This window comes from Roseateles asaccharophilus (genome assembly GCF_004362405.1).
GTDB classification, from domain to species: domain Bacteria; phylum Pseudomonadota; class Gammaproteobacteria; order Burkholderiales; family Burkholderiaceae_C; genus Kinneretia; species Kinneretia asaccharophila.
The window spans coordinates 111,129-220,816 of the sequence record NZ_SNXE01000003.1; the positions used below are offsets into that span (position 1 = coordinate 111,129).

Genomic DNA, 109,688 nt, shown 5'->3' on the forward strand with positions numbered 1-109,688 from the left:
CTCTCCCGCTTCGAATTCAAGAACCTCAGCCGGCGCGCCATGCTGCCCGTTCAGCGCCTGCTAGCCGCCTGGTGGCGACGCCAGTCGCCGGCGCGTCAGGACCGCTTCGCCACCCTGGGTCCGCTGATCTCGGTGCTGCTCTTCCTGGCGGCCATCATCCTGGCCTTCTGGTACCTGCGGAACGAGGAAATCGAGCGCGAAACCGAGGCGGTGAAACGCGATACCGAGATCGCCCAGCAGCAGATCCGCCTGCGCCTGATCGAGAACCAGGAGCAACTGGTGCGCATCGCGCGCGAGATCGTGACCCGGCAGATCGATGCCCACGAGTTCAGCGCCCAGGCCAGCACCTTCGCGCGCGAGCGCCCCGAGATCACCCATGTGACCTGGCTCTCGGCTCGCCGCGAGCGCCGCGCCAGCGTCAGCGCCGCCGGCTTCCAGTCCGAAACCCTGATGAGCGGCGACGGGCGCGACCCCTCCATGCCCGTGGCCGACCAGAGCAACGCGGCGGAGCTGGCCTTCCAGGCCGCGCGCGAACGGCGCCAACCGGTCTACTCCACCCCGTTCTCCGACTACAACAACCTGACCGTCTTCCAGGTCCAGGTGCCCCTGCTGGACCGCACGGGCTTTGGCGGCGTGCTGATCGCCGAATACTCGGTCGAAGCCCTGCTGCGCTACTGGGTGCCCACCGAGGTGGCCTCGCGCCACCCGGTTTCGGTGCTGGACAGCCGCGAACACACGGTGGCCAGCACCGTGACGCCCATGCCGGGCCAGCGGGTGCAGCGGGCCTCCATCCTGCATGACGTGCCCCTGACACCGGCACTCAACGGCCTGATTCTGCGCGGCCAGGGTTACCGGGTCTCCATCGGCCTGATCTCCAACACCCTGTTCTGGATGGTGGTGGCGCTCTCGGTGCTGACGGTCTGGATGCTGCTGGGCACCTGGAAGCACATGCGCCGCCGCCTGCAGGTGCAGAACGCCCTGGCCAGCGAGACCAATTTCCGCCGCGCCATGGAGAACTCCATGCTCACTGGCATGCGCGCCATGGACATGGAGTCGCGCATCTCCTATGTGAACCCGGCCTTCTGCGCCATGACGGGCTTCTCCGAGGCCGAGCTCATCGGCCGCAAGCCCCCCTTCCCCTACTGGCCACCGGACCGCTACGAGGAAAACCTGCGCCTGCAGCAGCAGGAGGTGCAGGGCCGCAGCCCGGCCGGCGGCGCCGAGGTGCGCGTGATGCGCAAGGACGGCACCATCTTCGACGCCCGCATGTATGTGAGCCCCCTGATCGACCACAAGGGCAAGCAGAACGGCTGGATGGCCTCCATGACCAATATCACCGAGGCCAAGCGCGTGCGCGACCAGCTCAGCGCCTCGCACGAGCGCTTCACCACGGTGCTGGAGGGGCTGGATGCCGCGGTGTCCGTGCTCTCGGTGCAGCAGGGCGAGCTGCTGTTTGCCAATCGCAGCTACCGCCTGTGGTTCGGCGCCGACCCCAAGGGCCATGCCCTGCTAGCCGGCAACCAGCTGGCCAGCGAGGCCGGCAGCGAGGCCGAGGAGGACACGGACGACTATGCCGGCCTGGCCTCCCAGCAGCTCACCGAGGTGGGCTCGGACCCGCGCGAGGTCTATATTGAGACCCTGGAAATGTGGTTCGATGTGCGGGCCCGCTATCTGCAGTGGACCGACGGTCGCCTGGCCCAGATGCTGATTGCCACCGACATCACCGCGCGCCGCCATGCCGAGATGGTGGCCGCCCAGCAGGCCGAAAAAGCCCAGGTCACCAGCCGCCTGATGACCATGGGCGAAATGGCCTCCAGCGTGGCCCACGAGCTCAACCAGCCGCTCACCGCCATCAGCAACTACTGCAACGGCATGGTCTCGCGGGTGCGTGACGACAATATCCGCAAGGAAGACCTGCTGGCCGCGCTGGAGAAGACCGCCAAGCAGGCCCAGCGCGCCGGCCAGATCATTCACCGCATCCGCAACTTCGTGAAGCGCAGCGAACCGCAGCGCCAGCCCTCCTCGGCCCACAGCATCGTGGAAGACGCGGTGGAGCTGGCCGGTATCGAGCTGCGCCGTCGCCATGTGGCCATCCACAGCTATGTGGCCCAGCGCCTGCCCCAGCTGATGGTGGATCCCATCCTGATCGAGCAGGTGCTGCTCAATCTGCTCAAGAATGCGGCCGAGGCCATCGACAACGCCAATCTGCCTGCCTCGCGCCGCCACATCGAGCTGCGGGTGATCCCCAAGCACACGCCCGAGCTGGGCGGGCATATCGAATTCAGCGTGACCGATATGGGCCCGGGCCTGCCCGAAGAAGTGATCTCGCGCATGTACGAAGCCTTCTTCTCCACCAAGGCCGATGGCCTGGGTATCGGCCTAGGGTTATGCCGGTCCATCGTGGAGTCCCACCAGGGCCGGATCCGTGCGGAGAACCTCTACAATGGCTCGTCCATCGTCGGGTGCCGGTTCGCCTTCACCATCCCCGTGGACATCCCGCGCCCCGAGGCTTCGGGGACTGCCATGAACACTGCTGCGACACCATGAGTCTGATTCCGAAGAAGGGTAACGTCTACGTTGTTGATGACGATGAGGCCGTGCGGGATTCCCTGCAATGGCTGCTGGAAGGCAAGGACTACCGGGTCAAGTGTTTCGACTCCGCCGAGAGCTTTCTCTCGCGCTATGACCCGCGCGAAGTGGCCTGCCTGATCGCCGACATCCGCATGGACGGCATGAGCGGCCTGGAGCTGCAAGACCGCCTGCTGGACCGCAAGAGCCCCCTGCCCGTGGTCTTCATCACCGGCCACGGAGACGTGCCCATGGCGGTACAGACCATGAAGAAGGGCGCGATGGACTTCATCGAGAAGCCCTTCAAGGAAGACGAGCTGCTGGCCCTGGTGGAGCGCATGCTCGACCAGGCACGCGACGCCTTCTCCAGCCACCAGGAAGCCGCCAGCCGCGACGCCCTGCTCTCGCGTCTGACCACCCGCGAGGCCCAGGTGCTGGAGCGCATCGTGGCCGGCCGCCTGAACAAGCAGATCGCCGACGATCTGGGCATCAGCATCAAGACGGTGGAGGCGCACCGCGCCAACATCATGGAAAAGCTCAACGCCAACACCGTGGCCGATCTGCTCAAAATCGCACTGGGCGCACCGGCCAAGGCCTGATCCACGCACACACCCATGAGGCCGCTTTGAGCGGCCTCTTTTGTTTTTCCGAACGGAGTACCGACCCATGAGCGCACAACTGATCGACGGCAACGCCCTTTCCAAGCAACTGCGGGGCGAAGTGGCCCAGCGCGCCGCCGCGCTGACCGCCCAGGGCGTGAAGCCCGGTCTGGCCGTGATCCTGGTGGGCGAGAACCCGGCCAGCCAGGTCTATGTGCGCAACAAGGTCAAGTCCTGCGAGGAGGTGGGCTTCCACTCGGTGCTGGAGAAGTACGAGGCCACGATGAGCGAGGCCGAGCTGCTGGCCCGCGTGGATGCGCTCAACAAGGATCCGAGCATCCACGGCATCCTGGTCCAGCTGCCCCTGCCGGCCCATATCGACGACCACAAGGTCATTGAAGCCATCTCCCCGGCCAAGGACGTGGACGGCTTTGCCGTCGAAAGCGCCGGCGCGCTGATGGTCGGCGAGCAGGGCTTCAAGGCCTGCACCCCCTATGGCTGCATGAAGATGCTGGAGAGCATCGGCATGAAGGACCTCAAGGGCAAGCATGCCGTCGTGATCGGCCGCTCCAATATCGTGGGCAAGCCCATGGCCATGATGCTGCTGCAGGCCAATGCCACCGTCACGATCTGCCACAGCGGCACCAAGGACCTGGGCGCCATGACCCGCCAGGCCGATGTGATCGTCGCGGCGGTGGGCAAGCGCAATGTGCTGACCGCCGACATGGTCAAGCCCGGCGCCGTGGTCATCGATGTGGGCATGAACCGCAATGACGAAGGCAAGCTCTGCGGCGATGTGGACTTCGAGGGCGTGAAGCAGGTGGCGGGCTGGATCACCCCCGTGCCCGGCGGCGTGGGCCCCATGACCATCACCATGCTGCTGGTCAACACCCTGGAGTCGGCGGAGCGCGCCGCCGCGGCCCGCTGATGACAACACCGCCGCGTCGTCCACGGCCGCTGCGCGCGGGTGACCTCGTGGCGCTGTGCGCGCCCTCCTCCGGCGTGGAACCAGAACTCTTCCCGCGTCTGGAGCGCGCCATCGCCGCGCTGCAGGCGCGTGGCCTGCGTGTGCGCGAGGGGCAAACCTTGCGCCGCGAGTACAAGCAGTGCAGTGCCCCGGCGGCCGAGCGCGCCGCCGAACTGCAGGCCCTGCTGCTGGACCCCGAGGTGGCGGCCGTCATGCCACCCTGGGGCGGCGAGCGCGCCATCGAGCTCCTGCCCCTGCTGGACTTCGAAGCCCTGGCCGCGGCCGAGCCCAAGTGGTTCAGCGGCTTCTCCGATCTCAGCACCCTGCAGCTGCCTCTGGCCCTGCGCGCCGGCTGGATGAGCCTGCATGGCCCCAATCTGATGGAGCTGGGGGCGGAAGCACTGGACGAGACCACGGCCGCGATCTGGCCGACCTTGTTCCAGGGCGACCCGCTCCTCCAGTGCGCCTCCAAACTCTGGCAGTCGCAAGGCCCTGACTGGCGCACCGAACCCGGCGCTGGTCGAAACCTGAGCGAGCCCACCCGCTGGCGCCGCCTGGACGGCGGCACTGAAGCACTGCTGCTGCGCGGCCGCCTGATCGGCGGCTGCCTGGACACGATTTCCCGTCTCGCGGGCACCGCTTATGGGGATCTGCGAGGCTGGGCCCAGCAGCCCGGCATCGGCCCGCACCTGCTGTTCCTGGAGAACTGCGAGATGGCGCCCTGTGAGCTGCTGCGCGCCCTTTGGAGCCTGCGCCTGCACGGCTGCTTCGAGGGCGCGGCCGGGGTGCTGATCGGCCGCCATGCGCCCTCCGCGGTCACGGCGCCTGAACGGCTGAGCCATGAGGAGGCGGTGCGCGAAGCGCTGTCCGACCTGAGCCTGCCGGTACTGATCGACGCCGACATCGGCCATGCGCCACCCCAGCTCTCGCTGATCCAAGGAGAATGGGCCGCACTGCACTGGGCCCCCGACCGGCTTGAGTTGCGCCAAGGATCCGCCATCTGAGATCACGACCGTCCTCACCGGATATACCTGGGACGACCCAAGCATCAGCGCCAAAATGAACCCCGCCCGTGACATTGCCTTGATCGACCAGCTGCTGGCCCAACCTGCGGAGACAGCTTGGCTTGAGTTCAAGGGCAGCAACACTGACCCTGAGATGATCGGCACCCAAGCGGTGCTTTATGGCCCTCGCAGCTTTGCGGAGATGACGCAGGACGAGCGGGTGCGAGCATGCTATTTCCACGCTGTGCTGAAATTCCTCAGTGGTGACAAGATGAAAAATGCAAGCCTCTGTGCACGTCTCGGGATTGCAGCCAAGAACGCGGCGCAGGCCTCAGCAGTAATCAGCAAAACGCTGGATGCGGGCCTGATCCGGGTCGCTGACCCGGAGCATCCCCGCGCTGGCTACCTGCCGCACTGGGCCTGACGTTCTTGATCGGGTTTTGATTTTCTTCAGTGCAGGAGTCTGCCTTCAGATTTTTTCCATTACAAATCAAGGACTTGGCTCAAGAAGATCGGCTGGACTTTTCTTGATCGGGTTTTGATCGATCCGCCTCGTCTCTGCTTTAGCGCATCACAAGCCATCTCACCGCCATGAACACCAACCCCCTGCTCTCCACCGCCCCCCTGCCCGCCTTCGCCAGCATCCAGCCCGAGCACATCCAGCCGGCCATCAGCCAGTTGCTGGACGAGGCCAAGGCCGCCCTGGCTCAGGCCACCGACGCGGCCACGCCGGCCGACTACGACACCCTGGCCCGCGTGCTGAGCGTGGCCACCGAGCGCCTCTCCCATGCCTGGGGCGCCGTGGGCCATCTGAACGCCGTGGCCAACACGCCCGCCCTGCGCGAGGCCTACAACGCCATGCTGCCGGCGGTCACCGAGTTCTACACGGCCCTGGGCGCCGACGAGCAGCTCTACGCCAAGTACAAGGCCATCCAGGCCCAGGCGGCCACGCTGAGCCCGGCGCGCCAGCAGGCGCTCAAGCACTGGATCCGCGACTTCGTGCTCTCCGGCGCCGAGCTGCAGGGCGCCGCCCGCGATCGCTTTGCCGCCATCCAGGAAGAGGCCGCCGAGCTGGGCCAGAAGTTCTCCGAGCATGTGATGGACGCCACCGACGGCTTCGCCCACTACGCCAGCGCCGAAGAGCTGGCCGGCGTGCCGGCCGATGTGGTGGCCAATGCCCGCGCCGCGGCTGAGGCCGAAGGCAAGGCCGGCCACAAGCTCACCCTGCACTTCCCCAGCTACTTCCCGGTGATGCAGTACGCCGAGAACCGCGCCCTGCGCGAGACGCTCTACCGTGCCTATGTCACCCGCGCCAGCGAGCTGGGTGCCCAGCCCGAGCTGGACAACAGCGCCCTGATGCAGCAGCTGCTGATGCTGCGCCAGGAAGAAGCCCAGCTGCTGGGCTTCAAGAACTTCGCCGAGGTCTCCCTGGTGCCCAAGATGGCCCAGTCGCCCGAGCAGGTGCTGGACTTCCTGCGCGACCTGGCCGGCCGCGCCCGCCCCTACGCGGAGAAGGACCTGGCCGAGATGCGCGAGTTCGCCGCCGCCAAGCTGGGCCTGGCCGAGATGCAGGCCTGGGACCAGGCTTATGTGGCCGAGAAGCTCAAGGAAGCCCGCTATGCCTTCAGCGACCAGGAGGTGCGCGAGTACCTGACCGTGCCGCGCGTGCTCAGCGGTCTGTTCGACATCATCCAGCGCCTCTTCGATGTGAAGATCATCGAGAGCCAGGCCGAGGTCTGGCACGAGTCGGTCAAGTTCTACCGCCTGGAACGTGCCGGTCAGCTGATCGGCCAGTTCTACCTGGACCTCTACGCCCGCCCGGGCAAGCGCCCCGGCGCCTGGATGGATGAGGTGCGCAGCCGCTGGGCCCGCCCCGAGGGTCAGTTGCAAACGCCGGTGGCCCAGCTGGTGTGCAACTTCGCCTCGCCCGCCGGCGACAAGCCCGCCCTGCTGACGCATGACGATGTCACCACCCTCTTCCACGAGTTCGGCCATGGCCTGCACCATCTGCTGACCCAGGTGGACGAGCTGGGTGTCTCCGGCATCTCCGGCGTGGAATGGGACGCGGTGGAGCTGCCCAGCCAGTTCATGGAGAACTTCTGCTGGGAGTGGGAAGTGCTGCAGCAGCTCTCCAGCCATGTGCAGACCGGCGAGCCCCTGCCGCGCGCGCTCTACGACAAGATGATCGCCGCCAAGAACTTCCAGAGCGGCCTGCAGACCCTGCGCCAGATCGAGTTCGCGCTCTTCGACATGCGCCTGCACGCGGAACCGGGCCAGGAGCAGTCCGTGCAGCAGCTGCTGGACGAGGTGCGCGCCGAGGTCTCGGTCAACCCGCCGCCGGCCTTCAACCGCTTCCAGCACAGCTTCTCCCACATCTTTGCGGGCGGCTACTCGGCCGGCTACTACAGCTACAAATGGGCCGAGGTGCTGAGCGCCGACGCCTGGAGCGCCTTCGAGGAGGAAGGCGTGTTCAACCCCGCCACCGGCCGCCGCTATCTGCAAAGCATCCTGGAAGCCGGCGGCGCCCGCGACGCGCTCGACAACTTCAAGGCCTTCCGTGGCCGCGAGCCCCGCATCGACGCCCTGCTGCGTCACCAGGGCATGGCTTGACGTTTGCTTCACGCGGCGCCGCCTAGACTTCCTGGTCGAGGAGGCCCCGTGAACCATCGAATCCTGGTCGTCGAGGACCACGCGCCGCTGCGCGCCCAGATCGTCACCCTGCTGCAGGGCGCGGGCTGGCGGGTGGAAGAGGCCAGCGACGGGCGGCTCGCCCTGCAGCTGGCGCTGGAACAGCCGCCCGATGTGCTGCTGCTGGACCTGGGCCTGCCGGGGCTGGACGGTGTCGAGCTGTGCCGGCGCCTGCGCGAGCAGGCCGACCGCCACATCCCCGTGCTGATGCTCACCGCACGCGACGCCCTGGACGACAAGCGCCAGGGCTTCGGTGCCGGCGCGGACGACTACCTGCTCAAGCCTTTTGCCGGCGAGGAGCTGCTGTGGCGCTGCCAGGCCCTGTCGCGCCGCGGCGAGCTGGGGCGCAGCCCGGTGCTGGAGCGTGGGCCCTTGCGCATAGACCGGCGCAGTGGCGAGCTGCGTCTGGAGGGCCAGGTCTTGCCGGCTCTGCCGCGCCAGGCCTACCGCCTGCTGCTGGCCCTGGCCGAGGCCTGGCCGCGGACGGTGAGCCGCAGCGAGTTGCAGCAAACACTCTGGGCCGACGAGCCGCCGGAGTCCGACGCCCTGCGCACGCACCTCTACAACCTGCGCCAGAGCCTGGGGCCGGGGCAGAGCCTGATCAAGACCGTGCATGGCGTGGGCCTACGTCTGGAACTGCCCCAATGACAAGGCGCTACCGAGCCCGCCTGCAACGGCGCCTGATGCTGGCCTTCACCGGCTACACCCTGCTGGTGAGCACGGTGTTTGCACTCTTCGCGATGGCCTGCGTCTATGTCGTGGAAGACCATTTCTTCGACACCGCCCTGCAGCAGGAAGCCCGGCGTCAACAGGCCAGCCGCGCGACCGGCGGCGATTGGCTGGCGCCGCAGCAATCCTTCATCCGCCTCTACCGTCCTGGCGAGGCCTGGCCCGAGGACCTGAGCGAGGCCCGCCAGCGCGAGCCGAGGGCGCATGAGCTCGAGGGACGCGAGGGTCGGCACTACCACCTGAAGCCCCTCGCGCCCGAAGGCGCCTGGCTGGTGGCCGAGGTCAGCAGCGAGCTGGTGGTGCGGCCCATGCGCCGGGAATTGCTGCTCTGGCTGGGCCTGTGGAGCGCCGGCCTGACCCTGCTCGCCCTGGCCCTGGGCTGGTGGCTGGCACGCCGCACCAGTGCGCCCTTGCGACGCCTGGCCCTGACTGTGGCGCAGAGCGAGCCCCGACGGCTGCCCACCGATCTGGCCCAGCATTACGGCGATGACGAGGTGGGCCTGCTGGCCGCCCACCTGGCAGGGCTGAACCAACGCACCCAGGACTTCATCGCCCGCGAGCAGGCCTTCACCCGTGACGCCAGCCATGAGCTGCGCACGCCGCTGGCCGTGCTGGGCCTGGCCTGCGAGGAGCTGCAGCGCCAGGTCTTGCCAGGGCAGCGGGCGACGCTGGACAGCATGGCCGCCGCGATCTGGCAGCTGCAGCAGACCGTGGACCTGCTGATGGCCCTGGCCCGCGAGGAAGAAGCACCCGCCCTGGCCGTGCCCGAGCTGCCGCTTCTGCCCCAGGTGGAGCAGCTGGTGCTGGCGATGGCGCCGCTGCTGGACCGCCCGGGCATCGAGCTGGAGATCGAGGTGGCGGCGACGCTCACCCGCCCCTGGCCGCCGGCCCTGACCCGGCTGCTGCTCAGCAATCTGCTCAGCAATGCCATCAGCCATGGCCGCGGCGGGCGCATCCGCCTGACGGCCGACGCCCAGCAGCTGCGCCTGGGCAATGCCAGCGCGCCGCCGCCCGCGGCCCTGCTGGAGGCCGATGCGGCCGGTCGCCAGACGGGAATCAGGGGCGAAGCCAGCAGCGGTCTGGGCCTGGGCCTGTCCATCGTGCGGCGCCTGGCCGAGCGCCATGGCCTACAGCTGCGGCTGAGCCACGCGGGCGGCTGGACCTGGGTTGCCCCGCAGGCCAGCAGCAGCAGTCTCCCCAGTCGCGACGCCTTCACATTGTCTTGACGCGCTGCGGCCTAGGCTGCGCGCACCGCTGTCCCTCTCGGACTTCGGACACACCAAGATGACACGAAAGAAAGCACTCCGCATCATGGCAAGTCTGCTCGGCATCGCCGCCCTGGCCGGCGCACTCTGGTGGGGCCTGTTCGGCCTCAAGCCCTACGACATCACGCAAGAGGATCTGCAAGCGCGCTATGCCTACAGCCCGCCCGCCAGCGGCTTGCAGATGCAGTTGCAGGCCGCGCCCGAGGCCGAGCACGCCCAATTCCTGCGATTCACCAGCTTCGACGGCAGCGAGGTGCAAGGGCGCATCCTCTACCCCAGTGACCCCACGCAGGCCACCCGGCCCTTCCCGCTGCTGATCGGGCTGCACGCCCTGGGGCGTGGCCATCTGCGTTGGTGGAAGGAAGAGAACAAGGGCCACCCGACCGTGGAGCAGACCCACCGCATCACCGCGATGGCGCTGCAGCAGGGCTACGCGGTGCTGGTGCTGGACGCGCGCCGCCATGGGCACCGCAAGGACCCGCAGCACAGCGTGCTTGAACTGATGAACGATCTGCACCTGTGGGGCAAGCGCGAGCCCTACGAGCGCATGATCGTTGACACGGTGCGCGACTACCGCCTGCTGCTGGACTGGGTGCAGACCCAGCCCCAGCTGGACGCCGGCCGCATCCGCGTGGCCGGCTACAGCATGGGTGGCCAGATGGCCCTGCTGCTGGGCGGCCTGGACAGCCGCGTGGGCGCGGTGCTGGCCATCGTGCCGCCGCATCTGGACAACAAGGTCGCCGCGGTCGCCCCCCGCAACACGGCCTCTGGCCTGGCGGGCAAAAAGGTTTGGCTGCTCAGCGCCGATGACGACGAGTACGCCAGCAAGGCTCAGAACCAGGCCTTGTTCGAGGCCATCCCGGCGCAGGACAAGCACCATCTGCGCTTTCCGGGCGGCCACCTGCTGCCGGCGAACTACGTCGAGGGTCTGAGCGGCTGGTTCTGAGCGCCGGGGCCGGCGGGATCAGGGGCTCTTGCGCTCCTGTTCCTTCCAGAGCTGCACACCGCGCTCCACAAAGCTGAGCATCAGCCGGTTCTGACGCAGCTTGAACATGGCCCGCGTGATGGCGCCGCGCAGTTCCGCAGTGTTACAGACGGAACGATGCGACACCGTCACGAAGAGCTGCTCCTGCGCGACCGGGGTGGGTATGAGTCGCAGACCGCGAATCCCCAGGCGGGCAATAAAGGCCTCGGCCGGGCTGTCCTCGTAGATCAGATAGTCCGCCCGCCCGCGCTCCAGCATCTGCAGGGCCTGATCCAGGCTGCTCACCTTGCTGAGGCTCAGGGACTCGCTAGCAAAGCGGTCAAAGGCCTGACCGAAGCTGTTGTTGATCACGGTCAGCCCCCTGCGCGGGATCAGGTCCTCCCAGCGCTGGTAGGGAAATGTCGCGCCCTCGCGCTGGATCACCACCGAGCGCGTTTCGCGAAAGGGCAGATGCGCGTAGTCCATGTACTCGGTACGCGGCAGGGTGAAGAAGGCGCCGGCGATCATGTCGATGCGGCCGGCACGCGCCTCCTCCTGAACGCGGGCCCAGTTGCCCACATAGCGCAGCTCGATGTTCACGCCCAACTCATTGCCAAGCCAGTCCATCAGCTCGGCATTGGCCCCGACCAGACGGGCCTCGTTATCGGGGTCACGCCAGAGATAGGGCGGGTACTGGGGATTCCCGGAGGCCACCAGGGTCCGGCAGGCCGACTGTGCCTGCACGGTACCCGACAGGCCCAGGCTGAAGAGGATCAGCAGAACAATCGGGGGCAAGCGGTGAATCAGGGGGCGCTCCATCGCGAGACTCCAGCTGCCATGGCGTAATGGCAACGGTAGCGCGCGCACCCCTTGCTGACAAGAGCATCGAGCGCCGCACTTCCTGAAGTGCGGGGCTGACGAGCGACATCCCCCAGTTAGGCAAAAGCCGCCCGGGGGCGGCTTGGATGCTTCCTGGCCAGGGAGCGTTGCTGGCGCCAGCCTTGTCGCTCGCCCCTGCCGACGCGCCCTCAGGCGCGGCGCTGGCGGCGGGCCACGGCCCCCAAGGCCGCAAGCCCCAGGCCCATCAGGGCCCAGCTGCTGGGTTCCGGCACCGGAGCGAGCTGGAACACGGTGGTGCCGAAGGTTGTGGCACTGCTGCCCTCGCTGGCCACGGCCAGGTAGTGGAAGCCGTCCATCTCGAAGGCGGTCAGCCCTTCGGGGCGGTTGAAGCCTTCGGGGTTGACCAGCAGCTTCACAAAGCTGGCATTGGCCGGGTCGCTGATGTCGAACACACCGATGGCGCCGGTTTTGGTGCGCTCCAGTCCGACGAAGGCGTAGAGCTTGCCGCCGATCTCCATCACCTTGACGTCCTCAGGCTCAACGCCCTTGTCGCGGCTACGGCCATCGTCATACAGGCCGGCGGCATGCGCGGCCTTGTCCAGGGCCGCGCCGCTGTCCCAGATCTCATTGCCGGCGGCATCACGAATGGAGATGGAGCGCGCGCCCGCCGCATAGAGCGCGTCGGTATCAACAGCCGAGACCCGCAAACGGCTCTCGATCCCCGAGCCCCCAGCAGCCTTTCGATCACCATCGTCCTCGCGGAAGTCACCCTCGTTGGCCGTCACGTAATAGGTTTTGCCATTGCGGTCAAAGCTGGCGATGCCATCAGGCATATAGAGGCCGCGGACGGCGACGTTCTGAAAGCTTACTGAGCCGTCGTTATCGCGCACATCAATCTCATTGCCCGGCTTGCTGAAGTCCTTGGCCCCCAGCCCCACCACGCTCACCGTCTTGTGGGTGCTCAGGTCGATGGTGGCCACGGCGTTGTGCTCCTGCAGGGTCACGAAGGCCTTGCTGCCATCACGGCTCACCGCGATGTACTCCGGCTCAAAGTCCATGCCCGGCTGGCGTACCACCGACTGCCCTGCCCACACGCGGTTGCTGGCGGTGGTCGCCACGCTGTCGAAGTGCACGGTGGCCGCCACCGAGCGCGTCCCCATATCGATGATGCTGACACTGCCCTTGGGATCCGTACCGGCGTACTTGCCGCTGTCGGCCACCGCGTTGGGCGTGCCCTCATTGGCAACCAAGAGCTTGCTGCCGTTCGGTGTGAAGGTCAGCATATCGGGCAGCGCACCGACCGCGATGCTGTTGGTGCCCGTCAGCAAGTCACGGGTGGAGGTGTCGTAGAGCTTGACCACGCCCGCATTGCGGCGATCGCCCGGAGCCTCGATCGCGAAGGCCGCCACGCCATTGTGAATGGCCACGCTGTTGATGGACCCGAAGCCGCGGGTGTCGATGAATTGCAGCGCATTGCCGGTCTTGGCATCCAGCACATGCACGCCCGACACACCCGCCACCCACAAGGTCTTGGTCAGACTGTCAAAGCTCACGACTTCCGAAGTGAAACCGGTCAGACCGGTGTGCTTGCTGGACCACGCGAGGCTGGCGCCATCGAGGGCACCCGCCGCGTGAACATTCAAGGCCAGGACTGTGGTGGCAGCAGCCACCAGGGCAGACATCGTGGAACGCTTCATCAGGAATTCCTTGCGGCGGTTGGGAGCATGAGGACAAGCCCGCGAGGCTAGTGACGACGCATGACAGTCAGGTGACATCGTGACGGAGTTCACACCCCTGAGCCAGGGGGGGGCCCTACCCGGCCCTCAGCGGCTTCCCCGCATGGCGCTCAGCCCTTTGCCGCGCGCACTCGGCCGGCGCTCAATCGTGCCGCTCGGTTCCTGAGCCAACGCCCGGCTCTTGGGGCGCCAATCGCGCGGCCGGCCACTGAGCCCACAACAGCAAGGCTGCCATCAGCCACATCGGAGCGGCGGCCACCGAGGCCGTGGCCAACAGGCCAAAGCCCAGAGGCATGACGATGGTCGCACCATTGGTAAAGAGCATGCGCAGGCCCAGGGCCTGACCGTGACGGTCGGCGGGCGTGATCTGGTGCAGGGTGGACAGCACCATGGGCTGCACCGAGCCCAGGGCCAGCCCCAGGAGGGCGGAGCCCGCCATCAGGCCCGGCGTGCCGGGCAACCAGGCATACAAGGCCAGCACGGCGCAAGCGATGGCCATGGCGCCGCGCAGGGCCCGGATCTCGTCCACCTGCTCGGCCCACTTGGTGAGGGCCAAACGCACCAGGGTGGCGGCGGTGGCGAATGCGCCAAGAATCAGGCCGATGCTGGTGGCGCTGAGCTCGCGGCCGTGGCCGACGATGGGCACCACAAAGCTGTGAGCATCCCAGGCCGCGGCCAAGACCACATTGAGAATCATCAGTCGCCGGAAACTGGCCAGGCGCAAGAGGCCCCAAGCACCCTGCCGCGTGGCGCTCGAGGGGCTGGCCGGGAGGCTGGGGGCAAGACGCGGTACCTGCAGGGCCGCCCACCAGGCCAGCGATGGCAGCAGCACGGCCAGCGCGAAGGCCGCACGGAAGCTGATGTGGTCGATCAGAAGGCCCGCCACCACCGGCGCCAGGGCATTCGACAGGGCGGGGCCCAAGGCCAGCCAGCTGAAGATGCGGCGCATATCGCCGCTGCCCTGGGCCATCAGCCCCCCCTCGCGCTGTATGCCCACGGCGGCAATGCTCAAGGCGCCACCGGTCAACAGCGCCGCCAGACACAGGGCCAGCACGTGCTGGGAGAGCGCGGCCGTCAGCGCTCCCACGCAGGCCATCAGCACGGCGATGCCGACCGGGCGGTGCAGGCCGTGCCGGTCGGCCATGCGGCCGGCCCACAGGGCCGTCAACATGGGCACCACCGCATACAGACTCAGCAGCACCCCCAGCGTCCACTCGGGGTAGCCCTGCTTCAAGACGAAGAGGCTGGAGGTGACGCGGCTGGTGGCCATGCAGGCATGCACGAACACCAGGGCGGCCACGAGAAAGGGGAAAGCCCGTCGCTGGGCCGCGGCCTGCGCCTCGCCCAGAGGCTCAGTATGGACGCCCGGTGAACCGCCCGCCGTGCTCAAGCATCGCCCTCGGCATCGGCGCTGCCCAGCAGGGCCTGCACCCGGGTCTCGGGCAGGGCTTCCACCCCCTTGAGCTTGCGCGTCATCTGCCGGGTGCGGGTCTCGGCCATCTCGATGCTGCTGCTGGCCTCATCGAGCTTCTTCTTGGTCTTGGCCAGCACCTCGCCAAACTTGCCAAACTCGGTCTTGACCGCACCCAGCACCTCCCAGACCTCGGCCGAGCGCTTTTCCAGCGCCAGGGTGCGAAAGCCCATTTGCAAGCTGGTCAGGGTGGCCAGCAGGGTGGTGGGCCCCACCAGCATAACCTTGTGCTCGCGCTGCAGCGACTCCACCAGGCCCGGCCGGCGCAGTGCCTCGGCATACAGGCCTTCGGTGGGCACGAAGAGCATGCCGAAGTCGGTGGTGTGCGGCGGCGCGATGTACTTGTCGCGTATGGTCTTGGCCTCCAGGCGCAGGCGGGTCTCGATGGCCTTGGCCGAGACTTCCACGGCGGCGGCATCGGCGCGATCCTGGGCTTCGAGCAGGCGCTCGTAATCCTCGCGCGGAAACTTGGCATCGATGGGCAGCCACAGCGGTGCACCGTCATCGCGCTGTCCCGGCAGGCGGATGGCGTATTCCACCCGCTCGCTGCTGCCCGGGACGGTGGCCACATTGCTGGCGTACTGCTCCGGCGTGAACACCTGCTCCAGCAGGCCCGCCAGCTGCACCTCGCCAAAGATGCCGCGGGTCTTCACATTGGTGAGCACCCGGTTCAGGGCGCCCACATCGCGGGCCAGTGTCTGCATCTCGCCCAGTCCCTTGTGCACCTGCTCCAGGCGCTCGGCCACTTGCTTGAAGCTCTCGCCCAGGCGCTGCTCCAGCGTGGCCTGCAGCTTCTCGTCCACGGTGGCGCGCATCTGCTCCAGCTTCTTCTCGTTGTCCTGCTGGATGGCGCCCAGCCGCTGATCCACGGCGGCCTGCACCAGGGAGAGGCGCTGATCCACCGCCGCCTGCACCTGGGTCAGGCGCTGCTCCTGGCGCTGGCCCAGCAGCTGCAGCTGCTCCGCCAGGGTGCTGGAGAGGCGGGCACCGGCCGCGTCCTGCGACTCACGCGCCGCCAGGGCCTGGGCGCCCAGGGCCTGCTGCAGCTGGGCCAGCTGCACGCGGAAGCTGTCGATCTGCTCATTCTGGGTGCGGGCCACATCGCCGCCCTGGGCCAGCAGGCTCTGCTGGAACTGGGTCAGGGTGGCCAGCAGCTCCTGGCGGGTGCCGCCGCTGCTGCGGGCCAGCTCGTCGCGCAGATCACGGTCCAAGCGGTCCAGGCGTTCGCCGTTCTGGCTGAGCCAGGGACCCAATTCGGCGCTGGCATCCGCACTGCGCAGGCGCGTCCAGATCAGGATCAGCAGGAGCAGGACCAGGGCCAGCAGGCCCAGCAACAAGGCTTCGACAAGACTCATGCGGCCATTGTCTCAGGCCGGCTCAGCCCCCCGATTCAGCAACTCAGGGTTGAGTGCGGTGGGCGGACGGCCACCGCTGAGCGCGGCGATCAGGTTGTCCACGGCCAGATGGCTCATGGCCAGTCGTGTGGGGATGGAGGCACTGGCGATATGCGGGGTGAGCACCACATTGGGCACGGTCAACAGGCCGGGGTGGACCTGGGGTTCGCCCTCGAACACGTCCAGGCCCGCGGCCGCGATGCGACGCGTGGCCAGGGCCTGGGCCAGGGCCGCGTCGTCCACCACACCGCCGCGGGCGATATTGGTCAGGGTGGCACTGGGCTTCATCAGGCCCAGTTCACGCGCGCCGATCGCATGGTGCGAGGCGGGGCTGTAGGGCACGACGATCACCAGATGGTCAGCCTGCTGCAGCAGGGCGTCCTTCTCCACCCACTGGGCCGCCAGCGGCGCTTCCAGCGCGGGGGCCAGGCGGCTGCGGTTGTGATAGATCACCCGCATGCCAAAGCCCAGATGGCCGCGCCGGGCAATGGCCTGCCCGATGCGGCCCATGCCCAGAATGCCCAGGGTGCTGCCATGCACATCGCTGCCGGCGAACATGTCGTAGCTCCATTTGTGCCACTCGCCGCGGCGCAGAAAGTGCTCGCTCTCGCTGATGCGGCGGGCCGTGGCCATCATCAGGGCAAAGCCGAAATCGGCCGTGGTCTCGGTCAGCACATCGGGCGCATTGCTGACCAGCACGCCGCGTGCGGTGCAGGCCGGCAGGTCGACGTTGTTGTAACCCACCGCCATGCTGCAGACCGCGCGCAGATCGGGGCAGGCGTCCAGCAGGGTGGCGTCGATCTGCTCGGAGCCGGTGATGTAGACGCCCTGCACGCCCTGCAGCCGACGTATCAGTTCGTCCTGAGGCCAGACGGCATCGTCATCATTGACCCGGACCTCAAAGTGCTCGCGCAGGCGTGCGATCGCATCATCGAAGGTCCGACGGGCCACCAGCACCACGGCTTTGCGGTCTGCCATGCGCTCAGCCTTTCAGGGGGGCGTCCAGAAAGCGGGTGAAGCCCGCCACCGGCTCGCGCTCGGTGACCAGGCTGTTCTCCACCGCGGCCGGGTCGGCATAGCCCAGGGCCATGCCGCAGACCAGCTGCTGCTCGGGCTTGAGGGCCAGTTCATCCGCGATCAGACGGTGGAACTGGGTGAAGGCCGCCTGCGGGCAGGTGTGCAGGCCGCGCGCGCGGGCCGCGATCATGATGTTTTGCAGGAACATGCCGTAGTCCAGCCAGCTGCCCTGCTGCATCACGCGGTCGATAGTGAAGATCAGGCCCACCGGCGCGTCGAAGAAGAGGTAGTTGCGGCCGTGCTGCTCGTGCATGCGCAGCTTGTCGCCCTTGGCGATGCCCAGCAGGCCGTAGAGGTCCCAGCCCACCTTGCGGCGGCGGTCGATATAGGGCGAGACCCATTCGCGCGGGTAGTAGGCGTACTCCTCGCCATGGGTGGCCAGTTCCTCGGGGTCGTCATAGGCGGCGGTGATGCGTTGGGAGAGACGGGCCTTGGCCGCGCCGGTCAGCACATGCACCTGCCAGGGCTGGGTGTTGGTGCCCGAGGGCGCCCGCGAGGCCACGCGCAGGATGTCCTCGATCAGGGCCCGCTCCACCGGCTGCGCCAGGTAGGCGCGCATGGAGTGCCGGGTCGTGATGGCCGCATCGATGGCGGCGGTGGCGGCGCTGTCGGGCGACTCGAAGGCGGAGAACGAGCTCATGGCAGTTGCAGTCCTTTCAGGGCATTCAGGGTGGCGGGGGGTAGCGCGCTCACCGGCCGGCGGCTCTCACGCTCCACATAGACATGGACGAAATGGCCGCAGGCGGCGGACAGGGGCTCGCCCGCGGCAAAGAGCCCGATCTCGTAGCGCACGCTGGAGCGGCCCAGATGCGCCACGCGCAAGCCGGCCTCGATGCGCTGCGGGAAGGCCAGTGAGGCGAAGAAGTTGCAGTGCGTCTCCACCACCAGGCCGATGACCGGCCCCCCGTGGATGTCCAGCGCGCCCTGCTCGATCAGGTACTGGTTCACCGCGGTGTCGAAGAGGCTGTAGTAGATGACGTTGTTGAGGTGGCCGTAGATATCGTTGTCCATCCAGCGGGTGGACAGGGACATGAAATGCCGGTAGGCCTCGCGGCCCTGGGCCTGGGGTCGGTGCTCCTCACTCATGCCCGCATTCTTTCATCGCCCCGCCTGCCAGAGCGCCCAGCTGTGCGCGGCGGCGCTCAGGGTATTCACCTGCACCGTCAGCATGGCGTCCAGGTCCTCGCCGTAGCCGCCGGCCATGCTCAGCGCCACCGGGATGCCCCGCTCCCGCAGGGCCTGCAGCACCCGGCGGTCGCGCTCCAGCATGCCGGCGGTGCTGAGCTTGAGCCGGCCCAGACGGTCGCCCTCATGGGGATCGGCCCCGGCCAGGTAGAAGGCCAGGCCCGGCGCCGGGCAGCGCGCCCAGACCTGGGCCAGGGCCTGGTCCAGGGCCTGCAGATAGGCCGCGTCACCACAGCCATCGGGCAGGTCCACATCCAGATCGCTGGCCTCCTTGCGGAAGGGAAAGTTGCGGGCCCCGTGCATAGAGAAGGTGAAGACGCTGGGATCCTCGCGAAAGATGGCGGCCGTGCCATTGCCCTGGTGCACATCCAGATCGATGACCAACACCTGCAGTTCCGGCCTGCCCTCGCGCCGGGCCATGGCCTGCATGTGGCGCGCCGCCACGGCCACATCATTGAACACGCAGTAACCCGAGCCCTTGTCGGCATAGGCATGGTGGGTGCCACCGGCCAGATTGGCACCCACCCCCTCGGCCAGGGCGGCGCGCGCCGCTTCCAGCGTCGCCCCCACCGAGCAGCGCGAACGCAGAGCCATGGAGGGCGACCAGGGAAATCCGATCTCGCGCTGCTGGGCCGCGCTCAGGCTGCCGTTGAAGACGGCCTGCACGTAGTGCGGGCTGTGGACACGCAGCAGGGACTGAGCCTCGGCCAGCGGCGCGGGCGCAATCCGGAACGGCGGGCCCAGGGCCTCCAGCCGCTGGCGCAGCAGGCCGTACTTGGCCTCGGGAAAGCGGTGGCCGGGCGGAAGCTCCAGGCGGTAGGCGTCGGCATGAAAGGCTTGCATGGCCCTGCACCATAACCGCTGTGCGGAGCGCCTGCCGGTCCAGGCGCGTCACCAGGGTGTCACGCGCTCACGGCAGTCTTGGCAGCCATCCGGGCGCTGATCAACAGTATTTTTGTTGCATTGCACAAAAAAGTGCTTGCAATCGATGGCAGCGTCCTTATACTGAATCATGTTGCGGTGCAGCAATTGCAATTGAACGGCACCGAAGAGTTCTCAACAGTCTCTGCCTATCAACCTCACAGGAGCTATTCCATGTTGACCGCTGAACAAGTTTTCGCCGCCCACAAAGCCAATATCGAGACCCTTTTCGGTCTGACCAACAAGGCTTTCGAAGGTGTGGAGAAGCTGGTCGAGCTGAATCTGCAAGTCGCCAAGACCGCCCTGGGCGAGGCTGCCGAGACCGCCAATGCCGCCATGTCCGTCAAGGACGCCCAGGAGCTGCTGAATCTGCAAGCCTCCCTGCTGCAGCCCAGCGCCGAGAAGGCCGCCTCCTACAGCCGCCACCTCTACGACATCGCTTCCAGCACCCAGGCCGAAGTGGCCAAGGTGGCCGAGGCCCAGATCGCCGACGCCCAGCAGAAGTTCGCCGCCGTGGTCGACAGCATGGCCAAGAACGCGCCCGCCGGCACCGAGAACGCCGTGGCCCTGGTGAAGTCGGCCGTGGCCGCCGCCAACAACACCTTCGAGTCGGTGCAAAAGGCTGCCAAGCAGGCCAGCGAGATCGCCGAGGCCAATTTCCAGGCCGCCACCAGCACCGCCGTCAAGGCCAGCCAGACCGCCAGCCGCTCCAGCAAGCGCGCTGCCGCCTGAGCACCTACCGTTTGTCTCCTCGGTACCCAAAGAAGCCCTGAGCTTCCCAAGTACCCTTGAAGCCCGGCCTCGGCCGGGCTCTTTTTTTGCCCGAACGCCGGGACCGAGCGCTCGTCAGCGCCCCCCCACGCCCAGGCGCTCCAGCTGGTCGCCCAGCAGCTCCAGGCGCAGCAGGGGGTTGTCCAGGGCCAGAAGGCGCTGCTTCTCCAGCGGGGACAGGGGCAGCAGCTCCGCCCAGCGGTTGGCCAGCCAGGCACAGTCATCCCAGCGGTAGGGCGGCTGAACGGGCATGTCGTCGGCCGCCGCCCCCGTCTCCAGGGTGTGCAGCAGGCGCTGCATCAGGGGCGCAAGGGGCTGCAGATCCTCCGGCACGGGCAGCGCCAGCTCCTCGTCCAGCAACTCCAGCTCACCCATCCACAGGCCATGCGGCAGGCAGTGCTGCTCGAGCAGGCGGAACCGACGCCCACCTCGGCAGCGAATCTGCAGCAGCCCCGGCCGCGGACGCTCCACCCGTTCCAGATGGGCCAGGGTGCCCAGGCTTTCGAAGCGCTCGGTCAGAAAGCCCTCCCCCGGTCCGCGCTGGCGCACCTCCATACCCTCGGTGAGCATCAGCACGCCGAAGGGCTCACCACTCTTCTCGCAGCGCTGGACCAGATCCAGGTAGCGGGGCTCGAAGATGCGCAGGGACAGCAGCCCCCCGGGGAATAGCGGTGACTGGAGCGGAAAGAGGGCCGTTTGCATGATGGCGCCAGCATAGCCCGCGCTGCCGATGGCGGCGCGATCGGGTTTTCAGGCCGGCCGGCGACCGGGGTTGGACGGGCTCAGCGCGTCTTGGCCGCGATGCGCTGACGCAGTGTGGGCAGCAGGGCCAGGGCGGCCTCGCGACCGGCCTGTATGCTGCGCCGCCGCGCGCTGAAGTCGGCGCTGCCTATGCCCGCGAGCTGCGGACGCATCACCACGTCTGCCTCGCGCAGCTCGTAGCTGTTGATGCTGCGACTCATGATGGCAAAGGTCTGCAGCAGCATGCGCATGGCGTCGCCCAGGGGCTTGTCCTCCGGCGGGGAGCTGATGTCGACCGCGATCACCAGCTCCGCCCCCATCTGCCGCGCCTGGCGCACCGGCACCGGCGCCACCAGACCGCCGTCCACGAACTCGCGCCCGCCGATCTTCACCGGCTGGAACACCGCGGGCACGGCACTGGAGGCGCGTACCGCGGTGCCGGTGTCGCCGCTGCGAAAAAGCACGCCCGAGCCATCGGCCAGGTCGGTGGCCAGAATGCCCAGGGGCAAGCTCATCTGCTCGATGGTCTTGTTGCCGGTGCGCTCTCGCACATAGCGGGCCAGTGCCTCGCCGCGGATCAGGCCGCGGCCCGGAAAGGCCCAGTCCGTGATCGCGCCCTCGTCCATGCCCTCGGCCAGGGCCTGCATTTCCTTGCCGTTCTTGCCCGAGGCATACAGGGCCGCCACCAGGGAGCCGGCCGAGGTGCCCGCGACCAGGTCCACACCGATGCCGTGCTCCTCCAGCACCTGGATCACGCCGATATGGGCAAAGCCGCGCGCCGCACCACCGCCGAGGGCCAGGCCGATGCGAGGGGGTTTGGGCGCCGGGCGCGGCCCGGAGGGCGGCGCATCCGGCGGGACCGGCGCGGTCGGCGCCTCGGAAGTGCCGATCAGGGGAACGCTGGAACAGGCGGCAAGCGCCAGAGGGGCCAGCAGCAGGCCCCGACGAGACAGAGAAGACATGGGGCGGATTCTAGAGAGCGCCGCGGCGCCGACTCGCGGCCCGGGCCTGGCTGTATGAGAATGAACGCACACAGCTCAATGGCTGCAGGAGATCCTCATCATGGCCCTGACCCACGCCAAGCATGGACAGCTGATCGATCTGGCACCCCTGGCCGATGGCAGCACCGACAGCCCCAGCACCAGCCTGATCAAGACCGAGCAGCTGCAGCTCATTCACATGGTGCTGCATGCCGGTCAGCGCATGCCCCAGCACAAAGTGGCCGGCGAGTTGGTCCTGCAATGTCTGGCGGGTCGCGTGCGTCTGCAGATGCCCGGCACCGAGCAGCCCCTGGCCGCCGGCCAGCTCACGGTGCTGCGGGCGGGCGAGCCGCATGCGGTGCTGGCCGAGCAGGACAGCTGCGTCTTGCTGACCCTGCTGCTGCCGGCCCACTGAGGCCGCTCATGGGCATGGCGGCCCCTACACTGTGCCGCCATGGAATTTGCCCCCCTGATCAAGGAAATCGGCCGCGGCGCGCGCGGCGCCCGCGACCTGGATGCCGAGCAGGCCCAGGCCCTGTTCGGCGCCATGCTGGACGGTGCGGTGCCCGAGCTGGAGTTGGGCGCCATCCTGCTGTCCCTGCGCATCAAGGGCGAGAGCGCCGAGGAGCTGGCCGGCTTCTGGCGCGCCATGCAGGCGCGCACGGCCCGGCTTGCGGTGCCGGCGGGCGGGCCGCGCTGCGTGCTGCTGCCCACCTTCAACGGCGCGCGCAAGCAGGCCAATCTGATGCCCCTGGTCGCTCTGCTGCTGGCCCGCGCAGGCGTGCCGGTGCTGATCTTCGGGCGGCATGACTTCGACAGCCGCCAGAGCCCTTTCGAGCTGCTTCAGGCCCTGGGCCTGCCGACCGCGAGCTCGCTGGAACAGGCCGAGGCCCAGCTCGCCGGCCGCCGCCTGGCCGTGCTGCCCCTGGCCCGGCTCAACCCCGGCCTGGACGCCCTGATGGCCCTGCGCCCGCGCCTGGGCCTGCGCAACAGCGGCCACAGCGTGGCCAAGCTGCTGGACGCGGCCCCCGGCCGCAGCGTGCGCGTGGTGGCGGTGACCCACCCCGAGTACCTGGACAGCATGGGCCAGGCCCTGCTGGCGCAAAGTGCCGAAGGCCACCGCGGCCTGCTGATGCGCGCCAGCGAGGGTGAGGCCTATGCCCATCTGCGCCGCCGCGCCCAGCTCTACGGTTTTGTGGACGGCCAGCGCCAGGATCTGCACCCGGCCGACAGCGCCGACCTGGACTGGCCGCTCTCGCCCGACTGCGAGGCCGAGGCCAACGCCCGGCTGATCGAGGCCATGCTGGACGGCCGCGCGCCGCTGCCGCCGCGCGTGGCCGAGCAGGTGGCGGCCCTGCGCCAACTGGCCGAGGGCTGATCCGCCAGCCTCCCGGCTATGCCAGCGGATTCATATGCTTATCTGCGAATAAGCAATCTACGAATTTGTAGTTCTTATATATATAAAGCTTCCATACAGTCCGGCTCCTAGGCCTGGGAATCCCTGTCCCGGCCCCACCCATCGGGAGCAGCGGATTGCTTGTTGGACTGGATTGCGAACACGAGTGGCTTCGGCGCTCCGCCGCTGGCCGGACGCCCAGCTCACCCGCCGCCTGCCCCATGGGCCGTTGCGCCCCTCTGGCCCCTCTGCTGCGCCCATCCCTGCCGATGGCCGGCTGGCCAGTGATTCACTGATTTCGTAGTTCCGCGCAAGCCATGTACGCCTATACCGACTTCGACCGCCAGTTCGTGCGCGCCCGCGCCGCCCAGTTCCGCGATCAGCTGGAACGCAATCTGGCCGGCACCCTGAGCGATGACGAGTTCCGCCCCCTGCGCCTGCAAAACGGCTGGTATGTGCAGCGCCACGCCCCCATGCTGCGCGTGGCCGTGCCCTATGGCGTGCTGTCCGCGCGCCAGCTGCGCCGTCTGGCCGAGATCGCCCGCCAATGGGACCGCGGCTACGGTCACTTCACCACCCGCCAGAACCTGCAATACAACTGGATCCCGCTGAAGGACGCCGCCGACGTGATGGACGCCCTGGCCGAGGTGGACATGCACGGCATCCAGACCAGCGGCAACTGCATCCGCAACATCACCACCGACGGCCTGGCCGGCGTGGCGCCCGACGAGATCGTGGACCCGCGGCCCTATGCCGAGGTGCTGCGCCAGTGGAGCACCCTGCATCCCGAGTTCGCCTTCCTGCCGCGCAAGTTCAAGATCGCCATCTCGGGTGCCGCCGAGGACCGCGCGGCCATCGCCTGGCATGACATCGGCCTGCAGCTCAGGAAGAACGCCGCGGGCGAGGTGGGCTTCCAGGTGCTGGTGGGCGGCGGCATGGGTCGCACCCCCATCACCGGCCAGGTGATCCACGACTTCCTGCCCTGGAACCAGATCCTGGTCTATCTGGAGGCCATCGTGCGCGTCTACAACCGCTATGGCCGCCGCGACAATATGTACAAGGCCCGCATCAAGATCCTGGTCAAGGCCGAGGGTCAGGCCTTCTTCGACGCGGTCAACACCGAGTTCCAGCACATCCTCGGCGACGACGCCGGCGGCCACGAGCACCTGATCCCCCAGGCCGAGCTGGACCGCGTGGCGGCCAGCTTCACGACCCCGGCCGGCGTGAATGCCCTGCCCGCACAGGACATCTTTGAAGGGGCCCAAGGCGCCTACAAGCGCTGGCTGGAGCGCAATGTGCACGCCCACCGCCTGAGCGGCTACCGCGGCGTGACGCTCTCGCTCAAGCGCGCGGCCCTGCCGCCCGGCGATGCGACCGATGCCCAGATGGAAGCTGCCGCCGCGCTGGCCGAGCGCTTCAGCCACAGCGAGCTGCGCGTGACCCACGACCAGAACCTGCTGCTGCCCTGGGTGCGCGAGAGCGATCTGGGCGCGCTCTACGAGCTGGCCAAGGCCCATGGCTTTGCCACCCCGAACATCGGCCTGCTCTCCGACATGATCGCCTGCCCGGGCGGCGACTTCTGCGCCCTGGCCAATGCCCGCTCCATCCCGGTGGCGGCCGCCATCACCGAGCGCTTCCAGGACCTGGACGAGCTCTACGACATCGGCGACATCGACCTGCACATCAGCGGCTGCATCAACAGCTGCGGCCACCACCACAGCGGCCATATCGGCATCCTGGGCGTGGACAAGGACGGCAGCGAGTGGTACCAGATCACGCTGGGCGGCTCGGACGGTTCCACCCTCTCGGGCGCTGCCGTGCCCGGCAAGGTGATCGGCCCCAGCTTTGCGGCCGACGAGGTGCCCGATGTGATCGAGTCCCTGATCCAGACCTACCGCGGCCAGCGCGCCGCCAACGAGCGCTTCATCGACACGGTGCGCCGCGTGGGCATCGAACCCTTCAAGGCGCCGGCCAACGCCGTCCGCACCACGACAGGCACCCTGAGCGCTGCCGCCCGCTGAAAGAACAAGATCATGAAGTTCATCGACGCTCACCACGACCAATGGCACCGGGTCCTCGGCGAGGACGGCCCCAAGCCCGACCCCGATCCCGCGCCCCATCTGCTGCTGAGCCTGGAGCAATGGCATGCCGTGCGCGGCCACTGGCCCGCCGATCTGCCCACGGCCGTGGAAGTGCCCAATGATTACGACATCGAAGGCCTGGCTCCCGATCTGCCACGCCTGGCGCTGATCGTGCTGCAGTTCCCCAAGTGGGTGGACGGCCGCGCCTACAGCCAGGCCCGCCTGCTGCGCAGCCGCTACCGCTTTGCCGGCGAGATCCGCGCCACCGGCGAGGTGCTGGTGGACATGGTGCTGCTGGCCGCCCGCACCGGCTTCGACGCAGTGCAACTGCGCGCCGACCAGAGCCTGGAAGCGGCCCAGCGTGCGCTGAGCTTCTTCCCCGGTCATTACCAGGGCGACACGCGACAGGCCAAGCCGCACTTTGCGGCACAGGGTTGAAGCCATGAGCGGCGCAAGCTCTTCCCTTCTGCCAGGCGCGGCCGCGGGCGCCTCGGCCATCGCCCTTTATGCCCGGGCCACCGCCGGCTTCGAGGCGCGTGTGGCCGAGACCCTGGAACTGCTGCTGCAGGCCGTGGCCACCCATGGCGTCGGCCTGGTCCAGTCCACCAGCCTGGGCGCCGAGGACATGGTGATCACGGACCTGATCGCCCGCCACGGCCTGCCCGTGCGCATCGCCACCCTGGACACCGGCGCCCTGCATGCCGAGACCCTGGCCCTGATTGATCAGATCCAGACGCGCTACGAGCTGCCCGTCCAGGTCTACACCCCGGTTCACGACGCGGTGATCAATTTCGTGAGCGTGCGCGGCGAGCGCGCCATGTACGAGAGCCTGGCCCTGCGCAAGGCCTGCTGCGCCATCCGCAAGCTGGAGCCGCTGTCGCGCATGCTGAACGGTGCCACGGCCTGGATCACCGGCCTGCGCCGCGAGCAGAGCGCCAACCGCGCCGACGTGCCGTTTGACGAGGACGACGGCCAGGGTCGCCGCAAGCTCAATGTGCTGGCGGCCTGGAGCTGGGCCGATGTCTGGCACTACATCCAGACCTACCAGGTGCCCTACAACGCCCTGCACGACCAGTTCATGCCCAGCATCGGCTGTGCGCCCTGCACCCGGGCCATCGCCGTGGGCGAGGACTTCCGCGCCGGACGCTGGTGGTGGGAGGACGAGAACGCCAAGGAATGCGGCCTGCACAAGTCGCACTCCAACGAAGAGTTGAACACGAAGAAGTCAGGAGCCCCGGCATGAACGCCCCGGTCAATCTCGAGAAACTGCTGCCCCAGGTGGACCACCGCCATCTGGACCATCTGGAAGAAGAGGCCATCTTCATCCTGCGCGAAGTGGCCGGCGCCTTCGAGCGCCCGGGCCTGCTCTTCTCCAGCGGCAAGGACAGCTGCGTGGTACTGCACCTAGCCGAGAAGGCCTTCAAGCAGCGCCAGGCCGACGGCAGCTTCAAGGGCCGCCTGCCCTTCCCGCTGGTGCATGTGGACACCGGCCACAACTTCCCCGAGGTGATCGAGTTCCGCGAGCGCCGCGCCGCCGAGCTGGGCGACCGGCTGATCGTGGCGCATATGGACGAGTCCATCGCCCGTGGCACCGTGCGCCTGGCCCATCCGCTGGAGTCGCGCAACGGCCACCAGACCGTGACCCTGCTGGAAGCCATCGAGGAGCACCGTTTCGATGTGCTGATCGGCGGCGCCCGCCGCGACGAGGAAAAGGCCCGCGCCAAGGAGCGCATCTTCAGCCACCGCGACGGCTTCGGCCAGTGGCAGCCCAAGGAGCAGCGCCCCGAGCTCTGGAATCTGTTCAACACCCGCATCCGTCCGGGCGAGCATTTCCGCGCCTTCCCCATCAGCAACTGGACCGAGCTCGACGTCTGGCTCTACATCGCCCGCGAGAACATCGCCCTGCCCAGCCTCTACTACGCCCACCAGCGCCCCGTGGTGCGCAAGAAGGGCCTGCTGGTGCCGGTGACCGAGGTCACCCCGCCCGAAGCCGGCGATGTGGTGGAAACCGAGACCGTGCGCTTTCGCACCGTGGGCGACATGACCTGCACCTGCCCGGTGGAAAGCACGGCCGCCTCGGCCCAGGACATCGTGGCCGAGACCCTCACCGTCACCATCAGCGAGCGCGGCGCCACCCGCATGGACGACCGCACCTCCGACGCCTCCATGGAGCGTCGCAAGAAGGAAGGCTACTTCTGATCATGAGCGCAGTTCCCGACAACATCGTCCACCAGCAGGACGTCGACACCCAGCACCGCGCCCTGCGCTTCCTCACCGCAGGCAGCGTGGACGATGGCAAGAGCACCTTGATCGGCCGCCTGCTGTATGACAGCCGCGCCATCCTGGCCGACCAGCTGGACACGCTGGAAAAGCGCGCCGCCGGTGCGCCCATCGACCTGTCCCTGCTGACCGACGGCCTGGAGGCCGAGCGCGAGCAGGGCATCACCATCGATGTGGCCTACCGCTACTTCGCCACCAAGACCCGCAAGTTCATCATTGCGGACGCGCCGGGCCATGAGCAGTACACCCGCAATATGGTCACGGCCGCGGCCGGCAGCGATGCCGCCGTGGTGCTGGTGGACATCACCAAGCTGGACCTGAGCCAGGCCGAGGTGGCCCTGCTGCCCCAGACCCGCCGCCACAGCCTGCTGGCTCATCTGCTGCGCGTGCCCAGCATCGTGTTCGCCATCAACAAGATCGACGCCCTGGCCGAGCCCGGCGCCGCCCAGGCAGGCTTCGCCAAGGTGAGCGCCGCCCTTCGCGCCTTCGCCGAGCAGGCCGGCATCGCGGTGACGGCCATCATCCCGGTCTCGGCCCTGCGCGGTGACAACGTCACCCAGCCCCTGGACGCCGACTGGTACGACGGCCCCTCCCTGCTGCAGGTGCTGGAAGGTCTGCCCGCGCTGCAGGAGCAGGTCGAGGGCCAGCTGCTGATCCCGGTGCAATACGTCGCACGCGAGGGTGAGGGCACGGGCCACCAGCCGCGAACCCTCTGGGGCCGCATCGCCCACGGCCAGGTGCGGGCCGGCGACGAGGTGCAGATCCTGCCCAGCGGCGAGAAGGCGCTCGTGGCCGAGGTGCGCCGCGCCGGCGAGACCGTGGCCCATGCCGTGGCCGGCGAGTCGGCCGGCCTGGTGCTGGACCGCCAGCTGGATGTGAGCCGCGGCGACTGGGTGCTCACGCCCGGCAGCGCCACGCCGGTGCAGAGCTTCGAGGCCACGCTGGCCTGGCTGGACACCGAGCCCGCCCAGCTGGGTCGCAAGTACTGGGTGCGCCACGGCAACCGCTGGGTCCAGGCCCGCATCGCCGCCATCGAGCACAAGCTGGACATCCACAGCCTGGCCGAGACCGAGGCCCAGGAGCTGGCCGTCAACGAGATCGGCCATGTGCGCATCGAGCTGCAGGCCGCCCTGCCGGTGGAGCCCTATGCGGCCAACCGCGTGGGCGGCTCGCTGATCGTGGTCGACCCCAGCAGCAATCGCACCTCGGGTGCCTTGCTGGTGCGCTGAAGCCAGGAGGGGCTGGTCCATGGGACGCGTCATCTTCGTCAGCGCCGGCCCCGGCGCGGCCGATCTCATCACCCTGCGCGGCGCGCGCGCGCTGCAGCAGGCCCAGGTGGTGCTGTTCGACGCGCTCACCGACCCCGCCCTGCGCGAACTGGCCCCCCAGGCCCAGTGGCTGGACGTGGGCAAGCGGGGCTTCTGCGACTCCACGGCCCAGACTGCCATCGACGCCCTGCTGGTCAAGATGGCAGGCCAGCACGGCGTGGTGGTGCGGCTCAAGGGCGGTGACGCCAGCGTCTTCGGCCGCCTGGAAGAGGAGCTGCAGGCGCTGGCCGCCGCGGGCATCGAGAGCGAGGTGGTGCCCGGCGTGACCGCCGCCATCGCCGCCGCCGCCCAGACCCAGCGCCCCCTCACACGCCGCGGCGCCGGCCGCAGCGTCAGCCTCACCACGGCCATGACCCGCGAAGGCGATCTGCAGGCCGCCCGCAGTGCCGATACCGAAGTCTTCTACATGGCCGGCCGCCAGCTGGCCGCCCTGTCGCGCAAGCTGCTGGAAGCCGGCTGGGCGCCCGACACGCCCTGCAGCGTGGTCTCCCGCGCCGGCTGGCCCGACGCCCTGAGCAGCGAGCATGCGGTGTCGGGTCTTGCCGCCGCCACCCTGCTGCACCGCGGCCGCCCCACGGTGGTGGTGGTGGGCGCCGGGGCCGCGCCCGTGGCGGGTGAGCCCCGCCCCGCGGCCGGCAGCATGGCCCTGCATCTTGCGCAGGAACAAGCCGGCGATACGGCCCTCAGCGGCTAAAATCCTTCGCTGCCCTCAGGCCCGGCAGGGCCGTCGCCCCATAAGAATCGAGTTGCCCCACCATGACCCACGTCGTTACCGAAGCCTGCATCCGCTGCAAGTACACCGATTGCGTCGACGTCTGCCCCGTTGACTGCTTCCGCGAAGGTCCCAATTTCCTGACCATCGATCCGGATGAGTGCATCGACTGCGCGGTCTGCATCCCCGAGTGCCCGGCCAATGCCATCGTGCCCGAGGAAGATGTGCCGGGTAATCAACAGCACATGATCAAGCTCAATGCCGAGCTGGCCAAGTCCTGGCCCAGCATCACCAAGCGCAAGCCGGCCTTGCCGGATGCCGATGAGTGGAAGGACAAGACCGGCAAGCTCTCCGAGCTGATCCGCTGAAGCCATGACCGACAGCCGTCCCACCGCTCCCATCGAAACCGATGCCCTGATCGTCGGGGCGGGGCCGGTGGGCCTGTTCCAGGTCTTCGAGCTGGGCCTGCTGGAGATCAAGGCCCACATCATCGACTCCCTGGCCTACCCCGGCGGCCAGTGCATCGAGCTCTATCCCGACAAGCCCATCTATGACATCCCGGCCCTGCCGGTGGTGACGGGCAAGGAGCTCACCGACAATCTGCTCAAGCAGATCGAGCCCTTTGGCGCCACCTTCCATCTGGGCCAGGAGGTGCAGGTGGTGGAAAAGCGCGCCGAGGACGGCCGCTTCTTCGTGCAGACCTCCAAGGGCACGCAGTTCCTGGCCAAGACCATCTTCATCGCCGGGGGCGTGGGCAGCTTCCAGCCGCGCACGCTCAAGGTCGAGGGCGTGGAGCCCCACGAGGGCAGCCAGGTGCACTACCGCGTGCGCAGCCCCGAGCAGTTCGCGGGCCAGAACCTGCTGATCATCGGCGGCGGCGACTCCGCCCTGGACTGGGCCCTGAACTTCTGCGCCGGCCATGAGGACGGCAATCCCCACAAGGCCGAGAGTGTGATCCTGCTGCACCGGCGCGACGGCTTCAAGGCTGCGCCGGCCAGCGTGGCCAAGATGCAGGCCCTGTGCGAGGCCCAGGAGATGCAGTTCCTGGTGGGCCAGGTCACCGGCATCGTGGAGCAAGACGGCCGCCTGACCGGTGCCAAGGTCACGGGCGCCGATGGGGTCACCCGCATCGTGCCCTGCGACCAGGTGCTGGCCTTCTTCGGCCTCAGCCCCAAGCTGGGTCCCATTGCCGACTGGGGCCTGGCCCTGGAGCGCAAGCAGATCGTGGTGGACACCGAGAAGTTCGAGACCTCGGTGCCCGGCATCTTCGCCGTGGGCGATGTGAACACCTACCCGGGCAAGAAAAAGCTCATCCTCTCGGGCTTCCACGAGGCTGCGCTGGCCGCCTTTGGCGCCGCGCCCTATGTCTTCCCCGAGAAGCGCGTGCATCTGCAATACACCACCACCAGCCCCAAGCTGCACAAGGTGCTGGGCGTGGAATCGCCGGTCTTCGACTGAGCGGCCTGAGGGCCCAGGGGCACACGCCCAGGCCAAGGCCCAGGCCCGGAGCTCAGCCGATGATCTTCACCGGCACCGCGCCGCGGCGCACCTTGTCGCCCAGCACCGTGGGCCAGTACTGGCCCTCGGCATTGCGCACCACCAGACCCAGCTCGGCATAGCGCTGCTGCAGGCGCTCCGGCACCACCTTGCCGCCAGGAACCTGGGGCATGAACCAGAGAAAGTCGCGTTCTTCCTGCGTCAAGGCGATGGTGGGTGTGTCGGACATGGGGACAGCCTGGAGCTGGCAAGGGATAGGGTCGGGCACCATTATCGCGGCGGGGGCGCCGCTACAATCCGCAGCGCTTCGCCAGGCTTGGCGGAGCTTCGCTAGGGGTGCTGGGGCGACCTGTTCATGCAGGCCGCACTGGCTGAGAAAGTCCCTTTGAACCTGATAGGCGGCGCGCAGGCGTCGCCATGCCGGCCCAGCCGGCACGAGGTAATCCTCGCGCAGGGAAGCACGCCCGCCACGGCATCTGTCCGTGCCGCCGGCCCCGCCGCAGCACTTTCTCGCTGCCGGGCCGCGGGTTCGAGAGCTCCCCTGCCATCGTTTGTTGTTAAGAAGTACGAACCCGATGGCCCCCACACTCCACCCGTCCGCCCCCGCCTCGCGCCGCCTGCGTCAGCATCTGCGCACGCCCCTGCTGCTGTCCACCCTGAGCCTGGCCCTGCTGCCGGCCCTGGCACAGCAAGCCCAACAACAACAGCAATCCCTGCCCGCCGTGAGCCTGCAGGGCCGTTCCGCCGACGCCCCCGTGCTGGTAGGCGGCTTTGGCGAGACGCCCGTGGCCAAGCTGCCCCTGCAGGCCCAGGTGATCAGCGCCGAGCGCCTGCGCGATCTGGGTGTGGACGCGCTCTCCGGCCTGACCCTGCTGGACGCCAGCGTGGGCGATGCCTACAACGCCCAGGGCTATGTCTCCTATCTGAAGGTCCGCGGCTACGACCTGGACAACCGCTTCAACTACCGCCGCGACGGCCTGCCCATCAATGCCGAGACGGCCCTGGCCCTGGGCAACAAGAGCAGCGTGGAGCTGCTCAAGGGCACCAGCGGCATCCAGGCCGGCACCAGCGCCCCGGGCGGTCTGGTGAACCTGGTGGTCAAGCGTCCCAATGGCAATTTCACGAGCCTGGGCCTGGAGCTCAGCGAGCGCGGCACGGTGGAAGCCAGCGTGGACCTGAGCCGGCGCTTTGGCGCCGATCAGGCTTTCGGTCTGCGCCTGAACGCCAGCGGCGCCAGCCTGCGCCCCGAGCTGCGCGATGCCAAGGGTGATCGCCAGCTGCTGGCCCTGGCCGGCGACTGGCGCGCCACGCCCGACACCCTGGTCGAGGCCGAAGTCGAATGGAACCGCCAAAGCCAGCCCAGCCAGCCCGGCTTCAGCCTGCTGGGCAACAGCCTGCCCTCGGCCCAACAGATCGATCCGCGCATCAATCTGAACAATCAGCCCTGGACCCAGCCGGTGGTCTTTGACAACCAGCATGCCTCGCTGCGCCTGACGCAGCGCCTCAATGCCGACTGGAAGGCCCAAGCCCATCTGGGCCTGCAGCGCCTGAAGACCGACGACCGCCTGGCCTACCCCTTCGGCTGCAGCGAGAGCGCCGATGTCTACTGGGCCGACCGCTACTGCCCCAATGGCAATTTCGACGTCTACGACTTCCGCAGCGAGAACGAGCGCCGCAACACCGATGCGCTGGATCTCTCGCTAAGCGGCCGCTTCAGCACCGGCGCCCTGCGCCACGAGCTCAGCACCGGCCTGCTGCTCAGCCGCTTCGAGACGCGCGGCCAGACCCGCCGCAACGACGGCCCGGGCACCGGCAATATCAATGGCCAGCTGATCGCCAGCAATCTGGGCGCCGGCATCGACGAGATGACCCTGCGCGACGAGCGCAGCACCGAGTTCTATCTGCGTGACGCGGTGCTGCTCGACGCCTGGCTGCCGGGCCTCAAGGCCTGGGCCGGCCTGCGCCACACCCGCCTGCAGCGCGAGAGCGTGCAGACCGATGGCAGCCGCGCCACCGACTACACGCAAAGCGTCAGCACCCCCTGGCTGGGCCTGAGCCAGGCCCTGAGCCCGCAGCTCATGGTCTATGCCAGCTGGGGCCAGGGCATCGAGTCCGAGGTCGTGCCCAACCGCAGCCGCTACCAGCGCCCCGGCCAGGCCCTGCCCGCCCTCAAGAGCCGCCAGCTGGAGCTGGGCCTGAAGTCCGGCAGCTCCACGGTGGACTGGGGAATTGCCTTCTTCGACATCAAGCGCCCGCAGTGGCGTGATTTCGGTGACTGCAACAGCACGCCGCTGAGCTGCGAACGCCGTGCCGACGGCATCGCCCGCCACCGCGGTCTTGAAGCCCAGGCCGACCTCAAGTGGCAGGGCGGCGGCCTGCTGGCCAGCGCCATGAAGCTGCAAGCCCGCCAGCGCGGCAGCGAGATCGCCAGCCTCAACGGCCTCAAGCCCGCCAATGTGCCCGAGACCACGCTGAAGCTGCAGGGCCGCCAGCAGATCGCCGGCCTGCCCGGCCTGCAGCTGCAGCTGGGCCTGGTGTACGAGGGCGAGCGCGCCGTGCTGCCCGACAACAGCCTGCGCATTCCCGGCTGGACCCGCCTGGACGCCGGCGCCCGCTATGAGCAGGCCCTGGCCGGCGGCCAGCTGCTGACCTGGCGCCTGGGCGTTGACAACCTGGCCGACCGCCGCGCCTGGAAGGAATCGCCCTACCAGTACGGTCATGTCTACCTCTATCCGCTCGCACCGCGCACTTTCCGCGCCAGTGTTGAGGTGAGCTTGTAAAGACTCAAAAACTATGGCTATAATGCAAGGCTCTGTTCCCCGATAGCTCAGTCGGTAGAGCGCCGGACTGTTAATCCGTAGGTCCCTGGTTCGAGCCCAGGTCGGGGAGCCAAGAACAGAAAGCCTTGTTCGCGAAAGCGATCAAAGCAAAAAAGCCAAGACGGCCCGCTGCCACCGCATGGTGGGCCCGACATAAAAAACAATTCCCCGATAGCTCAGTCGGTAGAGCGCCGGACTGTTAATCCGTAGGTCCCTGGTTCGAGCCCAGGTCGGGGAGCCAAACTGAACCCCCAGCATCGCAAGATGTTGGGGGTTTTTCTTTGCGCGCCCGACTGAGCGCGCGACGCAATCGCTCAGCCCGTCAGGCCTACCGGCACGATGGCGCTCTTCAGCACGCTGCGCAGCACAAAGCTGCTGTGCACCCCGGTCACGCCAGGGATGCGGGTGAGGTGGCCCAGCAGCAGGGCCTGGTAATGGTCCATATCGCGCACCGCCACCTTGAGCTGGTAGTCGGCCTCCTGGCCGGTGATCAGCAGGCACTCCAGCACCTCGGGCAGCAGACCCACGGCGGCCTCGAAGGTCGCGAAGCGCTCGGGCGTGTGCACATCCATGGAGATATGGACCAGGGCGGTGAGCGTGAGCCCCAGGTTGCGGGCATCTACCGTGGCCCGGTAGCCGCTGATCAGGCCCGCCTCTTCCAGGGCTCGCACCCGGCGCAGGCAGGGCGAGGGCGATAGCCCGATGCGCTCGGCCAGCTCCTGGTTGGGCAGGCGCCCCTCGCGCTGCAGAATCTCCAAAATCTGCCGGTCAAATCGATCCAGTTCCACTTCGATTGCCTGATATGAATTTTCGTTGGCAGATTGTTGCGCACACAACGACTTATCCGGCAATTTCGCAATCTTCTGCCACAGGCTTCTCTCTACACTGACAGCAACGCAGATCAAGCGGAATCCCGCCGGGCCACACGCCCGCCATGCCCAGCCGACAGCCCCACAAGGGCCAGCTTCGGAACCGGGTCGCCATCACCCCAAGCGCAGAGACAAGCTGCCTTGGGGTTTTGTCTTTGTGGAGGGCCTGCCGGACTTGGGCCGCGCTTCAGGGGGACGGGGCTTGCATCTGCTGCAGCAACTGCGCCGCCACCGCCACCGCAATCACGGCCGGCTGCTTGCCACCTATGCCGGGCACGCCGATGGGGCAGATGATGCCGGCCAGTTCCTCGGCCGTGAAGCCGCGCGCCTCCAGGCGGTGGCGGAAGGTGGCCCATTTGCTCTTGCTGCCGATCAGGCCGATGAAGGGCAGATCGCCCCGCCCTCGGCGGCGCTGCAGGCAGGCGGCCACGATGTCCAGGTCCTCGGCATGGCTGAAGCTCATAATGAGCACGCGCGCGCCTGGGGCCAGGTCTTGCACCGCGGCCTGCACCGGGTCGGAATACTCGGCCCGCACGTTCTCTGGCAGGGGCTCGGGAAAGATCTCGTCGCGGCTGTCGAACCACTGCAGCTCGACCGGCAGCTCGGCCAGCAGGCGCACGATGGCCCGGCCCACATGGCCGCCGCCGAACAGGGCCACGGGCAGGCGCGGCTCGCCATCCGCCAGGCGCGCCTTCAGGCCCGGGATATCGGCCGGGCCCAGCAGGGCGAAGTCCAGCCCCACCACGCCGCCACAGCACTGGCCCAGGCTAGGGCCCAGGGCAAAGCGCCGGCGCGGCTCGGTCACGGCCCCCACGGCCAGGATGGCGCGGGCCTGGGCCATGGCCTCGAACTCCAGATGCCCGCCGCCTATGGTGCCGATCAGGGCCTGGCGGCCCACGGCCATCCAGGCGCCCACCTCGCGCGGCCCGCTGCCCTGCACCTCGGCCACACGCACCAGCACCGCCGGCTCGGCGGCCAGCAGCAGGGTCAGCTCTTGCCAGGGACGCATGGGAACTTCAGCTGCCGCGGTAGGTGGAGTAGCTCCACGGCGAGGCGAGCAGGGGCACGTGGTAATGGCCGTCGGTGTCGGCAATGCCGAAGTCCAGCGGCACCTCGTCCAGGAAGGCCGGCTCGGGCAGCTGCACGCCGCGGCTCTTGAAGTAGGCGGCCACACCGAAGACCAGGCGGTAGCGGCCGGCCTGCAGGGCCTCGCCCGCCAGCAGCGGGGCATCGGCCCGGCCGTCGCTGTTGAGCGTCAGGCGCTTGAGCTCCTGCGCGCTGCCATCCGCCGCCAGGCGGTAGAGGCGCACGGCCATGCCCGCGGCGGGGCTGCCGTGCATGGTGTCCAGCACGTGGGTAGTCAGCTTGCCGGTCTGTGTGCCCATTTCTTGCTCGTCCTCATCTCATCCGCGATAGTGGCAAAGTGTATACACTTCTGCGCACACCTCCGAACTTCGCCATGAGCGCCGACCAGGACAGCACCACCGCCCGCATTGCCGCCTCCATCACCGCCGCCATCGTGGAGCGGCGCCTGATGCCCGGCACCAAGCTGGCCGAGCAGAAGCTGGCCGATATCTATCACTGCTCGCGCACCCTGGTGCGCCAGGCCCTGAACCAGCTCAGCCGCGACCGCCTCGTCACCCTGCATCCGGCGCGCGGCGCCTTTGTGGCCGAGCCCAGCGTGGAGGAAGCGCGCCAGGTTTTCGAGACCCGCCAGATGCTGGAGAGCGCCATGCTGGCCCAGCTGGTGGAGCGCATCACCCCGGCCCAGATCAAGGCCCTGCGCGCCCATCTCAAGCAGGAACGTGAGGCCGTGGCCCGCACCGATGTGCCGGGCCGCACCCGGCTGCTGGCCGACTTCCATGTGCTGCTGGCGCGGCAGCTGGGCAATGAGGTGCTGGCCGAGATGCTGGCCGACCTGCTCTCGCGCAGCTCCCTGATCGCCCTGATGTACCAGAGCTCGCACTCGGCCGCCGAGTCGCAGGCCGAGCACGAGGCCATCGTGGACGCGCTGGAGGCACGCGACAAGAAGGCGGTGCAGAAGCTGATGGACACGCATCTGGGCCATGTGGAGGCCAATCTGCGGCTGAACCCGCGCGTCAAGGATCTGAAAGAGGCTTTGAGCAGCTTATGAGCACCACCCAGCCCTCCCGCTACCCGCGCGATCTGATCGGCTACGGCGAGCATCCGCCGCATGCGCAGTGGCCGGGCCAGGCCCGCATCGCCCTGCAGTTCGTCCTCAACTACGAGGAAGGCGGTGAGAACTCGGTGCTGCACGGCGATGCCGGCTCCGAGCAGTTCCTCTCCGAGATGTTCAACCCGGCCGCCTACCCGGCCCGGCATCTGAGCATGGAGGGCATTTACGAGTACGGCTCGCGCGTGGGGGTGTGGCGCCTGCTCAAGGAGTTCGAGAAGCGCGCCCTGCCGCTCACGGTCTTCGGCGTCTCCATGGCCCTGGAGCGGCACCCCGAGCTGACCCAGGCCTTCAAGGAACTCAACCATGAGATCGCCTGCCACGGCTGGCGCTGGATCCACTACCAGAACCTGGACGAGGCCACCGAGCGCCATCACATGGAGATGGGCATGGACATCATCCAGCGCCTGACCGGTGAACGTCCCTCGGGCTGGTACACCGGCCGCGACAGCCCCAACACCCGGCGCCTGGTGGCCGACTACGGCGGCTTCGAGTACGACAGCGACTACTACGGCGACGACCTGCCCTTCTGGCTGCAGGTGAAGAAGAGCGACGGCCAGCTGGCCCCCCATCTGGTCGTGCCCTACACCCTGGACTGCAATGACATGCGCTTCGCCCTGCCCCAGGGCTTCAGCCATGGGGACGAGTTCTTCGAATACCTGCGCGACAGCTTCGATGTGCTCTACGCCGAGGGCAGCGAAGCGCCCAAGATGATGAGCATCGGCATGCACTGCCGACTGCTGGGCCGCCCGGGCCGCCTGCGCGCCCTGCAGCGCTTTCTGGACCATGTGGAGAAGCACGATCGCGTCTGGGTCTGCCGCCGCGTGGACATCGCGCGGCATTGGCGCGCCACCCACCCCTTTGACGCCAACACCGCCTTCGTATGGGAATGATCACGCTCGACCAGCTCAACACCGCCCCCCCCGCCGACTTCGTCGCGCTGCTGGACGGCACGTATGAGCATTCACCCTGGATCGCGGAGCGCGCCGCCGCGGCACGGCCTTTTCTGAGCCTGGCCCAGCTCAAGCACGCGCTCGCCAGCGTGGTGCGCGAGGCCACGCCGGACGAGCAGCTGGGCCTGATCCGCGCCCACCCCGAGCTGGCGGGCAAAGCCGCCATCGCGGGTGAGCTCACGGCCGAGTCCACGAACGAGCAAAGCCGCGCCGGCCTCACCGCCTGCACGCCCGAGGAGTTCGCCCGCCTGCAGCAGCTCAATGCCGACTACAAGGCCAAGTTCGGCTGGCCCTTCATCCTGGCGGTGCGCGGCCCGCGCGGCCAGGGCCTGAGCCGGGGCGAAATCATTGCCACCTTCGCGCGCCGCCTGGCCGGTCACCCGGATTTCGAGCGCGCGGAATGCCTGCGCCACATCCACCGCATCGCCGAGATCCGCCTGAACGACAAGTTCGGCATCGAACCCGTGCTGGGCAACCAGATCTGGGACTGGGCCGAGCAGCTGGCCGTGCATTCCGACCCCGGCTTCAAGGAGCAGGGGCAGCTCACCGTCACCTACCTCACCGAGGCCCACCGCGCCGTGGCCGCCCAGCTGGCACGCTGGATGCGCGAGGACTGCGGCTTTGACGAGGTGAGCATCGACGCGGTGGGCAATGTCGTCGGTGTCTATCACGGCACTGACGCGAGCGCGCCGCGCCTCTTGACCGGCAGCCATTACGACACCGTGCGCAACGCCGGCAAGTACGACGGCCGCCTGGGCATCCTCGTGCCCATGCTCTGCGTGCGCGAGCTCAAGCGCGCGGGCCGCCGCCTGCCCTATGGCCTGGAGGTGGTGGGCTTTGCCGAGGAAGAGGGCCAGCGCTACAAGGCCACCTTCCTGGGCTCGGGCGCGCTGATCCGGCGCTTCAAGCCCGAATGGCTGGACCAGCAGGACGCCCAGGGCGTGAGCATGCGCCAGGCCATGCAGGCCGCCGGCCTGCCCGGCACGCTGGAGGCCATCCAGGCCCTGGCGCGCGAGCCGCAGCGCTACCGCGGCTTTGTGGAAGCGCATATCGAGCAGGGCCCGGTGCTCAATGAGCTGGACCTGCCCCTGGGCATCGTCACCTCCATCAATGGCAGCGTGCGCTATGTGGGCGAGGTGCAGGGCATGGCCTCGCATGCCGGCACCACGCCCATGGACCGGCGGCGCGATGCCGCGGCCGCGGTGGCGGAGCTGATCCTCTATGTGGAGCAGCGCGCCGCGGCCGTGCCGGACGTCGTGGGCACCGTGGGCATGCTGGAGGTGCCCGCCGGCTCCATCAATGTGATCCCGGGCCGCTGCAAGTTCAGCCTGGACCTGCGCGCCACCACCAATGCCGCGCGCGACGCGCTGGACGCCGATGTGCAGGCCGAGCTGGCCCGCATCTGCGCGCGCCGCGGCCTGAGCTTCCAGCTCACGCCCACCGAGAACGCCAGCGCCGCGCCCAGCGACCCGGCCTGGCAGCAGCGCTGGGAGCGCGTGGTCCAGGGCCTGGGCCTGCCGGTGTTCCGCATGCCCTCGGGCGCGGGGCATGACGCCATGAAGCTGCACGAGGCCATGCCCCAGGCCATGCTCTTTCTGCGCGGCCTGAACTCGGGCATCAGCCACAACCCGCTGGAATCCATCAGCAACGACGACGCCGAACTCTGCGTGCGCGCCTTCCAGGCCTTGCTGGAACAGGAAGAACTCTGAACAACACCATGGACACACATTACGCCCAGCTGGACGCCTGGATTGCCGCCCATTTCGAGGAGGAAGTGTGCTTCCTCCAGGCCCTGGTGCAGGTTCCCACCGACACCCCGCCCGGCAACAACGCGCCGCACGCCGAACGCACCGCCGAGCTGCTGCAGGCCATGGGCTACCAGGCTGAGAAGCATGTGGTGCCTGAGGCCGAGGTGCGCGACTACGGCCTGCAGTCGATCACCAACCTGATCGTGCGCCGCAAGTTCGCGGAGGCGGGTCCGGTCATCGCCCTGAACGCCCATGGCGATGTGGTGCCGCCCGGCGAGGGTTGGACCCACGGCCCCTACAGCGGCGAGATCGTGGACGGCCAGCTCTATGGCCGCGCCAGCGCGGTCAGCAAGAGCGACTTCGCCACCTACACCTTTGCGCTGCGCGCGCTGGAGTCGCTGGGCCTGCCCCTGAAGGGCGGCGTGGAGCTGCACTTCACCTACGACGAGGAGTTCGGTGGCGAGCTGGGCCCGGGCTGGCTGCTGCAGCAAGGCCTCACCAAGCCGGACTATCTGCTGGCCGCCGGCTTCAGCTACCAGGTGGTCACGGCCCACAACGGCTGCCTGCAGCTGGAAGTCACGCTGCACGGCCTGGCCTCGCATGCCGCCTACCCGCACACCGGCGTGGACGCGCTGCAGGCCGCCAACCAGCTGCTCAGCGCGCTCTATGCCCACAACGCCCTGCTCAAGACCCGCCTGTCCCAGGTGCCCGGCATCAGCCACCCCTATCTGAACGTGGGCCGCATCGAAGGCGGCAGCAATACCAATGTCGTGCCCGGCAAGGTGCTGATCAAGCTGGACCGCCGCATGATTCCCGAGGAGGATCCGGCGGCGGTGGAGGCCGAGGTGCGCGCCCTCATCGAGTCCACCGTGGCCGCCTGCCCCGGCATCCGCCTGGAGATCCGCCGCCTGCTGCTGGCCCACCCCATGACGCCCCTGCCCGGCGCCGCGCCCCTGGTGGCCGCGCTGCAACAGCATGGCGAGGCGGTCTTCGGCGAGCCCATCCCCACCTCGGGCACCCCGCTCTACACCGATGTGCGGCTCTACACCGCGCGCGGCATCCCGGCCGCCATCTATGGCGCCGGCCCGCGCACCGTGCTGGAGAGCAATGCCAAGCGGGCAGACGAGCATGTGGCCCTGGCCGATCTGCAGCGCGCCACCCAGGTGGTGGCCCGCACGCTCTACGAGCTGCTGAAGCCCGCCTGAGCGTCGAGCAGGGCGCCGCCTGTCGGCCCGGCCTGCGGCCTGGCGGGGTGGATCTGCAGACTGTCGCAAGGCCGGGGCGGCAAGACCCGGCCCTGCCTAGACTCCGCAGCCATCCCTCCACCCACGGTCTTCGGACCTCTCACGCCATGAGCATGCTGCAACGCATTTCCCTCCTCAGCCTGGCCCTGGGCAGCACCCTGCTGGTCAGCGCCTGCGTCATCACCCCGCACAGCGTCGGCGACGCCAGCGCCCATATGAACAAGATGAGCGAGCAGGCCCAGGCCACCTGCGGCGCGGGACAGGTCAAGGAAGTCAACGCCAAGAGCTTCAGCTGCAAATAGCCGCACCCCATCCTGGGGCGTGATGCACCAGATTGCCTCTTCCAAAACTGTATACAAACGGCCTTGGTGCCTGTATGCAGTCAATCGCACAAAGCGCCTCCGCGGAGGCGCTTTTTCATTGGCATGGAGCTTGCTGAACTGAGGGTCATGCGTCGCGGAATCACCGGATTCCCGGCTTCACGAACCGCCCCAGAAGGACAGCCCCATGCGCCAGCCCAGCTCCACTCCCCAACCCGCCCGGCCCGGCTCGCGCCGTCACTGGCTGGCCGCCACCATGCTGGGCTTGTGCACCCTGGGCGCCGCCATGCCGGCCCTGGCGCAGAGCGCCGTGCCCCTCAAGTTTCAGCTGGACTGGCGCTTTGAAGGCCCCTCCGCCCTCTTTCTGCTGCCCATCGCCAAGGGCTACTTCAAGAACGTCGGCCTGGACGTAAGCCTGGACGCCGGCAATGGCTCTGGCGGCGCGGTCACGCGCGTGGCCTCGGGCTCCTATGACCTGGGCTTTGCCGATCTGGCGGCCCTGATGGAGTTCCACGCCAACAACCCCGACGCGCCCAACAAGCCCGTGGCGGTGATGATGGTCTACAACAACACGCCGGCCGCGGTGCTCACGCTCAAGAAGAGCGGCATCGCCAGCGTGGCCCAGCTCTCGGGCAAGAAGCTGGGCGCGCCGGTGTTCGACGCCGGTCGGCGCGGCTTCCCCATCTTCGCCAAGGCCAACAAGACCGAGAACGTGAGCTGGGTCAGCATGGACCCGCCGCTGCGCGAAACCATGCTGGTGCGCGGCGATGTGGACGCCATCACCGGCTTCTCCTTCACCTCCCTGCTGAATCTGGAGGCGCGCGGCGTCAAGGCCGAGGATGTGAACGTCTTCCCCTATGCCAGCCACGGCGTCAAGCTCTACGGCAATGCCATCATTGCCTCGCCCAAGCTGATCAAGGAAAAGCCCGAGCTGCTCAAGGCCTTCCTCTCGGCCTTTGCCAAGGGCGCCAAGGAGGCGATGGCCAATCCGGACGCCGCCATTGCCTTCGTCAAGCAGCGCGACGCCATCATCAACGAGGCCCTGGAAAAGCGCCGCCTGCGCATGGCCATCGATGCCGTGATCGCCAGCCCCGACGCGCGCGCCGAAGGCTTCGGCCAGGTCATGGGCCCGCGCCTGTCCCTGATGGCCAGCCAGATCTCCGACGCCTACGCCACCAAGACCCGCGTGCTGCCCGAGGCCGTGTGGAACGGCAGCTTCCTGCCACCGAAATCCGAGCTCGATACCGTCCTGCCGGTGGCCAAGCGATGAAGGCGGGCCGAGCGCCGGGCCGCCCCAAGCCGGCCCGCATCCCCTCGGGGGATCGGCCGATGTACCCATCGGACGAGGGGCTGTCATGAGCTATGTCGACTTCCGGCGGGTCTGGCTCGCCTACAACGAGCAGCTCTGGAAACAGGGCAAGTTCGCCGTTGAGGACATCTCGCTGACGCTGAAGAAGGGCGAGTTCGCGGCCATCGTCGGCCCCTCTGGCTGCGGCAAGTCCACCTTCATGAAGCTGGCCACCGGGCTGAAGAAGCCCAGCCGCGGCGAGATCCATGTGGACGGCCAGCCGGTCGACGGGCCGCTGAAGATCAGCGGCATGGCCTTCCAGGCCGCCAGCCTGCTGCCCTGGCGCACGACGCTGGCCAATGTGATGCTGCCGCTGGAGATCGTGGAACCCCACCGCTCCCAGCTGCGCGCCCGGCGCGCCGAGTACGAGGCGCGCGCCCGCGAGCTGCTGGCCAGCGTGGGCCTGGCCGGCTACGAGGACAAGTTTCCCTGGCAGCTCTCGGGCGGCATGCAACAGCGCGCCAGCATCTGCCGCGCCCTGATCCACGAGCCCCAGCTCCTGCTGCTGGACGAGCCCTTCGGCGCGCTGGATGCCTTCACCCGCGAGGAGCTCTGGTGCGCGCTGCGCGATCTGCAGGCGGCCAAGGGCTTCAATGTGATTCTGGTGACGCATGACCTGCGCGAGAGCGTGTTCCTGGCCGACACCGTCTATGTGATGAGCAAGAGTCCCGGCCGCATCCTGCACCGCCGCGAGATCGAGCTGCCCAGGCCGCGCGATCTGGAGATCACCTACACGCCCGCCTTCACCGAGATCGTGCACGAGCTACGCGGTCATATCGGTGGCATCAGCGGTGCACTCCGCAAAACCGGTGCCGAGGTCGCTCAATGAACCATCGTGCCCAACAGATGTTCCAACGCTTCGCCCCTTGGCTCTTGCTCGCCGCCATCCTGCTGCTGTGGCAGCTGGTCTGCAGCGCGCTGCAGGTCTCGGACTTCATCTTCCCCAGCCCCTGGTCGGTGCTGGAGGCCGGCGCGGAGCACTGGCAGGCTATCCTGGGCCACGCCTGGCGCACCTTCTGGGTGACGCTCGTGGGCTTCGGCATCGCCATTCTCGTGGGCGTGCTGCTGGGCTTTCTGATGGGCAGCTCCCAGCTGGCCTACAAGGCCATGTACCCGCTGATGACCGGCTTCAACGCCCTGCCCAAAGCGGCCTTCGTGCCCATTCTGGTGGTGTGGTTCGGCATCGGCATCGGGCCGGCCATCCTGACGGCCTTCCTGATCAGCTTCTTCCCCATCATGGTGAACATCGCCACCGGCCTGGCCACCCTGGAGCCGGAGCTGGAGGACGTGCTGCGCGTGCTGGGCGCGCGCCGCTGGGATGTGCTGATCAAGGTGGGCCTGCCGCGCTCCCTGCCCTATTTCTTCGCCGCGCTGAAGGTGGCCATCACCCTGGCCTTTGTGGGCAGCACAGTCTCGGAGATGACCGCCTCCAACGAGGGCATCGGCTATCTGCTGATCTCCGCGGGTGCTTCCATGCAGATGGGCCTGGCCTTCGCCGGCCTGCTCACCGTGGGCGCCATGGCCATGCTGATGTACGAGTTCTTCGCCGTGCTGGAGCGCCGCCTCACCGGCTGGGCCCATCGCGGCGGCCAGCACTGAAGTGCCACCCCTTTCCTCACTCCCTTCGAAAGAAAAGCAAACCATGAAAATGACTCAGCTCACCCTCGCGGCCACCCTGTGCGCCCTGGCCTGCAGCGGCGCCCAGGCGCAGGCCCAGGTGAATCTCTACGGCCTGATGGACCTCAGCGTGGGCTCCACCAAGGCCGTGGGCGGTGCCGCCATCAAGGGTGTGGACAGCGGCAAGATGAGCACCAGCTACTTCGGCATGAGCGGCAGCGAAGCCCTGGGCGATGGTCTCTCGGCCTTCTTCACCCTGGACAGCTTTCTGCGCGCCGATGTGGGCAATAACGGCCGCTTCAACGGCGACAACTTCTGGGCCCGCAATGCCTTTGTGGGCCTGAGCCACAAGAATGCCGGCACCCTGCGCCTGGGTCGCAACACCACGCCGCTGTTCGTGCAGACCCTGCTCTTCAATGCCTTCGGCGACTCCTTCGGCTACTCGCCCAGCATCCGCCACTACTTCAGCGCCGGCGCCACGGCCGGCGGCACCACGGTGACGGGCGATACCGGCTGGAGCGACTCGGTCCAGTACCTCAGCCCCAAGTTCGGCGGCTTCAGCGTTGGCGCCATCGTCGCCGCCGGTGAAGGCGCGGGGGGCCGCAACTACGGCCTGAACGCCGGCTATGGCCAGGGCGCCTTTGCCGCCAGCTTCACCTACCAGAACGTCAAGAAGGACGGCTCCACCCCCGTGGCCGACAGCGAGACCTGGCAGGCCGCCGCCTCCTACGATCTGGGTGCCGCCAAGCTCTTCGGCCAGTACGGCGAGGTGGACAACCTCACGACGGGCCGCGACTACAAGATCCTGGGCCTGGGCGCCGCCGTGCCTCTGGGCAATGGCAAGCTGCTGGCCCAGTACAGCCGCCTGAACGCCTCCGTGGGCGCGGACCGCCAGACCTTCAGCTTCGGCTATGACTACATCCTGTCCAAGCGCAGCGATCTCTATGCCGTGGCCATGAGCGACAAGCTGGACGGCCTGAGCAAGGGCAATAGCTACTCGGTGGGCCTGCGCCACCGCTTCTGATTCCGGAGCCAAGCGGGTCTTTGGACTTTGCCGCCATACTGCGAGCCGGGGCGCTCCCTGCGGAGTGCTCCGGTGAGCTTGTTTGCACGATGGAGATCTCTAGACCATGAGTTTGAAGTTCCGTTCCTGGGCCTTGACCCTGCCCCTGCTGCTGTGCGCCCTGGGCGCCCAGGCCCAGTCCCTCAAGGCCGAACAGGCCTGGGTGCGCGCCACCGTGGCCCAGCAAAAGGCCACCGGCGCCTTCATGAACCTCAGCAGCAGCCAGGCCGGCCGTGTGATCGAGGCACGCTCGCCCGTCGCCGGCATCGTGGAAATCCACGAAATGAAGATGGACGGCAACGTCATGAAGATGCGCGCCATGCCCGCCCTGGAGCTGGGCGCCGGCCAGCGCGTGGAGCTCAAGCCGGGCGGCTATCACATCATGCTGATGGAGCTGAAGGCGCCCATCAAGCCGGGCGATGAAGTGCCGCTGAGCCTGGTCTTCGAGGGCAAGGACGGCAAGCGCGAGACCCTGGAGCTCAAGGCCGCCGCACGTGGCATGGCGCCCGAAGGCGCCGGCCATGGCCACGGTCATGGCAAGCACTGAGCACGGCTCTTGCTAGCCCAAGCCCCATGGCTTGGCATGGACATCTGACCCTGGACTACCGTCGCGAGAGCGACGGCCGCTGCACCGCCCTGGACCGTCATGAGGGGCCGCTGCGCGTGCTGCAGCGGCTCTACCCCGAGGGGCCGGGCATCTGCCACCATGTGCTGGTGCATCCGCCCGGCGGCATTGTGGGCGGCGACCAGCTGGAGATCGAGGCCAGTCTGGGGCCGGGCAGCCATGCCCTGATCACCACCCCGGGCGCCACACGCTTTTACCGCAGCGCGGGCGCCCCGGCGCGGCAGCAGCTGCGGGCACGCCTGGCCGAAGGCGCCCGCCTGGACTGGCTGCCCCTGGAAACCATCGTCTACGACGGCGCCCTGGCCGAGAACCGCCTGGTCTTCGAGCTGGCCCCCGGGGCCGAGATGCTGGGCTGGGATGTGCTGGCCCTGGGCCTGCCCGCGGCCGGCCAGGGCTTTGCCCGTGGCCACTACCAGCAGCATCTGGAACTGCCCGGCCGCTGGCTGGAACGCGGGCTGATACGCGCCGACGATCACCGGCTGCTGCACTCCCCCCTGGGCCTGGGCGGCCGGCCCGTGCTGGCGGCGCTCTGGTTTGCCGCGGGGCAAGCCCTGGCCCCGGCGCGACGCGAGGCCTTGCTGGAGATGGCTCGCCACGAGATCGCCAGCGCGGGCTGGGACTGGGCCGGCTGCACCGCCCCCGAGGACGGGGTGCTGGTGCTGCGCCTGCTGGCCGAGCGGGTGGAGCCGGCCCTGGCCCTGCTGTCGCGCGTCTGGTCGGCCTGGCGCCACGAGGCCTGGGGCCTGGCGCCCTGCGCACCCCGGATCTGGAAGACCTGAGCCGGGGCAGCCGCCGGGCTGGGATACTGCGCGCTCCGCCACGAGCGGATTTGCCCGCAAGACAGAGGATTACCGCACCCATGAAGACGATGACGAGGCTGCGCGCCGCCCTGGCGCTGCTGGCCGTCGCCAGCAGCCTACCGGCCCTGGCCAACAGCCCGAGCTACCCCGAGAGCCGCAAGGTCGAGCAGATCGACACCTACCATGGCCAGCGCGTGGCCGACCCCTACCGCTGGCTGGAGGACGACAACAGCGCCGAGACCAAGGCCTGGGTCCAGGCCCAGAACCGCGTGACCGACGCATTTCTGGCCGCCATGCCCCAGCGCGAGCCGGTGCGCAAGCTCTATACCGAGCTCTTCAACTTCGAGAAGATCAGCGTGCCCTTTCAGGAAGGCGGCCGCTACTTCTGGACCCGCAACGACGGGCTGCAGCAGCAGGCCGTGCTCTACACCGCGCGCAAGCTCAGCGACAAGCCCCAGGTGGCCCTGGATCCCAACAGCTTCTCCAAGGACGGCACCGTGGCCCTGAGCGGCGTGGTGCCCTCGCCCGATGGCCGCCTGTTGGCCTATGGCGTGGCCGTCGGCGGCTCGGACTGGCAGCGCTGGCAGGTGCGCGATCTGGCCACCGGCAAGGACCTGGCCGACAAGATCGAGTGGGTGAAGTTCTCCCGCGCCGTCTGGACGCCGGACGGCAAGGGCTTCTTCTACTCGCGCTACGAGGCTCCCAAGGCCGGACAGGCGCTGACCGGCGCCAACTTCTTCCAAAAGCTCTACTACCACCGCCTGGGCACGCCGCAGTCCGAGGATCTGCTGGTGCTGGAGAACAAGGAGGAGAAGACCTGGGGCTTTGGCGCCAAGGTCAGCGACGACCAGCGCCACCTGATCATCAATGTCTGGCGCGGCTCCGGTCGCAAGAACGGCCTGATGCTGCTGCCCCTGGCCCAGGGCGCCTACCAGCCGGGCACGCCGCAAGTCCTGACCCTGGACTTCGACGCCACCTATGAACCCGTGGCCCTGGTGGGCAAGACCCTCTATGTGCGCAGCGACAAGGACGCCCCTCGTGGCCGCCTGCTGGCCACCGAGATCGATGCCCAGGGCCCGCGCCAGTGGCGCGTGGTGGTGGCCGAGACCGGCGACGCCCTGCGCAGCGCCTCGGGTGTGGGCGGGCGCTTCCTGCTGCAATACCTGCGGGACGCCTCCACCGTGGTGCGCATGCACGCCCAGGATGGCAGCCTGATCTCGGAAGTGGCCCTGCCCGGCGTGGGCACGGCCAGCGGTTTTGCCGGCAAGTGGCAGGACCAGGAGACCTTCTTCAGCTATGCCAGCCTGAACGCCCCCACCGAGATCCACCGCTTCGAGCCCGCCAGCGGCAAGAGCGCGCTCTTCAAGCGGGCCGCCACCGCCTTCCCGGCCGACGACTATGTGACCGAGCGCCACTTCGTCACCAGCAAGGACGGCACCCGTGTGCCCATCTTCGTGGCGCACAAAAAGGGTCTCAAGCTGGACGGCAGCCACCCCTCCCTGCTCTACGGCTACGGCGGCTTCAATATGCCGCAGACGCCCAGCTACAGCGTCACGGCCGCCACCTGGATGCGCATGGGCGGCGTCTATGTGCTGGCCGGCCTGCGCGGCGGCGGCGAGTACGGCGCGGCCTGGCATGAGGCCGGCACCAAGCTCAAGAAGCAGAATGTGTTCGACGACTTCATCGCCGCGGCCGAATGGCTGATCGCCAACAAGTACACCCAGCCGAGCAAGCTGGCCATCAATGGCGGCTCCAACGGCGGCCTGCTGGTGGGTGCGGTGCTGAACCAGCGCCCCGAGCTATTCGGTGCGGCCGTGCCCCAGGTGGGCGTGATGGACATGCTGCGCTATCACAAGTTCACCATCGGCTGGGCCTGGGCCAATGACTACGGTACGGTGGATGACGCCGAGCAGTTCAAGACCCTGCTGGCCTACTCGCCCCTGCACAGCATCCGTTCACAGCGCCTGTACCCGCCGGTGCTGGTGACCACGGCCGACCATGATGACCGCGTGGTGCCCGCCCACAGCTTCAAGTACATCGCCGCCCTGCAGGCGGCCGACACCGGCCCGGCCCCCAGCCTGATCCGCATCGAGACCTCGGCCGGCCATGGGGCCGGCAAGCCCAGCTCCAAGCTGATCGAGGAGCGCTCCGACGTGCTGGCCTTCATGGCGAACGCCTTCGGACTGCAGCTGCGCTGAGGCGCCAGCCGACCCGCGTGGCGCTGACGCCGCGCGGGCCTTGCCCTTGAGCCGACAAGGCGGGAAGATGCATTGAATCCGCGGCCTTGATCGGGGCTTTGGGTCGGGCGGGCCGACCCGAAGATGCTGCTCCGGTACAGGTCGCCATGACGGCGGCCCGCGACTCAAGGAGTCCCCATGGCATTCTTCAAGCGCCTGAGCATTGCAGCCAAGCTGTTTGCGGCTTTTGCCGTGATGCTGGTCCTGCTGACCTTGCTGGCCCTGTTTGCCTACTCGCGCCTGCACCAGGTCCAGGCTGAGTCACGTGAGATCAGCGGCAACTGGCTGCCCTCGGTCACGGCCCTGGGCGAGCTCAACGGTCATTTGTCCGACTACCGCGTCGGTGTCTTGCTCAGCGTGGCGGCCTCCTCGGCCGAGGAAACACAGATTGCCAACGACACGCGTTCGTCCGCCGCCAAATCCATCAACAAGGCCCTGGACGAGTATCGCAAGCTGATCTCCGGCCCCGAGGAGCAGAAGCTGATCGACAGCTTTACCGGCGACTGGAGAAGCTACGAGGCCGCCGGCGTCAAGATTGCCGAGCTGATGCGGGACGGCCAGATCGACGATGCGCGCCAGCTGCAAAAGGGCACGGCCCGCGAGGCCGTGCAACGCGCCAGCAAGACCCTGGATGAGCTGGTCACCCTCAACAACAAGGGCGCCGATGCCGCGGCGGTGCGCTCCGAATCGGTGTTCAGCAGTGCCTCCCTGGGCCTGCTGCTGGTCAGCCTGCTGGCCGGCGCCCTGGCCATCACCATGGCCCTGGCCCTGGTGCGGGCCATCACCGGGCCGCTGGCCCAAGCGGTGCAAGCGGCGGACCGCGTGGCGGCCGGTGATTTGAGCCAGTCCATCGAAGCGCAGGGTGAGGACGAGACCGCGCGCCTGCTCATGGCCATGCAACGCATGCAACTGGCCCTTGCCGAGACGGTGTCAGCGGTGCGCAATGGTGCGGAGTCGGTGGCCACGGCCAGCGCCGAGATCGCCCAGGGCAATAGCGATCTGTCCGCCCGCACCGAGCAGCAGGCCTCCTCGCTGGAAGAGACCTCGGCCACCATGGAGGAACTGGGCGCCACCGTGCGCCAGAACGCCGACAACGCCCAGCAGGCCAACCAGCTGGCCCAGAGCGCCAGCGAGGTGGCGCGCAGCGGCGGCGCCGTGGTGGGCGATGTGGTGAGCACCATGCGCGGTATCGAGCAGAGCTCGCGCAAGATCTCCGACATCATCGCCACCATCGACGGCATTGCCTTCCAGACCAATATCCTGGCGCTGAATGCCGCGGTGGAAGCGGCACGGGCCGGCGAGCAAGGCCGTGGCTTTGCCGTGGTGGCCGGCGAGGTTCGTACCCTGGCCCAGCGCAGCGCCGAGGCGGCCAAGGAGATCAAGAGCCTGATCAATGACTCGGTGGAACGTGTGCAGTCCGGCACCCAGCTGGTGGACCGCGCGGGCCAGACCATGGAAGACATCGTGCGTTCGGTGCAGCGTGTGGCCGATATTGTGGGCGAGATCAGCAGCGCCAGCGTGGAGCAGAGCTCGGGCATTGCCCAGGTGGGCGAGGCCGTGGGCCAGCTGGACAAGGCCACGCAGCAGAATGCGGCCCTGGTCGAACAGAGCGCGGCCGCCAGCGAGAGCCTCAAGCATCAGGCGGGCAAACTGCTGGAAGCGGTCGCCAGCTTCAAGCTCCGGCGCTAGACCCCCGCTGCACATTCTCTTCCCGCGTTCGGGATGCCTGCCGCGCGCCTTGCGGTGCGCTGGCAAGCCCTGTCCCCGCGACCCGCGCTCCTCACCACATCGCAGCCCCATGTCGCGCCAAGCGGCGTCCCGGGCGATGTCCCGCGCTCCCGATGCCCCGGCCCTTGGCCGGGGCATCATCTTTTTGAGCTTTAGATCGCCATGCGCTGGCGCACGCCGTCCTGCTGCATCTGCGCGCCGCGGCCCCGGGCCACGAACTCGCCCCGCTCCATCACCAGGTACTGGTCGGCCAGTTCCTCGGCAAAGTCGTAGTACTGCTCCACCAGGATCACGGCCATGGGCTCAGGCTTGCGGCCCGCCTCGGTCTGCAGGCCCTCGCGGGCCAGTTGGCGCAGCACGCGGGCTATGTCCTTGATGATGCTGGGCTGTATGCCCTCGGTGGGCTCGTCCAGGATGATGAGCTTAGGCCCAGCCGCCAGGGCGCGGGCAATCGCCAGCTGCTGCTGCTGGCCGCCCGAGAGGTCGCCGCCGCGCCGCTTGAGCATCTGCTTGAGCACCGGGAAGAGCTCGAAGAGCTGGGGCGGAATGGGCGTGCCCGCGCGCTTGTAGGCCAGGCCCATGCGCAGGTTTTCTTCCACCGTGAGCCGGGCAAAGATCTCTCGCCCCTGGGGCACATAGCCCATGCCCAGGCGCGCTCGCTCGAAGGGACTCAGGCGCGCGATCTCCCGCCCCTCAAGGCTCAGGCTGCCGCTCTTGATGGGCACCACGCCCATCAGGCTCTTGAGCAGGCTGGTCTTGCCCACGCCGTTGCGGCCCAGGATCACCGTGATCTCGCTGGCCTGGGCCTCGAAGCTGAGGCCGCGAAGAATGTGGCTGCCGCCGTAGGCCTGGTGGAGTGAATCGACTTTCAGCATGGATTTCAGCGCCCCAGATAGACCTCGACGACACGCTCATTGGCCTGCACCTCGCTCAGCAGGCCCTCGGCCAGCACCGAGCCCTCGTGCAGCACGGTGACCTTCTTGCGCCCCTGAGTGAGCTGGTCCACGAACTTCATATCGTGCTCCACCACCACCAGGGAGTGCCGCCCCTCCAGCGAGAGAAAGAGCTCGGCGGTGCGCTCGGTTTCCTCATCGGTCATGCCGGCCACGGGCTCATCGAGCAGCAGCAGCTTGGGGTCCTGCATCAGCAGCATGCCGATCTCCAGCCACTGCTTCTGCCCGTGCGAGAGCAGGCCGGCCGGCCGCGCCGCCTGGGGCAGCAGGTGGATGAGCTGCAGCACCTCGCCGATGCGGGCCTGCTGCGCGTCGCTCAGCCGCGCGAACAGGGCGGCCCGCACGCGGCGGTCGCCGGCCAGGGCCAGCTCCAGGTTCTCGAACACCGTGAGCTGCTCGTAGACCGTGGGCTTCTGGAACTTGCGACCTATGCCCACGGCGGCGATCTCGCTCTCGCGCAGGCGCAGCAGGTCGATGTTCTGACCGAAGCTGGCCGTGCCCGCATCGGGCCGGGTCTTGCCCGTGATCACGTCCATCATCGTGGTCTTGCCCGCGCCATTGGGGCCGATGATGCAGCGCAGCTCGCCCACATCCACCGCCAGGCTCAGGCCGTTGAGGGCGCGAAAGCCGTCGAAGGACACGGTGATGTCGTCCAGGTAGAGGGCCACGCCGGTGCCGAAGTCGGGCCGGCCCTCGGTCAGCAAGCGGCCGAAGGAGGCGCTGCGGCCGCCCGAGCCCTGCTGCTGGCGGGCCAGCTCGGCCTCGGCATGCTGGCGGCGGGCCTGGCTGCCCTGCGCCATCAGATCGGGGGTCATGCCTGCTCCTCCTTGCTCGCAGTCCGCTTGAAGCGCTGGCCCAGCTTGCGCGCCAGCCCGGCCAGGCCCTCGGGCAGCCACAGGGTCACGGCAATGAAGAGCACGCCCAGGAAGTAGAGCCAGTACTCCGGGAAGGCCTGGGTGAACCAGCTCTTGGCGCCGTTCACGAAGAAGGCGCCGACGATGGGGCCGATCAGGGTGGCGCGCCCGCCTACAGCGGTCCAGATCGCGATCTCGATGGAGGCCGCGGGCGACATCTCGCCGGGGTTGATGATGCCCACCTGGGGCACATAGAGCGCGCCGGCCACGCCGCACATCAGGGCCGAGAGCGTCCAGATGGCCAGCTTGTAGGCCAGGGGCTCATAGCCGGTGAACATCACCCGACTCTCGGCATCGCGTATGGCCTGCAGCACGCGGCCAAAGCGGCTGCAGACGATGAAGCGGCCCAGCAGAAAGAAGCCGATCAGCACCAGGCCCGTGATCACGAAGAGCAGCATGCGGGTGCCGGGCTGGTTCAGCGGCACGCCCAGGATGCGCTTGAAATCGGTGAAGCCGTTGTTGCCGCCAAAGCCCGTCTCGTTGCGGAAGAAGAGCAGCATGGCCGCGAAGGTCAGGGCCTGGGTGATGATGGAGAAGTACACGCCCTTGATGCGCGAGCGAAAGGCGAAGAAGCCGAACACAAAGGCCAGCAGCCCGGGCACGGCCAGCACCATCAGCATCTGGAAGGCAAAGCTGTCGCTGCCGGCCCAGTGCCAGGGCAAGGCCTTCCAGTCGAGAAAGACCATGAAGTCGGGCAGATCGCTCTGGTAGTTGCCGTCGCGGCCGATCTGGCGCATCAGGTACATGCCCATGGCATAGCCGCCCAGAGCGAAGAAGAGGCCGTGGCCCAGGGACAGGATGCCGGTGTAGCCCCAAATCAGGTCCATGGCCAGCGCGCAGATGGCGTAGCACATGATCTTGCCCAGCAGCCCGACCAGGTAGTCGCTCAGGTGCAGGGCATGGCCGGCGGGCAGCAGCAGGTTCAGGGCCGGCACCAGCAGGGCCACGCCCAGCACGGCCAAGAGCACCAGGGTCCAGCCGCGGGCCGAGAGCAGGCGCGGCGCCGGGGGCAGCAGCAGCGCGGGCGGGGTGGAAGCAGAGGCGTTCATCATCATCAGTTCCACTCAGGCTTCCGCGCTGCGGCCTTTCATCGCGAACAGGCCCTGGGGCCGCTTCTGGATGAAGACCACGATGAAGACCAGGACCATGATCTTGGCCAGCACCGCGCCGGCCCAGTCTTCCAGCAGCTTGTTCAGCACGCCCAGGCCCAGGGCGGCGATCACGGTGCCGGCCAGCTGGCCCACGCCGCCCAGCACCACCACCATGAAGCTGTCCACGATGTAGTTCTGGCCCAGGTCAGGGCCCACATTCCCCACCTGGCTGAGCGCGCAGCCCGCCAGGCCCGCGATGCCCGCGCCCAGGGCGAAGGCATAGGTGTCGGTGCGCGCGGTGTTCACGCCCACGCAGGCGGCCATGCGGCGGTTCTGCGTGACGCCGCGCACAAACAGGCCCAGCCGGGTGCGCGCAATCAGCAGGGCCACGCCGGCCAGCACCGCGAAGGCGAACACGATGATGGCGATGCGGTTGTAGGGCAGGGTCAGATTGCTCATCAGGGCCACGCCGCCCGAGAGCCAGCCCGGGTTCTCCACCGGCACGTTCTGTGCGCCGAAGAGTGAGCGCACCGCCTGCATCAGCACCAGGGAGATGCCCCAGGTGGCCAGCAGGGTTTCCAGCGGGCGGCCGTAGAGCCAGCGGATCACGCTGCGCTCCAGCACCGCGCCCACGCCCGCCGCCACCAGAAAACTCACCGGCACGGCCGCCAGCACATAGGCATCGAACCAGGCGGCGGGCAGATGGGCGCGAAACAGGTTCTGCACCACATAGGTGGCATAGGCGCCCACCATCATCAGCTCGCCATGGGCCATATTGATCACGCCCATCAGGCCATAGCTGATGGCCAGGCCCAGGGCCACCAGCAGCAGGATGGAACCCAGGCTCAGGCCGGTGAACACCAGGCCCAGGCGCTCGCCCCAGGCCAGGCGGCGCTCCACGGCCGTCAGGGCCTGGGCCAGCGCGGACTTCACCTCGGCATCGCCCTCGGCCGCCAGGCGCTCCAGCAGCAGGCTCTTGACCGCCGGCTCGCCGCTGGCGGCCAGCTGGCGCGCGGCCGCCAGGCGCTTGGCGGCATCCGGCGAGGCAATCACCAGGGCGGCGCGCATCAGCTCCAGCCGTGCCTTCAGCCCGGCATCGCGCTCCGTGGCCAGGGCCTGGTCCAGCAGGGGCAGCTGAGCCTCGTCCAGGCTCTGCTTGGCCAGCTCCGCCACGGCCTCGCGGCGTTGCGCGAGTTCCGGCGAGCGCAGCTTGAGCGCGGCCAGCGCCGCCTGCAGCGCGCCGCGCATGCGGTTGTTGTTGACCACGTCCTCAGCGCCTTCCGGCAGGGTGGTGACCTGACCGGTGGCGGCATCCACGGTCTTCTCGCCATCGAACACCAGCACCTGGGTGGGCGTAAGCTTGACGCCGTCCTCCAGCAGCGCCTGCACAAAGGCAGCCAGCCCCGCCTCGCCCTGGGCCGCCGCCTCGCTCAGCGCCGCAATACGCGCATCGGTATCACCCGAAGCGATGGCACGCGCTCGCTCCGGGGTCAGGGCTTGCGCAGCACCAAGCAGCAGCAGCCCCGCCAGCAAAAGCATCAAACGTCGCATAAGGAAGTCACCATCGAGCGCTGGCCCCGAAGGCCAGCGCGAGAGATCAAGCGACCACCGCGGATCCGGCTTTGCCGGTCCGCTGGTGGTGCCCCCTTGAGGGGGCGGCCGAAGGCCGTAGGGGGTGGTCAACCTTTCGTGGGCTCGTCCTTCTTCCCCTTGTTCTCGGGAATGAAGGGGCTCCAGGGCTGGGCCTTGACCGGGCCGGGGGTCTTCCAGACCACATTGAACTGGCCGTCCGCCTTGATCTCGCCGATGAAGACCGGCTTGTGCAGATGGTGGTTCTTGGGGTCCATGGTGCTGGTGAAGCCGCCCGGCGCCTTGAAGGTCTGGCCGGCCATGGCGGCGATCACCTTGTCGGTGTCGGTGCTCTTGGCCTTGGTGACCGCCTGGGCCCACATATGGAAGCCGATGTAGGTGGCCTCCATCGGGTCATTGGTCAGGGGCTTGTCCTTGTGACCGGGGATGTTCTTGGCCTTGGCGTACTCGCTCCACTTCTTCACGAACTCGGCATTGGCCGGGTTCTTGATGCTCATGAAGTAGTTCCAGGCGGCCAGATGGCCCACCAGCGGCTTGGTGTCCACGCCGCGCAGTTCCTCCTCGCCCACCGAGAAGGCCACCACCGGCACATCGGTGGCCTTCAGGCCCTGATTGCCCAGCTCCTTGTAGAAGGGCACGTTGGAGTCGCCGTTGATGGTGGAGACCACGGCCGTCTTCTTGCCCTCGGAAGAGAACTTCTTGATCTTGGCGATGATGCCCTGGTAGTCGCTGTGGCCGAAGGGGGTGTACTCCTCCATGATGTCGGCGTCGGCGACACCCTTGCTCTTCAGGAAGGCGCGCAGGATCTTGTTGGTGGTGCGCGGGTAGACATAGTCGGTGCCCAGCAGCACGAAGCGTTTGGCCGAGCCGCCGTCCTTGCTCATCAGGTATTCCACCGCGGGAATCGCCTGCTGGTTGGGCGCGGCGCCGGTGTAGAACACGTTCTTGCTGAGCTCCTCGCCCTCGTACTGCACCGGGTAGAACAGCAGGGAGTTCAGCTGCTCGAAGACCGGCAGCACCGACTTGCGGCTCACCGAGGTCCAGCAGCCGAAGACCACGGCCACCTTGTCCTGCGAGATCAGCTGCTTGGCCTTTTCGGCGAACAGCGGCCAGTTGGAGGCCGGGTCCACCACCACCGGCTCCAGCTTCTTGCCCAGTAGGCCGCCCTTGGCATTGATCTCGTCAATGGCCATCAGCACCGTGTCCTTGAGCACGGTCTCGGAAATGGCCATGGTGCCGGACAGCGAGTGCAACACGCCCACCTTGATGGTGTCGGCGGCAAAGCTCGGCAGGGCAAGGCCGGCCAGGCCCAGGCTGAGGGCGGACAGCGAGAGGACGCGGCGGGAAATCTTCAGGCTCATGAGGGGCTCCGTGGGTTGATCGGGGGGATGGACGACAACAACAACGGAGCCAAGTCTGGGCAGCGCTGCGCATTCGCGGAATACGCAAGACGGCGTAGGTGGTGCTGCGCGGGCGACGCCAGCGCGGGGATTCAGGGCTGGGCGGCCGCGTTCGCCCGATCGCTGGCGATCATCCCGTCCACCATCTCGATCACCCGGTCGCAGCGCGCGGCCAGGCGCGGGTCGTGGGTCACGACCAGAAAGGCCGTGCCCACCTCGGCGTGCATGCGGCGCAAGAGGGCAAAGACCTCATCGGAGGAGGCGGTGTCCAGATTGCCCGTGGGCTCGTCGGCCAGCACCAGGGCGGGCTCCAGCACCAGGGCACGGGCAATGGCCACGCGCTGCTGCATGCCACCCGAGAGCTGCTTGGAGGGCCGGTCCATGGCGCTGGCCAGACCCACGGCCGCCAGCAGGGCCCGCCCCCGCTCCCGCAGGGCGGGACTCACATGACCGTCCCGCGCCAGGCCCGGCAGGCAGACGTTCTCCAGCGCCGTGAAGGCCGGCAGCAGATGGTGGAACTGGAACACAAAGCCCAGGGTGGCCTGGCGGGCCTGGGTCAGGGCCTTGTCGTCCAGATCCTGCACGGCGCGGCCGTCCAGCAGGTACTGGCCGCTGCTGGGGCGCTCCAGCAGACCCAGCACATTGAGCAAGGTGCTCTTGCCCGAGCCCGAGGGGCCGATCAGGGCGGCAAACTCGCCATGGGCCAGGCTGAGGTCCAGGCCCTTGAGCACCGACACCTCGGTGGGCTGCCCCGGGTTGTAGACCTTGCCCAGGGCTTGCAGCTCGATCAGGGTCTTGCTCATAGCCGTATCGCCTGGGCCGGGTCCATGCGCGCGGCACGCCGGGCCGGCGCCCAGGCCGCCAGCACACCGGCCACCAGGGCCATCACACTCACCTGAACCGCCGTGCTGGCCGGCAGGCTGATGGAGAACAGGGGCTGGCCGTCCGCGCCCCGCACAAAGCTGGTGAAGGCCCAGATCAGGGCCACGGCCAGCAGATTGCCCAGCACCGCCCCCACCCCGCCCACCAGGGCCCCCTGCAGCAGGAAGACCCGCATGATCTGACCCTGGGTCACACCCATGGCGCGCAGGATGCCGATCTCGCGGCGCTTTTGCACCACCGACACCACCAGCACGCTGGCAATACCCAGCACCACCACCACCATCACCACCGCGCGTATCAGGGTGGTGCTGATGCTCTGTGCATTCAGGGCCGAGACCAGCTGGGCATTGGTTTCCTGCCAGCTCTCCACCTTGTAGGGCAGCTGGCGCGCCAGTGCGGCCGCCTGTTCGCGCGCGGTCCAGACATCGGCCACACGCAGATCGATCTGGGTCACACCGCCCGGCAGGTCCAGCAGGCTCTGGGCCGAGCGCAGGGGCAGCACCACCATGCGCCGGTTCAGATCGCGCACACCGTAGTCCAGCAGGCCCACCAGGCGCACCGTGTCGCTGCGGCTGCCGGTGTTGAGCACCATGCGGTCACCCACGCGCAGGCCCAGATCGGCCGCCAGCAGCTGGCCCACCAGGGCCTCACCCGGCAGCAGGCGGAACTGGCCCGCCACCAGGCGCTGGCGCAGGCCCACGATGGCGTCGTAGCGCGCCAGCTCCACCCCCATCAGGGCGGCCGAACGGCTGGCCTCGCCGCGCTGGGCCAGGGCCGGACCCGAGACTAACGGCGAGACCGCCGTGATGCCGGGCTGCTCGCTGAGCCAGCCCTCGTAGGACAGCCAGTTGCCCAGGCTGCGCAGGCGCTGGGCGCGGGCCTGGGTGTCGCTGAGCGACTGCGTGCCCGAGGCCGCCGGCCAGGCCGGCAGCACCTTTTCATCGGGCGGCGTGATCACCACATGGGCCTGGGCCCCCAGGGTCTTCTCCAGGGTGTTGCGCTGCAGCCCACCCACCAGGGCCGAGATATAGGCCACCACGGCCACGCCAGCGGCCACGCCCACCACGATGAGCAGGGTCTGGAAGCGCCCCTCCAGCAAAAAGCGCCAGGCCACTTGGCGCTCGAAGCCCAGGCCCAGATGGGCCGATCTTGAGGACGGTCCGGGCATTCAGCGGGCCCCGCCGCCCACGGCCTGGGCCATGGGGTTGCCGCCGGTCGCCACACGTGCGGGCGCCGCGGCCGCCGGGGCCGGCACGCCGCGCACCCGCGCGCCCAGATCCAGCCGCGGATCCAGCAGCAGCAGCTCGCCGGCCTGCAGGCCCTGCTGCACCTCCACCCGGTCCAGGCTGCGCAGGCCCAGGCGCAGGGTGCGCTCGACCACGCGCCCCGCTTCCAGCACCGCCACCCGGCCTTGGCTCCCCCCGTCCTGGCGCAGTGCGGACAGCGGCACGGCCAGGGCGCGTTCGCGCTCGGCCGTGAGCAGCTCCACCGACAGCGTCATGTCCTCACGCAAAAAGCCCGGCACCTGCCCCTGCGGCCGCAGCCAGACCTGCACCGCGCCGCGCTGGGCATCCACCAGCGGGGCCAGGCGCTCCAGGCTGGCTTCGAAGGGCTGCTGCGGATAGGCGTCGGCCAGCACGCGCGCGCGCTGGCCCGGCTGCAGCTGCGAGAGATAGCGTTCATCCACCGACGCCACCAGCTCCAGCGGTCCCTCCACGCTCTGCACCAGCAAGGCCTTGCCCGGCTGCACGATCTGACCGGGCTCGGCATGGCGGGCCAGCAAGACCCCGTCACCCACGGCCAGCAGCCGGGCCTGGGCCAGCTTGGCCTCGGCTGCCTGGGCCGCGGCTTCCGCCGCGCGCCACTGGGCCAGGGCCGCGGCGGCCTCGGCCCCGCTGCCGGCCTGGCCTTGCAGTGCCGCCTCGGCGGCGCGCAGGGCGGCATCGGCCGTGTCCAGGGCGCGACGTGAATCATCCAGACGCGCCGGGCTCAGAAAGCCGGCAGCCACCAGTTCCTCGTTGCGCTGATAGTCGCGCCGCGCCGCCGCCTGCTGGGCCGCGGCCTGGGCGCGCTGCGCCTCGGCGGCCACCAGGCCCTGCTCGCGCTGGCCGCGCAGGCGCTCCCGCGCCTGCTGGGCCTGGGCCCGCGCCTGCTCGGCCACGGCCCGCCATTCGCTGTCGTCCAGCGCCAGCAAGACCTGCCCCTGCTTCACACGCTCCCCCTCACGCAGGCTCACGCTCTGAACCCGTCCGGTCAGGGTGCTGCCCAGCTCCACGCGCCGGGGTGACTCCACCCGGGCACTGAACTGCAGGCTCTGGCGCAGGGGAGCCGCCGTCAGCTCCAGCACCGAGGCGGCCGGCGGCCGCCACCAGGACCAGAGGGCCCAGCCCAGCGCCATGAGCAGCAGGGCAATCCAGAACGCGCGCTGGCGCATCAGGCGGGTGATGAAGGGCGGCACCTTGTTGTCTTCCATGCAAAGCGGAGCAGGGACCCGGCAGAACCAGGCCGCCGCATGCTAGCAGCGCGGGGCCTATCGTGCTTGCGCGGGCTCAACTCAGGCCGGGCAGGCCACGCCGGCCGCCGGCTGATCGAGCAGCAGGCTCTCCAAGGCCTGCTCCCGCAGGCCGTAAAAGCGCTTGATCTCGGCGATCTGGGCCAGGATCTCGGGGCGTTTCTTCTGCGCGGCGGCCAGCGCCGCACCGCTCTTCTTCACCGCCAGAATCATCTTGTTCTTGCTGGTGTGCTCCAGGGCGATGAACTCGAAGACCTGGGTCTCGTAGCCCTCGGCCTCAAGCAGCAGCGCGCGCAGGGAGTCGGTCACCATCTCGGCCTCCTGGCCCAGGTGGATGCCATGCTGCAGCATGGGCTTCAAGGCCGCGGGCAGCTGCATCTGCGGGCGCAGCTGCTTGTGGCAGCAGGGCGAGCACATGATGATGCCGGCCCCGGCGCGCAGGCCCAGGTGGATGGCGTAGTCGGTGGCGATATCGCAGGCGTGCAGGGCGATCATCACGTCCAGCCGCGCCGGCTGGTAGTGGCGCACATCGCTCTGCACAAAGCGCAGGCCCGTCAGGCCGTGGCGCTGCGCAGCGCCGTTGCACAGGCTCACCATGTCTTCGCGCAGCTCGATGCCGCTGACCTCGGCTTTTCTGCCCAGCACGCTCGTGAGCCAGTCGTACATGGCGAAGGTCAGGTAGCCCTTGCCCGAGCCGAAGTCGCTCACATGCACCTCGGAGCTGGCAGCCAGCGGGCTGCTCTTGAGCGCCGCGCTCATCACCTCGATGAACTTGTTGATCTGCTTCCACTTGCGCGACATGGCGGGCACCAGCTGGCGCTCGCCGCCCTTGGCCTCGTGGGTCAGGCCCAGATCGGCCCAGAAGGGCTTGGCCAGCTCCAGATAGCGCAGTTTTTCCTTGTCATGCCCGGCGTCCGCCGCGGCCGCCGCGGGCGCGGCGTCGGCCCGACGACTCACGCGCAGGCTGGGCCGGCCCTTGCGGCTGAAGGCCAGCTGCAGCTCCTGTTCGGCCGTCTGCAGATGGGCGTTCTGGAAGTCGCGGCCCAGCAGGGCCTCGATCTCGGCCAGACCGGCCTCCAGGGCATGGTTCTTGGTGATGTCCCGGGTCTGGTAGCGCCAGAGAAAGCTCAGGCAGCGCTCGCCGCGCAGCTGCACGGTGCGCACCGTCAGGCGCTCCAAGCCGGCCTCGGCCCCGCTGTACTTGCTCAGCAGCAGCTTGGCGAAGCTGCCCTCGGCCAGGGCGGTCTGCAGCAGGCGCATGAAGCGCTGGCGGTCATCGGCCTGGGCGGCGGGCGGCGGGGTGATCAGCGCGGTGAACATCGGCGTCGGCTAGCGAAAAGCCCGATTTTCCTTCATGAGTGCCGGGCTAGCATCGCGGCATGTCCAAGCACCCTGCCCTGTACCTGCTGATCGCCCCCCTGCTCCTGCTGGCGGCTTGCGCCGCGCCGCGCCAGCCCCAGCCCTTCGAGAACAGCCTGGGCATGCGTTTCGTGCAGATCCCGGCCGGTGAGTTCCTGATGGGCAGCGAGGCCAGCCCCGAGGCGCTGGCCCAGGTGTTTCCCGCCCTGCCGCGCGAGCGCTTCCTCAAGCTGGCCGACGAGGGCCCGGTGCATCGTGTGCGCATCAGCCGCGATTTCTGGCTGGGCCAACACGAGGTGACGGTGGGCCAGTTCCGGCGTTTTCTGGCGCGCTCGGGCTACCGGCCCGAGTCGGTGGCCGACGGCACCGGCGGCTATGGCTGGCGCGCCGACTACGACCCCGCCAGCAGCCCGCGCGGCGATGCCTTCGAGGGCCGCCGCCCCGAATACTCCTGGGCCAACCCCGGCTTTCCCCAGGGCGAGGACCACCCCGTCACCAATATCACCTGGCACGACGCCCAGGCCCTGGCCGCCTGGCTCAGCCAGACCGAGGGCCGGCGCTACCGCCTGCCCACCGAGGCCGAGTGGGAATACGCCTGCCGCGCCGGCACGCGCACGCATTTCTCCAGCGGCGACGACCCGCAAAGCCTGCAGGGCCATGCCAATCTCTTTGACGCTGACAGCGCCCGCCATTGGCCCAAGTGGGCGGCCATGGCCCTGCCCGGCAGCGACGGACATGCCTTCACCGCGCCGGTGGGCAGCTTCGCGCCCAATGCCTGGGGCCTGCACGATATGCACGGCAATGTCTGGGAATGGGTGGCCGACTGGCATGGCGACGACTACTACGCCCAGCTCGCCGCTCAGGGCACGGCCGTGGACCCGCAGGGGCCGGCCGAGGGCACGGTGCGGGTGCGCCGCGGCGGCTCCTGGCACACCTGGGCCTTCTATGCCCGCTCGGCCTACCGCAACTGGAACGATCCCAGCACCCGCTACACCCTGGTGGGCCTGCGCCTGCTGCTGGAAGATGAAGCGGAACAGAAAAAAGAGCGCTGAGGCTCAGGCATAGCTCTGCAGGGCCGGTTCGTCCTGCAGATGCGGCAGGCCGTTGAAGCTGTGCAGGCTCAGGCGCTGGGCATTGAAGACCAGCTCGCTCAAGGCGCTGTTGCGCAGGCGCAGGTTGAGCTCGATGGCGCTCTCGGCCGGCGCCTGCAGCACCTGGGCCAGGGCGCAGGAGATGGGGCCGCCGCTGGAAAGCACCAGCACCTCACCGCCACCCAGGGCCCGTACCTCGTCCAGCACCCCGGCCACCCCGGCCAGGAACTGGGCATGGCTGGGCATGCCCTGCGGTGCGGTCTCGCCCCGCATCCAGGCCTGCAGGCCCTGGCGCAGCAGGCGGAAATGATGCTTCACGCCCTCGGCGTCGCGGGGCGCGGCCAGCGGCTCGGGATGGATGGCGCGGATCAGGGCAGCGCTGTCGTACTCGTCCAGGCCCGGGCGGAGGCTCACCGCCGGCAGCGCCCCACCCCAGCCCTCGGCCAGGGCCGCCAGGGACTGGGCATGGCGCTTGAGCGTGCCGCTGAACACCGCGTCGAAACGCTGGCCGCGTGCGCGCCAGAAAGCGCCCAGGCGCTGGCATTGCTGATGGCCCAGGGGGCTGAGCTGGTCATAGTCGGCCGCGCCGAAACTGGCCTGGCCATGGCGCACGAGATGAAGCATTCCCATGGACGGGAATCATGAGGCCGGCGCCCCCGAAATGCTGTCGCCCCGGCGACCGCGCCAGACTCGGCTAAAATCACCGCCTTCTTTCGTCTTGGCGCGCCCTTTGTCGGTCCCCGCCAGTCATTTTTGTCAACGGAGCCATCATGGGCAACAAGATCAAAACCGAAGCCGACCGCCGCGCCACCCCGCGTCCCGCCGGCCTGACCTTCAGCCACGGCCGCGGCCAGAAGAAGAGCCTGGAGCGCGGCTCGCACACCCGCAGCAAGAAGAACCCGGGCAAGCGTCCGCACTCGGGTTGATCTCGGGTTGATGTCAGGCGGGAGCGCAGCGTCCCGCCATGCCATCCGGTAACAGGCCCAAGCCTCGCGGCAGGGCCTGTTTCTTTTTCAGACCCTCATCACCATGCATTGATCGCTAACCATGATCCGCATCAACGAACTCCGCCTGCCGCTAGCCCACGAGCCCCAGGACCTGCAAGCCGCCGTGCTGGCCCGTCTGGGCCTGGCCGAGCATGAACTCAAGGCCTTCCACATCTTTCGCCGCGGCTACGACGCGCGCAAGAAGAGCGCCATCGTGCTGGCCTACACCGTCGACTGCGAGCTCACGGTGGACGAGGCCGCCCTGCTCAAACGCCTGGCGGACGACAAGAACATCCGGCCCACGCCGGACACCGAATACAAGTTCGTGGGCCATGCCCCGGCGGACTTTTACACCTCGGGCGAAGCGCGCCTGCGCCCGGTGATCGTGGGCTTCGGCCCCTGCGGCCTGATGGCCGCCCTGGTGCTGGCCCAGATGGGCCTGCGCCCCATCGTGCTGGAGCGCGGCAAGAATGTGCGCGAGCGCACCAAGGACACCTGGGGCCTGTGGCGCCAGAGCGAGCTCAACCCCGAGTCGAATGTGCAGTTCGGCGAGGGCGGCGCCGGCACCTTCTCGGACGGCAAGCTCTGGAGCCAGATCTCCGACCCGCGCCACCTCACGCGCAAGCTGCTCAAGGAATTCGTCAAGGCCGGCGCGCCCGAGGAAATCCTCTTCGTCAGCAAGCCGCACATCGGCACCTTCCGCCTGGTGTCCATGATCATCAAGATGCGCGCCGAGATCGAGGCCCTGGGCGGCGAGATCCGCTTCCAGCAGAAGGTCAGCGATCTGCAGATCGAGACCGATGCGGCGGGCCAGCGCCACCTCCGCGGCGTGGTGCTGGAGTCCGGCGAGCAGATCCGCGCCGACCAGGTCATCCTGGCCCTGGGCCACAGCGCGCGCGACACCTTCACCATGCTGCACGAGCGCGGCGTGTACATGGAGGCCAAGCCCTTCTCCATCGGCTACCGCATCGAGCATCCGCAGTCGGTGATCGACGCGGCCCGTTTCGGCCCCAACGCCGGCAACGAGATCCTGGGCGCGGCCGACTACAAGCTGGTGCATCACGCCAGGAACGGCCGCTCGGTCTACAGCTTCTGCATGTGCCCGGGCGGCACCGTGGTGGCCGCCACCAGCGAGCCGCTGCGCGTGGTGACCAATGGCATGAGTCAGTACTCGCGCGCCGAACGCAATGCCAATGCCGGCATCGTGGTGGGCATCTCGCCCCAGGACTACCGCCAGGACGGCAAGACCGATGGCAGCCCGGTGAACCCGCTGGACGGCATGGCCTTCCAGCGCATCTGGGAAAGCCGCGCCTACGAGCTGGGCGGCGGCGACTACAAGGCCCCCGGCTCCCTGGTGGGCGCCTTCATCAAACGCCAGGTCAGCCGCGAGTTCGGCAGCGTGGAGCCCAGCTACAAGCCCGGCGTCACCCTGACCAATCTGCAGCAAAAGGGCTTTGGCAGCCTGCCCGACTACTGCCTGGACGCCATCCGCGAGGCCCTGCCCGCCTTCGAACGCCAGATCAAGGGCTTCAGCATGGCCGACGCCGTGCTCACCGGCGTGGAGACCCGCACCTCCTCGCCCCTGCGCCTGACCCGCGGGCGGGACTACCAGAGCCTGAATGTGCGCGGCCTCTACCCGGCCGGCGAGGGCGCGGGCTATGCCGGCGGCATCATGTCGGCCGGCGTGGACGGCATCGAGGTGGCCGAGGCCCTGGGCCGCGAGCTGCTGGGCCTGGGCGCGCCGGCCTGAGCGACCCGTCACGGGGATGCGCTACCCTGCGGCTCACACGGCCTGGCGCCGCGTGAGCCGCCAAGAGGGAGAAGCACCATGTCAGACCAGCAAGCGGGCCTGGGCCCGGCCATTCCCGTGCTGCGCATCTTCGACGCGGCCAAGGCCCGCGAGTTCTATCTGGACTTCCTGGGCTTTGCACTCATCTGGGAACACCGCTTCAGCGACGATCTTCCGCTCTATGCCGAGATCGCCCTGGGCGACTGCTGCCTGCATCTGAGCGAGCACCATGGCGACGCCTGTCCCGGCTCCCGCCTGCGCATCGCCTGCGAGGATCTGGATGCCTACCAGCGCAGCCTGCTGGACAAGCACTACGGCTATGCCCGCCCCGGCATCGACGAACAGCCCTGGGGCCGCGAGATGACGGTGGCCGATCCCTTTGGCAACCGCCTGACCTTCTTCGATCCCAGCGAAGACGACTGAGCGCGGCGCCTCATCGGCGCCCCATCGACGTCTTAGCGCCCCGACTCCAGCCCCCGCACCCGGCTCATGGCCAGGGCCGCGGCGGCGGTGCGGGTCTCCACGCCCAGCTTCTCGAACACATGCTCCAGGTGCTTTTGCACCGTGCGCGGGCTGGAGCCCAGGATGTCGCCGATATCGGCATTGGTCTTGCCCTTGACTACCCAATAGAGCACCTCGGCCTCGCGAGCGGTGAGCTTGAAGCTGTGGACCAGACCGTCCATCAGGGCCGCATCATCGGCCTCGCGCATCACGATCAGCCACTGGCCCTCGCCCAGGGCATCGGGGTCGACCGCGTGCAGGGTGAAGGACAGGCGCTTGGCGCCGCGGCTGCTGAGCGCGGCCACCGGCGCATCGGGTTTGACCGGCGGCAGCACCGTCAGACCCACGGGCTCGGCCCCGGCGCGACGGCGCAGGGCCTCGCGGTGCAGCCAGACCAGCACCTCGGGCGGCAGGCGGCCGCGCTCGAAGTGGCCGCCGCTGAAGTACTCGGCCATCAGCTGGCGCGCCAGCGCCGTCTGCCAGACGCAGCGCCCGTCCGCTTCATGCACCGCCAGGCTGGCGTGGCCAAAGGCGTCCAGCGCATTGCGGGCCTGGCGCTGGGCGCGCGCGCTGCGCAGATGGGCGGCAATGCGGGCCAGCACCTCGCGCGGGCGTATGGGCTTGGTCACATAGTCCACACCGCCGGCCGCGAAAGCCGCCTCCACATGCTCGGTATCCGTGAGCCCGGTCATGAAGATGATGGGGGCGGCCGCGCTGCGCGGATCGGCCTTGAGCCGGCGCGCCACCTCGAAACCGTCCAGGCCGGGCATCAGCGCGTCCAGCACCACCACATCGGGCGGCATCTGGGCAGCACTCTCCAGCGCGGCCTCGCCGTTGAAGGCCACCAGCACGGTGTAGCCCGCCTCGTCCAGCGCGTCGTGCAGCAGGGCGAGGTTGTCCGGTACATCGTCGACGATGAGCACGCGCTCGGCATGCGAGGCGACGGGGGGGTTGGGCAGCAGCTTTTTGAGGTCTTCGCTCACGGTTCAGTCTCCGGAAGACTCCGGTTGCAAGGCCCGTGCCACCAAGCGGCTCATGGCCTGGAGCTGGAACTCGCGCGCCAGGGCGCGCAGCTCGGTCACGAAGTCGGCCCCGTCTGCGCCCGCGGCGCCGGCCTCGCCGGCCATGCGCTCCAGCTGCTCGCGGATACCCTTCACATGGCCCTGCTGCAGCTGGGCCTGCAGCTGCTCCAGGCTGGCCCGCGGGGGCAGGCTGCGCCCGGCGGTAGGCGCGGCCGGCGCAGGTGCCATGCGCGCGCGCAGCCGCCATTGCAGGCCCAGCTGCCGGCCCAGCCAGTCCAGCAGCTCGTCCACCCGCACCGGCTTGAGGATGAAGTCTTCGGGGCCAATGCCCTGGCCGTTTTCCAGGCCGCGGTCAAAGGCATTCGCCGAGACAATGGCCGCCGGCGCCTGGCTCAGGCCCTGGGCACGGATGGCCGCCAGGGTCTGCCAGCCGTCCAGGCCCGGCATGGCCAGGTCCAGCAGCAGGGCCTCGGCCGGCCAGTCGCGCAGGATCTCCAGCGCCGCGGCGCCGCTGGCGGCCAGGCGCAGCTCGAAGCCCAGAGGCTCCAGCACGCTGGCCAGCAGCTGGCGGTCGGCCTCCTCGTTGTCCACCACCAGCACACGCCGCGCCGGCCCCTCGAAGCCGATGCGCGCCGCGCGGCGCTGCTGCTGGGCCAGCGCCCCCTCGGCCAGGCGCGGCAGGAAGAGCTTGAGGCTGAAGCAGCTGCCCTGCCGCGGCGTGCTGCTGACCTTGAGCTCACCGCCCATCAGCTCGGTCAGCATGCGGGCGATGGTCAGGCCCAGGCCCGTGCCACCGCCCCCAGCGCCATGGCCGCGCTCGAAGGGCTCGAACACGCGCTCCAGCTCCTCGGCCGTCATGCCGGGGCCGGTGTCGATGATCTCGAAGCGGGCCATCTCCCCGGCGTAGCTCAGACGCAGGGTGACCGAGCCCTCGGCCGTGAACTTGATGGCATTGCCCAGGATATTGATCAGGATCTGCTGCACCCGCTTGCCATCGGCCCGCACCCAGTCGGGCAGCCGGGCCGGCGCCCGGTAGTCGAAGGCCAGGCCCTTGGCCTGGGCCTGCAGGGCCAGCAGGCGCACCAGATCGTCCAGGGCCTCGCGGCAGGCCCAGGGCCCGGGCTCCAGCTTGAAGCGCCCGGCCTCGATGCGCGCCAGATCCAGGCTGCCCTCAATCAGGGAGAGCAGGTGCTCGCCGCCGCGACGGATCACCGTGACGGCCTGGCGGCGGTGGGCCGGCATGCGCTCGTCCTCGTCCAGGATCTGGGCATAGCCCAGGATGGCGTTGAGCGGGGTACGCAGCTCGTGGCTGATGCTGGTGATGTAGCGGGTCTTGGCCTCGTTGGCCGCCTCGGCCTGGGCCTTGGCCTGCTGCAGCTGGGCATCGGTGCGGCGGTGTGACTCGATCTCGGCGTGCAGGGCCTGGGTCTGGCGGCGCGACTCCTCCTGCGCCACCTGGCGGCTCTTGTGCGTGAGCACCAGCCACCAGGCTATCACGCCCGAGAGCAGCAGCAGAGCCACCAGGGCCTTGGCGTAGGAGGCGCGCAGATGGGGCGCCAGCGCGGCCTGGGCCTCCTCGCCCAGACGAACCAGCTCATGCTGGTAGAGCAGGCCGAAAAGCAGCAGCAGCACCGGCAGCACCAGGGCCATCAGGCCCAGGTACTGGATCAGGCCGCTGTCCAGCAAGGGCCAGAGCCGGCGCGGCAGCAGGCGCTGCAGCAGGCCGCGCGCCTGCACGGCCAGACGGGCCTGGGGCTTGCACAGGTCCTCGCAGCGCGCATCCAGCGAGCAGCACAGCGAGCAGATGGCGCCGCGGTAGGCGGGGCAATGCGCCATGTCCTCGCCCTCGTACTCGCGCTCGCAGACCACGCAGCGCTGCGGCTTCAGGCGCTGGTAGGCGGGCTCGGGGGGCGGCCGAGGTATTTCGTCGGCCTGGGGGCTCCAGCTCTCACGGGCGATGTAGTAGCGCCCGCCGGTGGCCCAGGCGATCAGGGGCGAGACCAGCAGGGCCGTCACCAGGGCGATCAGGGCCGAGAAGGCCTGGGCCAGGGGGCCGAAGACGCCCAGATGCGCGGCGATGGACAGCACCGAGGCGGCGGCCATGGCGCCCACGCCCACGGGGTTGATGTCGTAGAGATGGGCGCGCTTGAACTCGATGCCCGGCGGCGAGAGGCCCAGGGGCTTGTTAATCACCAGATCGGCCACCACGCTCATGATCCAGGCGATGGCGATATTGGCGTAGAGGCCCAGCACCCGGTCCAGGGCATGAAAGAGCTCCATCTCCATCAGCAGCAGGGCGATCAGGATGTTGAACACCATCCAGACCACGCGTCCGGGGTGGCTGTGGGTCAGGCGCGCGAAGAAATTGCTCCAGGCCAGGGACCCCGCATAGGCATTGGTGACATTGATCTTGAGCTGGGACACGATGACCAGCAGGGCCGTGGCCGCCACCGCCACATCGGGGCGGCTGAACACGGTCTCGAAGGCCACCAGATACATCTGGTTGGGGTCCACCGCCCGCTCGGCCGGCACCATGAGCTGGATGGCCAGAAAGGCCAGCAAGGCGCCACCCAGCATCTTGAGCACGCCGATCAGCACCCAGCCCGGGCCGCCGATGAAGACCGCCGCCCACCAGCGCCAGCGCCCCTTTCCCGTCTTGCCCGGCTCGGGGGCGGGCATGAAGCGCAGATAGTCGACCTGCTCGCCCATCTGCGTGATCAGGGCGATGCCCACCGTCATGGCCGCGCCGAAGAGCGGCAGGCTGAACGCTCCACCCTGCCCCTGAGCATGCACGCCCGCATAGTCGCGGATCTGCGCCGGCAGGTCGGGGTAGTGCATGAACACATAGACATAGGGCAGGATCAGCAGGCCCAGCCACAGGGGCTGGGTCCAGACCTGGAGCCGCGCGATGGAGGTGAGGCCATGGGTCACCAGGGGCAGCACCACCAGGGCGCAGATCAGATAGCCCCAGGCCGGCGGAATGTCGAAAGCCAGCTCCAGCGCATAGGCCATGATGGCGGCCTCCAGCGCGAAGAAGATGAAGGTGAAGCTGGCATAGATCAGGCTGGTGAGGGTGGAGCCGATATAGCCGAAGCCCGCGCCGCGGGTGAGCAGGTCCATGTCCAGGCCGTAGCGCGCCGCATAGACGCTGATGGGCCAGCCCGCCAGCAGGATGATGGCCCCCGTGGCCAGGATGGCCCAGAAGGCGTTGATGAAGCCGTACTCCACCAGCAGGGTGGCGCCCACGGCCTCCAGCACCAGGAAGGACGCGGCACCAAAGGCGGTGTTGGCCACCCGGCCGGCCGACCAGCGCCGAAAGCCGTGCGGCGTGAAACGCAGCGCGTAGTCCTCTAGGGTCTCGCGGGCCACCCAGGCGTTGTAATCCCGGCGAATCTTGATGACGCGCTGTACGGGGGGATCCGGCTGGACGCTGGCGGCGGCGGGCTGCATGCTGACTCCCTATCAAAAGCCATGCCCGACAGACTCCCCCCTACCGGCTTGGCCGGCCCCCTCAAGGGGGCGCACCCCGGCGGACCGGCAAAGCCGGATCCGCGGGTGCCGCTCGGGAATGCAACCGTTCACCGACAGGCAAGCCGCATATCTGGCACACCTCCTGCAAGAAGGCGTTCATGGAACTCACTCCCCGTGAAAAAGACAAGCTGCTGATCTTCACCGCGGCCCTGCTGGCCGAGCGCCGCAAGGCGCGTGGGCTCAAGCTCAACTACCCCGAGGCGGTGGCCCTGATCAGCGCCGCCATCATGGAAGGCGCGCGCGACGGCAAGACCGTGGCCCAGCTGATGAGCGAGGGCAAGACCGTGCTGCGCCGCGAGGAGGTCATGGAGGGCATTCCCGAAATGATTCCCGAGATCCAGGTGGAAGCCACCTTCCCCGACGGCACCAAGTTGGTGACCGTGCACCAACCCATCGCATGATTCGAGAACACGCACCATGTTGAAGAACTACAGTCCTGTGCTCCTGCTGATCCTGCTCGCGAGCGAAGCGGCCGCCCACGAGGGTCACGGCATGCCCGGCAGCAGCCACTGGCATGCCAGCGATGTGCTGCTGCCCCTGCTGGTGGTCGCCTGTGCCGCCCTGGGCTGGTGGCTGGGCCGTCGCAAGTGAGGAGCGGGCGATGATCCCCGGCGAACTGCTGATCGATGACGAGAGCGCCGTGCATGCGCTCAACCCCGGCCGACGCACGCTGAGCCTGGTGGTCGAGAACGCCAGCGACCGGCCCATCCAGGTCGGCTCGCACTACCACTTTGCCGAGACCAATGCCGGCCTGCGCTTCGACCGCGCGGCCGCGCAGGGCATGCGGCTGAACATCGCCTCCGGCACGGCCGTGCGCTTCGAGCCCGGCCAGCAGCGCACGGTGCAGTTGGTGGACTACGCGGGGGACCGTCAGGTCTGGGGCTTCCGCGGCCTGGTGCAGGGGGCACTGTGATGAGTCAGATGGGCAGGCGTGCCTACGCCGAAACCTTTGGCCCCACCGTGGGCGACCGCCTGCGCCTGGCCGACACGGCCCTGGTGATCGAGGTGGAACAAGACCTGACCCTGCGGGCCGGCGGCTATGGCGAGGAGGTCAAGTTTGGCGGCGGCAAGGTGATACGCGACGGCATGGGCCAGTCGCAGCGCCCCAACGGCCCCGGCCCGGCCGACGCCATGGACTGCGTGATCACCAATGCCCTGATCATCGACCACTGGGGCATCGTCAAGGCCGATATCGGCCTGCGGGGCTGCCGCATCGCGGCCATCGGCAAGGCCGGCAACCCCGATGTGCAGCCCGGCGTGGACATCGTGATCGGCCCCGGCACCGAGATCATCGCGGGCGAGGGCATGATCGTCACGGCCGGCGCCATCGACACCCATATCCACTTCATCTGCCCGCAGCAGATCGAGGAGGCGCTGATGTCGGGCGTCACCACCATGATGGGCGGCGGCACCGGCCCGGCCACCGGCACCTTTGCCACCACCTGCACGCCCGGCCCGGCCAATATCGAGCGCATGCTGCAGGCGGCCGAGGCCTTCCCGATGAATATCGGCTTTCTGGGCAAGGGCAATGCCAGCCAGCCCGAGGCCCTGCGCCAGCAGATCGAGGCCGGCGTGATCGGCCTCAAGCTGCACGAGGACTGGGGCACCACGCCCGCCGCCATCGACTGCTGCCTCTCGGTGGCCGAGGAGACCGATACCCAGGTCTCCATCCACAGCGACACGCTCAATGAGAGCGGCTTTGTGGAGGACACCATTGCCGCCACGAAGGGCCGTACGCTCTGCGCCTTCCACACCGAGGGCGCCGGCGGCGGCCATGCGCCCGACATCATGCGCGTGGTGGGCGAGGCCAACTTCCTGCCCTCCTCCACCAACCCCACCATGCCCTACACGGTGAACACCGTGGACGAGCATCTGGACATGCTGATGGTCTGCCACCATCTGGATGCCAGCGTGGCCGAGGACCTGGCCTTTGCCGAGAGCCGCATCCGGCGCGAGACCATTGCGGCCGAAGACGTGCTGCACGATCTAGGCGCCATCTCCATGTTCTCCTCCGACAGCCAGGCCATGGGCCGGGTGGGCGAGATGGTGATGCGCTGCTGGCAGACCGCGCACAAGATGAAGCTTCAGCGCGGCGCCTTAGGCGGACCGGGCGGCGACACGGCCCGCCACGACAACGAGCGGGTCAAGCGCTATATCGCCAAGCTCACGATCAACCCCGCGCGCTCGCATGGCACGGCGCACGAGATCGGCTCCATCGAGGTGGGCAAGTGGGCGGATCTGGTGCTGTGGCGGCCCGCCTTCTTCGGCGTCAAGCCCAGCCTCATCCTCAAGGGCGGCTTCATCGCCGCGGCCGCCATGGGCGACCCCAATGCCAGCATCCCCACGCCCCAGCCGGTGCACTACCGCCCCATGTTCGGCAGCTTCGGCGGCGCGCTGTCGGCCGGTTCGCTGAGCTTTGTCTCCCAAGCCGCCGAGCAGGCCGGCGTCAAGGAGCGCTACGGCCTGAAGAAGACCGTGGTGGCCGTGCGGGGCAACCGCGGCATCAGCAAGCGGGACATGGTGCGCAACGACTATCTGCCGCAGATGAGCATTGACCCGCAGACCTACGAGGTGCGCGCCGACGGCCAGCTGCTGAGTTGCGAGCCCGCCACCGAGCTGCCGCTGGCGCAGCGCTATTTCCTGTTTTAAGGGCTTTTTCCGGGCATTGTGAGCCGCGCTTTGAGGCAGCATGCCGACCATGGACGGTCTGGCCGAACAGGTGGTGGCGTGGCACAACCGCAACCCCCTCGCAAAGCGCATCAGCATTTACGACGTCCACACCATCGGTGTGGTGGCCCTGCCCTTTGTCGGGGGCAGCGCTTCCCCACGTCCGCAGGCCGCGCAAGCGCTGCAGCGCGAGCCGGTCATGGATCCCCTGCCCGCGGAGCCGGACGCGCCCGCCCCCGAAGCCCAGGACGCGCCACCTGAGCCGGGGACCGACGCCAGCGCGGCCCCCCCCCCCGCCCCGGCCCTGGATGCCGGTCCAACCCTGCCGGCCCACCTGGCCCCTGCCGGCGCCGGCACACCCAAGGCCCTGCCCGCTTGGCTGCGCTGGCTGCCGGCCCCGCTGCGCGCCTGGCTGCCCGAACCCGGCGGCGCCCAGCGCCTGTTCAGCGAACGCTTCATCAGCCAGCTCTCACCACGCCGCATCGCCCGCTTCGCCCTCAAGCACGGCCATCGCGAGCAGCCTGGCGAGGCGGACTGGCCCCAACGCGCCATTGCCATCGATGAGGGACTGATGAGCAAGGCCGCACGCCGCGGCCTGGGCAGCTGGCCCTATGAGATCTATCTGATGAGCGCCGGCGTGGATGCCGGGGCCTCGCGCACCCGCATCCTGATGGCCTATGACGCGGACTACCGCCTCAAGGTCCTGGGCCGGCGCTGCCTGAATCCCCTGGCCCTGGCCGTGCTGGCCGCCTTGCTGCTGCTCTTCGTGGGCGCGCCGAGCATGTGGCTGATGGGGCGCCAGCAAGCCAAGGAAGCGCCCGCGGCGGCGGCTTCGGCCCCGGCCGCCAGCGCCGCGGCGTCCGTCGTGGCGGCGCCTGCCGGCTCGGCGCCGCCGCCCGCCACGCCGGCCAGCGCGGCCAGCGTGGCCGCCAGTCCGGCCGCGCCCGCGTCAGCCGCCGCCAGCGAGGCCTTGCCCGCCGAGCCCGCGGCCTCGATCGGCATGGTCATTGGCGAGAGCTCTGAACCTGCGCCCGATATCCGCCCGCAGCTGGTACCTCGACGCGCCGACCAGGCCGATCGCCCACCGCTGCGCAGCACCAGCGCGGCCGCCAGCGCGCCCGCCAAGACCGCCCCATCCGAGGCCCAGCCGCCGGCTCGCACCGAAGCCGCCGCCGAGGGCAAGTCCCCGCCCTCGCGCGCCGCCGCCAGCCCGGCGGCCGGCCGCAGCCCCGAGCGCGCCCTGAATGAGGAGGCGCAGGAAAGGTCGCGTGCCCGCGCTACTGGCTCTGCCGGCTCTACGGGAGCTACCGGCAGTGCAGGCGAGAGCAGTGGCGGCAAGATGGCCGCGCCGAGCGGCAAGCAGGTGGCCCTGGTCAGCCCCGCCAGCGCCAGCAAGGCCGAGGCCGAGGCGGCACTGGAACGCATGCGCAGCCTGCTGGGCGAAACGGTGCGCGACCCCAGCAGCCTGCAAGGCTATGTCTTCCAGACCCATGAGGGCTGGCGCGCTGCGGTCTGGCCCTTCCCCAGCCGCGAAGAGGCTCAGCTGGTGAATGCCATTCTGGTGGCACGGGGCTTGCGTACGCGAGCGGTGGATTTCTAGCCTTTCTGGCCTACAGTGCCACCCATGCTGACCGTCAACAAACTCCTCCCCCAAGGGCGCGGCTTGGCCGCCGTCCTGCTCAAGCGCGCCCCCCAGATCGAACTGGACTGGGATGTGCGGCAGAAAAGTCGCTTCGACGCCACGGACAGCCAGGGCCGGGCGCTGGCCGTCTTCCTGCCGCGCGGCAGCGTGGTGCGCGGCGGCGATGTGCTGGTGGCCGAGGACGGCAGCCTGATCCGCGTGCTGGCCGCGCCCCAGCCGGTGCTGGAAGTGCGGGCCTGCGCCGAACACGGCAGCCCGTTTGACCTGCTGCGCGCCGCCTACCACCTGGGCAACCGCCATGTGCCGCTGGAGCTCAAGCCCGACCATCTGAAGCTGGAGCCCGACCATGTGCTGGCCGAGATGCTGCGCATGATGCATCTGGTGGTCACCGAAACCCAGGCCGCTATCGAACCCGAGTCGGGTGCCTATGGCAGCGAAGGTCATGGCGGGCATGGACACAAGCACGAGCACCAGCACGCCCATGTGCACGGCCCGGGCCGCGGCCATGAGCACACGCATGAGCATCCGCCCGCGGCCGCGCCAAGCCCGCGAGGCAAGCCGCTGAACATCGCCGTCACCGCGGCGGCGCCGGCCCAGCCGCATGTGCACGGCCCCGGCTGCAAGCACTGAACCGCCCCACCCCATGCCCCGCGTGCGCGCGCCCGCCGCGCCGGTGAGTGCCGGCGCCTGGCTGCAGCTGATGCAGCTCGCCTCCCCTGCCCTGCCGGTGGGCGGCTTCAGCTATTCGGAAGGCCTGGAGTCCGCGGTGGACAGCGGCCTGGTCAGCGGCGAAGTCCAGGCCCGGCAATGGCTGCTGGACCAGCTGGCCCTGGCCCTGGGCCGGGCCGATCTGCCGGCCTGCGCCGCGGCCATGCGGGCCTGGCAGCGCGAGGACCTGAGCCGCGTGCAGGCGCTCAATGACTGGGTGCTGCAGACCCGCGAGACCCGCGAGCTGCGCCTGCAGAGCGAGCAGATGGGGCGCTCCCTGCTGGAGTGGCTGCGCAACCGTGGCGACGCCGCAAGACCTGACACCGCCCGGCGCCTCCAGGCGCTGGCGGCCTTGCGCCCGGCGCCCAGCTGGCCTGTGGCTTTTGGCCTGGCCGCCGCACTGACGGGCGCACCGCTGCGCGAGGCCATGCTGGCCCATGCCTTTGGCTGGGCCGAGAACCTGGTGGCGGCCGCCATCAAGGCCGTGCCCCTGGGCCAGAGCGCCGGTCAACGCATACTGGAGGCCCTGGGTCAGGCGATTCCCACCGTGGTGGACGCAGCGCTGGCACAGACCGAGAGCCAGCGCCAGGCGTTCAGCCCGGGCCTGGCCATTCTCTCGGCCCGGCACGAGGCGCAGTACTCGCGGCTGTTCAGGTCCTGAGCGCCGCTGCGCCCTGGGGTCTACGCTCAGCTGGCGCTGCCGCCCAGCAGGCCCTCACGGGTGCTGGCGCGAATCTTGGGGCCCAGCCAGACCTTCATCATCATCTTGAAGAACTGCTCGCCCTGGATCGGGTCGCTCAGGCGCTTGTCGTTGAGCGTGAACTCGGTCGTCTTGTCGACGGCGTTGTAGTCGATCACGACCAGATCGCCCTTCTCGACCCGGCTGCGCTGGCCAAACACCGCGCCGAGCTGGGAGATGGCGACGATATTGGCGCCGAACTCTTCCGAGCTGACGTTCTGCCGGATGCGGTCCAGCATGGCGTTCGCCAGATCCTTGGCGGCCACGGACCTGAGCATGTAGAACTGGATGCGCTTGGAACCGCCCACCGCGCCCGCGCCCTCGGGCGTCGTCTGCTTGCTGCTCAGATACAGCGCCACGACGGTGGAGCGGGTGGACAGGATGCTCGACGTCGCCACGCCGTTCAACACCAGGCTTTGCTTGCCGACGGCCACGGTGGATGGGAAGTCAAAACCCTCGAACTTGAGGTCCTGGGCCTGTGTGGAACCTGCCGCCAGCAACAGGGTGAGTGCGAGGGGGCGTAGTAGCTGCAGCATGTTGTCTCCTGAAAATGCAGCAGCGCCGCATGCACGGATACTGCCAAGGGCGCGATGATAGAGATGTGCGTATAGCGATGCAGCCCGCCAGCCCGGTAAGAGTTGGCACCAGCCCCCGATTCGGCAGGACACTCTAGAGTGAGCGCTGTGAATCTGCGGAGGAGGCTGGCAGCATGCCGGGCCGATTCGCCGGGCGCCGCCCAGCATCGCCGTCATCAGGACCCGCTATGAAGAAGTACATGCCCTCCCTCGCGGCCGCCATGGTCGCCATCAGCGGCGGCGCGCAAGCCACCGAAAACGGCCAGCTGCGCGCCCTGCTGGGTGCGCCCGGTTTCGAGATGGCGTCACCCCAGTTCCCCGGCGTTTATGGCCAACTCTGGCTGCAGAACTACCGCGCCAAGCAGTTCAAGGGCAACGACGGTCAGCCCCTGCAGACCACGGCCAACACGCCCCTGGGGCCGCTGGCCCTGCGCGTCGAGGGCGAGATCGAGGCCGATGTCTTCGTGGCGCGCGGCACCTGGGTGAGCGACTTCCGTGTGGCCGAAGGTCGCGTGGGTGTCTCCGCCTCCCTGCCCTTGATCCAGCAGCGCAACGACATCCGCTTGAGCGCTGAGCTGCCCGCCGGCCTGTCCGCTCAGGCAGCAAGTGCCGTGCAAGGCCTGCTGGCTCAGCAGGGCGCGGCACGCTCCGGCAGCAAGAGCGGTGCCGGCGACCTGGACCTCACCGGCTTCGTGGACTGGCAAGAGGACGAGAGCCGCCTGGTGCTGGGCATGAGCGTAGTGGCACCGACCGGCAGCTACGACGCACAGCGCGCGGTCAACCCGGGCACGGGCAAATACTGGACCCTGCGGCCGGTGCTGCTGAGCTCGGCCGTGTGGGAAAACGGTCTGGAGCTGGGCCTGCGCGCCACCTACTCCTTCAACAGCCGCAACACGGCCACCGAGGTGCGCTCCGGCCAATACCTGCATGCGGACTATGCCGCCATGTACCGCCTCAATGACGCCTGGCGCATGGGCCTGCAGGGCTATCTGGTCGAGCAGACCACGCGTGACAAGGGGCCCGGCGTGGCCGCACACGGCAACAAGGCCCGGGTCCATGCCCTGGGCCCCATGCTGGCCTATATGTCGGAGAGCGGCATCTGGTCCGCCGACATCAAGGTGCTGAACGAGTTCTCGGTGCGCAACCGCCCCGAGGGCCGCACCGTCTGGCTGCGCCTGAATCTGCGCCTGGACTGAAATAGGCCAGAACCTGGCCCGCAGGCCGACCGGCCCGCGGGCTCCGGCACGGCGTCAGGAGCGGTAGTCGGCGTTGATGCTGACGTAGTCGTGGCTCAGGTCGCAGGTCCAGACCGTGGCCTCGGCCACGCCACGGTGCAGCTGCACGCGCACCGTGATCTCGCTTTGCTTCATCACGCGCTGGCCGTCTTCCTCGCGGTAGGCCGGATGGCGACCGCCCTTGGTCACCACATGCACATCGTCCAGGTGCATCTCGATCAGGGTCTGGTCCAGATCGGCGATGCCGGCATAGCCCACGGCGGCCAGGATGCGACCCAGATTGGGGTCACTGGCAAAGAAGGCGGTCTTGACCAGGGGCGAGTGGGCAATGGCATAGGCGGCCAGCTGGCACTCGGCCACATCGCGGCCACCCTCGATCTTGACGGTGATGAACTTGGTGGCCCCCTCGCCGTCGCGCACGATGGCCTGGGCCAGCTGCTGCGACACCGCGATCACGGCCTCGCGCAAGGCCTGACCCTCGGCACTGGCCAGGGACTCGATACGGGCATGCCCCGCCTTGTGCGTGGCGATCAGCACGAAGCTGTCATTGGTGGAGGTGTCGCCGTCGATGGTGATGCGGTTGAAGCTGGCATCGGCCGCCTCGGTCACCAGGGCCTGCAGCAGCTCGGGCGCAATATTCGCGTCGGTGGCCACATAGCCCAGCATGGTCGCCATATTGGGGCGGATCATGCCGGCGCCCTTGGAGATGCCGGTCACGGTGACGGTGTGGCCGCCGATCTGCACCTGCCGCGATGCGGCCTTGGGCAGGGTATCGGTGGTCATGATGCCGGCGGCGGCGTCGGCCCAGTTATCCGGCTTGGCGGCAGCCAGGGCCGCGGGCAGGCCGGCCACGATGCGGTCCACCGGCAGGGTCTCCATGATCACGCCGGTGGAGAAGGGCAACACCTGTTCGGGCGCGATGTTCAGCAGACCGGCCAGGGCGGTGCAGCTCTGGCGGGCACGGGCCAGGCCATCCTCGCCGGTGCCGGCATTGGCATTGCCGGTGTTCACCAGGATGGCACGGATGCCGCGGTCGGCCTCGAGATGCTCGCGGCAGATCTGCACTGGCGCGGCGCAGAAGCGGTTCTTGGTGAAGACACCCGCCACCGAGCTGCCCTCATCGAGCAGCACCACCGTCAGATCGCGCCGATCCGCCTTGCGTATGCCCGCCATCGTGACGCCCAGGCGCAGGCCGGGCACGGGATGGAGGGAGGCAGGGTCGGGGGCGCTGAGGTTGACGGGCATGGCGGTCTCGCGATGAAGAAAAAAGACAGAGCTGGAAGTCGAATGAACAGGGCCGACCGGCAGGCCAGCCCGGGAACCCGCAACACGGGATGGCGCGGATTGTAGGGAGAGATTGAGCCCTCGCGCGCCCTGCGCACGCAAGCATCACGAAGCCCCAAAAGACAAAGGGCTCCCCGCAGGGAGCCCCTCATGGTCAGGCCAGAACCGTTCAGCGCTGCTGACGGCGGCGAGCCACGAAGCCCACCACGCCCAGACCGGCCAGCAACATGGCATAGGTGCCGGGCTCGGGAACGGCGGTGACGGTGACTAGGTCTTGGAAGTTGTCACTGGACAGACGTGTGATCTGATAGCGCGCGGGACCTTGATAGGCCACCGCATCGCCCAGGTAGCTATTGACCAGAGACGTAAAGTCAAGGTTCTGAGCATTGGTACCTTGGCTCAGGCCATCAAAGTAGAAGCTCCCCTGACCCTGACTAACACTCAACGTCTTGGCCGTCTCATTGGTGATCTCCCAGACGGCCATCTGGAAAGCTGCTTGCTGGGTGGCATCACCCAGGGTGGCGTAATGACGCGAGAACAGGCCTTGCAAGGCTTTGGACTGATCGCCACTGAAGCTGCCGACGGTATAGCTCTGCAGGCCGTTGGCAGCAGTTGCATAACTCTGGCCAGGCTCAATGCAGAAAGCCATAAAGCTCTTGCCAGCTGAGTCCTTGAAGTACAGCGAGCCTGTTTCGTAATCATCCGTCTCCGAGGTGTAGACGTTGATCGACGGGCCGAGCTTGTCAAAAACCAGGCTCAGCTGCCCAGCAGCCGACGCGGCGCTGGCGGCACCCAGGGCAAATGCAGCAAACAGAACGGACGGGATCGTGCGCATGAAGTGGCTCTTGTGAACGTTTGTTGGCAGATGCAGGGAACCTAATCAGGCCTGCTTGCGACGACGGCGATGAGCGATCAAGGCGCCAGCAAGCGCCAAGCCGGCCAGAGCGAACGACTGCGGCTCGGGAACGGCATTCGCCAGGGGTAGGAAGCTGCCAGCAAAGGAACCGATAGCCTTGCTGTTGGAGTCCTCGCCCATCACATCCAGCTTCCAGTCGCCTGCGCTGAGTCGGGTCTGAGGCAGGGTCCAGACTTCGTAACTCACCTTACGGCCACCCGCCAACTCCTCTTCATCCACGCTCTTCTTCAGAGCGATGAGTTCCGTGCCATTGGTCAGCACCGCGGAGCTGATCAGCACATCGTGACTCTGCTTGCTGTGGGTACGGAAATAGCCGGAGTAAAACTGCTCTACCGCAACCGTGAAGCCGAACTGCTTCTCGAAGCCGCCTTTCTTCAGGTTGCCACTTTCGATCATGACCGGACCAGCCGAAGCAGAAGCAGCAGCGACAGCCAAGGTGGAGAACAGAGCGATGTGCTTGATGGTCTTCATGGGCAGTTTGCGGGGCCAGGTTTTATGTTTGCCTTGCGGTGCAATGAACCTCCCTGCACCGGTAACCTAACTTTAGGGGGGAAGGCTTGACAAGGGCACCCCTCAAGCCGGGGCCGGCTGCGCGATTTGTGCGCAATGCGTCACGCTGAACAGGTCCAACACCCGGCTCAGCAATGACAAAGGGCGCCTAGGCGCCCTTTGTCGGTCTGCGATGCCGGCTCTCAGCTGAGCTTGCCGTGGCAGTGCTTGTACTTCTTGCCGCTGCCGCAGGGACAGGGGTCGTTGCGGCCCACATGGGCCGCAGCGGCCAGGGCCGGGTCTTGCGCCGGATCCTGGGACACCGAGCCGTCCTCGTTGGGATGGGTGTAGGTGACGTTGCTGACGCTCTCGGCGCGCTGCTCGATGGCCTCGGCCGCCTGCGTGGCCTCTTCCTGGCTCTGGATGCGCACATTCAGCAGCACGCGGGTGACTTCCATCTTCACCACATCCAGCAGCTGCGAGAAGAGCTCGAAGGCCTCGCGCTTGTACTCCTGCTTGGGGTTCTTCTGGGCGTAGCCACGCAGATGGATGCCCTGGCGCAGATAGTCCAGCGCAGCCAGGTGCTCACGCCAGTGCTGGTCAATGCTCTGCAGCAGCACCATGCGCATGAAGGGCGTGAACTGCTCCAGCCCCACGCGCTCAAGCTTGTCGGCAAAGATGGCTTCACCGGCCTGCAGCACCTTCTCGAGGATGTCCTCGTCGGTAATGGCATCGCTCTTCTCGACGGTGCCCTGCAGATCCACGGCGATCTGCCATTCGTCCTTGAGCACGCGCTCCAGGCCGGGCAGATCCCATTGCTCTTCCAGGCTCTCGGCCGGCACGAAGCCGCGCACCACATCGCTCAGGGCGCTCTGGCGCAGATTGTTGATCTGGGCCGCCACGTCCTGGGCTTCGAGGATGTCGTTGCGCTGCTGATAGATGACCTTGCGCTGGTCATTGGACACATCGTCGTACTCGAGCAGCTGCTTGCGGATGTCGAAGTTGCGGCCTTCGACCTTGCGCTGCGCGCTCTCCAGCGAGCGGCTGACGATGCCGGCCTCGATGGCCTCGCCCTCGGGCATCTTCAGGCGGTCCATGATGGCGCGCACGCGTTCGCCCGCGAAGATGCGCATCAGCGGATCGTCCAGCGAGAGGTAAAAGCGCGAACTGCCGGGGTCGCCCTGGCGGCCCGAGCGGCCGCGCAGCTGGTTGTCGATGCGACGGCTCTCGTGGCGCTCGGTGGCGATGATGCGCAGACCGCCCTCGGCCTTGACCTTCTCGTGCAGGCCGCGCCATTCATCGCGCAGCTGCTGGATGCGACTGGCCTTCTCCTCGGCGGACAAGCTCTCGTTCGCCTCGATGAACTGAACCTGCTTCTCGACATTGCCGCCCAGCACGATGTCGGTGCCGCGACCCGCCATATTGGTGGCGATGGTGATCACGCCGGGCCGACCGGCCTGGGCAATGATCTCGGCCTCCTTGGCGTGCTGCTTGGCGTTGAGCACCTGGTGCGGCAGCTTGGCCTGATTGAGCAGCGTGGAGATGAGCTCGGAATTCTCGATCGAGGTCGTACCCACCAGCACCGGCTGGCCGCGCTCGTGGCACTCGCGGATGTCCTTGAGCACCGCGTCGAACTTTTCCTTGGAGGTCTTGTAGACCAGGTCCAGCTCGTCGCGACGGATGGTCGGGCGGTTCGGCGGGATCACCACGGTCTCCAGACCGTAGATCTCCTGGAACTCATAGGCCTCGGTGTCGGCCGTACCGGTCATGCCCGCAAGCTTGCCGTACATGCGGAAGTAGTTCTGGAAGGTGATCGAGGCCAGGGTCTGGTTCTCGCTCTGGATGGCCACGCCTTCCTTGGCTTCCACGGCCTGGTGCAGACCATCGCTCCAGCGGCGACCCGTCATCAGGCGGCCGGTGAACTCGTCCACGATCACCACCTCGCCGTTCTGCACGACGTAGTGCTGGTCCTTGTGATACACGTGATGCGCCCGCAGCGAGGCGTACAGATGGTGCATCAGGGTGATGTTGCCGGCGTCGTAGAGGCTGGCGCCCTCGGGCAGCAGACCGGCCTGGCTGAGCAGGCGCTCGGCGTTCTCGTGGCCGTCTTCCGTCAGGTAGATCTGGTGCGACTTCTCGTCCACCGTGAAGTCACCCGGCTCGATCACGCCCTCGCCCGTGCGCAGATCCAGTTCACCGATCTGGCGCTTGAGCAGGGGGGCGACCTTGTTGATGGCCTGGTAGAGGTCGGTCTGGTCATCGGCCTGACCCGAGATGATCAGCGGAGTGCGGGCCTCGTCGATCAGGATGGAGTCCACCTCGTCCACGATGGCGAAGGCCAGACCGCGCTGCACACGGTCGGCGGTCTCGTAGACCATGTTGTCGCGCAGGTAGTCGAAGCCGTACTCGTTATTGGTGCCGTAGGTCACATCGGACTGGTAGGCGGCCTGCTTCTGCTCCCGGGTCATCTGGGGCAGATTGATGCCCACGCTCAAGCCCAGGAAGTTGTAGAGCTTGCCCATCTCCTCGGCGTCGCGCCGCGCGAGGTAGTCGTTCACCGTCACCAGATGCACGCCCTTGCCGGTCAGGGCATTCAGGTACACGGGCAGGGTGGCCATCAGGGTCTTGCCCTCGCCGGTGCGCATTTCGGCGATCTTGCCCGCATGCAGCACCATGCCGCCGATCAGCTGCACATCGAAGTGGCGCATCTTGAGCACACGCTTGCCACCCTCGCGGCAGACGGCAAAGGCCTCGGGCAGCAGGGCGTCGAGCTTTTCGCCGCCGGCAACGCGCTGCTTGAATTCGTCGGTCTTGGCGCGCAGCTGCTCGTCGCTCAGGCCCTCGAACTGGGGCTCCAGTGCATTGATCTGCTGCACCACGCGGCGGTATTGCTTGAGCAGCCGGTCATTGCGGCTACCGAAAATCTGGGTGAGAAGCTTGGGCAACATGCAGCAGCGTCTGAGGTGATGGCCGGTCCCGCCGCCGCCCGCAGGCGGCGCACGGGCCCGAGGGCCTTGCGGTCTTGTAGAGGATCTGGGCCTGGCAATTGGGGCCGGTTCCGGGCATTGCAAGCCGGCTCACAGCCGGCATAAACCCTGAGCCCCCGCCGGGCCGCAGAAAAACCCGCCGAGTTTAGCACCGCCCACATGACGGCCCGGGCGGCCCACTACACTGAAGCCATGTCCAGCAAGCGCCGAATCACGAGCTCGCTCAGCAAGAGCAGCGGCCCCTATGTGCCCGACCCGCAGCCCCTGAGCCAGGCCCTGGCCCAGCACCAGGGCCTGGCGCGACTGGGCCGGCTGCTGCAGGAGTCGAACCGGCGCATGGCCATCGTCGAGGTGGCGCTGCCCGGCGCCATGCGCCGCTTCGTGCGCGCCGGCCCCGTGGACGAAGAGGGTTGGACCTTGCTGGCCGCGAACGCCGCCGTGGCGACCAAGCTGCGCCACTTGCACCCGCGCCTGCTGGAACTGCTGGCGGAAGCCGGCATCCCGCCCGGCGAGCTCCGCATCAGGGTTCTGCAGAGCACCGGCGGCTGAGGCTCATCACCAAGAAAAAGCCCCGCGAGCCGTGAAGGCTGCGGGGCTTTCTTGAAAAACTGGTGCCGGCTGCAGGATTCGAACTCGCGACCTACCGCTTACAAGGCGGTTGCTCTACCAACTGAGCTAAGCCGGCTCAGCACGGCGAGAAACTCGCCGAACTGCGCTCGCCATTGTAGGCGAAGAAATTGCCACCTCACCCGAAGCAGAGGCCAGCACCGAGGGCCGGGACTGTCGCGGGTGCGGAGCTGTTACTTGATGCGCTTGAGCGCGGGCCGCCCTGCGCCGGGCGCGGCCGGGCCGCCCTCGGGATCACTGGGAGGCTCGTCGGCGGACGCGGTCTGTTCCGGCGCTTCGCCCGCCCCACCTGCACCGGCCAGGCGCAGGCCTCGCAAGGGCGTGCTGCCGGGTTTGGCCGGCGCAGCCGTGCCCGCCACCGGGGGCGCATCAGCGGCAGACACCGCGGGAGCGGGAAAGGCCATGCCCTGACCGTTCTCACGGGCATAGATGGCCACCACATGGTCCACCGGCACAAAGATCTCGCGAGCCACGCCGCCAAAGCGCGCCTTGAACTGGATGTGCTCGTTGCCAAGCTCCAGCCCGCTGGTGGCATCGAAACCGATGTTGAGCACGATCTCGTTATTGCTGACGTACTCCTGCGGCACCTGCACCGAGTGATCCACATGCACCGCGATGTACGGCGTAAAGCCGTTATCGGAGCACCACTCATGCAGGGCCCTGATCAGATAGGGCCGTGTGGAGGCGCTGGAATTGCCGGCGGAGCTGCCGTCGCTGCTGTGATCCATGAGCTCAGTGTATTACTTGCGCATCACCTTCTCGGAGGGCGTCAGCGCCTCGATATAGGCGGGACGCGAGAAGATGCGCTCGGCGTACTTCAGCAGGGGCAGCGCGTTCTTGGACATGTCGATGCCGTAGTAGTCCAGGCGCCACAGCAGCGGGGCGATCGCCACGTCGAGCATGGAGAAGTCGTCGCCCAGCATGTACTTGTTCTTCAGGAAGATGGGGGCGAGCTGGGTGAGGCGGTCGCGAATCTGGGCGCGGGCCTTCTCCAGCTGCTTGTCGGTCGCCTTGACGGCTTGACCACGACCTTCCAGCACATTCACGTGGGCGAACAGTTCCTTCTCGAAGTTGAGCAGGAACAGGCGCACACGGGCACGGGCCACCGGGTCGCCGGGCATCAGCTGCGGGTGCGGGAAGCGCTCATCAATGTATTCGTTGATGATGTGCGATTCGTACAGGATCAGATCGCGCTCAACGAGGATGGGCACCTCGTTGTAGGGGTTCATCAGCGCGATGTCCTCGGGCTTGGCGAACAGGTCCACATCGCGGACTTCGAAGTCCATGCCCTTCTCGAACAGCACAAAGCGGCAACGGTGCGAATAGGGGCAGGTGGTTCCAGAATAAAGCACCATCATGGCGGCAGGCTCCCGAAGAGTCAGAGGGGTCAAAAAGCAAACGCAGTGGGTGGTCCTGACGACCCTCCCCACTGCGGTATCGGTCCCGGAACAGGCCGGGGCCGTTCGACGCTTACTTCACGTCTTTCCAGTAAGACGCGTTCAAGCGCCAGGCGAACAAGGTGAACACGGACAGGAACAGCAGCACCAGCACGCCCAGACGGAAACGCTGCCCTTGCGCGGGCTCGCCCATCCACTGCAGATAGGCCACCAGATCGGCCACCGCGTCATCGTACTGCGCCGGCGTCAGGGCACCCGGGCTGATCTGCTCGAAGCCCTTGAACACATGCACGGTCTTGCTCTTGTCGTGAGGGTCGACCTCATCCACGAACTTGGCCGTGCGCTGCCCCTGCAATTCCCACATGGCATGCGGCATGGCGACGCTGGGGAAGGCCAGGTTGTTCCAACCCGTGGCCTTGCTGTCGTCGCGGTAGAAGGTCCGCATATAGGTGTACAGGTAGTCGGCACCCGAGCCCTGCGAGGCGCTGGCGCGCGAACGGGCGATCACGGTCAGATCCGGCGGCGTGGCGCCAAACCAGTCCTTGGCCTGCTTGGCATCCATAGAGACCTTCATGGTCTCACCCACCTTGTCGCTGGCGAAGAGCAGATTGCTCTTGATCTGGGCTTCGGTCAGACCCAGATCACGCAGGCGGTTGTAACGCATGAAGGCTGCGGAGTGGCAGTTCAGGCAGTAGTTGACGAACAGCTTGGCACCGTGCTGCAGCGCGGCCATGTCCGTCATCTTTTCCTTGGGGAACTTGTCCCACTCGATGCCGCCGCCTGCGGCGTGGGCGCCGCCAGCCAGGCTCAGACCCGCCGATGCAGCGATCAGCAGCTTCGCGATGATTTTCTTCATCATGATTCTTGGCTCTCCGATGCTGTTCAGTGGGGGTGGAAGGTCACACGGTCGGGCACGGGCTTGGGCGTACCCAGCTTGCTCCACCAAGGCATCAGCAGGAAGAAGCCGAAATAGAACAGCGTACCGACCTGAGACACCAGGGTGCCGGCGTCAGACGGCGGCTTGATGCCCAGATAGCCCAGCACGAGGAAGAAGACCACGAACAGGGCATAGAGGTACTTGTGCCAGTCCGGACGGTAGCGGATGGACTTGACCGGGCTGTGATCCAGCCAGGGCAGGAAGAACAGAATCACCACGGCACCGCCCATGACCACCACGCCCCAGAACTTGGCATCAAACGCCAGCAGCAGCAGCGCACCAACACCGGCACCCAGGGAAATCAGCAGCTTGGCTTTGTGCGAGAAACCGCTCCGCAACCAGACCGCGATGACCGACAAAGCGATGATGCCGACCAGCACATAGACCATCACGTCGGTCGTGGCGCGCAACATCGAATAGAAGGGCGTGAAATACCAGACCGGGGCGATATGGGCCGGCGTCTTGAGCGGGTCAGCCGGGATGAAGTTGTTGTACTCCAGGAAGTAGCCACCCATCTCCGGCGCGAAGAACACGATGGCGGTGAACACCATCAGGAAGATGCCCACGCCAAAGATGTCGTGCACCGTGTAGTAGGGGTGGAAAGGGATGCCATCCAGCGGGCGCCCTTGAGCGTCCTTCTTGGCCTTGATCTCCACACCGTCCGGATTGTTGGAACCCACCTCGTGCAGCGCGATGATGTGCGCCACCACCAAGCCCAGCAGGACCAGGGGCACGGCGATCACGTGGAAGCTGAAGAAGCGGTTCAGGGTGGCGTCGCTCACCACATAGTCACCGCGGATCAGCAGGGCCAGATCCGGGCCGATGAAGGGCACGGCGGCAAACAGGTTCACGATCACCTGGGCGCCCCAGTAGGACATCTGACCCCAGGGCAGCAGATAGCCCATGAAGGCCTCGGCCATCAGGCACAGGAAGATCGCGCAGCCGAAGATCCAGACCAGCTCGCGCGGCTTGCGGTAGGACCCGTAGATCAGCCCGCGGAACATGTGCAGATACACCACCACGAAGAAGGCCGAGGCTCCCGTGGAATGCATATAGCGGATCAGCCAGCCCCAGGGCACATCGCGCATGATGTACTCGACCGAGGCGAACGCCAGGGCGGCGTCCGGCTTGTAGTGCATGACCAGGAAGATGCCGGTGACGATCTGGATCACCAGGACCAGCAGGGCCATGGAGCCGAAGATGTACCACCAGTTGAAATTCTTGGGGGCGTAGTACTCGGAGAGATGCTCCTTGTACATCTTGCTGGCCGGGAAGCGGTTGTCCACCCAGGTCAGCAGCTTGACGCCGGCGGAGGCGCCGGCGGGTGCTTCTTTGAATTCAGCCATGATCTCGCTCCGTCCCGGTTAAGCCTTCTTGTCCTCGCCGATCAGCAGCTTGCTGTCGGAGAGATACATATGGGGCGGCACCTCGAGGTTGTCCGGGGCGGGCTTGTTCTTGAAGACGCGACCCGCCATATCGAAGGTCGAGCCATGGCAGGGGCACAGAAAGCCGCCATGCCAGTCGTCGGGCAGGGAGGGCTGAGGGCCGGTCTGGAACTTGTCGCTGGGCGAGCAGCCCAGGTGCGAGCAGATGCCCACGGCCACAAAGATCTCAGGCTTGATGGAGCGCCACTGATTCTTGGCGTACTCGGGCGTGGGATAGGCCGTGCGATCGGACTTGGGGTCCGCCAGCTGGGCATCCGTGGCCTTGAGCGACTCCAGCTGCTCGGGCGTGCGGCGAACAATCCACACGGGCTTGCCGCGCCACTCCACGGTGGTCTTCTCACCTGGCTTCAGGCTGCTGATATCCACCTCTACCGCCGCACCCGCGGCTTTCGCACGCTCCGAGGGCGTAAAGGTGCTGACAAACGGCACTGCGGTGGCGACGCCACCCACGGCACCGGCACAACCCGTGGCGATTAGCCAGGTGCGTTTGCCTTGGTCCACTTGCTGGTCACTCATGAGGTTCCTCAAACGAGACTTCTGATCGGGGGCAACAGCGGATTCTAACGGACGCTGTCAAGCCCTCCTCTACGGAGCACCCCGGGGCGCCGCGCAGGCGCCACAACCTCTGGTTAGGCCCGATTCCCGAGCGGGGAAGGCGGGCACAATGGGCGCCGCCAAGAAACAACACAGCAAGGGGTGCTCAGATGGGATTCATGTCGGAGTTCAAGGAGTTTGCCGTCAAGGGCAATGTGGTCGATCTGGCCGTGGGCGTGATCATCGGCGGCGCCTTCGGCAAGATTGTCGACTCCATGGTCAAGGATCTGATCATGCCTTTGGTGGGCAAGGCGGTGGGCGGCCTGGACTTCAGCAACTACTTCATCCTGCTGAGCAACCCGCCCGCGGACTTCAAGGGCCCCATGACCTATGAAGCCCTGAGCAAGGCCGGCGTGCCCTTGTTCGCCTACGGCAGCTTCCTGACGATTCTGCTGAACTTCGTGATCCTGGCCTTCATCATCTTTGTGATGGTCAAGCAGATCAACCGCCTCAAGCGCACGGAAGCCGCACCCGCCGCCGCTGCGGAGCCGGCCCCCACTCCGGAAGAAGTGTTGCTGCTGCGCGAGATTCGCGACAGCCTGCGCAAGAACGGTCAGTAAACCGTCCAGGGGCTCAGAACGGCCGGCTGTCAGAATTCCGGCGATCTGAATATCCCGCCTACCCCTGCGCCCTGCAGGACGGGGGCTTTGGCGCGATACTGCCGCAGCACGACTGCGGCGTTCCCGCACCCGTCCGTCCATCCCACGCATGAATTCGCCAGACGTCCGCCTGAATCCTCACCTCGAAGCCGCCCTGCAGCGCCTGCGCACCGCGGCCGAGCAAGCAGCCGAACGAGGCGCCGAGGGCATGGGCATGGCCGCACTCTCGGCGGGTCAACACAAACGGCGCGACGCCCTGCTCTCCGCCCAGTTCCTGTTCCGCAAGCAACAGGCCTTGTTCGGCCAGCGCTTTCACCAAAGCCTGCGTGAGCAGATGGCGGGCGAGCAGCGCCCCAAGCAAGACAGTGCGAGCAGCAAGCCCAACTGGGGCGAGTTGTCGCTGATGAACGACGAGCAGGTCGACGCCATGGTGGCGGCCGACCGGATCGGCCTGGCCATAGGACATCAGAGCGAGTGGGAGCTGCGCGATGTGGAGTCCTACCTGCCCGGACTGGGCGTGGAAGGCGGCGATCGCAACCCGCTGCGGCCGGCCCTCGTGGCCCAGGCCCTGCTGGATGCCATCCATGCGCTGACCGACGATCACGAGGCGCGCCAGTTCCTGATTGACGAGATGACCCGGTCGCTGGCCCAGGAGATGCGGGCCTGCTATGCCGACATCGCCCAGCTGTTCCGCAGCCGGGGCCTGCGCCCCCAGGATCTGCGCGTGAGAGGCACCGAGGCAGCGGGAGGCCACAACACGGTTCAGCACAGCAGCTACGGCCCCCCTGGCCAGACCCTGCACTCCCAGCAAGGCATGAGCGGCTTCAGCAGCCGTGGCGGTCTGGCTGGTAGCGGCCCCGCCGGCTTGGCCACCGGCCGTGGCGGTGCCGGCAGCAGCTGGGGTGCCGCCACCGGCGGCCGTGCCGCGCCCGGCATGCTGGGTGCCGTGGATCCCCAGATGATGGATCTGCTCAGACGCCTGGCCTTCTCGCCTGCCACCCTGCCCACGGCAGACATGGGCGAGATCGGTGAAACCGGCGGCGCGGGCATGAGCACCCTGGCCGGGGGCTGGGAATCCGGCCTGGGCGGCCCGGGTCAGCCCGCCTGGGGCGGGCAGCCCATGCCGCCGAACCTGATCGTCCAGCATCGCGATGAGCTGCGTCAGGCTGCCACGGGGCAGCTCGACCATATGGTGATCGATGTGATCGGCAGCCTGTTCGATCAGATCCTGGCCGATCCCAAGGTGCCGCCGCAGATGGCGCGCCTGATTGCAAGGCTTCAGCTCCCGGTGCTGCGTGCGGCCCTGGGCGACCGCAGCTTCTTCTCCTCGCGCCGGCACCCGGTGCGCCGCTTCATCAACCGCACCGCCTCGCTGGCCTGCGCTTTTGACGACTTTTCCGAAGACCCGGGACGCGAGTTTCTGCGCCGGGTTCGCGAACTGGTCAACGAGGTGGCCGAGGGTGACTTCGAGCGCATGGACGTCTATGAGTCCAAGCTCGATGCGCTGGAGCAGTTCATCGCCGAGCAGAGCGCCCAGGTGCTGCGCGCCGGCAGCGATGCGGCCGCCCTGGTGGAGCGCAAGGAAACCGATCTGCGCCTGCAGCAGCGCTATATGCAGCAGTTGCAGGCCTCGCTGGCCCCGGTGCCCATGCCGGACTTCCTGCGGGAGTTTCTGGCCCAGGTCTGGAGCCAGGCCATCGTCATGGCCGGCCGCGACGGCGGTGCCGAGCGCGAGCAGCGCCTGCGCCAAAGCGGCCGCGATCTGGTCATGAGCGTGCAGCCCAAGGGCGGAACCGCCCAGCGCCAGGCCTTCCTGGCCATGCTCCCGGGCCTGATGCGCAGCCTCAACGAAGGCCTGGATCTGATCGCCTGGCCCGAGGCGGCCCGCAAGAGCTTCTTTGCCGCCCTGCTGCCCGCCCATGCCGAGTCACTCAAGGGTCAGGGCCTGAGCCCCCTGGATCACAATCTGCTGGTCAAGCAGCTCGATGGCGTGTTTGGCGTGGCCGCACCGACCGAGCAGGACCTGCCCGCCGGCGCAGCGCTCGAGGTGCCCGAGGACCTGGACCTCGCTCAGCGCCTGAGTGCCGATGAGGCCAGCCGGCTGGGCCTGGTGCAGGACACCAAGGTGGACTGGGAAGGCCATCTGGACATCGACCTCAGCGCGGGCGAGGCGCCGCTGAGCAGCGTGGACATCAGCATCGACGGCCTGCCCGCCGCCGAAGCCCCGGAGCCCAGCCAGGGCGCCATGCTGCTCGAGCACCTGCAGCTGGGCTTTGCCTACCAGATGAACACCGGCGACCAGTGGCGCAAGGTCCGCCTGGCCCATATCAGCGCCGGCCGCAGCTTCTTCATCTTTACCTACGGCCAAAAGCACCAGGAGACGGTAACCATGACCGCGCGCATGCTCAAGCGCCTGTGCGAGGCCGGCCGGCTCAAGGCCTTTGAAAGCGCCTATCTGCTGGAGCGCGCCACCGCGCGTGCGCGCAAGCAGCTGGCCGAGCTGAGCAAACCGGCCTGATCGGGCCGCCGGATCAGGTCGCCTCGCCCAGCAGGCGCCGCGCCATGCGGATGGCCGCGCGCAGGCTGGCGGGATCGGCCAGGCCACGACCCGCGATGTCGAAGGCCGTGCCATGGTCGGGGCTGGTGCGCACGAACGGCAGGCCCAGCGTCACGTTGACGCCCTCCTCCACCCCCAGATACTTCACCGCGATCAGGCCATGGTCGTGGATCATGGACACCACCAGATCGAACTCGCCCGCGCGCTGCGCGCTGTCGCGGGCGCGCATGAAGACCGTATCCGGCGCGTAGGGGCCGCTCACATCCAGGCCCTCGGCACGCGCCTGCTCGATGGCGGGGGCAATGATCTCGATCTCCTCGCGGCCAAACAGCCCGCCCTCGCCCGCATGCGGATTCAGGCCCGCCACCGCGATGCGCGGCTGCGCGATGCCGAAGCGGCGCAAGGCGGCGGCGCTGATGCGCAGGGTCTGCAGCACGCGCTCGACGCTCAGGGCCTCAATCGCTTCGCGCAGCGCCATGTGGATGGTCACCAGCACCACGCGCAGCTCCTCGTTGGCCAGCATCATGCGCACGGGGGGCGGCTCGCTCCCCGGCGCAGCGGCCAAGGCCTGCAGCATCTCGGTATGGCCGGGATGGTCCACGCCCGCGGCATGCAAGGCCTCCTTGTGGATGGGCGCGGTCACCAGGCCCGCCGCCTGGCCGGCCTGGATGGCCGCCACGGCGGCTTCGATGCAGACCGCCGCCGCCGCGCCGGCGCGCACATCGATGCGGCCCTGGGGCGCCTCCAACAGATCCGCGGGCAGGCCGGGCGGCTGCCAGACCGGCAAGCAGTCGGGCGGCACGCCGGGGAGCTCGGCCAGACTGCCCAGCCGGGCCAGGGGCAGATTCAGGCCACGCTGGCGCAGCGCACGGCGCAGCACGCCCACGTCGCCCACCAGACACAGCCGCTCCCGCCGCGCATCGCTGGCCCAGGCCGCCACCGCGATCTCGGGGCCGATGCCGCAGGCATCGCCCATGGTCAGCAAGAGGGGCAAACCGAAGGCCGGCGCAGCAGAGGTCGCGTTCATGGCGCGATTGTTCCATGCGGCTTTCGGCCTTCAAAAAACGTGCTTCGTCGCACGACCGCAGCGCGCCCCTTCACGCATGCCACACTGCGCGCGGCCGCATCCGGCCCACCCACACAGGCCGCCCATCCCTGGCGGCCACCACAGGAGGAGATTTCATGCCCATCCGCAGTCCTTCCCCCGTAACGCGCACCGCGCTGGCGCCCCTGCTGCTGGCCCTGGCCGCCGCCCTGGCTCCGCTCGCACCGGCCGCAGCGACCACCCCGGGCGCACGCAGCACCCTGCCCGCGCCAAGCCCCGAGGCGCGGCGCCTGCACGCCCTCTTTGCGGAGGCCTGGGAGGACAGCGCTCGCCGCTATCCCGAGTGGGCCACCTACCGCGGCGACCATCGCTACGGCGACAAGCTCAGCGACCACAGCCCCGAGGCCGAGGCCGCCGCACGCGCCCTGCGCCAGCGCTATGAGCAGCGCCTTCGCGCCATCCCGCGCGAGCGACTGAATGCCCAGGACCGGGTCTCCTACGACATGTTCCTGCGCAATCTGCAGCAGGAGCGGGAGCTGGACCGTTACGAGGGCTACCGAAGCCTGAGCATCGGCTCGCTGTGGGGCTTCCACACCAGCCTGGCCAATCTGATGCGTCAGAGCCCCGCCCGCAGCGAAAAAGATCTGCAAAACATCCTTGCGCGCTTCGCGGCCTACCCCAAGCGCGTGGACCAGGAACTCGCCCGCCTGGAACGCGGCCTGCAACTGGGCTGGGTCTCCAGCCGTCCTGTGCTGGAGCGCGCCCTGCAGCAACTCGACGCTCAGCTCAGCGCTGATGTGACGCGCAGCCCCCTCTACGAGCCCTTCAGCCGCAGCGGCAAGGAATTGCCCGAGGCCACGCTCAGCGCCCTGCAGAGCCAGGGCCAGGAAGCGCTGCGCAGCCAGGTCTATCCGGCCATGCGCAAGCTCTCCAGCTTCCTGCGCGAGCGCTACCTGCCCCAGGCCCCGGCCGACGGCGCCTACCAGCGCTACCCGCTGGGCGCTGAGGTCTATGCCGCCCTGGTGCGCCTGCACACGACCACCCCTCTGAGCCCAGACGAGGTGCATGAGATCGGCCTGGCCCAGGTCAAGCGCCTGCGCGCCGAGATGGAGGCCGTGCGCGAGCAGGCCGGCTTCAAGGGCAGCCTGGCCGAATTCATCGCGGCGATCAAGAACGACCCGGCGCAGTACTACCCCGATGGCGAGAGCCTGCTGGCCGGCTACCGCGATATTGCCAAGCGCATCGACCCCGAGCTGCCCCGTCTCTTTGCCGAGCTGCCGCGCGCGCCCTACGGCATTCGCGCCATGCCGGCCTTCATGGGCCCCGGCGCGGCCGAGAACTACAGCCGCCCGGAACCGGGCGGGCGCAGCGCCGGCTGGTTCAATGCCAATGCCCTGGCCTTCCAGCGCAAGCCCAAATGGGCCATGGAGACCCTGGTGGCCCACGAGGCCATGCCCGGCCACCATCTGCAGGGCGCACGCGCGGCCGAGCTGAACGATCTACCCGAGTTCCGCCGCAATGCCTTTATCACCGCCTATGGCGAGGGCTGGGCGCTCTACGCCGAGACCCTGGGCAGCGAGCTGGGCCTGTACCAGACGCCCTACAGCCGCTTCGGCCATCTGCAGGCCCAGATGCTGCGCGCCACCCGCCTGGTGGTGGACACCGGCCTGCATGCCAAGGGCTGGGGTCGCCAGCAGGCCATCGACTACATGCTGGAGCAAGGCGGCGAGGACCCGGTCTTCATCGCCTCCGAGGTGGATCGCTACTACTCCAACCCCGGCCAGGCCCTGGCCTACATGATGGGCAAGCTGCGCATCGAGGCCCTGCGCGACCGTGCCCGTCAGGCCCTGGGCGAGCGCTTCCAGCTGCGTGACTTCCACATGGTGGTGCTGGACCAGGGGGCCGTGCCCCTGGACGTGCTGGAGCGGCGCGTGGACGAGTGGGTGGCCGAGCAGCTCAAGCGGGGCAAGGCCGCAGCACGCAAGCCCTCCTGAGCGCTCCGAGGCTTCAGGCCAGATTGGGCAGGTCGATGAACTGCTGGCGCAGGCCCGGGAAGTCCTGGGCCAGGCGCGCGCCCAGGGCCTGCACACCGTAGCGCTCGGTGGCGTGGTGGCCGGCCGCCACATAGGCCACGCCGGTTTCGGCCGCGTAGTGCGCCTGCGGCTCGGAGATCTCGCCGGTCACGAAGACATCGGCGCCGGCCGCGATCGCCGCCTCGAAAAAGCCCTGGGCCCCGCCGGTGCACCAGGCCACGCGGCGCAGCGCCCGGCCATCGCCCGGCACGGCCAGCACCTCGCGGCCCAGGCGCTGGCGCAGCTGGGCGCTGAACTCGTCCAGCGAGGCCGATGCCGGCAGCGGGCCGGCAAAGCCCAGATCCTGCTCGCCAAAGCGCGCGTCCGCCTGCCAGCCCAGCAGGCGGCCCAGCTGCGCGTTATTGCCCAGCTCGGCATGCGCGTCCAGCGGCAGGTGGTAGGCGAAGAGATTGATGTCGTGCTGCAGCAGACGCTGCAGACGCTGCTTCATCCAGCCGGTGATGCGACCGTCCTGACCGCGCCAGAACAGACCGTGGTGCACCAGGATGGCGTCGGCCCCGGCGGCAATGGCCGCCTCGATCAGGGCCAGACTGGCAGTCACGCCGCAGACCACATGCGCGATCTCGTCGCGGCCCTGCACCTGCAGACCGTTCGGCCCATAATCCTTGAACCGCCCCACATCCAGCAGCTGATTCAGATGGCGATCAATGTCTTGGCGATGGGGCATGGTGGTGAGAGGCGCTAGCGGTGCGAAGAATTTGGCTGATTTTCTCCCAGGCTGTGACCGTGGTCCTGGCCGGGCTGTTCGTGGTGGCAACGCTCAAGCCGCAGTGGCTGCCGCGCGGCGAGCGCAGCCCTGCCACCCTCATCAGCCTGCCCGCCCTGCCCGCCGATACCGGCACGGCTGCCGCGCCAGCGGGCGGCTTCCGCCTGGCGGCCCTGCGCGCCTCGCCGGCCGTGGTCAGCATCACCGCCAGCAAGGCCCCGCCGCGAGGCGCGCGCGGTGCCGACGATCCCTGGCAGCGCTTTCACCGCGGCCTGCGCCCGCAGCGCGAAGCCGAGTCCGAGGACGGTGAGAACACGCCCTTTGGGCTGGGCTCGGGTGTGATCGTCAGCCCCGAGGGCTATCTGCTCACCAACAGCCATGTGGTCAGTGGCGCCGCCGAGATCGAGGTGCAGCTGGCCGACGGCCGCCAGGCCAAGGCCACCCTGGTGGGCAGCGATCCCGAGACCGATGTGGCGGTGCTCAAGATCGCGCTGGATCGGTTGCCCGTGATCGCCCTGGGCAACGATCAGGATCTGCAGGTGGGCGATGCGGTGCTGGCTATCGGCAACCCCTTCAATGTGGGCCAGACCGTGACCTCGGGCATTGTCAGCGCCCTGGGCCGCAATCAGCTGGGCATCAACACCTTCGAGAACTTCATACAGACCGATGCCGCCATCAACCCGGGCAACTCGGGCGGCGCCCTGGTCGATGCCGCGGGCCGTCTGGTGGGCATCAACACCGCCATCTTCTCGCGCAGCGGCGGCAGCCTGGGCATAGGTTTTGCCATCCCCGTGGGCACGGCACGCCAGGTGATGCAGGCCCTGGTGGCCGAGGGTCAGGTGGCGCGCGGCTGGATCGGCGTGCAGACCCGCGAGCTCACGCCCGAGTTCATCGAGGCCTTCAAGCTCAGCATCGAGGACGGCGTGCTGGTCAGCGGCGTGGTGCTGGACGCCCCGGCGGCCAAGGCCGGCATCAAGCCCGGTGATGTGGTCACCCGCGTGGCCGGCACGCCGGTGAACAGCCCGCGCCAGCTGCTGGCGGCCGTGGCCGCGCTCAAGCCGCAGAGCCAAGCCGCGGTGGCGGTGCAGCGCGGCAAGCAGCAGCTCGAGTTTCAGCTCAGGGTGGGGCAGCGGCCGCCGCCCCAGGAATAAGTCCGCGAAAGGCTCAGGCCTGACCGGAAGAGCCGGATGATGAGGAGGCCGAGGCGTCCTCATCCGGCGCCTTGGAATAGCGCATGAACAGGCCCGCGGCCCAGATGCCCACTTCGTAGAGCAGGCACATGGGAATGGCCAAGGCCAGCTGCGACACCACATCGGGCGGCGTCACGATGGCAGCGATCACGAAGGCGATCACGATGAAGTAGCCGCGGAAGTCCCGCAGCTTGGCCACCGTGACCAGGCCCATGCGGGCCAGCACCACCACCACCACCGGCACCTCAAAGGCAGCGCCGAAGGCGATGAACATGCTCATCACAAAGCTCAGATAGGCCTCGATGTCCGGCGCCGCCGTGATGCTCTTGGGCGCAAAGCTCTGGATGAAGGCAAAGACCTTGCCGAACACAAAGAAGTAGCAGAAGGCCACGCCCAGGAAGAACAGCAGGGTGCTGGAGACCACCAGGGGCAGGACCAGACGCTTCTCGTGCGAATACAGGCCCGGCGCCACAAAGGCCCAGATCTGGTAGAGCACCACGGGCAGGGCCAGGAAGAAGGCGGCCAGCAGGGTGATCTTCAGCGGCACCAGAAAGGGCGAGATCACATTGGTGGCGATCATGGTCGAGCCCTGGGGCAGGTTCGCCACCAGGGGTGCGGCCAGCAGATCGTAGAGCGGCCCCGGTCCCGGATAGAGCGCCAGCGCGCCAAAGCACACGCCAATGGCGATAAAGGCGCGGATCAGGCGATCACGCAGCTCAATGAGGTGGGAGACAAAGGGCTGCTCGGTGCCGGCCAGTTCGTCCTCGGGCTTCTGGGAATCGCTCATGGGAAGGGTCGGCGGGGCGGCCGAAAGCGCGCCACGCGTGCGGCACCGGATTGCACATGACGGCGTACACCTTCACGCTGCTTGTACCACTGGGGAGTGGCGCCGCGCTTGAGGCGCCAGTTCTTCTTGGGAGGGCGGTAGCCGGGGGCCGGCAGAGCCGTGCTGTAGGCGCTGCTTTCGTAGCTGGCCTCGTCCAGGCCCGAAGTGGCCTCGGACCAGGTCTGCTCGAAGGCCTGATTGGCCTCGTTGAATTCCTTGTGAACCGTCTGCTCCACGTCGCGAGCTGCCTCCTCGACATGGGTCTTCATCTTCTTGAGCTCTTCGAGCTCGATGGAGCGGTTCACCTCGGCCTTGACGTCGGCCACATAGCGCTGCGCCTTGCCCAGCAGGTGGCCCACGGTACGAGCCACACGCGGCAGGCGCTCCGGCCCGATCACGATCAGCGCCACGGCGCCTATCAGGGCCAGCTTGTCGAAGCCGAAATCAATCATTCAGGACTGCCACGAGGCGTCAGGGGCTGCGGAGTCAAGACTTGGTCTTGGCCTCGACGTCGACGGTGTTGGGGTCATGCGCCTTGCTGGCCGAAACCTGCTGCTGCGGGGCCGCCGCTTCGGCGCCGTTGCCGCTACCGCCGTCCTTCATGCCGTCCTTGAAACCCTTGACGGCGGAACCCAGATCCGAGCCCACGTTCTTGAGCTTCTTGGTACCAAAGATCAGCACCACCACGACCAGCACGATGAGCCAGTGCCAAATGCTGAACGAACCCATAGTCATCTCCTGGAAACAAGACCGCCATTCTAGGGGGCCTGCATGACAATTCTTCGCCGGGGCTTATACGGCCCCGGCCCTCATATGACCGACCTCGGTCCCCCCAGCCCTGCCATGCATGACATGGCCGTTCCTTTGCCGGGCGTCGGTCGGTCCCGGCTCAGCCTTTCGCCCAGGGGCGCGGGCCGCCCATCACATGCATATGCAGGTGATAGACCTCCTGCCCGCCGTCCGCGCCGGTGTTGATCACGGTGCGAAAGCCATTGCTCACGCCCAGCTCCTTCATCAGGCGCGGCGCCAGCACGGCCATGCGGCCCATCAGCTCGGCATGCTCGGGCTGCAGCTCGACCATGCTGGCGATGTGCAGCTTGGGAATGAGCAGGATGTGCACCGGCGCCCAGGGATGGATGTCGTGAAAGCCGAGGATGTGCTCATCCTCATAGACCTTCTTGGCCGGGATCTGGCCGGCGATGATCTTGCAGAAGATGCAGTTGGGATCGTGGCTCATTGAATGGCTTGCTTGGCGTTCAGGGTGGTCCAGCCGCGCACGATGCGGTAGAGGAACCAGATGGAGATCAGGCACCAGGCAATCCAGCCCGGCAGCAGGAGGAGCAGCCACAGCGGTGCGGTCAGCGCATAGGCCAGACCGGCGAACAGCACGCTGCGCAGGCGCCAGCGGAAATGGCTGGCCTGCCAGCTGCCCTGGGCATCGCCGCGCTTGATCAGATCGATCAGCACCGCCACCAGCAGAAGCAGCACGCTCACCTGCATGCCCGGCAGCAGCGCACCCAGGGCCACGATGGTGTGCAGCACATAGCTGACGATGCCCACCGCGCGCAGATTCTGCGCCCGCACGGGATCGAGCACCACGGTCTCGACGGTCTGGTTCATGATGGGCTTCAGCCTCCGCGGTTCTCGGGGCGCTGGGCAAATTCCTGCAGGCCCGAGAGGCCCTCGCGCCGCGCCAGCTCGCGGATCACATCGGCCGGCGTCAGGCCGAACTGCGCCAGCGCGATCATCGAGTGGAACCACAGATCGGCGGTTTCATAGACGATCTTCTGTGCGTCGCCGTCCTTGGCGGCCATCACCAGCTCGGTGGCTTCCTCGCCCACCTTCTTGAGAATGGCATCGGTGCCCTTGCTGAAGAGCTTGGCCACATAGCTGGCGGCGGCATCGCCGCCAGCGGCGGGCTTGCGCGATTCGATGACGGCGGCCACGCGGGCCAGCACGTCCTGGCTGTCGAGTTGGGTCATTTGTAGATGCGCTCCGGGTCCTTGAGCACGGGCTCCACGGTCTGCCAGGCGCCGTTCTCGTAGCGCTGGAAGAAGCAGCTGTGGCGGCCAGTGTGGCAGGCGATGCCGGGCTCGTGCCCCTGCTGCGTGATCTTGAGCAGCACCACATCGTTGTCGCAGTCCAGGCGCATCTCATGCACGATCTGCAAATGGCCGGACTCCTCGCCCTTATGCCAGAGCTTGGCCCGCGAGCGGCTCCAGTAGACCGCCTGACCCAGCTCGGCGGTGCGGGCCAGGGCCTCGCGGTTCATCCACGCGAACATCAGCACATCGCCGCTATCGCGTTCCTGCGCGATCACGGGGACGAGCCCGTCGCGGTCCCATTTGATCTGTTCCAGCCAATCCATGGCGCCAGTGTACTCAGCCAAGATGGGTGGGGCCGGTGTGGCCACGCTCCTGGGCAAACCACTGCAGCACGGGGATGGTGCCGGGCAGCACCGGCTGCTGCTGCACAGGCAGCTGGTCCCACGCCATGCGCTGCTGCTCGCGCATCTCGAACTCGCCGCTCCAATCGAATACCTTGCAGAAGTGCAGGCGCACGCGGGCGTGCGGGTAGTCCATCATCTCCACCTTCCAGGGATGGACCGCGCCGATGGTGATGCCCAGCTCCTCGTGCAGCTCGCGCCGCAGCGCCTGCTCCACCGTCTCGCCGGCCTCCAGCTTGCCGCCGGGGAACTCCCAGTAGCCGGCATAGACCTTGCCCTCGGGCCGCGAGGTCAGCAGGAAACGCCCCTCGCGCCCCTGATCGTCGCGCTCCACCAGCACGCCCACGGCCACATCGACGGGCACGCGTTCCTCAGACATGGTCCAGGCCCTCCGGTGCTTCGCCACGGATGGTGCTGGGCAGCGCCATCTCGGCCGGGCCGCGGCCGGCCAGATCGCGCGCGAACTGGAAGGCCACGCGGCCCGAGCGCGAGCCACGCTCCAGGGCCCAGACCAGGGCCGGCTGACGCGCGGCTGCGATTTGCGCCTCGTCCAGGCCATAGAAGCGCAGCCACTGGACGCAGATCTCCAGGTACTCCTGCTGGCTGAAGGGGTAGAAGCTGATCCACAGGCCGAAGCGCTCGGACAGGGAGACCTTCTCCTCGATGGCCTCGCCGGGATGCAGCTCGCCGTTCTCGTCCATCTTGGCCGCCAGGTTGTCCTTCATCTGCTCGGGCAGCAGATGGCGGCGGTTGCTGGTGGCGTAGATCAGCACGTTGTCGCTGGCCGCGGCCACCGAGCCGTCCAGCATGGACTTCAGGGCCTTGTAGCCCAGCTCGCCCTCGTCGAAGCTGAGGTCGTCGCAGAAGATCACGAAGCGCTCCGGCCGGCCCGCCACCAGATCCACCAGATCGGGCAGGTCCACCAGATCGCTCTTGTCCACCTCGATGAGGCGCAGGCCCTGGGCGGCAAACTCGTTGAGCACGGCCTTGATCAGCGAGCTCTTGCCCGTGCCACGGGCGCCGGTGAGCAGCACATTGTTGGCTGGTCGGCCGGCCACGAACTGCTCGGTATTGCGCAGCAGGCGCTCCTTCTGCGGCTCCACCTCCTTGAGGTCGGCCAGGCGTATGGTGGCCACATGGCGCACCGGCTCCAGCACCAGGCGGCCGGCGCGGCGGCGGCCGCGGAAGGCCACGGAGGCACTCCAGTCTGGCGCGGTCAAGGGCTGAGGCAAGACGGCTTCAAGCCGGCTCAGCAGCGCTTCGGCGCGCTGCATCAGGGAGGTCAGGGCTTCTGGAGAGGCGGACATAGGGCCGCCAGTTTATAGGGCGCCGCAGAGACTCAGCCCAGCAGCATGCGCAGCGCGGGTTCCAGCTGTTCGCTGGGCATGCGCTTGAAGCCGGAACGCGCATAACGCTGCAGCCTACCGATCACAAAGCTGATCAGCACCGAGGCCTGGGCCTGGGCATCGACCGTGGGCGTGGCGGAGCCGGAGTCCTCGGCCGCCTGGCGCAGGCCCTGGCGCAGCGCACTCTCGATGCGGTCGAAGAACTGGTTCATGCGCGCCACCAGGCGCTCGTTCTCGTAGACCAGGGCGTCGCCCACCATCACGCGGGTCATGCCGGGATTGCGCTCGCCGAACTGCAAGAGCACGGCCACGATCTTCTGGGCCTGCACCAGGCCCGAGGCCTCGCGCTCGCCGATCTGCTTGACCAGGGTGAAGATGCTGCTCTCGATGAACTCGATCAGGCCCTCGAACATCTGGGCCTTGCTGGCGAAGTGGCGATACAGGGCCGCCTCGCTCACCTCCAGCTTGGCGGCCAGGGCCGCGGTGGTGATGCGCTCGGAGCCGGGCTGCTCCAGCATGCCGGCCAGGGTCTGCAGGATCTGCACCCGGCGTTCCCCGGGGCGAGGCCGCTTGCGAGGCGCCTCGGGAGCGGCGGGGACATCATCCGGGAGTGCTTCTGCAGGAATGGCGGCGTGCATCGGGTCCGGTGGGCTGCTGGGGTTGAAAACCATTCTGGCACAGCCCGAAACCACAACCGCCCGGCCTTGCGCGACGCCGGGCTCAGTCGCGCAGCCAGCCCAGACGCCGCGCCTCGTAGATGGCCTCGACCTTGGAGCGCACCTGCAGCTTGCGGTAGGTGCGTTTCACATAGGTCATCACGGTATGCGGCGAGACCTGCATGAACTGCGCGATCTCATCGAAGGTAAAGCCCTTGGCCGCCAGATGCAGCACACGCGACTCCTGTTCGGACAAGGCCACGGCCGACTCATCCTCCAGCGGGGCCGGCTGCGTCTGGCCGCTGATGGCGGGCGCCAGACGCAGCAGCAGGCGGCGCGCGATGACCGGGCTGATGGGGCTGCCACCGGACCGCAGGGTGCGCAGCTGGCCGGCCAGATCCAGGGCCAGAGAGTCCTTGAGCAGGTAGCCGGTGGCGCCGGCCTCGATGCTGGAGAGCACATGCTGCTCGTCGCCGAACACCGAGATCACCATCACATCGCAGCTAGGCCGGGTCTGAGCCGCATGACGTATCAGCTCGATGCCGCTGCCGCCCGGCAGGTCCAGGTCCACCAGCAGCACATCGGGCTGGGTCTGGTCGAAGAGCTTGCGTCCCTGCGGCAGATCAGGGGCGATACCCAGCAGCTTGATATCCGGCACCGAGGCCAGGGCGAGTTGAAAGGCTTCGCGAAATCTGACCTGATCTTCAACAATCAGCACGGAAAAATCGGGCATGGCGATGGGGCGCAGGGAGGTGCCTCATTCTGCTTGCCCCCCATCCGAGCGACAAGCCGCCACCCTCCCCCCATGCGGAGGATGCAGCGGCATGGACGCGACACGATTCTGGGGATTGCCTCGGGCGTCGAGTCAGGCCAGCCACAGCGGCCAAGCGCTCAGCGCATCAGGCTCGCCAGCCCTGCCACGCGCCGATCCACATAGACCGGCCGGCGGCGCAGCCGCACGCCGGCCTCGGGGCCGTGCTGTCCCACCCAGCGCTGCATCCACACGGTACGCATGCCCACGGCCCGGGCCGCCTTCTGATGCACCAGGGTGTCTTCCACCAGCTCGCAGCGCCCGGGCGCCAGGCGCTGGCGGGCACAGACCCAGCGCAGCATGCGCGTATCGGGCTTGGGCCGGTGCTGGCCGAACATGCGCATGGACTCAAAGCCGATCACCCGCTCGAACAAGCGCTGCAGGCCCAGGGCCTTGAGCACGCGGCGGGCGTAGACCTCGGGCGCATTGGTCAGCAGGATCTTGCGCCCCGGCAGGCGACGCAGGGCCGCCAGATCATGGGCGTGGCTATGAACCAGGGCCTCCAGGCCCGGCAGGCTGTGCGTTTCTTGCAGGAAGTGGTCCACGCGCACGCCATGGTGACGCACCAGCCCCAACAGCGTGGCGCCATAGCGCGCCCAGTACAGGCCGCGCAGGCGATCGGCCTCGGGTCGATCTACGCCCAGATGACGAACGATGTAATCCGTCATCGCCACATTCAGCGCCCCGAACACATGGTGCGAGGCGTTGTGGACCGTGTTGTCCAGATCAAAAAACCAGACCGTGCGCGAAGCGCGGGTCGAGGCGGACCCGAGCTGGTTTTCCCGAGCGGCACCCGAGGATCCGGCTATGCCGGTCCTGCGGGTGCGCCCCCTTGAGGGGGCGGCCGCAGGCCGTAGGGGGGGAGCTTTCAATGTGATTTGATCATGGTGCCGTAGGCCTGATCCGAGAGGATCTCCAGCAGCATGGCATGCGGCACGCGGCCATCGATGATGTGCACCGCGTTGACGCCGCTCTTGGCCGCGTCGATGGCACCGGCGATCTTGGGGATCATGCCGCCGCTGATGGTGCCGTCCGCCACCAGTTCATCGATGCGCTTGGGGGTCAGTTCGGTCAGCAGCTCGCCCTGCTTGTCGAGCACGCCACGGATGTTGGTGAGCATCAAGAGCTTCTCGGCCTGCAGCACGGTGGCCAGCTTGGCGGCCACCACATCGGCATTGATGTTGTAGCTCTCGTTGTGCTCGCCAAAGCCGATGGGGCTGACCACGGGAATGAACTGGTCGTCCTGCAAGGCCTTCACCACGCTGGGGTCGATGGAGACGATATCGCCCACCTGACCGATATCGTGTTCCTTGCTGGGGTCGTCCTTGTCCTGCACCTTGAGCTTCTTGGCGCGGATCATGCCGCCGTCGCGCCCGGTCAGGCCCACGGCCTTGCCGCCCGCGGCATTGATCAGGCCCACCACGTCCTGCTGCACCTCGCCGGCCAGCACCCACTCGACCACATTCATGGTCTCCTCGTCGGTGACGCGCATGCCCTGGATGAACTCGCCCTTCTTGCCCAGCTTGCCGAGCAGTCCCTCGATCTGCGGACCGCCGCCATGCACCACCACCGGGTTCAGGCCCACCAGCTTGAGCAGGACCACGTCCTCGGCAAAGTCCCTTTGCAGCTCCGGGTCGGTCATGGCGTTGCCGCCGTACTTGATGACGATGGTCTTGCCGTGGAACTTGCGGATGTAGGGCAAGGCCTGGGAGAGGATCTCGGCCTTCTCGCGCGGGGCGATATGGGATACGTCGCTGCTGTGGGCGGTGGGCTCGGTCTTCATGCTGGGTCTCGCTGCGGCTCAGGAAATTGCGCGGGATTGTAGGACGCCAGCAAGCGGGAGCCGTGGCTGGCGCGGCGACAATCGGGGCCATGCAAGTGGCCAGCTATCTCAAACTCTCGGTGGGCGTGGCGCTCGCCACCATCGCGCTCAAGACCGGCGCCTGGTGGTGGACCGGCTCCGTCAGCCTGGCGGCCGATGCCCTGGAATCCCTGGTCAATCTGGCGGGTGCCATGTTCGCGCTGGCCATGGTAAGCATTGCGGCCAGGCCCCCCGACGAGGAGCACCCCTTCGGCCATCACAAGGCCGAGTTCTTTTCGGGCGGCTTCGAGGGTGTGCTCATCATCGCGGCCGGCCTGGGCATTGCCTGGGCGGCCGCCCATCGCCTGATGGATCCGCAGCCGGTCGAGGGCCTGGGCCTCGGCCTGGCCCTGGCCGTCATCAGCTCGGCCCTCAACGGCGGTCTGGCCTGGGCCATGCTGCGCAAGGCACGCGAGCATCGCTCCATGGCCCTGGAGGCGGATGCCCGCCATCTGTTCACCGATGTCTGGACCTCGGCCGCTGTGGTGGCCGGGCTGATCGGCGTTTGGTTCACGGGCTGGCTGTGGCTGGACCCCCTGCTGGCCTTGCTGGTGTCCCTCAATATCCTGCGCGAGGGCGTGCATCTGATCTGGCGTGCCTCGCAAGGCCTGATGGACGAAGCGCTGGACGCGCCGTCCCAGGCGGCCATCCACGAGGTGCTGGCGCGCTTCACCCAGGCCGACCCGGTTCGCTTTGACCATATCGTGAGCCGCCACGCCGGGCAGCGCCGCTTCGTGGATCTGCATATGCACATGCCGGCCAACTGGTCCCTGGGCCAGGCGGCCGCGCTACGCAATGCGGTGGAGCGGGCCCTGATGCAGGCCGTGCCCGGCCTGCGCGCCAGCATCCAGCTGCTGCCCAGCGATGTGGAAGCCCATTTCGACGACCCCAAGGATCTGATGTGATTGCCGTCTTGCAACGTGTGCGGGAGGCCCGCGTGGAAGTGGCCGGCCGCGTGACCGGCGCCATCGGCCCCGGCCTGCTGATGCTGGTCTGCGCCGAACCCGGTGATACCGAGGCCCAGGCCGACAAGCTCCTGGCCAAGCTGCTCAAGCTGCGTATCTTCAGCGACGCGGCGGGCAAGATGAACAAGAGCCTGCAGGACCTGGGCGGCGGCCTGCTCATCGTCTCGCAGTTCACGCTGGCGGCCGACACCAGCGGCGGCAACCGACCCAGCTTCAGCGGCGCGGCCCCGGCCGAGCAGGGCCGCCGGCTCTACGACCATCTGCTGGCGCGCGCCCGCGAACTCCACCCCGTGGTGGCTGCGGGGGAATTTGGCGCCGATATGCAGGTGCATCTGGTCAATGACGGCCCGGTCACCATCCCCATGCGCATCCAATGAGGTCCGCCATGAAGCAGCCCGCCATCGTCCTGCTCGACCGCACCGACGGCCTCATGCCCCAGCACGACCAGCCGCGCGAGGATCGTCGCGTGCAGGGAGCCCCCCAGCGCAAAACCTGGACCCTGCACGAAGCTGGGCCCGTGAGCGCGGGCGTGTGGGAATGCGAGCCGGGGCGCTGGCGCATCGCCTTCCCGCCCCAGCGCCAGGAGTTCTTCCATGTGCTGCAGGGCCGGGTGCGTCTGCATGATGCCGCCGGCGCCTGCACCGAGATCGGCCCCGGCCAGGGCGCGGTGATCCCGCCCGGCTTCGAGGGCGAGTTCGAGGTGCTGGAGGCCGTGCGCAAGCAGTTCGTGCTGGTGGACCTGGGAAGCTGAGGCTCCTGCCATCGCCCTGGCTTGCCATTCGTCGGCCGGCCTGTCGAGTGATCGTGCCGCACACGACGGCCCAAGCCGCCATTTCTAGGATGCCTCTCATCGCCACCAGCCATGAGGAGATCCAAGATGAACAAGCTGAGCAGCTTCCTGAGCGGCTGCGCCGCCAGCGCCAGTGCTCTGATTGCCCTGACCTTGCTAACCGGTGCCAAGGCGCCGCCGACCCAGTTTGACGAAATCAATGTAGGGCGCATCAATATTCGCGAACCCGACGGCACCCTGCGCATGGTCATTTCCAATCGAGGCCAGTTTCCGGGCGCCCCCTGGCGCGGCGGCGAGAAGCCCCGCCCGGATCGCAAGGACTTCGCCGGCATGCTCTTCGTCAATGACGAGGGCACCGAAAGCGGCGGCCTGATCCAAAAGGGGGTAATCGGCCGGGATGGCAAGCCGGACTCGGGCCTGAGCCTAAGCTTCGACCGCTTTCGGCAGGACCAGGTCATCCAGATTCTTCATGCCGAGCAGGGCGGGCAGACCCTGAGTCAGCTGGCGATCAATGACGAGCCGGACAGCCTGGGCCCCGACGCCATGGAGCGCACAGCCCGCTTCAATGCCCTGGACAAGCTTGACCCGGCCGCACGCCGACGCGCCATCGAGGAGATGGGGCGCGAGGGCCTGCTGCCTGCCAACCGCGTGCGCCTTGGAACCACACCCGCCAAGGCCTCGACCCTGGCCCTGAGCGACGCCCAGGGCCGGCAACGCCTGGTGCTCACCGTAACGCCGGAGGGCAAGCCCAGCATTCAGTTCCTGGACGAACAGGGCAAGCCGGTACGCAGCATTGATCTGGAGACGCGCTGAAACGACAAAGCCCGTCAGATGACGGGCTTTGTTCCATGCTTCGGTCCTCAGTCACCTTGGCAGGCCGCGCCTGACATGCGGGACATGTCAGGCCCCTCCTGAGGCGTCGGACAGGCCGCAGTGGCCTGTCCTCGGTCCTCAGTCACCTTGGCAGGCCGCGCCTGACATGCGGGACATGTCAGGCCCCTCCTGAGGCGTCGGACAGGCCGCAGTGGCCTGTCCTCGGTCCTCAGTCACCTTGGCAGGCCGCGCCTGACATGCGGGACATGTCAGGCCCCTCCTGAGGCGTCGGACAGGCCGCAGTGGCCTGTCCTCGGTCCTCAGTCACCTTGGCAGGCCGCGCCTGACATGCGGGACATGTCAGGCCCCTCCTGAGGCGTCGGACAGGCCGCAGTGGCCTGTCCTCGGTCCTCAGTCGGCATATTGCCCGGCGGCTTTGATGACGGGGCCCCACTTGTTGATCTCGGCCTCGACAAACTTCTTGTGCTCGGCGCCTTCGACGCGCTTGTCGGTGATGATCACGGCACCCAGGGCTTCCTGGCGCTTGATGAACTCGGGGTCCTTCAGCGCGGCCTTGAGGGCGGCATTGATCTTCTCGACCACGGGCTTGGGCGTGTTCTTGGGCGCATACAGGCCGTGCCAGATGCTCACATTGAAGCCCTTGAGGCCCGACTCGTCCAGGGTCGGCAGCTTGGCCAGAGCCGGGGTGCTGAGACGCTTGGGGGTGGTCACGGCATAGGCCTTGACCTTGCCGGACTCGATCTGGCTGGTGGTGTTGGTGGTCTGGTCGCACATGATGTCGACTTGACCGCCCAGCAGATCGGTCATGGCCGGGCCGGTGCCCTTGTAGGGCACGGTGGTCATATCGATCTTGATGGCGCTCTGGAACAGCAGACCGCACAGATGCGAGGCGGCGCCCAGGCCGGCATTGGCCAGATTGATCTTGCCCTTGTTGGCCTCCAGCCACTTGCTCAGCTCGGCATAGTTGTTGGCCGGCAGACCGGGCTTGCCGATCAGGGTCATGGGCACTTCGTTGATCATGCCCAGGTATTCGAAGTCGTCCAGGGTCTTGTACTGCAGATTGCGGTACAGGGCCGGCGAGGTGGCCATGCTGATGTGGTGCAGCAGCAGGGTGTAGCCGTCCGGTGCGGCCTTGGCCACCTTGGTGGCGCCCAGGGTGCCGCCGGCACCGCCGACGTTCTCGATCACCAGGGTGGCGCCCAGGGTCTTGCGCAGGGATTCCGCCAGATCGCGGGCCACCTTGTCGGTCGGACCACCGGCCGCGAAGGGCACCACGATGTTCACGGGTTTGTCGGGGTAGGCCCAGACGGCGCCAACGGCCATGGAGGCCGCCAGGGACAGCAAGAGCTTTTTCATTGTCTTCCTCTGCGTGTTGGATGTGATGGGGGGAGCCCTCATGCTAGGAGAGTCCTGTGCGCATGCCGTATCGGGAATTACGTAAACCCAGGGCGACTTCATTGGACCTTAGATTCGATTCGAATAAGGTTCTTGCCACTCTGTATTGGACGGTCTAAACGCTGCCTGCCACAGTGGCGGCCATGATGCGCTATAGCTCCGCCCGCCACGTTCTCACCGCCCTGCTGGCCGCCCTGTGCCTTGGCTCGCCGGCGCTGCCCGTGGCGGCCGAGCCGGTTTCGGCCGCCACGGCCCAGCAAAGGTTGCAGCTGCCGGGCAGCCAGGTCTGGGACCTGCGCAGCGACGGCACTCGCCTGCTGCCCGGGGCGGTGCGTCTGGCGCTGGATCCGGCCGCGGACGCGGCCAGCCTGGCAAGCGCCGTCTCCGAGGCCGGCCTGGACCTGTCGCGGCCGGTGCTGATCTACGGTGAGCCCGGTGATGCGCGCGCCCAGGCGCTGCACCAGCGCCTGAGCCGCCTGGCCAGCGGCCGGGTGGACTGGCTGGTGGGCGGGGTGTCGGAATGGGAAATGGCCGGCTACAGCACCGTCAGCCAGCCCGCTCGCCGCCTGCCCGTGCCCCAGCATCTGGTGGAGGCCGCGGCCGACGGCGCCGTCCTGCGCATGGCCGCCGCAGCGCTGCGCGACACGCCGACGCTGGACCCGGCAGCCACGGGCCAGCAGCTCGCCAGCCGCTGAGCGGCGGCTCGCGCCGGCCCCCTGCGCCACTCAATCGTACTTGCGTGCGTCCTCGATCACGCGCCCGTCATTGGGCAGACTGCCCGGCGGCAGCAGCTGCACCTCGCCGCGCAGCTTGGTGATGTCGCGCAGGGCTGTGCTCAGCTGATCGGCCAGGCCCTCGGGGGCGGCGCCGCTGAGCTCCACCTTGAGCGTCATGCGGTCCTGGGCCATCTCGCCTTCCACCACCAGACGAGCCCGGCCCAGCGGGC

109 protein-coding genes and 3 tRNA genes (2 of these 112 cut by a window edge) are annotated in these 109,688 nt (G+C 68.0%); 58 read left to right on the top strand and 54 right to left on the bottom strand.

Going from position 1 to position 109,688, the window contains the following annotated elements; genetic code table 11:
• The 9 genes from DFR39_RS08325 to DFR39_RS08365 form a co-directional block, all read left to right on the top strand.
• Positions 1-2,547, top strand: the 3' portion of a protein-coding gene (locus tag DFR39_RS08325; protein WP_133603100.1) for a PAS domain-containing sensor histidine kinase. The gene continues 3 nt to the left of window position 1, outside the view; only the last 2,547 of its 2,550 coding nucleotides appear in the window; its start codon lies off the left edge, out of view; it ends in the stop codon at positions 2,545-2,547.
• Positions 2,544-3,167, top strand: a complete 624-nt coding sequence (locus DFR39_RS08330; RefSeq protein ID WP_133603101.1) for a response regulator transcription factor — start codon at positions 2,544-2,546, stop codon at positions 3,165-3,167. Before DFR39_RS08325 ends, DFR39_RS08330 begins: the two co-directional genes overlap by 4 nt.
• A 67-nt stretch (positions 3,168-3,234) precedes the next feature.
• The gene (folD, locus tag DFR39_RS08335; RefSeq protein ID WP_133603102.1) at positions 3,235-4,095 is read left to right on the top strand and encodes a bifunctional methylenetetrahydrofolate dehydrogenase/methenyltetrahydrofolate cyclohydrolase FolD; all 861 of its coding nucleotides are present in this window, start codon (positions 3,235-3,237) and stop codon (positions 4,093-4,095) included.
• A complete protein-coding gene (locus tag DFR39_RS08340; RefSeq protein ID WP_133603103.1) occupies positions 4,095-5,138 on the top strand; it encodes a S66 family peptidase in 1,044 nt (347 codons plus the stop codon). The genes folD and DFR39_RS08340 overlap by 1 nt, the downstream gene beginning before the upstream one ends.
• A gap of 55 nt (positions 5,139-5,193) precedes the next feature.
• Positions 5,194-5,562: a hypothetical protein gene (locus DFR39_RS08345; RefSeq protein WP_246030751.1), complete on the top strand. Its 369-nt coding sequence runs from the start codon at positions 5,194-5,196 to the stop codon at positions 5,560-5,562.
• Positions 5,563-5,729: 167 nt separating this feature from the next.
• The gene (locus DFR39_RS08350; RefSeq protein WP_133603104.1) at positions 5,730-7,748 is read left to right on the top strand and encodes a M3 family metallopeptidase; all 2,019 of its coding nucleotides are present in this window, start codon (positions 5,730-5,732) and stop codon (positions 7,746-7,748) included.
• Between the two features lie 48 nt (positions 7,749-7,796).
• Positions 7,797-8,474, top strand: a complete 678-nt coding sequence (locus tag DFR39_RS08355) for a response regulator transcription factor (RefSeq protein WP_133603105.1) — start codon at positions 7,797-7,799, stop codon at positions 8,472-8,474.
• The gene (locus DFR39_RS08360) at positions 8,471-9,781 is read left to right on the top strand and encodes a sensor histidine kinase (RefSeq protein WP_133603106.1); all 1,311 of its coding nucleotides are present in this window, start codon (positions 8,471-8,473) and stop codon (positions 9,779-9,781) included. Before DFR39_RS08355 ends, DFR39_RS08360 begins: the two co-directional genes overlap by 4 nt.
• 85 nt (positions 9,782-9,866) lie before the next feature.
• The gene (locus DFR39_RS08365; protein ID WP_246030752.1) at positions 9,867-10,766 is read left to right on the top strand and encodes a dienelactone hydrolase family protein; all 900 of its coding nucleotides are present in this window, start codon (positions 9,867-9,869) and stop codon (positions 10,764-10,766) included.
• A gap of 18 nt (positions 10,767-10,784) precedes the next feature.
• On the opposite strand, the gene DFR39_RS08370 is transcribed toward DFR39_RS08365, so the two are convergent.
• The 8 genes from DFR39_RS08370 to DFR39_RS08405 form a co-directional block, all read right to left on the bottom strand.
• The gene (locus DFR39_RS08370) at positions 10,785-11,579 is read right to left on the bottom strand and encodes a substrate-binding periplasmic protein (RefSeq protein ID WP_162849461.1); all 795 of its coding nucleotides are present in this window, start codon (positions 11,577-11,579) and stop codon (positions 10,785-10,787) included.
• A 233-nt stretch (positions 11,580-11,812) separates the two neighbouring features.
• The gene (locus DFR39_RS08375; protein ID WP_133603109.1) at positions 11,813-13,321 is read right to left on the bottom strand and encodes a choice-of-anchor I family protein; all 1,509 of its coding nucleotides are present in this window, start codon (positions 13,319-13,321) and stop codon (positions 11,813-11,815) included.
• Between the two features lie 181 nt (positions 13,322-13,502).
• Positions 13,503-14,750: an MFS transporter gene (locus DFR39_RS08380; protein WP_133603110.1), complete on the bottom strand. Its 1,248-nt coding sequence runs from the start codon at positions 14,748-14,750 to the stop codon at positions 13,503-13,505.
• The gene (locus DFR39_RS08385) at positions 14,747-16,186 is read right to left on the bottom strand and encodes a DNA recombination protein RmuC (RefSeq protein ID WP_133603111.1); all 1,440 of its coding nucleotides are present in this window, start codon (positions 16,184-16,186) and stop codon (positions 14,747-14,749) included. The genes DFR39_RS08380 and DFR39_RS08385 overlap by 4 nt, the downstream gene beginning before the upstream one ends.
• Positions 16,187-16,198: 12 nt before the next feature.
• Positions 16,199-17,203 carry a 2-hydroxyacid dehydrogenase gene (locus DFR39_RS08390; RefSeq protein ID WP_133603112.1) on the bottom strand — a complete coding sequence of 335 codons (1,005 nt, stop codon included), beginning with the start codon at positions 17,201-17,203 and terminating at the stop codon, positions 16,199-16,201.
• 4 nt (positions 17,204-17,207) lie between these two features.
• Complete coding sequence (locus DFR39_RS08395; RefSeq protein ID WP_133603113.1) at positions 17,208-17,942, bottom strand: nitroreductase; 735 nt, start codon at positions 17,940-17,942, stop codon at positions 17,208-17,210.
• Positions 17,939-18,388, bottom strand: a complete 450-nt coding sequence (locus DFR39_RS08400) for an acyl-CoA thioesterase (protein ID WP_133603114.1) — start codon at positions 18,386-18,388, stop codon at positions 17,939-17,941. Before DFR39_RS08400 ends, DFR39_RS08395 begins: the two co-directional genes overlap by 4 nt.
• 12 nt (positions 18,389-18,400) lie before the next feature.
• Positions 18,401-19,330, bottom strand: coding sequence for a histone deacetylase family protein (locus DFR39_RS08405; RefSeq protein ID WP_133603115.1), 930 nt, complete (start codon positions 19,328-19,330; stop codon positions 18,401-18,403).
• 252 nt (positions 19,331-19,582) lie between these two features.
• On the opposite strand from DFR39_RS08405, the gene DFR39_RS08410 reads away from it, so the two are divergent.
• On the top strand, positions 19,583-20,140 hold the full coding sequence (locus DFR39_RS08410) for a phasin family protein (RefSeq protein WP_133603116.1): 558 nt from the start codon (positions 19,583-19,585) through the stop codon (positions 20,138-20,140).
• A 114-nt stretch (positions 20,141-20,254) separates the two neighbouring features.
• Here the strand turns inward: DFR39_RS08410 and DFR39_RS08415 are convergent, their stop codons facing one another.
• Positions 20,255-20,881: an LON peptidase substrate-binding domain-containing protein gene (locus DFR39_RS08415; RefSeq protein ID WP_133603117.1), complete on the bottom strand. Its 627-nt coding sequence runs from the start codon at positions 20,879-20,881 to the stop codon at positions 20,255-20,257.
• A gap of 80 nt (positions 20,882-20,961) precedes the next feature.
• Complete coding sequence (locus DFR39_RS08420; protein WP_133603118.1) at positions 20,962-21,882, bottom strand: patatin-like phospholipase family protein; 921 nt, start codon at positions 21,880-21,882, stop codon at positions 20,962-20,964.
• A 100-nt stretch (positions 21,883-21,982) separates the two neighbouring features.
• Here DFR39_RS08420 and DFR39_RS08425 point away from each other — a divergent pair, with 100 nt between their 5' ends.
• From DFR39_RS08425 to DFR39_RS08470, 10 genes are all read left to right on the top strand, one after another.
• On the top strand, positions 21,983-22,315 hold the full coding sequence (locus tag DFR39_RS08425) for an AraC family ligand binding domain-containing protein (protein WP_133603119.1): 333 nt from the start codon (positions 21,983-21,985) through the stop codon (positions 22,313-22,315).
• A gap of 39 nt (positions 22,316-22,354) precedes the next feature.
• Positions 22,355-23,278: a DNA-binding protein YbiB gene (gene ybiB / locus DFR39_RS08430; protein ID WP_133603120.1), complete on the top strand. Its 924-nt coding sequence runs from the start codon at positions 22,355-22,357 to the stop codon at positions 23,276-23,278.
• A 335-nt stretch (positions 23,279-23,613) separates the two neighbouring features.
• On the top strand, positions 23,614-25,317 hold the full coding sequence (locus tag DFR39_RS08435; RefSeq protein ID WP_133603121.1) for a nitrite/sulfite reductase: 1,704 nt from the start codon (positions 23,614-23,616) through the stop codon (positions 25,315-25,317).
• A gap of 12 nt (positions 25,318-25,329) precedes the next feature.
• Positions 25,330-25,815, top strand: coding sequence for a DUF934 domain-containing protein (locus DFR39_RS08440; RefSeq protein WP_133603122.1), 486 nt, complete (start codon positions 25,330-25,332; stop codon positions 25,813-25,815).
• Positions 25,816-25,819: 4 nt separating this feature from the next.
• A complete protein-coding gene (locus DFR39_RS08445; RefSeq protein ID WP_133603123.1) occupies positions 25,820-26,620 on the top strand; it encodes a phosphoadenylyl-sulfate reductase in 801 nt (266 codons plus the stop codon).
• Positions 26,617-27,576 (top strand): sulfate adenylyltransferase subunit CysD, encoded by a 960-nt coding sequence (gene cysD, locus DFR39_RS08450; protein WP_133603124.1) that lies wholly within the window; start codon positions 26,617-26,619, stop codon positions 27,574-27,576. Before DFR39_RS08445 ends, cysD begins: the two co-directional genes overlap by 4 nt.
• 2 nt (positions 27,577-27,578) lie before the next feature.
• Positions 27,579-28,886, top strand: a complete 1,308-nt coding sequence (locus DFR39_RS08455; RefSeq protein WP_133603125.1) for a sulfate adenylyltransferase subunit 1 — start codon at positions 27,579-27,581, stop codon at positions 28,884-28,886.
• Positions 28,887-28,905: 19 nt separating this feature from the next.
• Positions 28,906-29,679: a uroporphyrinogen-III C-methyltransferase gene (cobA, locus tag DFR39_RS08460; RefSeq protein WP_133603126.1), complete on the top strand. Its 774-nt coding sequence runs from the start codon at positions 28,906-28,908 to the stop codon at positions 29,677-29,679.
• Positions 29,680-29,741: 62 nt separating this feature from the next.
• Positions 29,742-30,065, top strand: coding sequence for a ferredoxin FdxA (gene fdxA / locus DFR39_RS08465; RefSeq protein ID WP_133603127.1), 324 nt, complete (start codon positions 29,742-29,744; stop codon positions 30,063-30,065).
• A 4-nt stretch (positions 30,066-30,069) separates the two neighbouring features.
• Positions 30,070-31,155, top strand: a complete 1,086-nt coding sequence (locus DFR39_RS08470; RefSeq protein ID WP_133603128.1) for an NAD(P)/FAD-dependent oxidoreductase — start codon at positions 30,070-30,072, stop codon at positions 31,153-31,155.
• A gap of 52 nt (positions 31,156-31,207) precedes the next feature.
• Here the strand turns inward: DFR39_RS08470 and DFR39_RS08475 are convergent, their stop codons facing one another.
• The gene (locus DFR39_RS08475; RefSeq protein ID WP_133603129.1) at positions 31,208-31,423 is read right to left on the bottom strand and encodes a hypothetical protein; all 216 of its coding nucleotides are present in this window, start codon (positions 31,421-31,423) and stop codon (positions 31,208-31,210) included.
• A gap of 346 nt (positions 31,424-31,769) precedes the next feature.
• On the opposite strand from DFR39_RS08475, the gene DFR39_RS08480 reads away from it, so the two are divergent.
• The 3 genes from DFR39_RS08480 (at position 31,770) to DFR39_RS08490 (ending at position 34,254) form a co-directional block, all read left to right on the top strand.
• Positions 31,770-33,974 (top strand): TonB-dependent siderophore receptor, encoded by a 2,205-nt coding sequence (locus DFR39_RS08480; protein ID WP_133603130.1) that lies wholly within the window; start codon positions 31,770-31,772, stop codon positions 33,972-33,974.
• A 36-nt stretch (positions 33,975-34,010) separates the two neighbouring features.
• Positions 34,011-34,086: transfer RNA gene (locus DFR39_RS08485), tRNA-Asn, on the top strand.
• A gap of 92 nt (positions 34,087-34,178) precedes the next feature.
• Positions 34,179-34,254 (top strand) — tRNA-Asn (locus DFR39_RS08490).
• A 73-nt stretch (positions 34,255-34,327) separates the two neighbouring features.
• Here DFR39_RS08490 and DFR39_RS08495 read toward each other — a convergent pair.
• From DFR39_RS08495 to uraH, 3 genes are all read right to left on the bottom strand, one after another.
• On the bottom strand, positions 34,328-34,801 hold the full coding sequence (locus tag DFR39_RS08495) for an Lrp/AsnC family transcriptional regulator (protein ID WP_133603131.1): 474 nt from the start codon (positions 34,799-34,801) through the stop codon (positions 34,328-34,330).
• A gap of 268 nt (positions 34,802-35,069) precedes the next feature.
• The gene (xdhC, locus tag DFR39_RS08500) at positions 35,070-35,891 is read right to left on the bottom strand and encodes a xanthine dehydrogenase accessory protein XdhC (protein ID WP_133603132.1); all 822 of its coding nucleotides are present in this window, start codon (positions 35,889-35,891) and stop codon (positions 35,070-35,072) included.
• Positions 35,892-35,898: 7 nt separating this feature from the next.
• Positions 35,899-36,267 (bottom strand): hydroxyisourate hydrolase, encoded by a 369-nt coding sequence (uraH, locus tag DFR39_RS08505; protein WP_133603133.1) that lies wholly within the window; start codon positions 36,265-36,267, stop codon positions 35,899-35,901.
• Positions 36,268-36,341: 74 nt separating this feature from the next.
• Here uraH and DFR39_RS08510 point away from each other — a divergent pair, with 74 nt between their 5' ends.
• From DFR39_RS08510 to DFR39_RS08570, 13 genes are all read left to right on the top strand, one after another.
• The gene (locus DFR39_RS08510) at positions 36,342-37,016 is read left to right on the top strand and encodes a GntR family transcriptional regulator (protein WP_133603134.1); all 675 of its coding nucleotides are present in this window, start codon (positions 36,342-36,344) and stop codon (positions 37,014-37,016) included.
• A complete protein-coding gene (gene puuE / locus DFR39_RS08515) occupies positions 37,013-37,969 on the top strand; it encodes an allantoinase PuuE (protein WP_133603135.1) in 957 nt (318 codons plus the stop codon). Before DFR39_RS08510 ends, puuE begins: the two co-directional genes overlap by 4 nt.
• Positions 37,966-39,738 carry a 2-oxo-4-hydroxy-4-carboxy-5-ureidoimidazoline decarboxylase gene (gene uraD, locus DFR39_RS08520; protein WP_133603136.1) on the top strand — a complete coding sequence of 591 codons (1,773 nt, stop codon included), beginning with the start codon at positions 37,966-37,968 and terminating at the stop codon, positions 39,736-39,738. The genes puuE and uraD overlap by 4 nt, the downstream gene beginning before the upstream one ends.
• 8 nt (positions 39,739-39,746) lie before the next feature.
• On the top strand, positions 39,747-40,982 hold the full coding sequence (locus DFR39_RS08525; protein WP_133603137.1) for a M20/M25/M40 family metallo-hydrolase: 1,236 nt from the start codon (positions 39,747-39,749) through the stop codon (positions 40,980-40,982).
• A gap of 146 nt (positions 40,983-41,128) precedes the next feature.
• On the top strand, positions 41,129-41,323 hold the full coding sequence (locus tag DFR39_RS08530) for a hypothetical protein (RefSeq protein WP_133603138.1): 195 nt from the start codon (positions 41,129-41,131) through the stop codon (positions 41,321-41,323).
• A gap of 274 nt (positions 41,324-41,597) precedes the next feature.
• On the top strand, positions 41,598-42,611 hold the full coding sequence (locus tag DFR39_RS08535; protein ID WP_133603422.1) for an ABC transporter substrate-binding protein: 1,014 nt from the start codon (positions 41,598-41,600) through the stop codon (positions 42,609-42,611).
• Positions 42,612-42,696: 85 nt separating this feature from the next.
• Positions 42,697-43,518 carry an ABC transporter ATP-binding protein gene (locus DFR39_RS08540; protein ID WP_133603139.1) on the top strand — a complete coding sequence of 274 codons (822 nt, stop codon included), beginning with the start codon at positions 42,697-42,699 and terminating at the stop codon, positions 43,516-43,518.
• On the top strand, positions 43,515-44,288 hold the full coding sequence (locus DFR39_RS08545; RefSeq protein WP_133603140.1) for an ABC transporter permease: 774 nt from the start codon (positions 43,515-43,517) through the stop codon (positions 44,286-44,288). Before DFR39_RS08540 ends, DFR39_RS08545 begins: the two co-directional genes overlap by 4 nt.
• A 43-nt stretch (positions 44,289-44,331) precedes the next feature.
• Positions 44,332-45,330, top strand: coding sequence for a porin (locus DFR39_RS08550; RefSeq protein ID WP_246030753.1), 999 nt, complete (start codon positions 44,332-44,334; stop codon positions 45,328-45,330).
• Between the two features lie 106 nt (positions 45,331-45,436).
• Entirely contained in the window at positions 45,437-45,916 is a 480-nt protein-coding gene (locus DFR39_RS08555; RefSeq protein ID WP_133603141.1) for a copper chaperone PCu(A)C, read from the top strand.
• 26 nt (positions 45,917-45,942) lie between these two features.
• Positions 45,943-46,773 (top strand): urease accessory protein UreD, encoded by an 831-nt coding sequence (locus tag DFR39_RS08560; RefSeq protein WP_133603142.1) that lies wholly within the window; start codon positions 45,943-45,945, stop codon positions 46,771-46,773.
• Between the two features lie 80 nt (positions 46,774-46,853).
• On the top strand, positions 46,854-48,992 hold the full coding sequence (locus DFR39_RS08565) for a prolyl oligopeptidase family serine peptidase (protein WP_133603143.1): 2,139 nt from the start codon (positions 46,854-46,856) through the stop codon (positions 48,990-48,992).
• A 177-nt stretch (positions 48,993-49,169) separates the two neighbouring features.
• Positions 49,170-50,720 carry a methyl-accepting chemotaxis protein gene (locus tag DFR39_RS08570; protein WP_133603144.1) on the top strand — a complete coding sequence of 517 codons (1,551 nt, stop codon included), beginning with the start codon at positions 49,170-49,172 and terminating at the stop codon, positions 50,718-50,720.
• A gap of 191 nt (positions 50,721-50,911) precedes the next feature.
• Here the strand turns inward: DFR39_RS08570 and urtE are convergent, their stop codons facing one another.
• The 9 genes from urtE to DFR39_RS08615 form a co-directional block, all read right to left on the bottom strand.
• Positions 50,912-51,634, bottom strand: coding sequence for an urea ABC transporter ATP-binding subunit UrtE (gene urtE, locus DFR39_RS08575; protein WP_133603145.1), 723 nt, complete (start codon positions 51,632-51,634; stop codon positions 50,912-50,914).
• Positions 51,635-51,639: 5 nt separating this feature from the next.
• On the bottom strand, positions 51,640-52,527 hold the full coding sequence (gene urtD / locus DFR39_RS08580) for an urea ABC transporter ATP-binding protein UrtD (RefSeq protein ID WP_133603146.1): 888 nt from the start codon (positions 52,525-52,527) through the stop codon (positions 51,640-51,642).
• Positions 52,524-53,678: an urea ABC transporter permease subunit UrtC gene (gene urtC, locus DFR39_RS08585; protein WP_409846939.1), complete on the bottom strand. Its 1,155-nt coding sequence runs from the start codon at positions 53,676-53,678 to the stop codon at positions 52,524-52,526. The genes urtD and urtC overlap by 4 nt, the downstream gene beginning before the upstream one ends.
• Before the next feature lie 12 nt (positions 53,679-53,690).
• Entirely contained in the window at positions 53,691-55,268 is a 1,578-nt protein-coding gene (urtB, locus tag DFR39_RS08590; RefSeq protein WP_133603147.1) for an urea ABC transporter permease subunit UrtB, read from the bottom strand.
• Positions 55,269-55,396: 128 nt separating this feature from the next.
• Positions 55,397-56,668 (bottom strand): urea ABC transporter substrate-binding protein, encoded by a 1,272-nt coding sequence (urtA, locus tag DFR39_RS08595; protein ID WP_211343833.1) that lies wholly within the window; start codon positions 56,666-56,668, stop codon positions 55,397-55,399.
• A 131-nt stretch (positions 56,669-56,799) separates the two neighbouring features.
• Entirely contained in the window at positions 56,800-57,510 is a 711-nt protein-coding gene (locus DFR39_RS08600) for an ABC transporter ATP-binding protein (protein ID WP_133603148.1), read from the bottom strand.
• The gene (locus DFR39_RS08605) at positions 57,507-58,757 is read right to left on the bottom strand and encodes an ABC transporter permease (RefSeq protein WP_133603149.1); all 1,251 of its coding nucleotides are present in this window, start codon (positions 58,755-58,757) and stop codon (positions 57,507-57,509) included. The genes DFR39_RS08600 and DFR39_RS08605 overlap by 4 nt, the downstream gene beginning before the upstream one ends.
• Entirely contained in the window at positions 58,758-60,062 is a 1,305-nt protein-coding gene (locus DFR39_RS08610) for an efflux RND transporter periplasmic adaptor subunit (RefSeq protein WP_133603150.1), read from the bottom strand.
• 81 nt (positions 60,063-60,143) lie between these two features.
• On the bottom strand, positions 60,144-61,421 hold the full coding sequence (locus tag DFR39_RS08615; protein WP_133603151.1) for a class I SAM-dependent methyltransferase: 1,278 nt from the start codon (positions 61,419-61,421) through the stop codon (positions 60,144-60,146).
• 59 nt (positions 61,422-61,480) lie between these two features.
• Between DFR39_RS08615 and DFR39_RS08620 the strand changes: the two genes are divergently transcribed.
• Complete coding sequence (locus tag DFR39_RS08620) at positions 61,481-62,512, top strand: formylglycine-generating enzyme family protein (protein WP_133603152.1); 1,032 nt, start codon at positions 61,481-61,483, stop codon at positions 62,510-62,512.
• A gap of 3 nt (positions 62,513-62,515) precedes the next feature.
• Here DFR39_RS08620 and DFR39_RS08625 read toward each other — a convergent pair whose 3' ends face one another.
• Complete coding sequence (locus DFR39_RS08625) at positions 62,516-63,181, bottom strand: histidine phosphatase family protein (protein WP_133603153.1); 666 nt, start codon at positions 63,179-63,181, stop codon at positions 62,516-62,518.
• Between the two features lie 140 nt (positions 63,182-63,321).
• Here DFR39_RS08625 and DFR39_RS19815 point away from each other — a divergent pair, with 140 nt between their 5' ends.
• The 3 genes from DFR39_RS19815 (at position 63,322) to DFR39_RS08635 (ending at position 65,749) form a co-directional block, all read left to right on the top strand.
• On the top strand, positions 63,322-63,477 hold the full coding sequence (locus tag DFR39_RS19815) for a hypothetical protein (RefSeq protein WP_162849462.1): 156 nt from the start codon (positions 63,322-63,324) through the stop codon (positions 63,475-63,477).
• 121 nt (positions 63,478-63,598) lie between these two features.
• Entirely contained in the window at positions 63,599-65,287 is a 1,689-nt protein-coding gene (locus DFR39_RS08630) for an NAD(P)/FAD-dependent oxidoreductase (protein ID WP_133603154.1), read from the top strand.
• Between the two features lie 78 nt (positions 65,288-65,365).
• Complete coding sequence (locus DFR39_RS08635) at positions 65,366-65,749, top strand: glyoxalase superfamily protein (protein WP_133603155.1); 384 nt, start codon at positions 65,366-65,368, stop codon at positions 65,747-65,749.
• A gap of 32 nt (positions 65,750-65,781) precedes the next feature.
• Here DFR39_RS08635 and DFR39_RS08640 read toward each other — a convergent pair whose 3' ends face one another.
• Positions 65,782-66,810, bottom strand: a complete 1,029-nt coding sequence (locus DFR39_RS08640; protein ID WP_246030754.1) for a response regulator — start codon at positions 66,808-66,810, stop codon at positions 65,782-65,784.
• A 3-nt stretch (positions 66,811-66,813) separates the two neighbouring features.
• Positions 66,814-70,299, bottom strand: a complete 3,486-nt coding sequence (locus tag DFR39_RS08645) for an ATP-binding protein (protein ID WP_133603156.1) — start codon at positions 70,297-70,299, stop codon at positions 66,814-66,816.
• A gap of 179 nt (positions 70,300-70,478) precedes the next feature.
• Here DFR39_RS08645 and DFR39_RS08650 point away from each other — a divergent pair, with 179 nt between their 5' ends.
• The 7 genes from DFR39_RS08650 to DFR39_RS08675 are packed head-to-tail and all read left to right on the top strand — an operon-like array spanning position 70,479 to position 76,058.
• Positions 70,479-70,781, top strand: a complete 303-nt coding sequence (locus DFR39_RS08650) for an urease subunit gamma (RefSeq protein ID WP_133603157.1) — start codon at positions 70,479-70,481, stop codon at positions 70,779-70,781.
• Positions 70,782-70,797: 16 nt separating this feature from the next.
• Positions 70,798-70,971: a hypothetical protein gene (locus tag DFR39_RS19820; RefSeq protein ID WP_162849463.1), complete on the top strand. Its 174-nt coding sequence runs from the start codon at positions 70,798-70,800 to the stop codon at positions 70,969-70,971.
• Positions 70,972-70,981: 10 nt separating this feature from the next.
• Entirely contained in the window at positions 70,982-71,293 is a 312-nt protein-coding gene (locus DFR39_RS08655; RefSeq protein WP_133603158.1) for an urease subunit beta, read from the top strand.
• Positions 71,293-73,029, top strand: coding sequence for an urease subunit alpha (gene ureC, locus DFR39_RS08660; protein ID WP_133603159.1), 1,737 nt, complete (start codon positions 71,293-71,295; stop codon positions 73,027-73,029). Before DFR39_RS08655 ends, ureC begins: the two co-directional genes overlap by 1 nt.
• A gap of 40 nt (positions 73,030-73,069) precedes the next feature.
• Positions 73,070-74,647 (top strand): hypothetical protein, encoded by a 1,578-nt coding sequence (locus tag DFR39_RS20370; protein WP_162849464.1) that lies wholly within the window; start codon positions 73,070-73,072, stop codon positions 74,645-74,647.
• A 24-nt stretch (positions 74,648-74,671) separates the two neighbouring features.
• A complete protein-coding gene (gene ureE / locus DFR39_RS08670; RefSeq protein ID WP_133603160.1) occupies positions 74,672-75,319 on the top strand; it encodes an urease accessory protein UreE in 648 nt (215 codons plus the stop codon).
• A gap of 13 nt (positions 75,320-75,332) precedes the next feature.
• On the top strand, positions 75,333-76,058 hold the full coding sequence (locus tag DFR39_RS08675) for an urease accessory protein UreF (RefSeq protein WP_133603161.1): 726 nt from the start codon (positions 75,333-75,335) through the stop codon (positions 76,056-76,058).
• A 26-nt stretch (positions 76,059-76,084) separates the two neighbouring features.
• Here the strand turns inward: DFR39_RS08675 and DFR39_RS08680 are convergent, their stop codons facing one another.
• On the bottom strand, positions 76,085-76,672 hold the full coding sequence (locus tag DFR39_RS08680; protein ID WP_162849465.1) for a chalcone isomerase family protein: 588 nt from the start codon (positions 76,670-76,672) through the stop codon (positions 76,085-76,087).
• A gap of 227 nt (positions 76,673-76,899) precedes the next feature.
• Between DFR39_RS08680 and DFR39_RS08685 the strand changes: the two genes are divergently transcribed.
• Complete coding sequence (locus tag DFR39_RS08685) at positions 76,900-77,907, top strand: SphA family protein (protein WP_162849466.1); 1,008 nt, start codon at positions 76,900-76,902, stop codon at positions 77,905-77,907.
• A 54-nt stretch (positions 77,908-77,961) separates the two neighbouring features.
• On the opposite strand, the gene argJ is transcribed toward DFR39_RS08685, so the two are convergent.
• The 4 genes from argJ to secA form a co-directional block, all read right to left on the bottom strand.
• Entirely contained in the window at positions 77,962-79,191 is a 1,230-nt protein-coding gene (gene argJ / locus DFR39_RS08690; RefSeq protein WP_133603164.1) for a bifunctional glutamate N-acetyltransferase/amino-acid acetyltransferase ArgJ, read from the bottom strand.
• Positions 79,192-79,399: 208 nt separating this feature from the next.
• On the bottom strand, positions 79,400-80,065 hold the full coding sequence (locus DFR39_RS20150; protein ID WP_246030755.1) for a PEP-CTERM sorting domain-containing protein: 666 nt from the start codon (positions 80,063-80,065) through the stop codon (positions 79,400-79,402).
• A gap of 45 nt (positions 80,066-80,110) precedes the next feature.
• A complete protein-coding gene (locus DFR39_RS08700; protein WP_133603165.1) occupies positions 80,111-80,617 on the bottom strand; it encodes an FxDxF family PEP-CTERM protein in 507 nt (168 codons plus the stop codon).
• Positions 80,618-80,838: 221 nt separating this feature from the next.
• Entirely contained in the window at positions 80,839-83,583 is a 2,745-nt protein-coding gene (gene secA / locus DFR39_RS08705) for a preprotein translocase subunit SecA (protein ID WP_133603166.1), read from the bottom strand.
• A gap of 231 nt (positions 83,584-83,814) precedes the next feature.
• On the opposite strand from secA, the gene DFR39_RS08710 reads away from it, so the two are divergent.
• Positions 83,815-84,171: a hypothetical protein gene (locus DFR39_RS08710; protein WP_133603167.1), complete on the top strand. Its 357-nt coding sequence runs from the start codon at positions 83,815-83,817 to the stop codon at positions 84,169-84,171.
• A 60-nt stretch (positions 84,172-84,231) separates the two neighbouring features.
• On the opposite strand, the gene DFR39_RS08715 is transcribed toward DFR39_RS08710, so the two are convergent.
• From DFR39_RS08715 to petA, 6 genes are all read right to left on the bottom strand, one after another.
• Positions 84,232-84,307, bottom strand: a tRNA-Thr gene (locus DFR39_RS08715).
• A gap of 115 nt (positions 84,308-84,422) precedes the next feature.
• Positions 84,423-84,977 (bottom strand): ClpXP protease specificity-enhancing factor, encoded by a 555-nt coding sequence (locus tag DFR39_RS08720; protein ID WP_133603168.1) that lies wholly within the window; start codon positions 84,975-84,977, stop codon positions 84,423-84,425.
• A gap of 12 nt (positions 84,978-84,989) precedes the next feature.
• On the bottom strand, positions 84,990-85,607 hold the full coding sequence (locus tag DFR39_RS08725; protein WP_133603169.1) for a glutathione S-transferase N-terminal domain-containing protein: 618 nt from the start codon (positions 85,605-85,607) through the stop codon (positions 84,990-84,992).
• Positions 85,608-85,719: 112 nt separating this feature from the next.
• On the bottom strand, positions 85,720-86,502 hold the full coding sequence (locus DFR39_RS08730) for a cytochrome c1 (RefSeq protein ID WP_162849482.1): 783 nt from the start codon (positions 86,500-86,502) through the stop codon (positions 85,720-85,722).
• A gap of 26 nt (positions 86,503-86,528) precedes the next feature.
• Entirely contained in the window at positions 86,529-87,929 is a 1,401-nt protein-coding gene (locus DFR39_RS08735; RefSeq protein ID WP_133603170.1) for a cytochrome b, read from the bottom strand.
• A gap of 18 nt (positions 87,930-87,947) precedes the next feature.
• A complete protein-coding gene (gene petA, locus DFR39_RS08740; RefSeq protein ID WP_133603171.1) occupies positions 87,948-88,544 on the bottom strand; it encodes a ubiquinol-cytochrome c reductase iron-sulfur subunit in 597 nt (198 codons plus the stop codon).
• 188 nt (positions 88,545-88,732) lie between these two features.
• On the opposite strand from petA, the gene mscL reads away from it, so the two are divergent.
• A complete protein-coding gene (gene mscL, locus DFR39_RS08745; protein WP_133603172.1) occupies positions 88,733-89,182 on the top strand; it encodes a large conductance mechanosensitive channel protein MscL in 450 nt (149 codons plus the stop codon).
• A gap of 148 nt (positions 89,183-89,330) precedes the next feature.
• Positions 89,331-91,739: a DUF1631 family protein gene (locus DFR39_RS08750; protein WP_133603173.1), complete on the top strand. Its 2,409-nt coding sequence runs from the start codon at positions 89,331-89,333 to the stop codon at positions 91,737-91,739.
• 13 nt (positions 91,740-91,752) lie between these two features.
• On the opposite strand, the gene pdxA is transcribed toward DFR39_RS08750, so the two are convergent.
• Positions 91,753-92,805 (bottom strand): 4-hydroxythreonine-4-phosphate dehydrogenase PdxA, encoded by a 1,053-nt coding sequence (gene pdxA, locus DFR39_RS08755; protein WP_133603174.1) that lies wholly within the window; start codon positions 92,803-92,805, stop codon positions 91,753-91,755.
• 155 nt (positions 92,806-92,960) lie between these two features.
• On the opposite strand from pdxA, the gene DFR39_RS08760 reads away from it, so the two are divergent.
• Positions 92,961-94,817 carry a DUF885 domain-containing protein gene (locus DFR39_RS08760; RefSeq protein ID WP_162849467.1) on the top strand — a complete coding sequence of 619 codons (1,857 nt, stop codon included), beginning with the start codon at positions 92,961-92,963 and terminating at the stop codon, positions 94,815-94,817.
• Between the two features lie 13 nt (positions 94,818-94,830).
• Here the strand turns inward: DFR39_RS08760 and DFR39_RS08765 are convergent, their stop codons facing one another.
• Complete coding sequence (locus tag DFR39_RS08765) at positions 94,831-95,583, bottom strand: Nif3-like dinuclear metal center hexameric protein (protein ID WP_133603176.1); 753 nt, start codon at positions 95,581-95,583, stop codon at positions 94,831-94,833.
• Positions 95,584-95,603: 20 nt separating this feature from the next.
• On the opposite strand from DFR39_RS08765, the gene DFR39_RS08770 reads away from it, so the two are divergent.
• Positions 95,604-96,773 carry a S1C family serine protease gene (locus DFR39_RS08770; protein WP_133603177.1) on the top strand — a complete coding sequence of 390 codons (1,170 nt, stop codon included), beginning with the start codon at positions 95,604-95,606 and terminating at the stop codon, positions 96,771-96,773.
• Positions 96,774-96,786: 13 nt separating this feature from the next.
• On the opposite strand, the gene tatC is transcribed toward DFR39_RS08770, so the two are convergent.
• The 13 genes from tatC to argB all read right to left on the bottom strand — a co-directional run bounded on the left by tatC (position 96,787) and on the right by argB (position 104,680).
• Positions 96,787-97,599 (bottom strand): twin-arginine translocase subunit TatC, encoded by an 813-nt coding sequence (gene tatC / locus DFR39_RS08775; protein WP_133603178.1) that lies wholly within the window; start codon positions 97,597-97,599, stop codon positions 96,787-96,789.
• The gene (tatB, locus tag DFR39_RS08780; protein WP_133603179.1) at positions 97,596-98,090 is read right to left on the bottom strand and encodes a Sec-independent protein translocase protein TatB; all 495 of its coding nucleotides are present in this window, start codon (positions 98,088-98,090) and stop codon (positions 97,596-97,598) included. Before tatB ends, tatC begins: the two co-directional genes overlap by 4 nt.
• Positions 98,091-98,124: 34 nt before the next feature.
• Positions 98,125-98,367, bottom strand: coding sequence for a Sec-independent protein translocase subunit TatA (tatA, locus tag DFR39_RS08785; protein ID WP_133603180.1), 243 nt, complete (start codon positions 98,365-98,367; stop codon positions 98,125-98,127).
• A gap of 160 nt (positions 98,368-98,527) precedes the next feature.
• A complete protein-coding gene (locus DFR39_RS08790; RefSeq protein ID WP_133603181.1) occupies positions 98,528-98,875 on the bottom strand; it encodes a histidine triad nucleotide-binding protein in 348 nt (115 codons plus the stop codon).
• Positions 98,872-99,258 (bottom strand): hypothetical protein, encoded by a 387-nt coding sequence (locus tag DFR39_RS08795; RefSeq protein WP_133603182.1) that lies wholly within the window; start codon positions 99,256-99,258, stop codon positions 98,872-98,874. Before DFR39_RS08795 ends, DFR39_RS08790 begins: the two co-directional genes overlap by 4 nt.
• An 8-nt stretch (positions 99,259-99,266) precedes the next feature.
• A complete protein-coding gene (locus DFR39_RS08800; protein WP_133603183.1) occupies positions 99,267-99,620 on the bottom strand; it encodes a phosphoribosyl-ATP diphosphatase in 354 nt (117 codons plus the stop codon).
• Positions 99,617-100,006: a phosphoribosyl-AMP cyclohydrolase gene (hisI, locus tag DFR39_RS08805; RefSeq protein WP_133603184.1), complete on the bottom strand. Its 390-nt coding sequence runs from the start codon at positions 100,004-100,006 to the stop codon at positions 99,617-99,619. The genes DFR39_RS08800 and hisI overlap by 4 nt, the downstream gene beginning before the upstream one ends.
• 13 nt (positions 100,007-100,019) lie before the next feature.
• The gene (locus DFR39_RS08810; RefSeq protein ID WP_133603185.1) at positions 100,020-100,463 is read right to left on the bottom strand and encodes an NUDIX domain-containing protein; all 444 of its coding nucleotides are present in this window, start codon (positions 100,461-100,463) and stop codon (positions 100,020-100,022) included.
• Entirely contained in the window at positions 100,456-101,391 is a 936-nt protein-coding gene (locus DFR39_RS08815; RefSeq protein ID WP_133603186.1) for an ATP-binding protein, read from the bottom strand. Before DFR39_RS08815 ends, DFR39_RS08810 begins: the two co-directional genes overlap by 8 nt.
• A 32-nt stretch (positions 101,392-101,423) precedes the next feature.
• Positions 101,424-102,068: a nucleoid occlusion factor SlmA gene (gene slmA / locus DFR39_RS08820; RefSeq protein WP_211343840.1), complete on the bottom strand. Its 645-nt coding sequence runs from the start codon at positions 102,066-102,068 to the stop codon at positions 101,424-101,426.
• A gap of 82 nt (positions 102,069-102,150) precedes the next feature.
• Entirely contained in the window at positions 102,151-102,819 is a 669-nt protein-coding gene (locus tag DFR39_RS08825) for a response regulator (protein WP_133603188.1), read from the bottom strand.
• Between the two features lie 158 nt (positions 102,820-102,977).
• A complete protein-coding gene (locus DFR39_RS08830) occupies positions 102,978-103,706 on the bottom strand; it encodes an HAD-IA family hydrolase (RefSeq protein WP_133603429.1) in 729 nt (242 codons plus the stop codon).
• A gap of 59 nt (positions 103,707-103,765) precedes the next feature.
• Entirely contained in the window at positions 103,766-104,680 is a 915-nt protein-coding gene (argB, locus tag DFR39_RS08835) for an acetylglutamate kinase (protein WP_133603189.1), read from the bottom strand.
• Positions 104,681-104,769: 89 nt separating this feature from the next.
• On the opposite strand from argB, the gene DFR39_RS08840 reads away from it, so the two are divergent.
• The 4 genes from DFR39_RS08840 (at position 104,770) to DFR39_RS08855 (ending at position 107,326) form a co-directional block, all read left to right on the top strand.
• A complete protein-coding gene (locus DFR39_RS08840; protein WP_133603190.1) occupies positions 104,770-105,663 on the top strand; it encodes a cation diffusion facilitator family transporter in 894 nt (297 codons plus the stop codon).
• The gene (gene dtd / locus DFR39_RS08845; RefSeq protein WP_133603191.1) at positions 105,660-106,100 is read left to right on the top strand and encodes a D-aminoacyl-tRNA deacylase; all 441 of its coding nucleotides are present in this window, start codon (positions 105,660-105,662) and stop codon (positions 106,098-106,100) included. Before DFR39_RS08840 ends, dtd begins: the two co-directional genes overlap by 4 nt.
• Before the next feature lie 8 nt (positions 106,101-106,108).
• Complete coding sequence (locus DFR39_RS08850; protein WP_211343834.1) at positions 106,109-106,474, top strand: cupin domain-containing protein; 366 nt, start codon at positions 106,109-106,111, stop codon at positions 106,472-106,474.
• 126 nt (positions 106,475-106,600) lie between these two features.
• Positions 106,601-107,326: a hypothetical protein gene (locus DFR39_RS08855; RefSeq protein WP_133603192.1), complete on the top strand. Its 726-nt coding sequence runs from the start codon at positions 106,601-106,603 to the stop codon at positions 107,324-107,326.
• 411 nt (positions 107,327-107,737) lie between these two features.
• Here the strand turns inward: DFR39_RS08855 and DFR39_RS08860 are convergent, their stop codons facing one another.
• The gene (locus DFR39_RS08860; protein WP_133603193.1) at positions 107,738-108,703 is read right to left on the bottom strand and encodes a tripartite tricarboxylate transporter substrate-binding protein; all 966 of its coding nucleotides are present in this window, start codon (positions 108,701-108,703) and stop codon (positions 107,738-107,740) included.
• Between the two features lie 182 nt (positions 108,704-108,885).
• On the opposite strand from DFR39_RS08860, the gene DFR39_RS08865 reads away from it, so the two are divergent.
• Positions 108,886-109,437 carry a rhodanese-like domain-containing protein gene (locus DFR39_RS08865; protein ID WP_133603194.1) on the top strand — a complete coding sequence of 184 codons (552 nt, stop codon included), beginning with the start codon at positions 108,886-108,888 and terminating at the stop codon, positions 109,435-109,437.
• A gap of 30 nt (positions 109,438-109,467) precedes the next feature.
• Here the strand turns inward: DFR39_RS08865 and DFR39_RS08870 are convergent, their stop codons facing one another.
• Positions 109,468-109,688: the end of a phenylacetate--CoA ligase family protein gene (locus tag DFR39_RS08870; protein WP_133603195.1), read on the bottom strand. It continues 1,042 nt past the right edge of the window; only the last 221 of its 1,263 coding nucleotides appear in the window; the start codon falls outside the window, past its right edge; it ends in the stop codon at positions 109,468-109,470.

What these genes read in the sequence shown, in the direction of transcription:
- DFR39_RS08390 (WP_133603112.1), bottom strand. Translation starts at nt 17,203, where the DNA reads ATGGCAGACCGCAAAGCCGTGGTGCTGGTGGCCCGTCGGACCTTCGAT.
- tatB (WP_133603179.1), bottom strand. Translation starts at nt 98,090, where the DNA reads ATGATTGATTTCGGCTTCGACAAGCTGGCCCTGATAGGCGCCGTGGCG.
- xdhC (WP_133603132.1), bottom strand. Translation starts at nt 35,891, where the DNA reads ATGCGTCCCTGGCAAGAGCTGACCCTGCTGCTGGCCGCCGAGCCGGCG.
- DFR39_RS08855 (WP_133603192.1), top strand. Translation starts at nt 106,601, where the DNA reads ATGAACAAGCTGAGCAGCTTCCTGAGCGGCTGCGCCGCCAGCGCCAGT.
- cysD (WP_133603124.1), top strand. Translation starts at nt 26,617, where the DNA reads ATGAACGCCCCGGTCAATCTCGAGAAACTGCTGCCCCAGGTGGACCAC.
- DFR39_RS08685 (WP_162849466.1), top strand. Translation starts at nt 76,900, where the DNA reads ATGAAGAAGTACATGCCCTCCCTCGCGGCCGCCATGGTCGCCATCAGC.
- DFR39_RS08445 (WP_133603123.1), top strand. Translation starts at nt 25,820, where the DNA reads ATGAGCGGCGCAAGCTCTTCCCTTCTGCCAGGCGCGGCCGCGGGCGCC.
- DFR39_RS08765 (WP_133603176.1), bottom strand. Translation starts at nt 95,583, where the DNA reads ATGCCCCATCGCCAAGACATTGATCGCCATCTGAATCAGCTGCTGGAT.
- folD (WP_133603102.1), top strand. Translation starts at nt 3,235, where the DNA reads ATGAGCGCACAACTGATCGACGGCAACGCCCTTTCCAAGCAACTGCGG.
- pdxA (WP_133603174.1), bottom strand. Translation starts at nt 92,805, where the DNA reads ATGAACGCGACCTCTGCTGCGCCGGCCTTCGGTTTGCCCCTCTTGCTG.
- uraD (WP_133603136.1), top strand. Translation starts at nt 37,966, where the DNA reads ATGATCACGCTCGACCAGCTCAACACCGCCCCCCCCGCCGACTTCGTC.
- fdxA (WP_133603127.1), top strand. Translation starts at nt 29,742, where the DNA reads ATGACCCACGTCGTTACCGAAGCCTGCATCCGCTGCAAGTACACCGAT.
- DFR39_RS20370 (WP_162849464.1), top strand. Translation starts at nt 73,070, where the DNA reads ATGCCGACCATGGACGGTCTGGCCGAACAGGTGGTGGCGTGGCACAAC.
- DFR39_RS08610 (WP_133603150.1), bottom strand. Translation starts at nt 60,062, where the DNA reads ATGGAAGACAACAAGGTGCCGCCCTTCATCACCCGCCTGATGCGCCAG.
- DFR39_RS08635 (WP_133603155.1), top strand. Translation starts at nt 65,366, where the DNA reads ATGTCAGACCAGCAAGCGGGCCTGGGCCCGGCCATTCCCGTGCTGCGC.
- DFR39_RS08560 (WP_133603142.1), top strand. Translation starts at nt 45,943, where the DNA reads ATGGCTTGGCATGGACATCTGACCCTGGACTACCGTCGCGAGAGCGAC.
- DFR39_RS08605 (WP_133603149.1), bottom strand. Translation starts at nt 58,757, where the DNA reads ATGCCCGGACCGTCCTCAAGATCGGCCCATCTGGGCCTGGGCTTCGAG.
- puuE (WP_133603135.1), top strand. Translation starts at nt 37,013, where the DNA reads ATGAGCACCACCCAGCCCTCCCGCTACCCGCGCGATCTGATCGGCTAC.
- DFR39_RS08850 (WP_211343834.1), top strand. Translation starts at nt 106,109, where the DNA reads ATGAAGCAGCCCGCCATCGTCCTGCTCGACCGCACCGACGGCCTCATG.
- DFR39_RS08615 (WP_133603151.1), bottom strand. Translation starts at nt 61,421, where the DNA reads ATGTTCACCGCGCTGATCACCCCGCCGCCCGCCGCCCAGGCCGATGAC.
- DFR39_RS20150 (WP_246030755.1), bottom strand. Translation starts at nt 80,065, where the DNA reads ATGCGCACGATCCCGTCCGTTCTGTTTGCTGCATTTGCCCTGGGTGCC.
- DFR39_RS08330 (WP_133603101.1), top strand. Translation starts at nt 2,544, where the DNA reads ATGAGTCTGATTCCGAAGAAGGGTAACGTCTACGTTGTTGATGACGAT.
- secA (WP_133603166.1), bottom strand. Translation starts at nt 83,583, where the DNA reads ATGTTGCCCAAGCTTCTCACCCAGATTTTCGGTAGCCGCAATGACCGG.
- DFR39_RS08570 (WP_133603144.1), top strand. Translation starts at nt 49,170, where the DNA reads ATGGCATTCTTCAAGCGCCTGAGCATTGCAGCCAAGCTGTTTGCGGCT.
- DFR39_RS08760 (WP_162849467.1), top strand. Translation starts at nt 92,961, where the DNA reads ATGCCCATCCGCAGTCCTTCCCCCGTAACGCGCACCGCGCTGGCGCCC.
- argB (WP_133603189.1), bottom strand. Translation starts at nt 104,680, where the DNA reads ATGAAGACCGAGCCCACCGCCCACAGCAGCGACGTATCCCATATCGCC.
- DFR39_RS08565 (WP_133603143.1), top strand. Translation starts at nt 46,854, where the DNA reads ATGAAGACGATGACGAGGCTGCGCGCCGCCCTGGCGCTGCTGGCCGTC.
- urtA (WP_211343833.1), bottom strand. Translation starts at nt 56,668, where the DNA reads ATGAGCCTGAAGATTTCCCGCCGCGTCCTCTCGCTGTCCGCCCTCAGC.
- DFR39_RS08860 (WP_133603193.1), bottom strand. Translation starts at nt 108,703, where the DNA reads ATGAAAAAGCTCTTGCTGTCCCTGGCGGCCTCCATGGCCGTTGGCGCC.
- cobA (WP_133603126.1), top strand. Translation starts at nt 28,906, where the DNA reads ATGGGACGCGTCATCTTCGTCAGCGCCGGCCCCGGCGCGGCCGATCTC.
- DFR39_RS19815 (WP_162849462.1), top strand. Translation starts at nt 63,322, where the DNA reads ATGGGCAACAAGATCAAAACCGAAGCCGACCGCCGCGCCACCCCGCGT.
- DFR39_RS08655 (WP_133603158.1), top strand. Translation starts at nt 70,982, where the DNA reads ATGATCCCCGGCGAACTGCTGATCGATGACGAGAGCGCCGTGCATGCG.
- DFR39_RS08710 (WP_133603167.1), top strand. Translation starts at nt 83,815, where the DNA reads ATGTCCAGCAAGCGCCGAATCACGAGCTCGCTCAGCAAGAGCAGCGGC.
- DFR39_RS08375 (WP_133603109.1), bottom strand. Translation starts at nt 13,321, where the DNA reads ATGAAGCGTTCCACGATGTCTGCCCTGGTGGCTGCTGCCACCACAGTC.
- DFR39_RS08425 (WP_133603119.1), top strand. Translation starts at nt 21,983, where the DNA reads ATGGCCCTGACCCACGCCAAGCATGGACAGCTGATCGATCTGGCACCC.
- DFR39_RS08400 (WP_133603114.1), bottom strand. Translation starts at nt 18,388, where the DNA reads ATGAGTGAGGAGCACCGACCCCAGGCCCAGGGCCGCGAGGCCTACCGG.
- tatA (WP_133603180.1), bottom strand. Translation starts at nt 98,367, where the DNA reads ATGGGTTCGTTCAGCATTTGGCACTGGCTCATCGTGCTGGTCGTGGTG.
- DFR39_RS08475 (WP_133603129.1), bottom strand. Translation starts at nt 31,423, where the DNA reads ATGTCCGACACACCCACCATCGCCTTGACGCAGGAAGAACGCGACTTT.
- DFR39_RS08530 (WP_133603138.1), top strand. Translation starts at nt 41,129, where the DNA reads ATGAGCATGCTGCAACGCATTTCCCTCCTCAGCCTGGCCCTGGGCAGC.
- DFR39_RS08455 (WP_133603125.1), top strand. Translation starts at nt 27,579, where the DNA reads ATGAGCGCAGTTCCCGACAACATCGTCCACCAGCAGGACGTCGACACC.
- DFR39_RS08815 (WP_133603186.1), bottom strand. Translation starts at nt 101,391, where the DNA reads ATGTCCGCCTCTCCAGAAGCCCTGACCTCCCTGATGCAGCGCGCCGAA.
- ureE (WP_133603160.1), top strand. Translation starts at nt 74,672, where the DNA reads ATGCTGACCGTCAACAAACTCCTCCCCCAAGGGCGCGGCTTGGCCGCC.
- DFR39_RS08810 (WP_133603185.1), bottom strand. Translation starts at nt 100,463, where the DNA reads ATGTCTGAGGAACGCGTGCCCGTCGATGTGGCCGTGGGCGTGCTGGTG.
- DFR39_RS08600 (WP_133603148.1), bottom strand. Translation starts at nt 57,510, where the DNA reads ATGAGCAAGACCCTGATCGAGCTGCAAGCCCTGGGCAAGGTCTACAAC.
- DFR39_RS08750 (WP_133603173.1), top strand. Translation starts at nt 89,331, where the DNA reads ATGAATTCGCCAGACGTCCGCCTGAATCCTCACCTCGAAGCCGCCCTG.
- DFR39_RS08525 (WP_133603137.1), top strand. Translation starts at nt 39,747, where the DNA reads ATGGACACACATTACGCCCAGCTGGACGCCTGGATTGCCGCCCATTTC.
- DFR39_RS08625 (WP_133603153.1), bottom strand. Translation starts at nt 63,181, where the DNA reads ATGGGAATGCTTCATCTCGTGCGCCATGGCCAGGCCAGTTTCGGCGCG.
- DFR39_RS08545 (WP_133603140.1), top strand. Translation starts at nt 43,515, where the DNA reads ATGAACCATCGTGCCCAACAGATGTTCCAACGCTTCGCCCCTTGGCTC.
- DFR39_RS08825 (WP_133603188.1), bottom strand. Translation starts at nt 102,819, where the DNA reads ATGCCCGATTTTTCCGTGCTGATTGTTGAAGATCAGGTCAGATTTCGC.
- DFR39_RS08535 (WP_133603422.1), top strand. Translation starts at nt 41,598, where the DNA reads ATGCTGGGCTTGTGCACCCTGGGCGCCGCCATGCCGGCCCTGGCGCAG.
- urtE (WP_133603145.1), bottom strand. Translation starts at nt 51,634, where the DNA reads ATGCTGAAAGTCGATTCACTCCACCAGGCCTACGGCGGCAGCCACATT.
- urtC (WP_409846939.1), bottom strand. Translation starts at nt 53,678, where the DNA reads ATGATGAACGCCTCTGCTTCCACCCCGCCCGCGCTGCTGCTGCCCCCG.
- DFR39_RS08435 (WP_133603121.1), top strand. Translation starts at nt 23,614, where the DNA reads ATGTACGCCTATACCGACTTCGACCGCCAGTTCGTGCGCGCCCGCGCC.
- DFR39_RS08405 (WP_133603115.1), bottom strand. Translation starts at nt 19,330, where the DNA reads ATGCAAGCCTTTCATGCCGACGCCTACCGCCTGGAGCTTCCGCCCGGC.
- DFR39_RS08395 (WP_133603113.1), bottom strand. Translation starts at nt 17,942, where the DNA reads ATGAGCTCGTTCTCCGCCTTCGAGTCGCCCGACAGCGCCGCCACCGCC.
- DFR39_RS08795 (WP_133603182.1), bottom strand. Translation starts at nt 99,258, where the DNA reads ATGAACCAGACCGTCGAGACCGTGGTGCTCGATCCCGTGCGGGCGCAG.
- DFR39_RS08790 (WP_133603181.1), bottom strand. Translation starts at nt 98,875, where the DNA reads ATGAGCCACGATCCCAACTGCATCTTCTGCAAGATCATCGCCGGCCAG.
- DFR39_RS08360 (WP_133603106.1), top strand. Translation starts at nt 8,471, where the DNA reads ATGACAAGGCGCTACCGAGCCCGCCTGCAACGGCGCCTGATGCTGGCC.
- DFR39_RS08700 (WP_133603165.1), bottom strand. Translation starts at nt 80,617, where the DNA reads ATGAAGACCATCAAGCACATCGCTCTGTTCTCCACCTTGGCTGTCGCT.
- tatC (WP_133603178.1), bottom strand. Translation starts at nt 97,599, where the DNA reads ATGAGCGATTCCCAGAAGCCCGAGGACGAACTGGCCGGCACCGAGCAG.
- DFR39_RS08720 (WP_133603168.1), bottom strand. Translation starts at nt 84,977, where the DNA reads ATGGATCACAGCAGCGACGGCAGCTCCGCCGGCAATTCCAGCGCCTCC.
- DFR39_RS08540 (WP_133603139.1), top strand. Translation starts at nt 42,697, where the DNA reads ATGAGCTATGTCGACTTCCGGCGGGTCTGGCTCGCCTACAACGAGCAG.
- DFR39_RS08800 (WP_133603183.1), bottom strand. Translation starts at nt 99,620, where the DNA reads ATGACCCAACTCGACAGCCAGGACGTGCTGGCCCGCGTGGCCGCCGTC.
- hisI (WP_133603184.1), bottom strand. Translation starts at nt 100,006, where the DNA reads ATGGATTGGCTGGAACAGATCAAATGGGACCGCGACGGGCTCGTCCCC.
- DFR39_RS08865 (WP_133603194.1), top strand. Translation starts at nt 108,886, where the DNA reads ATGATGCGCTATAGCTCCGCCCGCCACGTTCTCACCGCCCTGCTGGCC.
- DFR39_RS08550 (WP_246030753.1), top strand. Translation starts at nt 44,332, where the DNA reads ATGAAAATGACTCAGCTCACCCTCGCGGCCACCCTGTGCGCCCTGGCC.
- DFR39_RS08510 (WP_133603134.1), top strand. Translation starts at nt 36,342, where the DNA reads ATGAGCGCCGACCAGGACAGCACCACCGCCCGCATTGCCGCCTCCATC.
- DFR39_RS08345 (WP_246030751.1), top strand. Translation starts at nt 5,194, where the DNA reads ATGAACCCCGCCCGTGACATTGCCTTGATCGACCAGCTGCTGGCCCAA.
- DFR39_RS08725 (WP_133603169.1), bottom strand. Translation starts at nt 85,607, where the DNA reads ATGATGGTGCTTTATTCTGGAACCACCTGCCCCTATTCGCACCGTTGC.
- DFR39_RS08350 (WP_133603104.1), top strand. Translation starts at nt 5,730, where the DNA reads ATGAACACCAACCCCCTGCTCTCCACCGCCCCCCTGCCCGCCTTCGCC.
- ureC (WP_133603159.1), top strand. Translation starts at nt 71,293, where the DNA reads ATGAGTCAGATGGGCAGGCGTGCCTACGCCGAAACCTTTGGCCCCACC.
- DFR39_RS19820 (WP_162849463.1), top strand. Translation starts at nt 70,798, where the DNA reads ATGTTGAAGAACTACAGTCCTGTGCTCCTGCTGATCCTGCTCGCGAGC.
- DFR39_RS08365 (WP_246030752.1), top strand. Translation starts at nt 9,867, where the DNA reads ATGGCAAGTCTGCTCGGCATCGCCGCCCTGGCCGGCGCACTCTGGTGG.
- petA (WP_133603171.1), bottom strand. Translation starts at nt 88,544, where the DNA reads ATGAGTGACCAGCAAGTGGACCAAGGCAAACGCACCTGGCTAATCGCC.
- DFR39_RS08410 (WP_133603116.1), top strand. Translation starts at nt 19,583, where the DNA reads ATGTTGACCGCTGAACAAGTTTTCGCCGCCCACAAAGCCAATATCGAG.
- DFR39_RS08340 (WP_133603103.1), top strand. Translation starts at nt 4,095, where the DNA reads ATGACAACACCGCCGCGTCGTCCACGGCCGCTGCGCGCGGGTGACCTC.
- DFR39_RS08470 (WP_133603128.1), top strand. Translation starts at nt 30,070, where the DNA reads ATGACCGACAGCCGTCCCACCGCTCCCATCGAAACCGATGCCCTGATC.
- DFR39_RS08680 (WP_162849465.1), bottom strand. Translation starts at nt 76,672, where the DNA reads ATGCTGCAGCTACTACGCCCCCTCGCACTCACCCTGTTGCTGGCGGCA.
- DFR39_RS08415 (WP_133603117.1), bottom strand. Translation starts at nt 20,881, where the DNA reads ATGCAAACGGCCCTCTTTCCGCTCCAGTCACCGCTATTCCCCGGGGGG.
- urtB (WP_133603147.1), bottom strand. Translation starts at nt 55,268, where the DNA reads ATGCGACGTTTGATGCTTTTGCTGGCGGGGCTGCTGCTGCTTGGTGCT.
- mscL (WP_133603172.1), top strand. Translation starts at nt 88,733, where the DNA reads ATGGGATTCATGTCGGAGTTCAAGGAGTTTGCCGTCAAGGGCAATGTG.
- DFR39_RS08420 (WP_133603118.1), bottom strand. Translation starts at nt 21,882, where the DNA reads ATGTCTTCTCTGTCTCGTCGGGGCCTGCTGCTGGCCCCTCTGGCGCTT.
- DFR39_RS08735 (WP_133603170.1), bottom strand. Translation starts at nt 87,929, where the DNA reads ATGGCTGAATTCAAAGAAGCACCCGCCGGCGCCTCCGCCGGCGTCAAG.
- DFR39_RS08645 (WP_133603156.1), bottom strand. Translation starts at nt 70,299, where the DNA reads ATGCAGCCCGCCGCCGCCAGCGTCCAGCCGGATCCCCCCGTACAGCGC.
- ybiB (WP_133603120.1), top strand. Translation starts at nt 22,355, where the DNA reads ATGGAATTTGCCCCCCTGATCAAGGAAATCGGCCGCGGCGCGCGCGGC.
- DFR39_RS08730 (WP_162849482.1), bottom strand. Translation starts at nt 86,502, where the DNA reads ATGAAGAAAATCATCGCGAAGCTGCTGATCGCTGCATCGGCGGGTCTG.
- DFR39_RS08480 (WP_133603130.1), top strand. Translation starts at nt 31,770, where the DNA reads ATGGCCCCCACACTCCACCCGTCCGCCCCCGCCTCGCGCCGCCTGCGT.
- DFR39_RS08675 (WP_133603161.1), top strand. Translation starts at nt 75,333, where the DNA reads ATGCCCCGCGTGCGCGCGCCCGCCGCGCCGGTGAGTGCCGGCGCCTGG.
- DFR39_RS08440 (WP_133603122.1), top strand. Translation starts at nt 25,330, where the DNA reads ATGAAGTTCATCGACGCTCACCACGACCAATGGCACCGGGTCCTCGGC.
- urtD (WP_133603146.1), bottom strand. Translation starts at nt 52,527, where the DNA reads ATGACCCCCGATCTGATGGCGCAGGGCAGCCAGGCCCGCCGCCAGCAT.
- uraH (WP_133603133.1), bottom strand. Translation starts at nt 36,267, where the DNA reads ATGGGCACACAGACCGGCAAGCTGACTACCCACGTGCTGGACACCATG.
- DFR39_RS08555 (WP_133603141.1), top strand. Translation starts at nt 45,437, where the DNA reads ATGAGTTTGAAGTTCCGTTCCTGGGCCTTGACCCTGCCCCTGCTGCTG.
- argJ (WP_133603164.1), bottom strand. Translation starts at nt 79,191, where the DNA reads ATGCCCGTCAACCTCAGCGCCCCCGACCCTGCCTCCCTCCATCCCGTG.
- DFR39_RS08385 (WP_133603111.1), bottom strand. Translation starts at nt 16,186, where the DNA reads ATGAGTCTTGTCGAAGCCTTGTTGCTGGGCCTGCTGGCCCTGGTCCTG.
- DFR39_RS08620 (WP_133603152.1), top strand. Translation starts at nt 61,481, where the DNA reads ATGTCCAAGCACCCTGCCCTGTACCTGCTGATCGCCCCCCTGCTCCTG.
- slmA (WP_211343840.1), bottom strand. Translation starts at nt 102,068, where the DNA reads ATGCACGCCGCCATTCCTGCAGAAGCACTCCCGGATGATGTCCCCGCC.
- DFR39_RS08840 (WP_133603190.1), top strand. Translation starts at nt 104,770, where the DNA reads ATGCAAGTGGCCAGCTATCTCAAACTCTCGGTGGGCGTGGCGCTCGCC.
- DFR39_RS08630 (WP_133603154.1), top strand. Translation starts at nt 63,599, where the DNA reads ATGATCCGCATCAACGAACTCCGCCTGCCGCTAGCCCACGAGCCCCAG.
- DFR39_RS08650 (WP_133603157.1), top strand. Translation starts at nt 70,479, where the DNA reads ATGGAACTCACTCCCCGTGAAAAAGACAAGCTGCTGATCTTCACCGCG.